Genomic DNA, 105,818 nt, shown 5'->3' on the forward strand with positions numbered 1-105,818 from the left:
ATTATACGAAATATCGTATAGTAAGCCTTTGATTAGTAAAGGCTTTATGCTGTCTTAGGTACTTGCTGTTCTACAGCTTTCTTTTCTTCAAGCATTAACGGCTTACCGTCGCCAGTCGTTTTATAGTAGATATTGCGCTCCATCGAAGTCATTTCGATTGGCAGATAGATCTCACGACCTTTGTAAGACAGATAAAAATCTTTCATGTGATGATGATCTTCAATGACTTTTACGCCTTGAGAACATGGAACGATCTGGTCTAGACCTTTGTCATAGCGTTGTGATGCAAATACAAGTCGCATGGTCAACTGAGCGTCCTTGTTTACACCAGTTTCAACATTGATAAGTTTGGCTTTAAAGATAAATTGAGACATAGTTAATTCCTCTTAGGCTATTTTGAGGTTGAATGAAGATTTAGGTTCGATGAAGTTTTCAGGCACTTGTTGATCGAAATTGATTTCTACATATTTGATAAACGGAATAATGTTGTTAGATGTTTGAGAATGAAGGTTTTGAAGTTCACCTTTTGAGAAACCGCAGCTTCTTAAAGATGCAATACGCTTTTTAAATTGAGCAGAACTGTACTCATTACGAACAGTGTCATAACCATAGTCACGCAATTCTTTATAGAACGTATGCAAATTACGAGCTTGTGTAGCTGAAGCTGAACCAGCCTTAACGACCTTTTTAAACTCTCGAAATACAAAGTTATAAGCCGATAAATGATCCATATTTTCAAGCGGATTAACATGCAAACGGACTAAATAATTCTTAGCAAATCCGCACTTAAGCAAATTTGAGAAATTACGAAAGAACTTCTCATCACCCATTTGAGTTTGTAGCGTTGTACAACCTACATTCTCTAAATCTCTGTAAAATTTAAAAACAGTGTCAGCAACAGAAGCAGAAATTGAATCTTTAGAATTCGCCAGTTGCAACTCAGAAAGTATCTTGTTGTAAATAGAATCATCATCGGTAAGTTTCACATTTTGCCCCTTGAGAGCTTCAAATAGTTCTCTATTTGCACTAGTCCATAAATTGCGTAGAAAGTTTGGGTTTTGACGTTGGTAGCGAATTAACTGAAATAAATTAGTTGGTATATTGCGTTCTTTAAGTACGTAGGCTTTGACACCAGTTTCAAAGCGTAAAAGCCCTTGAGTAAATGTAATCAAGTCAGGATCAGACATTACTTTTACAACAGCTTGAGCAGCTTTATCATTAGACTTGGCTAGCTTAGTTTGTTCTATAAGTTGAGCCTGAAACTCACATGATTTACCGTAAACTTTACGAGCGAAACGCTTGCAACGTTCAGAGCCGAAATAGACAGTATTTTTATAGATTGCAGCTTTACTTGATTTGCGAATGTGTTGTGTGGAGATATTCCGCAAGAAATCTAATGCGCGTTCAACTTCCCGATCATCACGTAAACGTGCGTGATAAGTAACGTCAATCTGCATGACCTCAGTTTCACCAATTTCAAGCATGCCGTATAAAGTCGGTTGAGCCTGTGCGAAATGACCAAGCATTTCCATAGCCCCTTCCTCTATCCAGTCCGTTCCATAAACGTTATGCCCCTGCAATATCTTTGCAGGTGAAGCTTTCAATTCAACATGTGGCCATAACTTACCTTCATGATGAAATTTCCAAGCCATCTTGGTGAATGACGTTGGTAATCGATCATAAGGATGGTTCAGGACTTGGTTGACCACGTTCCCCTCTTCATCCTTAAAAACGCATCGAGCTTCTACACGCGGTAAGTCAAGATCGAGTAAATTAAAACCAAAGATGCAATGACGGCCTTCACTGTCTACATCGACATGTGAAGCCTTAATTGGCATCCGTAGCTTTAGCATATCGTTCATAAAACGCCCCATGTGTGCATGCATGCATTTATGCATAAGGCGGAATTTACCACAATGATGCAAGTATGCACAATACATGCATGCAAAAATACATGTATCATTTTCTACATGTGCAACATTGGAATTTATTGAAATGGTTCAGAGCGTAAGATTGAACGACAAGGAACAAGAACTACTAAGAAAAAAGGCTGTCGAATTAAACAAAGCTCTAATTAGTAAAGGTCAACAACCAGTAAGAGACAGTGAATTAGTTCACATTCTAATTGAAGAAGGTTTAGACCATATTGAAGTTACAAATAGCGGGAAACTGACAATACCCAAATAAATTGAGGTGAAAAAGCTCATTTTCGAGCCTTAAGTCCACTCTAGAGACGTGGACTCCCCTTTGATCAGCAAACGCAGCGCGACGAGTCGCTGCTTGCGTCTGCTTCTTCTTGATGTTATGAGATGAAAATGAAAAAAATGATATTACCTATGCTCTTAGTATTTAGTAAAAATGCTTATGCTGAAGATGTAATAGCAACAGCTACATATGACAATGAAAAAAAAGAAATAATAATGCTAAGAATAAATTCAATAGATGAAAATAAATTAAATAAATGTTCAAAAACAATAGATAACCAGAAAGGAAGAAAGATGCTAAAAAATTTAGCAAAAAGAAAAAAAGGCAAAATAGTAGAAATAAACTTTACATGTAAAATCTAAAAACTTCGATATTCGTATAATGCAGATTGATGTTAAATAACGCCGATTTGCCCCAAAATGGTAGCAAATCGCCTATGTAACATAATCTCGATATATTATACGAAATCTCAGACCTTATAATTTAATCAAATAATTCATCCATAAACTTAAGCACAATAACCCAATAAATAGAGTAAATAAGAATAAAAAAGGATAACAATAAAACGTCTTGAAGTGTAATATTTTGCCAATCCATCAAAAATTCCATATTTCATAAACCTCTGTTTTTTATCATTTATCTTTAGCCAGGAAAAGCCGGGTTTTCGACTGCAGCGGAGCGAGCACTTGGAACAAAATACCAATCAATCATTTGAAGCTTTACGCACTAAATAAAAAGCGATACAGAAAAAAATAAGTGCTAAAAGCGTGTATTTAATTAAGTATTCCATATAAAACCTTTATCAGTTCGCGCCTACGGACGCTCTGTAATTCCCAATCTAAAGCAAAAGGGAGATGTAATCAGGGAAAGAAAGTTTGAAAATCTTATTGCGTCAGTTCGTGGGCACTCCGCCCACTCTGTTTAACTGCACAAGCTAAACATAAATGCATACCCTGATATAAATAAATACTATTAGTTGAAATGTCACAAAGATAGCAATGAATACGACCGTATGAATCAGTTTTTAATGGAATCATATTAAACCCTCTTTTTTAGCTTGTTGGAATTTAGCCAAGTCTTCAGCACTTAACTGGGGTTGTGTGGCGGTAGCTTGCTGTATTTGGGGCTGTACAGGTTGTTGTTGTACAAAGTAGTTAAATGGTCTATCACCGTCCTCGATAACCTTTCTACAATCTTCATCAGATACATCATGAAGAATCGTACCTTGTTGAGTATAAGCCACGTAGCGTCCATTCATTTTAGTACAACCAGCAAATACAGGCTTTGCTGTTACTTCATAATTGATTTGTTGAGTATGGTCATCAAAAGGCTTGTTAGGATTATATTTAATCGCAATTGATTCTAAATCGTTTTGGTTTTTAGCCAATAATTCAGCATTTCGTTTTTCTGGATTTTGTAAATCTGCATATTGTTCTGGAGTCAAATTCATCATAGCAGCATCACGAGCATATTGATCAGCTTGTGAAAGTTGTTCTTGTTTGGGTTGTTCAGCAACAACCTCTTTATCATTAAAATTTAAATACTTTTGAGCAACTGGATAACCAAAATAATATGCAGTACCGAAAACAAAAGAAAGGATAGCAATAGATTTAATTAACTTGGGTGGTATCTTAAATTTATGCGTATCAAGAACAGTTGATTCATAAAGTTTGAATACAGATTTATTCGGGCGATACATTTCAGTCGTACAGCCCATTTTAATAGAAGCATTTTTAAAATCTTCTGGTTGATCACATACCTGCCCCCACGATCTACGCATAGCAAAAGGTAAACCCTGAGTTCTATGTAAGTGGTAATGCTTTTCTATCAATCTGCGGATGTGAGTATGAATAAACATTGGGTGCTGTGTATTAAGATAAATATCAATACCGCGGTGACGATGCTTTTCTAAAGTCGTAAACCATTTTGGTAGTTCCTCAGACTTAGCAGCGGTTTTAACATCACGGGTAAATTCTTGTACTTCATCGACATAAAGTACAGAACCGTCTGGCATAGACTCCCACTCATTAAAATGATCTAAAAGATTAAAACCATTTTCCTCCGCTTTGAGTCCTCTAAAATTACAGAAATAAACCAAGCGACCTTCAGCTAATTTTTTTTGAGCATCTTCAATAGTAGAAGCACTTTTAAAAGAACCTGGTTTACCAGTAGTAAGATAAATAGCCATTTTAAGACCCCGTATTTATACCGAATGCACGAACAGCAACAGACATCATTTTTAAAGAAAAACAAGCGGCAGAAGCAGCAAGTAACATATGAATGCAATTAACAAAATCTAGATAGGCAATTAACTGCATTGCAGAACCACCAATGACAGAAAATTCTGAAACCTTATCAATAATTTGGCGTTCTAAATTGTCAATCTGTGGTTTTGCGACATTTGAAAGAAAATAATAAACAAGCCCTGCAGTAACAGTACCTGTGATGACTTTAGTAAGAATTTTAATAACAGCAAGTGCGACTGCGTAGAAAGCTAAAGGCATGACTAAAACCCTCTAATTGTGGCGTCTAACATACGCAAACAGAGCATCAAAGTTGAAAGGTGTAGAAAGATTTTGATTAATGCTATTAATTCACACCATTTAGAGATAGGAACAACAATAGACCCCACAAAAGGAACATCTGTTATCACCATATCTTGAAGACATTGAGTATTTGAAAAAGAAAGTTTATTAGCAAAATTGTTTAAAGAATTTTGTGCATCAGAAAAAGCACCTGTATAACGAGAATCGTTAGATTCAGTACCAATTTGTTCTAATTCGGTAGTATCAATATCATCAGGGAATTTTTCATCTAACTTGGTTTTAATATCTTCAGTTTGTTTTTCTATAGCCCCAACAATTCCTGAATCATCAAAACCAGTACCGTCTTCTGTACCTGTATCTGAACCCTGTTTAGCAATTAACTGATCAAGTTTAGAATTTGTGTCTTTACCATTTTGATTAATAGAGTTTAATGTCGTGTTGGCAGTATCAAGCTTTGTATTTGTACCAATTAATGTATCAGTAACTTTATTAACTGAACCGTTAATATCATTTAGAAAATCATTAATAGAGTTTTTTGCGTCATTTACAGCGGATTTAACAGAATTAACAGCAGAGATAACACCTGAAACATCAACATTAACTGTTGTTGAATTATTATTAGTTACATTAACTGTTGTTGAACCGTCAGAACTAGTACTTGTAGATGTACTTGTACTTGTTGAAGTATTTGAACTATTGCCAGAACCAGTACCAGTTCCTGAACCATCGCCTGTACCAGTTCCTGAACCATCGCCTGTACCAGTTCCTGAACCATCGCCTGTGCCAGTTCCTGAACCATCACCAGTACCAGTTCCTGAACCCGTACCGCTACCAGATTTGACACAAAGCGATTGACCATTAAATTTGCCTGAAACATAACCGGAACCGCAACCCTCTGGAGGACGCGTACAGTAGATTGCACCATTACATGTATTTTTTACATCTGGTTCAGATTGATCTGTATCCGGACAGACAATAGAACCATCACTTAATCTAGTACATCCATCCTCTGGGGGTTGATAACAACCACCATAGGGATCAGATTTGTTACAAGAGTCATTAAAAGTAGGTGTACAAGATGAAGCGGGAGCATTAGATAAACTATAGACAGTAATAGATTGTCGGTTATCTTTATGATTTAAAACGATAGGATTCTTTTTTGCTTGATAGACACAATAAGAATTGTCAGTCTTTTTTTCACAAGTTTGTGATGGAACAGGTGATCCAGCAGCAAAGTAATAATATGCAGGATAATCTTTAGGGGGACATACGTCAGGAACAGATTTAGAAAAAAGCTGAGCAGCTTGGAGACCTCCTTGAGAACCTTTATAGAAAAAACAATATCTATTGTTTGATTTAGTAATTGAAGACGAATCAACAGATGTATAACCGTAAGAGTTAGCTACTTTACTAAGCAAGTTATTACAAGCATCAATAGGATTATAGGCAAAACCTAAAACTAGTTTGCCATTATTATCAAAATTGTTTGCTGATGTAGTCCACTCAGTAAGAACTGCAAAAGATGATGATGAAATTGTTATAAAAAATACAAAAATTAAATATTTAAAAAATCTCATTTTAAATCCCAAAATCCCTTAAATATTTAATGAAATGAGGAGCCGAAGCCCCTCAGTGTATCAACTAAAGAAAGATGCTTTAGCCCATTTGAAAATAACAGCAAGACCCGCTAAACCAAGTAATGCAGTACCAATCGCAGTGATAACCGAAGTACCATCCGTAGTGATTTGACCAACTGGAGCAGTTACATCTACAGCAGCAAATGCAGGATTTACTAAAGCAGTTGATACAACAGCACCAAGTCCAAATTTAGAAACGTTGTGTAAAGTTAAAACACCGTTTTTTTCTTTAACGATTTGTTCATTCATAAGAATTACTCCAAGAAAGATTAGAACCCCATTAACCTGAGGACGATTTTAAAAAGACCATAGAGACCCCAAAAAATTGCAAACATAACAATGAATGCCCCTACAGTTTCTGTAGATATATAAGCGACACAACTTGTCTGATCTGAACCATAAAGTAAGCAAATCATCGCTTAAATACCTTGACGCGTATTAACTTATAGATAAGGTATATCTGAGTTAAAACGCCTATTAAGAAGAAGTACCAAACCACATAAAGCATTTTGTTTACCCCTCTTAAATTCCTATTTTCAATGCTAAAATCTCAGTATTAAGAAAGTAGATGTAAAGCATTGAACAAATAAATAAGATTGAAACAACAATAAATTTCGAATCAATTCGAGATACTGATTTAATATTTTTAAACCGTTGTTTTATTAAAAAATCTCTTTGCTCTAACGTGTAATATTCGCCCTTGTACAAGTACAAATATTCAAAGTCGTCTTTACGTTCTGCACGACCATTCATATTGCGAAAACGTATACGTGAAGGACGTTCAAAACGATGTGCAGAAAAGTTAAGTAACGACTTAAAGAAACCTGAAATAATCAGACCTAAAAAGACACCACCCCACAGATAAAAATCATTTAAAGCATTAAAAGCTGCCAGTTCTTGTACTGTCATTTTTTAGCCCCACAATGGTAAAAATGGGTGGAATAAACCAAATGACTTAGGAAAGTTGAACCGCAGTTCTTGCACTTATATTCGATATGTGACATGATGATTACTATCCTAAGTCATTGATTTATTTACATATTATACATTATACGAAATATCGTATAGTAAGCCTTTGATTAGTAAAGGCTTTATGCTGTCTTAGGTACTTGCTGTTCTACAGCTTTCTTTTCTTCAAGCATTAACGGCTTACCGTCGCCAGTCGTTTTATAGTAGATATTGCGCTCCATCGAAGTCATTTCGATTGGCAGATAGATCTCACGACCTTTGTAAGACAGATAAAAATCTTTCATGTGATGATGATCTTCAATGACTTTTACGCCTTGAGAACATGGAACGATCTGGTCTAGACCTTTGTCATAGCGTTGTGATGCAAATACAAGTCGCATGGTCAACTGAGCGTCCTTGTTTACACCAGTTTCAACATTGATAAGTTTGGCTTTAAAGATAAATTGAGACATAGTTAATTCCTCTTAGGCTATTTTGAGGTTGAATGAAGATTTAGGTTCGATGAAGTTTTCAGGCACTTGTTGATCGAAATTGATTTCTACATATTTGATAAACGGAATAATGTTGTTAGATGTTTGAGAATGAAGGTTTTGAAGTTCACCTTTTGAGAAACCGCAGCTTCTTAAAGATGCAATACGCTTTTTAAATTGAGCAGAACTGTACTCATTACGAACAGTGTCATAACCATAGTCACGCAATTCTTTATAGAACGTATGCAAATTACGAGCTTGTGTAGCTGAAGCTGAACCAGCCTTAACGACCTTTTTAAACTCTCGAAATACAAAGTTATAAGCCGATAAATGATCCATATTTTCAAGCGGATTAACATGCAAACGGACTAAATAATTCTTAGCAAATCCGCACTTAAGCAAATTTGAGAAATTACGAAAGAACTTCTCATCACCCATTTGAGTTTGTAGCGTTGTACAACCTACATTCTCTAAATCTCTGTAAAATTTAAAAACAGTGTCAGCAACAGAAGCAGAAATTGAATCTTTAGAATTCGCCAGTTGCAACTCAGAAAGTATCTTGTTGTAAATAGAATCATCATCGGTAAGTTTCACATTTTGCCCCTTGAGAGCTTCAAATAGTTCTCTATTTGCACTAGTCCATAAATTGCGTAGAAAGTTTGGGTTTTGACGTTGGTAGCGAATTAACTGAAATAAATTAGTTGGTATATTGCGTTCTTTAAGTACGTAGGCTTTGACACCAGTTTCAAAGCGTAAAAGCCCTTGAGTAAATGTAATCAAGTCAGGATCAGACATTACTTTTACAACAGCTTGAGCAGCTTTATCATTAGACTTGGCTAGCTTAGTTTGTTCTATAAGTTGAGCCTGAAACTCACATGATTTACCGTAAACTTTACGAGCGAAACGCTTGCAACGTTCAGAGCCGAAATAGACAGTATTTTTATAGATTGCAGCTTTACTTGATTTGCGAATGTGTTGTGTGGAGATATTCCGCAAGAAATCTAATGCGCGTTCAACTTCCCGATCATCACGTAAACGTGCGTGATAAGTAACGTCAATCTGCATGACCTCAGTTTCACCAATTTCAAGCATGCCGTATAAAGTCGGTTGAGCCTGTGCGAAATGACCAAGCATTTCCATAGCCCCTTCCTCTATCCAGTCCGTTCCATAAACGTTATGCCCCTGCAATATCTTTGCAGGTGAAGCTTTCAATTCAACATGTGGCCATAACTTACCTTCATGATGAAATTTCCAAGCCATCTTGGTGAATGACGTTGGTAATCGATCATAAGGATGGTTCAGGACTTGGTTGACCACGTTCCCCTCTTCATCCTTAAAAACGCATCGAGCTTCTACACGCGGTAAGTCAAGATCGAGTAAATTAAAACCAAAGATGCAATGACGGCCTTCACTGTCTACATCGACATGTGAAGCCTTAATTGGCATCCGTAGCTTTAGCATATCGTTCATAAAACGCCCCATGTGTGCATGCATGCATTTATGCATAAGGCGGAATTTACCACAATGATGCAAGTATGCACAATACATGCATGCAAAAATACATGTATCATTTTCTACATGTGCAACATTGGAATTTATTGAAATGGTTCAGAGCGTAAGATTGAACGACAAGGAACAAGAACTACTAAGAAAAAAGGCTGTCGAATTAAACAAAGCTCTAATTAGTAAAGGTCAACAACCAGTAAGAGACAGTGAATTAGTTCACATTCTAATTGAAGAAGGTTTAGACCATATTGAAGTTACAAATAGCGGGAAACTGACAATACCCAAATAAATTGAGGTGAAAAAGCTCATTTTCGAGCCTTAAGTCCACTCTAGAGACGTGGACTCCCCTTTGATCAGCAAACGCAGCGCGACGAGTCGCTGCTTGCGTCTGCTTCTTCTTGATGTTATGAGATGAAAATGAAAAAAATGATATTACCTATGCTCTTAGTATTTAGTAAAAATGCTTATGCTGAAGATGTAATAGCAACAGCTACATATGACAATGAAAAAAAAGAAATAATAATGCTAAGAATAAATTCAATAGATGAAAATAAATTAAATAAATGTTCAAAAACAATAGATAACCAGAAAGGAAGAAAGATGCTAAAAAATTTAGCAAAAAGAAAAAAAAGCAAAATAGTAGAAATAAACTTTACATGTAAAATCTAAAAACTTCGATATTCGTATAATGCAGATTGATGTTAAATAACGCCGATTTGCCCCAAAATGGTAGCAAATCGCCTATGTAACATAATCTCGATATATTATACGAAATGCAGCATATAAAAGCATAAGACAATGATTAATAAAGACTTATGCTGTCTTAGCTACTTACTGTTCTACAGCTATATCGCTGTAGAACATCATCATATTATTTTAAAAAGTTAGAGATCTCTAATAAAACTTCATCTGTCTTTTCAGCGTGTAGCCAATGTCCTGCATTCAAAACTTCTTTTATTTCAGCAACTGGAAACTGTTTCTGAATAGCATCAAAATGCTCAGGTTTATGAATGTATGGAGATAACCCACCACGTAAAAATAACACAGGCTTTGTATAAGGCTTTATCTCTTGCCAAGACAATATCTCAGCGTAATGCGCAAAAATAGCATTTAAATTAAACCGCCATTTTCCTTGCGTAAATGATTTCAATAAAAATTGAATCACCATATCTTCTTGAATAAATTTCTTCATGATTTCAGTAGCTTGTAATCTAGATGCTGGTGCAGCTTCTTGTACAGCAAATAATGCTTTAAAAATTTGTTCGTGATGATTTTCTTGATAAGCAAATGGTGCGATATCTAACACAATTAGACCTACCACACGATTTTCAGCCTTCTCCGCCACTTTCATGCTTATTTTTCCGCCCATGGAGTGCCCGATGAGGGAAAAATTTTGAATCTGTAGATGATCCAAAGTCTCTAACACATCCCGCGCCATCAAATCATAGTTCATCTGTTCACTATGCTCAGATAATCCATGATTACGTACATCGAACTGTATTACTGTACGTTGATCAAAAGCCCGAGCCAACATGCCAAGGTTACTCAAACTGCCGAATAACCCATGAATAAGTACAACAGGCTCCAATTCGCTTGGGTTTACTGGTTTCTGTATTTGATGATTAAGGATCATAGTGCTTCTATCTGGTATTTTTATATATAGTGGCTTTTTAGTTTTTAAGAATCAATAAATTTGCTTAGGCTATTTATAAAAATACTAAAAATCAGAGATAATAGTGATGTATTATCCTGATTTTTATGCATTTATTTCATGTTTATATGCTAGATTTGAAAAAATTAAATGGAATTTTCAAATAACGAATCCCGTTTTCCTCAGGTTCAGGGAATTGTCCAGCCTGCATATTGATTTGTATCGCAGGTAAAATCAATTTAGGCATGTTTAAAGTTGCATCGCGTTGATTCCGCATCTGGACAAAAGCTTCTTTTTTAATGCTTTCATTGATATGAATATTATGCTTTTTTTGTTCAGCAATACTGGTTTCATAAATAAAATGATCACGATCTTCAGGTAAATAGTCGTGGCATAAGAACACGCGCATATTGCCATCTAAAGCAAACAGCTTTTGCACTGAGTCAAATAACGTCGCTGCGCTACCTTTAGGAAAATCACAGCGTGCTGTACCGTAATCAGGCATAAATAGCGTGTCACCGACAAATACAGCATCACCAATCACGTAGCTTAAGCAAGCTGGCGTATGTCCTGGTGTTGGAATGTTATATGCGTCTATTTCACCAATTTTGAAATGTTCGCCATCTTTAAATAAATAATCAAATGAGCGTGTCGCATTAAAATATTTGGGTTCAAGGTTGTAAATTGCGCTAAAGGTTTCCTGCACAATCGCAATCTTCTCACTAATGGCGACCACTCCCCCCACCTTCTGTTTTAAATACTGGGAAGCTGTTAGATGGTCAGCATGGACATGTGTTTCTAAAATCCAATTTATGCTTAGGCTATTTTGCTGAACATATGAAATTATTTCATCCGCCAAAGTTGTCTTTGTCGTTGCAGATGCAGCATCATAATTCAGCACACTATCGATAATGGCAGATTGGCGACTCTTCGGGTCTGTAACCACATAGCTAAAAGTATTGGTTTCTTTATCAAAAAAAGCTTTAACGATTGGTTTTATCAACACTATTTCACTCCCATCGTTTTATTAAATATAATCATACCTATTGCCATAGCAATAATAAAATATAGCGTTTGATAGTGCCCTAAACCAATCAAGGTAAGACTTGGTGCGGGACAAATACCTGCTAAACCCCAACCCATACCAAAAATTGCGCTCCCTAGAATTAATCTTGAATCAATCTGTGTATTCTTAGGCATTGCAATCGGTTCTTTAAAAACCGTTTTTGGGGTTTGTTGTTTAGAGAGTATCTGAAAAGGAATAAACGCCACCGCAATTGCACCCATCATCACAAATGCCAGACTAGCATCCCAAGTGCCAAAAATATCCAAAAAATTCAGTACTTTTTCTGGATTAGACATTCCTGAAAACATTAAACCAATGGCAAATAGACCACCAAAAATAAAGGCAAATATATTTTTCATGTTTATGCTCCCAAAATATGACGCATTACAAATACAGTCACGGCGCCAGCAAGCATAAATGTTGCTGTTGCTATGAGTGATCGTTTGGATAAACGACTAATCCCACAAATTCCATGGCCACTGGTACATCCAGAACCTAATCGCGTACCAAAACCCACCAATAAACCCGCTAAAATCATAATGAACGGTGAGCTCTCAATTTGAATCTGTGGTTGCGTAAATGCTCCATAAGCAAATGGCACGATAATTAAGCCTAATAAGAACCAAAGTGCAGGTGTACTCAACAAGGTTTTGGGACTAAGGACTTGTGAAATCAGGCCACTAATTCCTGCAATACGACCATTGACCAACAAATAACCAACGGCGGATACACCAAGCAGTGTTCCACCGATAAAAGCGGTTAGATAGTCATGCATTTTCTACGTTCCACCTAAAACAATATATATTTTCATAATATGTTTATTTGTAAATTATTCAAGAGTAATTTTGTATGAAATTTGCGCAAACTCACCTTTCGAATTCAGTTAGAGTACTAAATTTAATCTAGTTATCTAAGTTAAAATAATATTTTACAGACGTATTACTCTTTTAATCATGTTGTTAACCTAGCTAAAGGTCAACACCATCTTGGATATACTTATTAATTTCTTCGGTTGCTTTTTCAGTTAGTTCTTTCAGATTATTCTCAGCTTTATGCCTGTAATAGCAATCATTATCGGTATTTACATACCATTTCACCATACTCTCTTTTAACTTCTTCAAAGATTGACTTTCTTGTATTGTAAGTATTAATGAGTTAATTTTTGCCTGTTTATCTTCAATCAACTCTTTTAAATGTTTAACTTCATTTTCTTTATCAACTAAGTCTTTTCTCGTTTTACCTAGCGTAGAAGATGTATCATTCTCATCGATATAATCTTTCAGTTTGGTAATAAAAACAGTGATAATTGTAAATATTGCAATTCCAAGAGGAATGTATTGTGTGGACGCAATAAATTTATTTATAAAGTAACTTGATATTGTGAAAAAAAGGGTAAATAGTAAATTAAAATAAAAAAACTTATTCTTTCCCATAAACAATTTTAAATTATTATTACTCATTGTTTTCATCTTCATTCAATAAACTATTTATGAAGACCTTAGGAGTAGCGAATAGCAGTTTAAGATTATCTTCCAATTCAATATATTGAAAAATTTCATCAGAAATTCCGTATTCAACTGTGAACCTAAAATAAGCATCATTTTCTTCAATCTTTTGTAAAATAATTTTTAAAGTAATCACTTTTTTATTAAATTGATTTATTTTTTCTAGAATTTTTTCTTTTGAAACCCTTACTAGCAAATCTTCGCATAAAAGAGAAAAATTCATACGGCTTAATGTAATTTCATTTTTCACGATTTGTACGGCTGATAGCGTCAGCCCTCTATAGTTAAATGAATAGACATTCCTATCATCACTATCTCTTAATTTAAATTCTTCAACATTATCTAACTTTTGAATCTGGTTAAAAAAAGTATTCATTTATCTTAAAATATATGTAAAAAAAATATTTTAACAAAATTTATCAACAAATTAAATGATCATCTACATAGAGGTTAACACAGTTTTCTCGTTGAATATCTTCAGTAATTGATCTAGTGGTATATAGACCTGCGAAACATCTTTCAGTACAACCTCATGACCATCAACGTTGCGTTGTAGCATTAGATGATCTCTAAAATTGACATGCACCACTTGAGACACTGCGCATGCATGATTGTTAAAAATGAATACTTTCCAAATTATCTTCAATAACATTCAGCCAAGCCCGAGTCGCTGGAGTCATAGTGACCGTGCTATTCCAAGCCATCTTTAAGTTCCAGTTGATCTTCGGCTCTGTCAGCAAAGCAATATGAAACTCTTCACGATTTAGTCGCTCACAATAAGCCTGAGGAAGTAAAGCAATCCCGACATTCGATTCAACCAGTTTGGCAATAAAGTCCCATTGACTACTCCGACAAGCCACTTTCGGTTCAAAACCTACAGACTGTGCCGCCTGAATAATGACGTTGTTTAGCGTAAATGTATTGGCATACAGTAAAAAAGATTCCTCCTTGAGTTCAATCAGTTTAATTTCTTGTTTTTTACGCCAATGTGAGCTTTTCTTTGCCAGTAGACAAATCGATGAGTTGATAATTTCAAATCCACTCAGTAAAGGTTTTAACTCTCCCATCACCACCCCAGCATCAACCTCTTTACGAAAAATCGCCTCTTCGATGCCTGTCGCCCCGACTTCCAGAAAGTTCAACTCGATATGCGGATATTGACTATGAAATTTGGCAATCACAGTACTTAGCATCATGGCTGCCAAAGGTGGTAGACCAATCGTTAGCTTACCTTTTTTCAATCCTCTGACTTGTGTCACCGTATCAAAAATACGCTGCTGTTCATTCAAAATAATTAATGCATGTTCATACACTTGCTGCCCCACATAAGTCAAAGCCACGCCGCGTTTACGTCCTGCTTCCCCTTTATGTAACAGTGCGACTCCGAGTTGCTCTTCTAGACCGCGCATTGCCTTACTAATGGTCGGTTGAGTTAAATTGAGCTGTTCTGCTGCCAATGTAAAACTTTGAACCTCTACCAAGGTAACAAAGATTTGTAGACTTTTGATATCCACAAAAATATTCCATATTTACATAATTATTTTTTTATTATTCATAATCCATACGACAGGTCAATTTTAAAATACTCTCATGTTGTTTAAACCTGTTTGTATCATGTCCTCTCCCAATACTTCAAAAATGACTTATCCCATCAAAGTCATCACTCAACTTTTATTTTTAATTGGACTCTGGTGGATCGGTTCCTTTATTCAGCAATTCTTTCATCTTCCAATCTCTGCGGGTGTGATCGGACTCATTCTGCTTCTATTTGCCCTGATGTCAGGCCTCATGAAATTGGTGTGGATTAAGTCAGGAGCAGATTTCATTCTTGCCGAATTGGTGTTGATGTTTATTCCCTGTGTCGTGGGCTTAGTCAAATATAAACAGCTCTTTATCACTCAAGGCTGGCAACTTATTCTTGCGGTTGTACTTGGAACCATCTGCGTTATGGTGATGACCGCATACAGTGTTCATTTTGGCTTTAAGTTAGAACGTAAACTTCAGCAAAAACACAGTCATCATAAAGCCAAATTGGAAGCACACTCATGAACTTCACGGCGCTATTTTGTTTCATTGCAACCATTATCGGGTACGTCTTGGCGAAAAAACTCTATCGTCGTTACCCTTATATGCTGCTGTCCCCTGCCATGCTCGTTCCTTTTGTGCTGATTTTAATCTTGTTGGGTTTCCATATCTCCTATGACACTTACATGCTCGATAACCATTGGATTGTCTGGATGCTTGGGCCCGCAACCATCGCCTTTGCCATCCCTATCTATGAATATCGTCAACTGATTCGCGAACATCTGTTTTCTATTGCTCTGGGGATTGTCATTGGAATGAGTGCTGGTGTAATCAGTGCCTTTTATTTGGCAAAACTTTTTCATTTTGATAGCCAAACCACCTACAGCCTAATGTCACGCTCGATCTCGACTCCCTTTGCGATGGAACTGACCTCGCATATTGGCGGTTCAGTCGAACTGGTGATTTTATTTACCATGATTACAGGGATTGCAGGCGTACTTTTGGGAGACACCGTACTACTGCTGTTAAAACTGAACTCCGCCTTTGCACAAGGCGCTTCGCTAGGCAATTCAGCACATGGCTTTGGTACCCATAAAGCATTCATGCGTCATCATGAAGAAGGTGTGATTGCTTCCCTAACTATGGTTTTAGCAGGTGTATTTATGGTGATTCTCGGCCCGAACTTAATTCATCTGGTATCACGTTGCTTAGGCTAATGAGTTGGTTAAAAACTTAAAATAAGGTAGTCATCGGCAAATAATTCAGACCGATCACAAATATCAACAAGCAGATTGTTTCACTTAACTCAATACTCGCACCAATGGTATCTCCTGTAATGCCTCCTAGACGTTGCAGGAACTTAGCACGTAGATAAAAGAATGTTAGTACCCATGCCAGTCCTGTAAGTAAGCCTATACCGTAAAAATACAAGACTAGACTCAAACTGAGTGCAATCACGCCATATACACGGCGCTTAGGCAAATGTGCTGCAATACTCGAACCTAATCCATTGGAACGAACATATGGTGTGCTCACAAATAAAGCCAAAGGCGAAATTCGCGCAAGCAACGGAAATAGCAATAAAGCCAGTGCTGCTTTCTGCTCTAGCAATACATACAATGCAGCCCATTTTAATACGCAGACAATAATTAAACTTAAAACCCCAATTGGTCCACAACTCGGGTCCTTCATAATACGAAGTGTACGCTCCTTGTCTCCAAAGCCTCCGACCCATGCATCAGCCGTATCCGCCAAACCATCGAGATGTAAGCCTCCTGTTAACCAAATCCAAAGCACCAGAATTAAACTTGAGAGTAGAACTGTAGGCAATCCAGACAACAACAGCGCCACGACATATAAGATCAGCCCTATAATTAGACCCACCAAGGGATAAAATAAAATCGAGTTTGCATTCTGCTCAGCCGTCGGCATTTCTTTAAGTTGAATTCGTAACGTAGTCAAGAACTGTAAAGCAATCAGAAATGGAGTCATGTTAACTCCTTTAAAGCCAACATCTGTGTAACCGCGTCCCAATGAAAAGAATTGAGTTGCCCCAATTCAGCCGACATTTTCAACACATCATCCAAGGGTTGCTGTAACACCATACATTTTAACAGTTTGATGACACCGCCATGTGTGACCACCAATGCAGATTGCCAACCATTGAGCTGCATCTGCTGCTGTATGTTTGTTATTGCTGCACTGACTCGGAGATGAAACTGATGCATAGTTTCCGCATTGGGAAGTGTAGTCTGCGTTGGTTTTTGCCAGAAGTCTGCCAAAGTTTCAGGAAATTGTTCATATAGCTGTTGTATCGACTGTCCTTCCCAATCGCCAAAATGCATTTCTTGCAGGTTTTTATCTAAAATAAACGGTATATCCTGCTCTTTTACAAAGTGTTCCGCGAACATAGAACAACGCTGCAAGGGTGAGGAAAAGACTACATCCCATTGCTGAGGCTGAGTTTGAGATTGACCTATACTGCTCAGCATCTGTTGCCATCCCTTAGCTGTCAAAGCATCATCCAGTGAACCGCGCAGCGTATGACTCAGTTCACTTTCGCCATGTCGTAGTAGATCAATCTTTAAGTGCATAGCAGATTTCCTAAATTTTCTCACCAATCACAGCGGCTTCTGCAAATGTCGCCATTTGATTATGTAAATGACATGCCAATTTAATAATCCCAAGTGCTGCACCTGCACCACTGGCTTCACCCAAGCGTAAATTTAACTTTAAAATTGGCTCTGCATTTAACTCTTGCAATAAGCGTTGATGCCCATATTCGGCAGACTGATGTCCGAACAGCATCCATTCACGAACCGCAGGGTTCAGTTGGACTGCAACCAGTGCAGCAGCCGTACTGATAAAGCCATCAACCACCATTGGTAGACCCAATTGCGCACAACGGATATATGCACCGACCATCGCAGCAATTTCTAAACCACCGACGGTGCATAAGGCTTTGAAAGCATCTTGCTGAACATCATCACGGTGTAATGCCACAGCGTGGTCGATCACTTGTTTTTTATGTGCTAATTGCTCTGCACGAATACCCGTGCCAACCCCAGTAAGTTGTTCCGCAGCTTCATTGAGTAACATACAAGCCAGAGCAGAAGCCGAACAGGTATTGCCAATGCCCATTTCACCCGCAACATAAATAGAGGCTTTTTCCTTTACGGCACGTTCGACACTTTGCTTACCCAAATTCATGGCTGCAATACACTGTTCTTCTGTCATTGCAGGCTGTTTGGCAAAATTGGCTGTGCCTGGAGCAATACAATGAGTTTCTACGTGTGGATATTGATAAGTATCTCCCACCGTACCACAGTCAATCACTTGTAAAGTTGCCGCATATTCCTTGGCAATCACACTAATACACGCACCACCCGTGGTAAAATTAAGCAACATTTGACGGGTCACTGCTTGAGGATAAGCGGAAATATTCTCTTCCATCACCCCATGATCGCCAGCAAAAATACTAATCCACGGCGCTTGAATATCGGGTTGATCTTTATTCTGCAAACTTGCCAATAAAATTGCGATACGTTCTAACTCAGACAAAGAACCAGTAGGCTTGGTGAGTTGTAATTGGCGCGCTTCTGCACGTTGTTTCGCTGCATCATTCGGTTGTTGACACGCCTCTAACCACCAGCTCATGATTTGTCTCCTTTTAATTGCATTGATAATCCCGCCACACAAAACTGTACCTTATCGGCAAGTTGAGCCAGTTGTTGATGCAATCGCCCCGATTCATCCACAAACTTACGGCTCAGTTCCCCCATAGGCACAACGCCTAAACCTGTTTCATTACTCACAAGAATAATTGTGGAAGATAAAGTCGGTAAAACGTCGAGTAATTTTTGCATCTGCTGTGCCAATAAGTTTTGATCATCTGCCAGTAACAGATTGGTCATCCATAAAGTCAGACAATCCACTAAGATCAGTTGTTCTGGCGCATCTATACGCTGCAAACAATTGGCTAAATACAACGTTTCTTCGCTGAGTTGCCAATGTGATGGTCGTTGCGATTGATGATGTTGAATCCGTTGCTGCATTTCAGCATCTAAAGCCTGAGCGGTTGCCACATAATGAACCTTAAGCCCCGAATCTTGTGCAATCTGTTCAGCCAAACGACTTTTACCTGAACGAGCACCGCCTAATATGAATTGCAACATACGTCACCTAATGAAATGTTCTGTAGAGTATGTAAAGGACCTTGTAAAACTTGAGCCTGATAATAACCAAACTTGATCTGGCTAATGTCAATTTCAAACTGCTGAGCAGGAAATGCAGCCATTTTGTCTAAAATACTTTGGCTGGGATACGCAGCGTTATATAAACCCACGGTAATATGCGGGCAATAGCTTAATGCCGCAACTTCATCACTAAACTGGGCACATTGCGCTCTGATTTTTTCTAAAGCTAGGTCGGTATCTAAGACATCAAGATATAAGGCGCTACTGAAACTATTCAGAGCACCTATTTTAAGTTTAAATTTTTCTGGTCGGCTTAACTTCAACTGCACATATTGTTGTTGGAATTGCTGTTGTGCGAAGTCATCATCAAAAATGGCTTGATCTTGTGCTAAAAAACCGCAAATAAACAGTGTGATATGAAACTGACGTGTATTGGGAAATAACAAATATTCAGAGAAATAATCTTGAACTTGATTAAGATACAAAATCAAGTCTGGATTTTGAATTTCGATATACCACAAAGCATATTGTTCCCGCCCATGATGCCATTCGGGATAATCACGGTGGATCGTGGGAACAACATGACTGATGTGATCTAAAGACACGTTTAATATCACTTTAAACTGCAAAGTGATATTAAAACACGTTATTTACCCGACTCATGCAAGGCAAAGTTTATAAATATTCAACTTGTGCTGAAAATGATTCAAATTATGCACAAACAGCAGATGTATCACTTGAATGAATTGAAATCCGTTTAGGATCAAACTGATCGGGATGCTGAAGTAGATCAGCTAAACCACGCTTTAATTGCATCAGTAACGCTTGTTGCTGCGGAATGCTAAGTAACATCTTTTCTACTTCATTTTGCATCGTGCTCATCACATCATCTATAGCTATCTGCTCATGCAAAATGGCATAGCCATAACCCAATACTGCACCCGCAATCAATTGGTCATATGCTTGTCCACTCAAGATTTGCTGCTGAATAGAAGATAAAACCCGTTCGCCTGACTCCAGTTTGCGTAAAGGATCTCGTGCTACCCGTGAACAAGGGTCTTTAAAGGCAAATTTACAAGAGTCGATAAAACTCTGAGCCAAACGGTTTAAGTCTACTTCCCGATGCGGTAGTTGCAGCAATAAACCTTGCTTAACTTGTGCTAAGAGTTGCTGACTAAACTGCTGTAGCTGTACATCCCCCATGGCGATACCGATCGTCTCATGCCCCAATAGGCTGGCATACCACGCCATCATGGCATGGGTTCCGTTCCATAAGCGATTTTTGATCAGTTGAATTTCGGAAATATCATCTACAATGATCATTTGTCGCATTTTACCGAGTAAAGGACTTTGCTTTTCCACATAAATTGGCATATCCAACTCTGCATGGAACAGGATTAAATCCATACTCTGTAAAATATGGCTCGGTTGGAAATTACGGCGCAAATCTTCAATATACACAGCAGCTTGATGCTCTTGGGTCGAATCCAACTGAAGACTTTCGTCTAAATCAGCATTTTCAGTTTCGACTTCTTCCTGAAACTGTTTAAAAATGTTGTATTTAATTTTGAGTTGACGATATAGATTTTTCTGGCTCAGTTTCGACACCATACGGTTGACTACGGTATCGCAAAAATAATGCTGTTGTAGAATCTGCTCAGTAATGGCCACACTGGTTAAGTCATTTAAGGCTTGTCGTAAATAATCAAGAAAGAGCTGTTTAGCATTGACCTTGTTCAGAATAATCAAAACTGTCAGCGGTTCTTTAGATTGTCGAGCTTGATGGTTATGTCGCTCATACAAGCCTTTAGCAATCATCTTCACCTCATGCACCAAAGCATTCTCAGGTAAACACACGGCGATCAAGCTGGATTCAACATACATATCCATCATTTGTGCTTCATCATCCGCATCAATCACCAACACATTACGAATTGCTTCGTCATAAGAGATTTGCCCATAGCGAATACAATAACCAGCAAAGGCATTCACTGCTTCACGGAACAAATGATTCCGTGTTGAAGCCAGTATGCGTTTTGGACGCGTATAACCGTCCCAGTGTGAAAGGACTTGTGCTAAATAACCACCACCAATCGCACCAAAGCCATGAATACCGACAGTTAGCTGATTTAAAGTTTGAGGAAAAGATTCTTGTAATTGGGGTAAATCTTGTTTTGCAATATAACCATCTAAATCTTTCAGATAGTCATACATATTTTCGTAATAGTAATTGGCTTTGCCACGCATATTGGCATTTGCTGGCTTAATATCTTTGAATAAAACGGTAATACCTTTAGCATCAAATGCCGATGTCACACCATTTTCCGAATCTTCAAACATTAAGCATTGGTCAGCGTTTAAATTGAGCTTTTCCGCAGCGGTCAAAAAAATCTCTGGATGAGGTTTGCCCTTTTCAACTTCATCGCCACAGACCACCACATCAAAGAATTTATATACATTGGCATTAATCAAATATTCTTCTGCAATGGCACGGCGACTAGAAGTCGCTACCGCCATACGTAAACCTGACTTTCTTAAACGCTCTAGAACCTGAACAAGCCCCTTTTTAATTGGAACACCATAGCTACGTACAGACTCTAATTCCAATTCATCTGCACGTTTACGGATTTCAGCATAAGGAATATCTGCTCCATAGGTTTCCTGTGCCAATTCATGTGCTGTTGTGGCACTTAAGCCTAAACATGCCATTAAGTACGCATTGGAAAAAGACTGACCGATAAGTTCTTGAGATGCCTGTTTCAATGTTTGAAACCGAAGACGCTCAGTATCAAACATTGTTCCATCCATATCAAAAATAGCACCCAAAACAACATGCTCATGAAATTTCAGCATTTATGTTCCTCAAGTTATTGTTATGTACAGCCGTTAGCCTAATCAAATAAATAACAGTTGAGCAAAAATGACACGATATGAAATAATTTTGATCAAAAAGCACCCATAAAAACCTAAATTCGCCGAATTCATGTTTTATTTGTTTAATACTCGGTAAGTTTATGTAACAAAAAATCTACTTTGGCTTTTTTTACCAAGGCTTTTTAAAAACAATAAAAAAACCTACCCAAAATATTGAGTAGGTTAAATAATTAAAATTACAGCATCAAAAACTAATTTTTCATTAGAAAAGTTAATTCATAATCATCATGGGTAATTTTAACTCGAATACCTCGATAGCTACGCTTATCTGGATCTAATGCTGAATTAATTACTTCATCCGCGAACTTTTGATGAGCCATAAATTTTGCGTATAGTTTATATCCAACACGAATTTTCTTAATTTTTTTGTCTTTTGCTTCGTACTTATCTATGGTCTGATCTAAAAACTCTAAATTCAAGTCACTCACGTATTTATCCTCTATTGTTCTACTCTATACCTTGCTTACTTGTACCTGAATTGAGTTCAAATAACCAGTAAATAAAAAGTCCAACTCAAAATAGAGTTATAGAATATAAAGCACTTATGAAGCTAAAAAGGCATCAAAAATTTCAGGCTCTTTTCGTACACTCGAATCAGTTAAAGTTTTATTTTAGAAAACAATCTGTGGTTGATTAAATTGATCTACAGGATCACTCACCACATAGGATCAAAGAGGCTCACAATAGAAAGCTCATAGAAGAACGATAAGAAGCAGCTCAGTCTTCCGCATAGCAGACATAACGATTAAATAAGCCAACATGACAATGAACCAACACTTTCACTGCAACACACACCTATAAAACACTGCATTCGATGTGTGGATTACTCGTCTCAAAGCGACCAATCACGCATAAAAAAACCCAATCTAATAAGATTGGGCTATAAACTTTGAATCTTTTCTCGTTGGTAGCGGGAGCTGGATTTGAACCAACGACCTTCGGGTTATGAGCCCGACGAGCTACCAGACTGCTCCATCCCGCATCAACGAGTTGACTTTATACGCCCTACTGGAAGATAAAGCAAACTTTATTTTAAATTACTTGCTTATTGTGTGAAAAACAAACAGATTTGAATTAAAATGACCAAACTCCATACTTTTCACTATGCAATAAAAAAGCCCGCCTAAAGCGAGCTTTTATACTTTAAGCAATGGATTAAAGCTTAGATTGCTGTAATACCACTAGCTTGAGCACCTTTTTTCCCTGCAGTAACAGTGAATTGTACTCGTTGGCCTTCTTGCAAAGTTTTGAAACCATTTGTTTGGATTTCACTGAAATGAGCGAATACATCTTCACCATTGTCAGCAGCAATAAAGCCAAAACCTTTAGTTTCATTGAACCACTTTACAGTACCAGTAGTTAAATTAGACATAATATATTTCCTATACGATTGAGCAAATAATAGAAAATAATTTATTAAACATAAACTTTTAATAAAATGCAGGATGAAAATCAACAACACAATAAAATCAGTAAACACAATAAAATTATTGTTCTAGCGCGCACAACTATACACGCTTTATTGACTAAATAATAGAATATTTAACTATTTAATTTGTAAAGTTTGTGCAGCGCGGTATAAAACGATTTACCATCAACATTGAGAGAGCATTTTTCACCAGACTCAAATTCAATCTGTTTGCCCACTTCGACCCAGCTCACACCAGATAAATTATTTTGTTTTCGCTTCAGAGGGATAATTTTCACACGTATTTCATCGCCATTTATGGCTCTTGCTGTGGTCCAGCCATTTAAAAAAATCAACTTAATTACTCATATATTGAGCCTTTGCAAACAAAAAGTATTTCATAAATAAGACCATTCGGGAGTTTGGAGATTATTCTATAAAGAGGCATTTTGCCTAGAACTTATAATATTTACATCAGCAAAGCATGTAAAATGGATATCAGGACGTATCCAACTTTGGACGTGTATACTACGCGATCTAGGCTTGGTAAGCAAACTGCATAAAAAAGCCCATTCTCAGATGGGCTTATACAAACTTATACCTTCGTTCCTTTACATACAATATCTGCTATTTTTCCAGCAGGCTCATTAAAAATGTAGATCAGGTTAGGGTCTGTGACACAGACCGAAGCCTGAAATAAATCTCGAACGAATAGCCAAATATTGAATTCTTTTGCTTCATTTAAATTTGATCTATTTGCATTTATTTGCTCATACTGCTGAGCTGCCTGAGTAAAGATAGCACTCCAGTTTTTCCCAAATTTCTTCAAATCTGTTGTAGAGGTACCTCTTAAATCAATAATCTGATCTATCTGAGAAGAGTTAGGATTATATACCGCGATAAAAGGGCCAGTTGAATACACCAACTTAGGGTTGAGCTTAACCAATTCACTTTCCGCAAGATTGTAGTCATATACCCTTAAAATCAAATCGCAATCACGGGTATTTTGCGACAAATTTGTTGTTACAGGCACTTTAGTTACAACCTGATGCTCAATAGCCACGCCTTCACTCGCCTCAACATCCTCGGCAGTTTCTAATTGTACAAAGCCCTCACACAATGCTTTGTTAAATTTTTTGGCATTCACACCTTTATTAAAAAAGATCACGGCGGAAGGTCGGGTACTATGCGCAACAGGCGTTAAATCGGCCAATGATGTCGTGAATTGTCGAGTCATCACATCTGAGTCATGAATAGGTATCATGGCAACTGGTGATGGAGGTGCTGTTACAGGTGCTACAGAACACCCCCATAAAGGCAAAAGACTCATGCATAGCGTTGCTATAATCCTACATTTACCCATCTTACTTCATCCCTGTTTGCTACATATTAAGGTCGGGCATATTATCATTCTGACTTTATCGAAACAAATCATCTGATTAAATAATACAATCTAGACTCAAATCATAAAACAACTGCATGTACCTTTTAGCAAAATCAGATACCTGAATCATCAGGTCAGCAACACTTCAAAAATAAGCTTAAGTTCATCGGACAAAATATCGCAATTATTCATCAACCACATCTGCAAACACTGCACTTAATACTTCACGCAGATCTTGTGGTGCCAGCCCAATATCTAAGCCACGTTTTCCACCACTGACGTAAATCTTTGCTAAGGTTTGAGCACTTTCATCAATCACAGTTTTAAGTCTTTTCTTTTGTCCAATAGGACTAATGCCTCCAACCAAATAACCTGTTAAGCGCTCGGCATCTTTAGGATCGGCCATATGCACTTTTTTTGCCCCAACCGCAGCGGCTACTTTTTTTAAGTTTAGTAAATGATGTACTGGTAAAATTGCAACGTAATAGTTCTTATCATCAGTGACTAAAAGTGTTTTAAACACTTCCTCTACTTTTAAGTTCAGCTTTTCTGCTGCCTCTAAACCAAAACTTTTCGCATTGGCATCGTGCTCGTATTCATGAATAGAGAAATCAATTTTTTTGCTTTTTAGTAATTTGCAGGCTGGCGTCATCTTGCTTCTACTCTTGAAATAAACCGCATAATTATAGGCATTTCATAATCAAAATGTGAATTCTACTTAGGCTATTAGTTTTGAAATTCATCTAGCTTGAATTCAACTTCCTGAAATGGGTACAATTCAAGCAAAATACGATACTTAAAAAAAGCCAATGCCTTCTATTTATCAGCTTAAACCTGCTTTTCAGAATTTATTACGACCTTTCGTTCGTCGCTTATATCAACATGGCATTACGGCAAATCAGGTTACTTTATTTGCCATGTTCATTTCGTTGCTTTTAGCAGGTTGGTTAGGTTTTATTTTTAGCAATCCAACACAGGCAAATGCTTTTTATTTCCTACTTGTTCCCATTTGGATGCTTATTCGCATGGCATTTAATGCAATTGATGGCATGTTGGCACGCGAATTCAAACAACAATCTAAATTGGGTGCTTATCTGAATGAATTGTGTGATGTGATTTCAGATACGGCGCTATATTTGTGCTTTATCGTTTTAAGCTGTATATCTGCGCCTTTACTGTTATGCGTCGTATTCTTAGCCATCCTCAGCGAATATGCAGGAGTCATGGCTCCTGTGATTGGTCAAGAACGCCGTTATGATGGGCCTATGGGGAAAAGCGACCGAGCTTTCTGGTTTAGCCTTTTGGCTATCTTCTATACACTCAGCCAATATTTTTCAGAACATGTCACATTTAAACTACAACAATTAATGAGTAATGGCTTATTAGCCGTCATTGCGCTTTTGCTCATGATAACCATCTATAACCGCATACGTCATGCGATTCAAATTACTTCACATTAATTGATCATTAGGACAATAAAGAATGCCTTATAACAATAGTCAGCAACATTTCATTAGCCATGATGGTGCACCCTTGTTCTATCAACACTGGGCTTCACCGCATAACCCAGAGAAAAAAGCCATTGTGATGTTTCATCGTGGGCATGAACATTCGGGTCGTATGGCGCATTTGGTTGAAGAATTAGATCTTCCTGATTTTGATTTTTTTGCATGGGATGCACGCGGTCATGGTGAATCACCTGGTGAACGTGGCGATGCACCCAGCTTTTCTGCTTGTGTGAAAGACATTCAATACTTTATTCAACATATTGAAAAAACCTATGCGATACCATCTGAGAATATTGCGATTATTGCTCAAAGTGTCGGGGCTGTATTGGCAGCGACATGGGTACATGACTATGCCCCTAAAATTCGTGCCTTATGTTTAGCATCCCCTGCCTTTGATATTAAGTTGTATGTCCCCTTTGCTAAACAAGGTTTAACGTTACTGAATAAATTACGCGGCAATTTCTTTATCCAAAGTTATGTCAAAGCCAAAATGCTCACGCATGATTTAGACCGTGCCCAGCAGTATGATCATGACCCGAAAATTGCCAGAGCCATTTCTGTACGTATGTTGCTTGGGCTGTATGATGCTGCCGAACGATTGGTTAAAGATGCCCAAAATATCTATGTACCTACTCAAATCTTGTGCTCAGGTGCCGACTTTGTGGTAGAGCAGAAACCACAACGAGACTTTTATGAACGTTTGGCGCATCCCAATAAAGAATTTCATGTTTTAGACGGCTTTTTTCACGACACTTTAGGTGAACAAAACCGTGAGATTGCCATTAAAAAAGTCCGTCGCTTTATTCAACAGTGTTTTGCACATCCTTATGATACGCCTGACGTTTTAAATGCCGATAAAATTGGCGCAAGTTGCTCAACTGCTGAACAATTTAGTCAGACACTACCAAAAACATCTCTTAAGAAACTGTTTTGGGATTTGACTCAACGTCAACTCAAATTTGGTAGTCAGTTTTCTAAAGGCCTTAAAATTGGCGAACAAACAGGTTATGACTCTGGCAGCACCCTAGACTTTGTCTATCGTAATCAACCAGAAAGCCAGAATTTACTGGGTAAAGTCATTGATCAACAGTATTTAAATGCCATTGGTTGGCGTGGCATTCGAGCTCGTAAACAAAATATCGAATCTCTACTGGAAAAATATGCCGCATTATTGGTTAAAAAACGTAACCCTGTTCGTATCTTAGATATTGCGGCTGGACATGGGCGTTATATTTTAGATGCGGTTGCACAATTACCTAAACAACCCGAATCTATTCTGCTACGTGATTATAGCGAACTCAATGTCAAAGCTGGGCAAACACTCATTCAAGAAAGAGGCTTAAACGAAATTGCAACTTTTGTTCAAGCCGATGCCTTTGATACGGCGTCTCTCGCAAACATTAAACCGAAAGCAACCTTAGCTGTTGTTTCAGGACTCTATGAGTTGTTTAGTGATAATGATTTATTACGTCAGTCCCTAGCTGGACTGTATAAAGCCATGCTCAAAGATGGCTATCTGATTTATACGGGACAGATTTGGCATCCGCAGCAAGAGTTTATTGCCCGCGCACTCACCTCACATCGTCAAGGCGAAGCATGGGTCATGCGTTTACGTTCACAGGCAGAGATGGATGCTTTAGTCGAACAAGCTGGATTTAAGAAAATTGATCAATGCATTGATGAATTCGGTATTTTTACGGTTTCTGTCGCGCAAAAAATTGAGTCGTAATATTCTATGCAGGCACTCACACATCAGGCAGGCACATGGAAATGGGGAATACTCTGCCTGTTACTTCTTGCCCCTTTTTTCTTTTTAAGTTACGGCTTTGCCAATCATTATGCTGCGGGGCTGAATTACGTTCCAAGCATTGTGTTCTCTTGGGAAAAATATATTCCGCTATGGCCATGGACGATTGTTCCTTATTGGTCAATCGACTTATTTTATGGACTTTCGCTGTTGCTGTGCTGGAATAAATTTGAACTCAAACAGCATGTGTTGCGACTTTTCAGCGCACAACTGATTTCTATTGGCTGTTTTTTATTATTTCCACTGAAATTCAGTTTTGAGCGCCCCGAACTACAAGGCTTCTTCGGTGTTTGGTTTGATATTCTGATGGGTTTTGATAAACCCTTTAATCAAGCCCCATCCTTACATATTGTCCTGTTAATGATCTTGTGGGATTTCTATCGTCGTCATGTGCCTTCCTCTTATCGCTGGTTTGTCGATCTTTGGAGTTTTCTCATTGGTGTATCGGTACTAACCACATGGCAGCATCATTTTATTGATATCCCTACTGGCATTTGGGTTGGGGCATTCTGTTTGTGGTTATTTCCGTTGTATGCATCATCTCCATTACAAACACAAAAAGTACAACAGCGAACTTTAAAGCATTTCAAGTTAGGCAGTTATTACCTCATTGCAGCACTCCTTCTGACATTTTTAGCTCTGTTTTTTAAAGGATGGATGCTTTGGTTGGCTTATCCCGCAAGCAGTTTATTCTTGGTTGCTTGTGCTTATAGCCTGAATCGTCCACATTTTTTTCAGAAACAAGCCGATGGCACGATGAGCATTGCAGCGTGGATCTTATTTGCGCCTTATTTTCTTTTCGCAAAACTCAATAGCCGTATCTGGACCAGAACACATCCCAACGATTCTTTAATTCTGACCAAAGAGAACACTCAGATTTTTCTAGGCAGAATTCCTTCAACTCAAAACATGCAGCAGTATGATGGTTTATTTGACTGTTGCGCTGAACTTCCTTTAGAACCACTACACGATTATCAGCAATATCTAAGTCTTGACCTCATTCCATTACAAGCACAACAGCTAAATCTTGCAGTACAAGCATTGAATCAACTGATGTCTTCACAGTACGGCAATAAGAAAGTTCTGATTTTTTGTGCCTTAGGATATTCACGCAGTAGCAGTATACTTGCTGCATGGTTGCTCCAAACTGGACATGCCAGTCGAGTGGATGATGCCATTCAAATCATTCGTCAGGCTCGACCTTGGATTGTACTGAATGCTCAGCAACTCGCAGCGATAGACACCTACCAAAAACAATATTTACAGCAGGTCAAGACATGAAGTTACTGATTGTCGCCAAGTTACTACAAAATACAGACGGTATCCGTCATGCAGGCTATATCTCATTTACCTTATCTGTTCTGTGCTATTTTTTTTATGCTTGGCAGTCGATTGCCGTTTATCTTTCTCTCATCATTATTTTTATTTTATGTCTACTTCAACATTATCTTAGTATTCGAATTAAGTTCGATGCCGAGCTGCTAAGTTTGATGGGGACTAACTCAGAGCACATTGAAGATGCACAATCCATAGTACAAAAAACGCAAATACTTGACCAGAGTTTACTCGAATTAGGACTCATTCCTGCTAAAAAGCAACAGCGTAGCTGGGATATTCGCATTCAAGGCTGTATGCGCTTATTTAAGCTTCATGTATTTCTGGTCTTATGCCAATATATCGTTTTAATATCGCTCATGATATTTTTATTACAACAAAAATAAAACTCGGTGACGTTATGCAAAGTACAAATTCTTCCTCAACTGAAACCGATCATAAAGCCCATTTTCTTTCTCAGTCACTGGCACGTTTTATTGCTTTTTTAACCCGTCGTAGCGCACGACTGTTAACAGGTGCACGTAGTCGATGGGTCGGTTGCAAACCTGCCACCAAGCAGCGAATTTACTATGCCAATCACAATAGCCACATCGATTTTATTTTACTATGGTCATCATTGCCAACACCTATCCGTCGTAGAACTCGACCAGTCGCAGCGTCAGATTATTGGCTAAAAGATGGCTTTCGACGTTTTCTTATTCATGACACATTTACAGGTGTAACGATTCAGAGGAATCATAATGGGCAATCAGATCCACTTGAACCGATTAAAAATGTACTTCAGCAAGGCGATTCTATTATTTTCTTCCCTGAAGGAACGCGTAATTTAAATGATGATGTCGAACTCTTGCCCTTTAAAAGTGGGCTATATCATTTAAGCCAACAATTTCCAGAAGTTGAAGTCATTCCTGTTTGGATTTCGAATCTTAAACGTGTCATGCCCAAAGGGGCTTTAGTCCCATTACCCTTATTATCGACTGTGATTTTTGGTGCTCCATTAACATTCACAGTCCATACAGATAAAAATGACTTTTTATTGCAAGCACAGAAAGCATTATTAGAATTGAAAGAGGTTGAGTTCCAATGACAGCAACCAACTTACAGCAAACCTATTTGCTCTTTGCAATTTTTACTGGAATATTGGTCTTTGCCTCAACCGTGGGCTGGATCTTAAAAAAACGTACTGCTCAGCAAATTTCACCTGTTATTGATAATTTAAACGCACGTATCAATGCTTGGTGGGTCATGCTCATTGTGCTTGCTACAGCAATACTAATGGGAAAAGTTACTTTTATTTTACTTTTTGCAATTATCTCACTTTTTGCACTGAGAGAATTTATCAGTCTACTGCCTACACGCCGTGGTGATTATTTTCCATTATTGATCGCTTTTTATTTTGTTATTCCTTATCAATATTATTTGGTCTATATCGATTGGTACGGTCTATATTCCATTTTTATTCCATTGTATGTTTTTCTGTTAATCCCAATCGCTAGTTTGAAACAGGAAGACACCAAACACTTTTTAGAGCGCAGTGCCAAAATACAATGGGGACTCATGGTTTGTGTGTTTTGTATTTCGCACGTTCCGGCACTCATCAATTTAAAATTACCTGGCTTTCAAGGCGAAAAAATCTGGTTAGCCATCTGGCTAATTATTGTGGTACAAGCCTCTGATGTGCTGCAATATGTTTGCGGAAAACTATTTGGAAAACACAAGGTTGCACCGATACTTTCACCATCCAAAACCATTGAAGGTCTTTTAGGCGGTATTTTCTTGGCAACAGGTCTAGGCATTCTTATGAAATGGCTAACACCCTTTAGTTATTGGCAAGCAGCACTCATTGGATTGATTGTGTGTATCTTTGGCTTTTTTGGCGGTTTGGTCATGTCTGCAATTAAAAGAGACCGAGGTGTCAAAGACTGGGGACAACTTATTCATGGTCATGGCGGTATGTTAGACCGCATAGATTCAATTTGCTTCTCAGCACCGATTTTTTTTCATATTTTGCGTTATTGGTGGAGTTAAAAAAGAAGCTGTTCTTTTTATACCACACAGCATAAACCCTAGTTTTATAACTAGGGTTTATCTGACTTTTAAAAATAAGATGATATTTTCAAAGTCGTTAATGCATCATTTGCCCAAAGGCATAAACTACAACCATCAACATCACAACCGACGATGACGTTATTAATAATTCTAAAGCGTTCATACCCCACCCCCATATTAAGATGGTAGTCCTATTTAGACACGTTTAAGCTACATTTACAACCCAAAAGTGTGACAAATTTTGACATTTATAGACAAAAATAAAACATTATTAGCCAAACCTCTAATCTTTCTTACTTCGCAGACAATTTACTGTCCATCGTGATTAATAACAAAACCGACGCTGCGACTTTTTCTGTCAGTACATTTAATCTTTGTTGTGGCGTCCCTGTAATCAAATAACGATAATCATGTAATTTCCCAGAAAAAAGAATTGAAATAAAAAAAGTCCCTTCTGGTTTTTCTGTGGTTGCACTACCGCCAGGTTTTAATAAACCTGTACAAGCCACAATCACATCGGCTTTGGTAAATAGTTTTTTCCCCTCATTTGCCAAAGCTCGTGTAACCTCTGCCGACTCAGCTGTATATTGCTGAATTAATTCTGGGGCAATATGCAACACTTGTAGCTTAATACTCGGATCGTAACAGACCAAACTGCCCAATAAAATTTCTGCACCGCTATGTTTATAAATAGAAAATTGGCTGCATAAAAAACCTGAGCTGGCACTTTCTATAAATGCTATTTTAAGCTGCTGGCGTTCTAATTCATTACAACATTGCTTGAGCATAATTTCCCCATTACACTTCATTACGCCATTTAAAGTACTATTTGTCTAATTCCTAGTCACCCCCCAAGCATAACGGTTTATTCCGCGCTTAAAAACTGATACAACTAAAAATAAAGCATAGAAACAAAGGCAGAGATTACAATGAAAACAACCGTCAAATATGTGGTTTTAAAAAGTAAAGATTATCAGCTTGGCACATCACTGTTTGAAGAGGAATTAGATGCAGATAGCCAATATTTTGATCAAATTCCGTTAGTTATTCACTTTCAAAATCGAGATTTCAAAGTGAAAAGCAAGGAGTTACAGCGTAAACAAATTCAAGATGACTTTGAAGAAAGTCAGACCATTTTAGTCAAAGTGATTGCACAATAAGTTTAATCGACTCAATAGCACAACAAGTTAAATAACAATATAACATGGAGAAACTTTACTCCATGTTATAAGCAAACCAATCTAAATATTAATGCACAAGAACAATATATAAATATAGTGTTATTAATTAATCTCATAACATGAGAAATACATATAAATACTATGGATTAAGTAAAATTGCGCAAACTTTTGCTATAATTTCAAGTGATTTTTAAAGATACTTTTCAAAAACATGCATGATATAGCAGATTTAGAACCGCTCGCACGTGATGTGCCACATACCAAACGTGGGCATGAGCGTTGTCTTGCACTTTTATTAAGTGCAAATGAGTTGTTTTTACAACATGGCTATGATGCTGTTTCATTAGACGATATCGTCAACCATGCGGGTGGCTCGAAAGCATCGATCTACAAATATTTTGGCAATAAAGAAGGTCTATTTACCGCAATCTGTGACTACCGTCGTGAGCAGTTTTTTAAAGATATTTGTATGCCCTTCGATATTGAGAAAGACGACTTACGGCATTATCTCATTCAAACTTTACTGCATTTACAAATTCATCTTGTCTTACCTGAAAATGCTTCGTTCTTTCGTCTCATTATGGAACAAACCCAGCGTAGTACGCAGCTTGCTCAACATATCCATGAACAAGGTCCAAAGCATATTCAAAATGCGATTGCTTGTATATTAACTAAAGCCCATGCGCTCGGACTTATTCGGTGCGAAGAACCGCAATATTCCGCCCAACTCTTTTTTGGCATCGTACGTAATTTAGAATGGCAAGTGCTGATGAATATCTATGTACAAGAAAATGAGCAAGAAAACTTAAAATATATTCATTATTGTGTCGACCGCTTCTTAGACGGTCATCAAAAAACCTAGTTTTTTTGCATTTCCTAACATTTTTAGTATATAACTGTTAGTCTTTTCTTTTAACCAACCAACAACTAATTGTTGTACATGAAACAGCAATTATTGTGGAGTAACCATGGCTCTACGTCACTTTCTTACTTTACGCGATTTATCGACTTTAGAACTCAACCAAATTTTGCATCGTGCAATCGAATTGAAACGAAAACAGCACGACAACGAAGTTTTTCAACCTTTCGTTGGTAAAGTTATGGGCATGATTTTTGAAAAATCGAGCACCCGTACACGCGTTTCGTTTGAAGCAGGAATGAGCCAATTTGGGGGCAGTGCAATTTTCTTATCTCCACGAGATACCCAACTCGGTCGTGGCGAACCGATTGAAGATTCAGCACGTGTTATTTCAAGCATGTTAGATATTGTCATGATCCGAACTTTTGGACACGATATTGTTGAACGTTTTGCTTCTTATTCAAAAGTTCCTGTGATTAATGCTTTGACAGATGACCATCATCCATGTCAATTACTTGCCGACATGCAAACCTTCCTAGAACATCGTGGGTCAATCGAAGGTAAAACAGTCGCGTGGATTGGTGATGGCAATAACATGTGTAATTCTTATATCGAAGCGGCACATATGTGGGGCTTCAAATTAAAAATTGCTGCACCGAAAGGCTATGAACCACAGGAGAAATTCTTATCTGAGTTTGCTCACTGTGTTGAATTGGTAGACTCTGCGGAAGATGCAGCAGTGAATGCTGACTTGATCGTGACCGATGTCTGGGCAAGCATGGGACAAGAAGAAGAGCAAAAAATCCGTGAAAAAGCTTTTGCTGATTATCAAGTCAATGAACGCTTAATGAACCTCGCTCACTCTGACTGTTTATTTATGCATTGCCTGCCTGCCCACCGTGGTGAAGAAATTTCTGAAACCATGTTAGACCATTTGAATGCTGTAGTCTGGGATGAAGCTGAAAATCGCTTACATGCTCAAAAGGCATTGGTTGAATTTCTTATTAATGAAAATCTTAAAAAAGACTAAGAAATCCCTCTAAAAAAAGCACCTTTAGGTGCTTTTTTTATTTCGGCGAAGATATAATCAAAACCATAATGTCTATAAGTGATTAAACATATGCAATTAAAAACTATTATTCTTGGTGTATTCACCGCGACTTTCACCATGATTGCTTTGGCACAACCTACAGATTTAGATCAATATTTATTAAAGAAAAAGATCGTCGATACAAATTACACCGTTAAAAATTCAACTGCGCTGAATGAAATTTTAGATTACATAAGTGATGAAGATTCTCGTACGATGCCCTATCAACTTGATCAAAACATCGTGATTGAAAAAATGCGCTTATATGCAAATCGGATGGAAATTTCAGGACTAATTACTTCGCCAGACTTTAAACAATTTGCCCAAGACATTGGTGATGATCAAGTTCATGAAATGATGAAAAAAACATTGGTTCATAGTTGTCCTAAATTTTTCGAACATCAATTCCAAAGAGTAAATCCATATCAAGTTCAAATTAAACTCACTTCAGAACAAAAAAATTATAATCTAACTTTAAAGAACTCAGACTGTAATTTTGAATAACTAAGTTTAACGGATGAGTCCTTGGGGTTGCATAATAATGATTGCTGCCCCAGTCAATACAATTGCCCCACCCAATACATCCCATCTTGAAAGCATGACTTGATCGACATATCGTAACCACATGAGTGCAGTAAAAATATAAATTCCTCCATAAGCAGCATAAATCCGTCCCGATGCCGCAGGATGCAAAGTCAGTAACCACACAAAAATTACCAGACTAAGCGCTGTTGGGATCCACAACCAATAAGAGCGTCCTTGATTTAAAATTAAATATGGAAAATAGCAACCTAAAATCTCAGCAATTGCTGTAAGTACAAATAAGAAAAATGTGCTCAAAATTTTGATTAATGGCATATCCATAGAGATATTTGTCACCGTCAGAAAATATAAATAAAGCGCTACTAAAAAATAAGCAAAAAATAACCCGTGTAAACACGGGTTATTGACAAAAAGGTAAATTAAGCAGGTTCAGCAGTTTGATCTTCAAACACTTCAAGTTTCAAACCAACAGCTTCACCATTTTCCATTTTCACAGAAACTGCTACATTGCCGCCATGTTCTGCCAACTCACCAAATAAAATCATTTCAGCAAGTGGTTTTTTCAAATGCTCTTGAATCAATCTTTGCATTGGTCGAGCACCCATGAGGCGGTCATAACCATGTTCAGCCATCCATTCACGCGCACTCTGATCGACTTCAAGCATGACTTTCTTATCATCGAGTTGCGCTTGCAGCTCAGTCAAGAATTTATCTACTACACTCTCAATAACAGTCGTAGGGAGTGCTTTGAATTGAATCACACCATCCAAACGGTTACGGAATTCTGGAGAGAATGCTCGTTTCATCGCTTCCTGATTATCACGACTATTGTCTTGTTCCATAAAACCAATACTGATACGAGAAATACTTTCTGCACCAATATTCGTGGTTAAAACCAAGATCACATTGCGGAAATCTGATTTACGACCATTATTATCAGTTAAAGAGCCATGATCCATAATTTGTAATAACAAATTAAAGACATCTGGATGTGCTTTCTCAATTTCATCAAGCAACAATACACAATGTGGATTCTTATGGATCGCATCGGTTAACAAGCCCCCTTGGTCAAAACCCACATAACCTGGAGGTGCACCAATCAAACGTGAAACTGCATGACGCTCCATATATTCAGACATATCGAAACGAACCAGTTCAACACCGAGCAACTTCGCCAACTGTTTGGTGACTTCTGTTTTACCAACTCCTGTAGGACCTGCAAAAACGAAGCTTCCGACAGGCTTGTCTGGAGATTTTAAACCCGCGCGTGACAGCTTAATGGCAGAAGACAATGCATCAATTGCTTCATCTTGACCAAACACTACGCGTTTTAAATCACGTTCAAGATTTTCCAGAACTGTTTTATCATCTTTGGATACTGTTTTCGGTGGAATCCGAGCAATCTTCGAAACAATATCTTCAATATTTTCAACAGTAATCAAGCTTTCATCTTGTTCAGCTTTCAAACGACGCTGTGCGCCTGCCTCATCAATTACATCAATCGCTTTGTCTGGTAAAAAACGATCATTGATGAATTTCGCAGACAGTTCTACTGCCGAAACCAGTGCCTTATCGTCATATTTCACATGATGAAAATCTTCAAATTTAGATTTTAAGCCACGTAAAATATCAATCGTTTCAGAAATAGATGGCTCATTAACATCAATTTTTTGGAATCGACGTGAAAGTGCATGATCTTTTTCAAACACTTGTCGGTATTCTTGGAATGTGGTTGAACCAATGCAACGCAATGATCCATTCGCTAAAGCTGGCTTGATTAAATTCGATGCGTCCATTGTGCTCCCCATACTTGAGCCAGCACCAATAATCATATGAATTTCATCAATAAATAAGACAGCTTCAGGTCTTTTCTTCAACGCATTTAACAATTGTTTTAAACGTTTTTCGAAATCTCCACGGTACTTAGTCCCAGCAACTAATGCACCAATGTCTAGACTAAAAATTTCAGCATTTGCAAGCGGCTTTGGTGCCTTACCATTAACAATAAGCCAAGCCAAACCTTCTGCAATAGAAGTTTTGCCCACACCTGGATCACCAACGAGTAATGGATTATTTTTACGGCGACGGCATAAAATTTGTGCCGCGCGCTCAATTTCTTTTTCACGACCAATGAGCGGATCAGTTTTGCCTTTTTGTGCCTCATGATTCAGGTTGGTCGTGTAAAGCTCTAATGGACCTGCATTGGCTGAAGATGTGGACTCCCCATCCAACTCTTCGGCTTCCTCTTCAACTTGGACTTCATCTTTACGCGTACCATGCGACAAGTATTGCGTTAAAGTTAAACGATTAATTTGATGACGTTTTAATAAATAGACCGCAAATGAATCCCGTTCGGAATACATTGCCACTAAAATATCTGCCCCTTCTACAGTGCGGTCACCGCCACTCGATTGTACGTGGAAAATGGCGCGTTGCAGAATACGATCAAAGCTTTCAGTGGGATGTGGTGCTTGATCGCTGTTTTCACCAAGTTTCGGAGTATGTTGTTCTACGTATTCTTCTAATTCTTTCCGTAAGACGATGATATCTGCACCGCATGCTTTTAATGCATTCACAGCAGAGTCGTTGTCTAGTAATGCCAATAATAAATGTTCAACTGTTAAGAACTCATGTCTCTTTTGACGAGCCATGCTTACAGCCAAACGTAATGATACTTCCAATTGACGACTGAGCATGTAACCCCCTTAATCTTTTGGCTCAATCTGACAAAGTAGTGGATGACCTTGAGATCGAGCGTAATTATTGACTTGGTTCGCTTTGGTTTCCGCGATGTCTCTTGGATATACGCCTGCAACACCTTTACCTTCGTAATGTACTGTTAACATTACTTGAGTGGCTTGGTCAAGATTCATTGCAAAGTATTGTTGTAAAATTTCAATTACAAAGTCCATTGGGGTGTAATCATCGTTCATTAAAACGACAGCATACAAAGATGGACGCTTTAATTCGGGTGGCGCAGTTTGTACAGCAACATCCCCATGCTCATCGTGCTGAGGTTCATCCACTAAACGCGGATTAAAATGCCAGTCGACTAAACCAGACTGATAAAAACTACTTTTAATGTCGTTTAGACAAATTGGGCGTTTCGAATTTCGCATATGATCATTTACAACTATTGAGCATTTGCTTCAGCTTGAGGAATTTCAGAGATATTGGCAGATGGTGACTCGACTGCATTCCCTTTCGCCCAACTAAAGCGTTTAATTACAGGTGTATTCGTTCCAGTTAAACGAACTTCTACAAATTGTGGGGTAAAGCCTTTAGGCATTGTCCAACGCCCAGTCAAACGCTCGTATTCATCAAAGTTAAAGTTTTTATCTTCCATTGGAACAACCAAAACTTCAGTGCCTTGAATAAGATGTAAGGCTACTTCCCCAGAAGTATTACGTTTACTTGGGCTAACTTGCACTAAATCTAGCTGATATTCAAAAGCATTTTCAGGTAAAGGCTTAATACTTAAATTTTGTATAGTTAAGCTTAGACCACCACGCTGGCGCAACACTTCACGATAAAGTGCACCCAAACTTCTAGCCTGATTTTCACTGTCCTTCGCTTGATTGAGTGCAGTGAATAAATCATTTGAATTACTGACTGCAACATCACGCTCTTGTACCGCGGTATTCATGCTTTTGTTTAAGCCTTCAAGCGTTTGTTTTTGCTTTTGTACAACTTCAACCAGTTGTTCGGCATCTGCATCATAACCAACCACTGTTAAACCCTGCCGATGTCCGACCGAATAGCCAATAAACCCGCTTCCGAGTACCAAAACGGCAGCACCAATCACCAAAGGTAAATTGGTTTCAAGAAAAGGCTTTTTGACAGGTTCATTCGATTGTGACGTAGTGTTCGAGTCAGTATTCTGCATCGTCATCTCTTATTTTGAATTATTCAAAACACACATTTAAATCTAAATTTAAATGTGTGTGAAGGTATTTAATAAGTTTTATGGTAATAAACCAATGCCTTCTAGTCCTGCTGTTTCAGCAAAACTGAACATTAAGTTCATATTTTGAACAGCCTGACCAGCAGCACCTTTGACCAAGTTATCTTGCGCAACTAAAACCACTAATTTCTTAGGTTGTGGTTTATATAGAGCAATACGCAATTGATTGGCCCCGCGTACTGAACGTGTTTCAGGTGAGCTGTTTTCAGGCATTACATCCACGAAACTTTCGTTTGCATAGAATTGTTCATACCATGTTTGTAAATCGACAGCAGCACCCGCATCCGTTAGGTCCACATAAATAGTACTGAGCATGCCACGAATCATAGGTACCAAATGCGGAACAAATAAGATTTGATCAAAAACACCGGTTTGACCAGAAATATTTTCTAAGGCTTCTACAATTTCAGGATGGTGACGATGTCCTGCTACACCATAAGCTTTGAAGTTATCAGCATTTTCAGTGTAAATCATACCCATACTGGCTTTGCGTCCAGCACCAGAAACACCTGATTTCGCATCAATAATAATACTCTCAGGTTTAACCAATGTGTCGCTATGCTTAAACAATGGTGCTAAGCCAAGTTGTACCGTTGTAGGGTAGCAACCAGGATTACCAATGACATTTGCCTGCTTAATTTTTTCGCGGTTCAGTTCTGATAAACCATAGACCGAATCTTTAAGCAGTTCAGGGCAAGCATGTTGCATGCCATACCATTTTTCAAATTGCACCAAATTTTGCAAACGAAAGTCTGCTGCTAAATCAATTACTTTAGTATTTGCTGCGACCAATTCTTCTGCATGCTTCATGGCTACGCCGTGCGGTGTCGCAAAAAACACCACATCACACTGTTTTAATTGTTCGATATTTAAGTCTGAATATTTCAGGTCTGTATGCCCACGTAGACTAGGGAACATATCATCGACACGGCGACCATCTTCAGTACGTGATGTCAGTACATTGACTTGTACATTTGGATGTCGAAGCAATAGGCGCAACAATTCAACACCTGTATAACCTGTTCCACCAACAATACCTACTGAAATCACGCGTTTTACCCCTATTCAAAAGCAGCCATTTTGTAACTGCGTAGTATGACAGGAAGTTGAGGCTTTCTAAACTGTTTTACTTGGATTTTATATGTTTTAGTGTTGTTAAAGCTTTAACTCAATGCAGGGGGAAATCACTTTGGTATGATCCAAACCTATACAATTCCGTCCAGATCGCTTCGCGGAATACAGTAATTGATCAGCAACACCAATTGCCCGTATAAAATCTTGCTCAAAGATCTGCGCTAAACCAAAACTGGCAGTCACTGATATTTTGCTGACTGATAACTGACTAGTTTCTATATTGACCCGAATACGTTCGGCAATTGTATAAGCCTGATGTTGGTCGTCTACTTGTAGCAGCAGAATAAACTCTTCACCACCAAAACGCCCAACCAAATCCTGATCTCGAACATTTTCTCGAATAATCTGCCCAACATGTTGCAGAATACTATCGCCAATCAAATGCCCATGTTGATCATTGATACGCTTAAAATGATCAATATCACACATCAGTAAAAAAAAGGTATCTTGAGATGTATATGAAAGTACTGACTTGGCTTTTTCATAAAAACCACGTCGGTTTAATAAATTGGTTAATGGGTCTTTCTGACGCTCATCATTCAACTTATGAATAATATCTCGCACCAAAGTTCCTAACAGAACAATCGCAAACCACATGCTTAAAAAAATACTTGCAGCAAGCATAATTAACCACCAAACAGAGGTGACCAACATGTCCGCTTCAATATTACTTAAAAATAGATAAATAATTAAACTGCGTACAAAGGTATAAATTACAATAAAAAAATAAGAAAAATCTACAATTTTATTAAATATATCAATGTTTTGATAATTTTTAAATATCGAAAATAAAACCAACGACTCAACTGTTGCGATAGCAAAATTAAGAATCAACATCCTGATCCATAATTCATTGTCTACATATGAAAAATAGCTCAGCAACAATAGTGCTATCACAATTAAACCAAAACACCAATACGAATGCGCATGGGCTTTTTTCCTTAATGCCATTGCATAAGCGCTTGCCCAAGCCCCAAATAAATACATCCCTCCCAGTAAAGGCGCGTACAAAGCCAACTCCAAATTAGACATAAAGCTTTGTGCTGCCACTGAAAAAGAAGGCACGATATAGCCTAGACCTAGCCAAAATAAGTATTTGGGAGCCTGATAAAAATAATGGCATATTAAAAACAAGCTTCCCATTAAGATCAGGCAAGCTGGAACAATTAATATAAAATAATGGGTATCTGTAAAATTCACGCCCAATACCAAAAATTTGTACTAAAAGTAACCGCAGTGTAGATGATTTATTGACTCATTCAAACTCAAATCGACCACATCAATCACATCGTAAAATTTAGGTATTTCAAGAAGAGAACCACCAAAAAGGTAATGTTGTATTTTTTAAGGTATGACGATGCTGTTTAAAGTCTGGATCGTATTCAGCCACTTTTGCCCAAAAATGAGCACTATGATCAAAATAAACGGTATGTGCCAATTCATGTACACACACATAGCGTGTAATTTCCAAAGGAAACAACACTAAACCACTATTCAACATAATGTCGTGCTTCGCACTACAACTCCCCCAACGCGTTTTAGGTTGCCGAATACTGCACTGCGAATATTGTAAACCCGTCTCACCAGCAATTTGTGCCAAATAAAGTGGTAAATGCTGCTTTGCATAAGCAATGACAAAAGCTTTTAAATATTGTTCAGGCTGTCGATCACTCACCCAAAGCTGATGATTTTGTTCATCAAAAATAAAAGATTGCTTTTGTGTTTTATAAAGAACTGGTAAAGGTTGCTCTAGATTAAACAGGTTCAATTGTATCGGTAGGCTTCGATCAAGCTGCCCCACTTTATTTTGTTGTTTTTGCCAAGTCTCAATCATCCATTGCTCAGACTCACCCAAGAAAGCCTGTATTTGTTTTTGGCTACAAAACTTCGGAACGGTTAAGCGAATTTGAGTAGGCTCAACACGTAAACGTAACCGTGTTGCACGAGCATGATGAGTGATTTGTATGTCAGGTAAGTCTGCTAAGGTCATTAATATTATTCTTTTATTTAATCATCCTCCCCAGCCCTCCTTTTTGAAAGAAGGGAGAAAACTAATAAGTAATAATTTTACTAAATGAGTTTTCTTGCACAAATTTTAAAGCAGTGCTTTAAAATTTGCTCAGGGTATGGGGAGATTTAAAATTAAACAGCAGTACGTTCTTCAATGCCGTTGTCTGTTGCAACGACAGCAATATCAGCTTTGTTTAATGCAAAAATACCATTACACACCACGCCCGGAATGTTATTGATGGTCTTTTCTAATTCAAGCGCATTTAGAATATTTAAGTTATAAACATCTAAAATCACATTGCCGTTATCAGTGACTACGCCTTCACGATAAACTGGGTCACCGCCTAAGCTTACGATTTTACGTGCAACAGCAGAACGCGCCATTGGAATGACTTCCACAGGTAATGGAAACTCACGACCCAATTGCTCAACCCATTTTGAATCATCAACAATACACACAAATTTCTTCGCAATAGAAGCGACAATCTTCTCACGCGTGAGTGCAGCACCACCGCCTTTAATCATATGCATGTGACGGTCAATTTCGTCTGCACCATCGACATAAGCATCTAAACCACCCACATGGTTCATATCAACCACTTCAATGCCGAGTTTCTTTAGACGTTCTGCGGTTGCTTCTGAACTCGCAACAGCCGCTTCAAGTTGAAGTTCTGGCAATAAATCAATTAGAAAATTAACGGTACTGCCTGTACCCACTCCTAAAATGCCGCCTTTTGGTAAGTGTTTTAAAGCGGCTTTCGCTGCTGCTTGTTTTTTCTCATCTTGGCTTGCATATAGACTCATGACATCACTCAACTTTTTTTCACGTTTTGCGCAATTTTAAAACGCAAATGTGCAGGGGTTTGTTACAATAAACGCCTATTTTAAACTGTTAGATGGAAAATTAACATGCTGTCTCGTTTGGTTCGACAAATTTTACAAGCAACGGTATACGACGTTGCAATCGAAACCCCACTCGAAGCAGCGCCACGAATTAGTGAAAAACTAAACAACAACATTCGCTTTAAACGCGAAGACTTACAACCTGTCTTTTCTTTCAAACTACGCGGCGCTTATAACCGTATTAGTCAATTGCCGAAATCTCAGTTGGAACGTGGCGTTATTACTGCTTCAGCAGGTAACCATGCTCAAGGCGTGGCTTTATCTGGTCAAAAGTTAGGTATTCGCGCCATTATTGTTATGCCGAAAACCACACCAGACATTAAAGTACAAGCCGTAAAACGTTTAGGTGGTGATGTTATTCTACATGGTGACTCATTCGATGTTGCCAATAAATATGCTATTCAACGTGCCAAAGATGAAGGTATGACATTTATTCCCCCTTATGACGATGAACTGGTCATGGCGGGTCAAGGCACCATTGCCAATGAAATTTTACGTCAATGGCGTGATGTCGAATATGTATTCGTTGCTGTGGGTGGTGGCGGTTTAATCGCAGGTATCGCAGCTTATTTAGGCGATGTTGCGCCGCATGTCAAAATTATTCCTGTTGAATATGACGAATCGGCTTGTTTAAAAGCAGCGTTTGAAGCCAATGAACGTGTGATTCTACCTCAAGTTGGTCTATTTGCAGATGGTACAGCAGTCGCACAAATTGGTGAAAAACCATTTGAAGTGTTACAACTGCAAAAATCAGATAACTCTGGGCCTATCGTTGAGCGTGACGTTGTACTGGTGAATACTGATGAAATCTGTGCAGCCATTAAAGATACTTATGATGAATGTCGTAGCATTGTCGAACCTTCTGGTGCAATGGCTTTAGCAGGCATTAAAAAATACGTTGAAGAACATAATATTCACGGTAAAAACATGGTGTCAATTGTTTGCGGTGCAAACATGAACTTTGACCGTTTACGCTATATCGCAGAACGTACAGAACTGGGTGAACACAAAGAAGCGATCTTTGCAGTAACTATTCCAGAAGAAAAAGGCTCTTTCCTTAACTTCTGTCGTGCACTACAAGGTCGTAACATTACCGAATTTAACTATCGTGCGAGCAATGCTTCTGCCGCGCAAGTTTTTGTAGGGATTAGCCTAAAAAGTGGTGAAAAAGAACGCCACGACATTCATGAGTTACTCAAAACTCAATATGATGTCGATGATCTTTCTGATGACGAAGTTGCAAAACTACACATTCGCTACTTGGTTGGTGGTCATGCAGATTTAGAAAATGAGCGCTTGTTCCGTGTCGAGTTTCCAGAGCGCCCTGGCGCATTGCTCACTTTCCTTGAGCGTTTAGGTCCAACCCATAACATTACCCTATTCCACTATCGTAACCACGGCGCTGCCGAAGGTCGCGTTTTGGTCGGTTTAGAAGCCAGTGATGCCAAACAAAATCCAGATGGCTTAATTGAAACATTGGAAAGTATTACTTATCCATACGTGGAAATTACTAACAATCTTGGTTACCAACGCTTCTTAAAATAATCAATTGAGTCAACCCAAACAGAGTCTTTATGGCTCTGTTTGTCATTTAAATAGACCAAGACATTTCAGAAGGTTGATATTTTTCAACTGTTAAACCAGCACCATCAAATTGCTGATTAAATAACGCACAGAATGCTTCTATTTTTTTCGACTGATTCGGTACGGCAAGCCAATAGTGCTCTTCTCCCCAAAGCAACAATAACGCAAAATTCTGAGATTTCAGGAATTTATAAATTTCATCTAAGATGATTTCTAAAATTTGATCCTGTACTCGATAAAACCGTCCAATCACATGCTCAAATTGTTCATAGTGTTTTAAGATTGGATCTGCACGTGATTGTATTTGTGCTTGCACCATTTCAATTTCAGTGATCATGTGCTGAAAAACAGGATGTGCTGCCAGTCCATTTTCCAAATATTGATGAATGTTCAATGCAATCAAATATTCAAAAGTTTGTTCATTTTCCTGAGCATTTAACCAAGCTAAAAAATGTTCTGCTTTTGCACGATACTTTTTTTTAGGTAATGGATGCTGTTTCAGCTCAGGAAACCACTTTCTTAACTGTTTATAAATTTTCTTTTCATTCATATGAAAACCCTAATTATTTTATTCATTTTGCTTTTACTACTAAATGTACAGTCAATGCAGCAAAACTTCATTTCAAGCATCAATTAACGCTATGATTAGACATTATGAAATTTTAATGTGTAAATAATAATACACCTAACAAAATAAGGACCTAACATGGCTCAATTTGCAGTGATTGGTTTAGGAAGTTTTGGTGCAACTGTTGCAACTGAATTGGTAGAATTAAAGCATGACGTGCTGGGTATCGATAGTAATAAAAAATATGTAGAAAACATTTCTGATGTATTAACCCATGCTGTCATTGCGGATGCAACGGATGAACACGTACTCAATGAATTAAATATTCAAAACTGTGATGCTGTTGTAGTGGCCATTGGGGAAGATATTGAAGCCAGTATTCTCTGTGTTTTGCATCTCAAGAATCTTGGCATTGAAAAAATTTGGGTAAAAGCAAAATCAAAATCCCACCATATGATCCTGAGCCATTTGGGAATCAATAAGATTATTCACCCAGAAGAAGATATGGGCGTCCGTGTTGCACAGTCGCTCAGCTATCCAATGGTCAGCCGTTATATGTCTTTGGAAGATGATCGCTATATGGTAAAAATTGAGATTAAAGACAATTTACATGGCACTCGCTTTCAAACCATTTGTGAGTACAACTCAGAAATTAAAGTCATATTACACAAGCGTGGCAAAGATATTTTATATCAGGTAGACCCCAATTTGGTATTACAACATGGTGATATCATTGTGGTTGAGGGTCATTTGGAACAACTACGAAAATTATCGAATCGTTTTAAATAATATGAAAATAATACGAAAAAAGCCCAAAAATACGGTTAACTTAAGCCCTCCTAGCTTATTAGCACTCGGCTTTTTAAGTTTTATCCTCATTGGGACCTTGCTGCTCAAATTACCCATTGCCCATCATGGTGATTTGTCTTGGATACATGCGCTATTCACCGCAACATCGGCAGTAACCATTACAGGTTTATCTGCTGTCAATGTTGGTGAAGCTTATACTGTATTTGGCAAAGTCGTCATTATGCTATTACTGCAATGTGGTGGTTTAGGTTTTATGACTTTCGCCATTTTAGCCGTGATGAGCCTTTCAAATAAAATTGGGCTAAAACAGCAAATTATGGCGCAGGAAACAATTGGACACACCAGTTTATCCAAGGTCTCTCATACGATTAAAGCGGTTTTGCTGTATTCGTTATTTTTCGAAGCCATCGGCACATGTATTCTCACAATTGCATGGATGCAAGAATATGACTTTTTAAAGGCTTTCTTTTACGCAGCCTTTTATAGTGTTTCTGCCTTTAATAATGGTGGATTTTCTTTATTTCCGAATAGCTTAATGGACTTTTCCAGTCACTACTTCATTACTTTTACCATTAGCATGCTGTATATCATTGGTGGGATTGGTTTCTTGGTCTTAATGGACATTAAACACCAAAGAAGCTGGAAAAAACTCAGCCCAAATAGCAAGCTAATTTTATTAACGATCACAGGTCTTAATCTATGTGCCTTTGTGGCATTTTGGCTATTAGAGGTCAATAATCCTCTTACACTAGCCCCAATGAGCACGATGGAACAAGCCGTTAATGCATGGTTCCATGCGACAGTTCCGCGCTCCTCTGGATTTAACAGTTTAAATGTAGGTGACATGACTGATGCATCTGCACTGGTGACCATGGTGCTCATGTTTATTGGCGGTGGCTCTTTAAGTACGGCAGGCGGTATCAAAGTCGGTACTTTTATTGTTGTCACCTTAAGCGTGATCAGCTTTTTACGCCGTGCTGATGAAATACGTATTTTTAATTTTTCTATCCCACAAAATACGTCATTCAAAGCTATGGCTGTAGTTTCTATTACCGCCATGTTGGTGTTTATTGGATTTTTATCCTTATTGCTGTTAGAACCTAAGCACCATTTCCTCGATTTACTCTTTGAAGCCGTATCGGCAGCCTGTACTGTGGGTCTATCACGCGGTATTACTTCCGACTTACAACCTGCCAGTCAAATTACCTTAATGCTGCTCATGTTTGCAGGTCGACTGGGTCCACTTACTTTAGCCTATATGATTGCCACGCCCAAAAAAACACGCTTAAAACATCCACCTACGGATATTCAGATCGGTTGAAGAATTCAAGATGCATCTCTACTCAAAAGACAAGATGTTTGAGAATTTAAGCAGCATCCAATTTTATTCCCTACAGACAAACCATGAACTAAGCGCAAGTAATCAAGTTTAAAGTGAATACAAACTCTTTTTCAGTAAGTGAATACAACGCAATTTACAATACAGAATACTGACGAATAAAAGACTGCAAAACAAAGTGAAAATAAACTACAAAATAATCCCATATTAAAGAAAAAGCCTGAAATTAATATTTCAGGCTTTTTAAAATTCAGATTGGAAATGATCAGTACCAATTGAGTAACGAAACCCCCAACCCGACATAGGTTGCACGATGATTATAATCAATCAAACTTTCCCCATAACCATCAAACAATTGAACATAGCCACGCAATTTACCACTAATTGGAAATGCCCAATCAAATTGAACTGCTCCGTGTGCATCATCACCACCTTTTAATGAGTGACGTAGCATCAATGAAAAATCATGGTCATTCCAACGATAAAATGCGGTTAAATCACCACGACCAATATAGTTTTTAATATCTGGATTGTTATCATCTTTCGCATCTTCTTCAATGCGATACCAAGGACGTAACATCAAGGCAAAGTTATCACGCTCAAAACCAACATTAAACATAATGCGGTTCCAACTACGTGATAGTGGATCTGCTCGACCATTCGATTGATGATTTAGGGTTACACCCAATAAGCGCGCATTTAAACCCAATATTTCATAATTGGTCCGAAACACCAAGCTTGCTTCAGGTTCATAGTTAGTTTCACGAAAAGGACGTGATTCATCACCATTATAAACTTGCCAACGTGATGATTGTGTATAGCCCAACCAAACATCACCATTATCACCAAATAAATTTTCCAACGCTTTGGTTTTTAACGATAATTGAAATTTGGCTTCCATTGAGGTGAGGTTGAGTTCCTCACCAGTTGGCACAGTATTGTTTTCGTTCGGACTAGATGGACGTTCATTTTTATCAGATGTCCAAAATCCCGGCATCAGATAAACGGGCTGATGCGCACGAATATTCCATGTTCCAAGTTTACTGGCCGTCGACAATTCCCAACGCTTATCCAGTAAAGATGTATTCAGGTTAATTGCTGGGCCTTCAGCAGCGAAAATATTACTTACACCATGACTAATTTTTTCTTTCAGCGTTTCTGGTTGGGTCGGTTCAGGTGTCAGTTCATTTGCGGCCTGACGTTCAGAAAGAAGTGCTGGTTTTTCTGCCTCCGGTACTTTAAACAAAGTATCGTAACAAACCAAACGATCAGCATTCGATTCTAATGCCACACAGGCTTCTGGGCTTGCTGGCGCAATCGAAGAATCTGGATTCATAGCATGTACATTCGCCACATACAATGAACTGAGCATGATCATGCTCAGTTGCAAAGTAGTGCGTTCAAATAATTTGAACGCCATAAACACACCTCTTATTTTTTATTGTATTAATTAACCTGATAGATCTTGAAACCAAGCGTTAACAATTCATCTTTTTTCGCCATTGGCGCCACAACAGCCTTATTGGCTTCTTGATTAAGTAAATATTGTTCCGCTACACGCTTCAAATCATCTAATGTCACGGCCAACAAGCGTTCACGTAATTGCTTGCGGAATGCAGGTGTCCGTGCATGCAACAACGCATAGCAAGCAGTAATCGCTTCGCCCGCTGGTGAGCCAGGTTTATCCATAGAAGCAATGAGACCTAAAATTGCTTCTTCCAACTGATGTGCTTGTTGTTCAGTATTCAACAACCAAGCCACACTGGCTTCAAAATCATTAAATGTTTCTGCTAAGCGTGGGTCACGGTAGCTATAGAAGCGGAAAGAACAAGCATTGCCATCATAACTTGCGCCACCACCATAAGCTCCGCCTTTTTCACGGATTGCACTATGTAAGAAACCATTACGCAAATACGCTGCCAATACCATGAGTGGTGCTGCATCAGCGTGCGCGACATCTACAGCAGGATAGGCTGATGCACAAAATTGTACATTGGCTTGGATTAGCCATGCTTCATCTGCATCGGTATCAACCTGCTCAGCAGTTTTTAAAGTTACAGTGTGTTTAGGAACATCTAACTTGTCCCACACATTTTGAATCTCTTCCACTAAGCGGTCTGATTGATGTTCTTCGCAAACCAACAAAAACTGTTTTGGTGCTTGTAAAAGTTTCAAATGAATCGCTTTTAATTCATTAATCAAATCATCATAAGCCGCTGCATCATTTTCAATACGACTAACCAAATCACCCAGCCAGTTTAATGCACCTAAACCTGTGTTGTGATAATCGCGTTGTGCCAAAGCACTGTGGTTACGTCCCGCAATTTGCATAGCGTAACTATGCCCTGAACCCGAAAGACGTGATGCCCAACGCGTTTTACGTTGTTGTAATAACTCGACAATTCGATCTTTTTCATCAAAACGTAGCTGTTCAAAAGCCAATTTCAACAAAGCAATACTGTCAAAATTACTCACCAACGATTTAGTGGTCAAAGTTAACCATGCACTAATCTTCTGTTTATCATCCACTTTAGAACGTAAAGAGGCACCCATACCCAAACCACCACTCACTGCGGTTTGCAGTTGTTGTAGCTCAAGATAATTATACTGACCCGCACCAACTTCACCCATCAAAATGGACAGCAAGTTAAAGTATGGCGATTGCACTACATCTTGCGGAATTTCAATCAGCACCTGATTATAGTAAATACCATTGGTACCTGCATGATAAAGGTTTAACGGGTAGTCAATACGGTTTGAGATAATCTCGCGCAACTGCCCTTGTACAATTTGTAGTTCCGCAGGTACATCTTCCAAGCCTACTTTAGGCAACAAATTTAAGTCATCAGGTGTATCTTGACGAACTTTCAGCGCTTCAGTTTGTGCTTGAATTTCTGCTTTTTCCGCTTCGGTCAGTTGTGCACCAATTTCGGCTAAACGAGCTTTTTCTGCCGCCGCTTCCACTGCAGATTTGTTGGCATCAGGCACCAAGGTCATTTGCACGCGATGCGGGTTATCAAGCAAATGTGTTTTGATAAGATTTGATAGCCACATCGGATCCTTGAGTTCTTCTTTCACTGCAGCAATGGCTGAATCGACATCCCAAACCGTGATTGGATCGCTATGGTGAATGGCGCTGCCCAAACCATTTAAGATGAGGCTTAGACCATACGGCATGCCATCACCATTGATTTCACGTTGGTGTAATTCAATTTGATGTAAAATCGCATCGACCATGTTTTGATCGACAGGTTTCGAAGCCACTTCTTCTAAAACTTTAAACACACCTGCTTTAAACTCTGCAGCATGCTCAGGGTTTGAACCTTGTACGCCACAGTAGAAAGTCATTTCATAGTTAGAGTCATCTACACCCATAATTGGGCCTGTAGACTGCGCATAACCGCAAGTCTCTAAATAATGGCGTAGCGGAGAAGCCGAATCTTCCAACAATACACCTTCTACAAGGCGCATTCCTAAACGTAGTTTGATCTCACTGGCTTTAGGCAATAACCATGAAATGATGTGATAAGTTTTGTCTTTTAAATCTTCTGCATCTACCGCATAAGTTTCAGTCACTTCAAGTGGCGCAGTCAGACGTCGTTCTTCTTTAGAAAACAGGGTTTCACCTTTTGAAAACTTCGCCAATGCCAAAGTTTCAAATTGTTCTTGTAAGTTATAAGCAGGCTCATTACCAAAGGTCATGAAAACTGCATTACTTGGGTGATAATGTGACTTATAGAAATTAACTAACTCAGGGTAAGTTAAATCAGGAATGTCTTTAGGGTCACCACCTGAGTTGTAATGGTAAGTCGTTTCAGGAAATAAGTGATGCGCAAGTTGGTGATATAACTGATCTGAAGGCGAACTCATCGCCCCTTTCATTTCATTGAAAACCACACCTTTATATACAGGCTCACCATTTTCAAGCTCAATGCGAATCCCTTCTTGAGCAAAATCTAATGGATTTAAATTGGCTGCAAATGCTGCATCCAAATACACTTCAAGTAAATTCTGGAAATCTTTTTTATTCTGGGTTGCAAATGGATACGCCGTCCAATCCGCAGCGGTAAACGCATTCATAAAAGTATTTAATGAACGTCGAATCATTAAGAAGAACGGGTCACGCACTGGGAATTTTTCAGAACCACACAATGCTGTATGTTCTAAAATATGCGCTTCACCTTTTGAATCCATGGGTTGGGTACGAAAAGCCACCAAGAACACATTTTCATCGTGGTTAGTCGCAAGATGATAATGTACAGCGCCAGTCACTTTATGCTGATACTCGGTCACTAAAATATCTAAGGCTTCAACATGGTGTTGACGAATCAACTGAAACGCGGGATGTACAGTTTGGGAAAGGGTTTCAGTCACATCTACAGTCATGTGCGCTCCTAATAATCTTTTAAATAAAACTGAAATGATTATAGCTTTAGTTTGAGCCATAATTCACGTATAAACCCGAGTATTTTATTCAGGTCTGGAACAATACACAGTAACACACTGTGCATTGTGTTAAATGCAGTAAATTACTGAAAAACTAGATTAAATATTTAAAGTAGTTATAGCTTGGATTATTTTCGACCCAAACATAGTTCTGTTTTTGATAAAAATCTGCGGCTAATCGTGTATCTGTATGTAAACAGAGCGCTGAAAAGTTAGGTTTAGCTTTATTTTCCAAGTATGCCAACAGGTCTTTTCCAACGCCATGTCGTCTATATTTGGGGTGTACATAAAAACGTCTTACTCGACCAATTCGGCTTTTTTGCCCATCTTCTTCACGTTGTTGATTTAATCCACCACACCCAATCAGCTTTTCACCATCATAAGCAACTAAAAAAAATTCACCTTCATCCTGAAATCTATTTTTGCCATTGGCAAATTCTTCAATTAAACACTGAACAATATTGAATCCTTCTTTATTTGCAAGTTTGAGTAAACTATCAATCTGAGTGGGTAATTGTGTCGCTTCTTTAATGATGAGGTCCATGTTTTATCTATTACCTAACACTGGTTTTTGCCTATTAAACAATAAAACACAATCAATTACGCATAATCTTGAATTTTATTCACAAAACTTCTGCAATCCTGAGCATTGGTGTAAACTTAGCGTTTTATTTTAGATGTGATTGAACGACATGACCTCTGTTGATCTTTTTGCAATTGGTAATGCGCTGATTGACCAAGAATTTAAAGTTTCTGATGAATTTCTTACGCAACACAATCTGCAAAAAGGAACCATGCAACTCACTGATGGCGATCAACAAGCAAATTTATATACTCAACTGCAACAGTCTGAAGTTTATAAAGGTCAGGCTTCTGGCGGTTCTGCTGCCAATACAACCGTGGCATTTAGCGCACTTGGTGGTACAGCATTTTATGGCTGCCGCGTAGGTAATGATGAATTAGGTAAAATTTATTTAGACGGCCTAAACGAAGCAGGCATTCAAACCACCGCTAAATCAGTCAGTGATGGTGTAACGGGCACGTGTATGGTTCTAGTCAGCCCTGACTCAGAACGTACTATGCAAACTTACCTAGGTATTACCGCGGAACTTTCTGCAGAACAAATTGACTTCGAACCTTTAAAAAATGCGCAATGGCTTTATATTGAAGGTTATCTATCTACAAGCACTACTGCACGTGTTGCAGTCAAACAAGCCCGTGAAATTGCGCGTGCGAATCAAGTCAAAATTGCATTAACGCTGTCTGATCCAGCCATGGTGCAATATGCGCGTGAAGGCTTAAATGAATTGTTAGATGATGGCGTAGATTTACTCTTCTGTAATCAACAAGAAGCCATGATGTATACAGAGACTACGACAGTTGAAGATGCATTAGCAAAATTGAAGCTACATAGTAAATACGTTGTAATTACATTAAGCGCAGAAGGCGCGATTATTTCATCTGAACAAGAAACCATTCGTGTGCCTGGTCGTGCAGTGACTGCGGTTGATGCCAATGGTGCTGGCGATGCATTTGCTGGTTCATTCCTATATGCATTGAACACAGGCGAAAATTTACAGACTGCTGCTGAACTCGCCATTTTAATTTCAAGTGAAGTGGTTTCACAGTTTGGTCCACGTCTTGCCAATCAAGACTATGCACAATTGCTAACAAACTTTCAAAAGAAGGAATGTGCCTAATGCATAAACTTTGTATGACCGAAGACATTCCAGAGCGTGAAGCACGTGCTTTTGAAACGCCGAATGGTGATACGATTTTTATTACACAGCGCGATGGTGCTTTTTTTGCCTATCAGAATGTTTGCCCACATCTACAAGTTGAACTTGAATTTCTTGAAAATCAATTTCTAGACCGTGATCAAGAATATATAGAGTGCTCTACACACGGTGCACTCTTTACCGTAGAGACGGGCGAATGCATATCTGGTCCTTGCCTAGGTCAGTCACTTGAAAAGGTCGAGATAACTGTGCATTCTGATGGTGGAATCTACCTACCTGAATAATATATGGAATTTGCCATGCTTGAGTTAATACACGATATAAATTTAATGCCGTTTCATTTAAGTTTATTAGCACTTGTATTACTCAGCTTGGTAGAAACCATTGGTTACTTTTTACACATTCAACCAAGCCAATTTTTGAAGCGTGTTATTCCTCAAAAACTCGCAGAAGCTCCCTTACTCAACGTAAAATTTTCCAAAATCTTAATTTTAGTCTTCCTGTTGATGAATTTCAGTTTTTCTGGCTATTTCCTTCAATTTAGTTATTTCGCACAACAAGAAAGTTTTTTACCAGCATATTACGTCATTCTTCCCGCATTAATTATCGCAATTTTCTTTACTGTATTTATGATTCATTGCCTAGATCAGGTGATTAGACCTACGCAAATGCAGCTCCAGTCTAATTTGTTGGGTAGACTCGCAACGATTTCGAGTGGTAATGCTCGACCAGGTTTTTCCGCCCAAGCTCGAGTTAGAGATGAATATGGTCAACTGCACTATGTACAAGTCGAACCAGAATTTGGCGAATTGGAATTTCAATCTCAAATTATTTTAATTCGCATTAAACATGCACATTACATCGCCAAAAAAATCTCAAAATCAAATGAACTTTTCTCTAACGACTTACACAAATAAGTAAGCTGTCGAATTCTTAGCGCCCTTCAAGCTTTAATCCTTATGCGCTTCTATTCCCCCTTAATACTTTACTAAGTTTAATTCAGCGAATAAATCACAACAGCTCAAGGGCTTCTTGGGCCTGTAGGATAAAAAAAATTACAAATAAGCCTTCCTCACCCCTTTCAATTATGTGTATATTTATTAATCAATAATAAATAACATGAGCATTAATTAAGAAAACTAAATCTCAAACCAACTCTTTTAGTATAGTTTAATAATCAATCTATTTTTAAATAGACTAAAATAGTTTGTTTTATTGTTTTTTAAATATAAGCATTTTAGTCGGATTTAAACACATTAAATCACAACTGTTTTAGTCAGAAAAATAACATTGAGTGCTAGAATAAAAATAACACATTTCAATTTATAAGTTACTGATTTACATTAAAATAATAATATATTTTTATTTTAAGTGTATTTCCTATTTATTTTTTGTATGAAATTGTTTAATAATACTAAGTATGTTTCAAAACAGGCTTATTCCTATGAGCTTAGTTCCAAAAGATTTTAATCGACGCTTAGTCCGTGAAATAACAATCATATTAATAATTAAGGTTGTTATCTTACTCACGATTAAACACATCTGGTTTGATGCACCGACTATTCCCAAAAACTTTGACAATCAAGTTGCTGAGCGTATTGCTGGCAGTCCATCCCAAATCAAGGAGACACGTTGATGATTTCTGAAAGCGTGGTCGATCTTTCGCGGTTCCAATTTGCAATGACCGCGATGTATCACTTTATTTTTGTTCCACTTACAATTGGTATGGCTTTTATTCTTGCCATTATGGAAACGACTTATGTCATTTCTGGTAAAGAAATTTATAAAGACATGACCAAATTCTGGGGAAAACTCTTCGGTATTAACTTTGCACTCGGGGTAACAACAGGTTTAACAATGGAATTCCAGTTTGGTACAAACTGGGCGTACTACTCACACTACGTAGGCGACATTTTTGGCGCACCATTGGCAATTGAAGGCCTAATGGCTTTCTTCTTAGAATCTACCTTTATTGGCTTGTTCTTCTTTGGTTGGGATCGACTTTCCAAAGTCCAGCATTTAGGTGTGACGTGGTTGGTTGCTCTAGGTTCTAATATGTCAGCCCTTTGGATTCTTGTTGCCAACGGCTGGATGCAAAACCCTGTTGGTTCTAAGTTTAACTACGAAACCATGCGTATGGAGTTGGTCGATTTTGGGGCATTAATTTTCAACCCAGTCGCACAGGTTAAGTTCGTACATACTGTTTCAGCAGGTTATGTGACTGGCTCAATTTTTGTATTGGCAATTTCAAGTTATTACCTGCTTAAAAAACGCGATGTTCCATTTGCTCGTCGTTCTTTTGCAATCGCAGCAATCTTCGGCTTGGCATCAACACTCTCAGTAATTCTACTTGGAGATGAATCTGGTTATGAGTTAGGTGATGTTCAGAAAACCAAACTCGCTGCTATTGAAGCGGAATGGGATACACATCCTGCACCTGCGCCATTTACACTGTTTGGTATTCCAAATAAAGAAACCATGACCACGGACTATGCAATTAAAGTTCCATATCTTATGGGCCTCATTGCAACACGCTCGACAACTAAAGAAGTCACAGGTATTAAAGACTTATTAGTTCAACATGAAGATCGTATTCGTAATGGTATGGTTGCATATTCTCAACTAGAAAAGCTCCGTGCAGGTGACACATCTCCTGAACTTAAAGCTGCCTTCGAACATTCTCAAAAAGATTTAGGCTACGGTCTACTTTTGAAAAAATATACACCGAATGTTGTCGATGCTTCTGAAGCTCAAATTAAATCTGCTGCATTAGACACGATTCCGCACGTACCAAGTTTGTTCTGGGCATTCCGTGCAATGGTGGCATCTGGTTTCTTAATGCTATTACTGTTTATTTTAGCAACTTTTGCAGTAGCTAAACGTAATGCTGAAAACAAACCATGGTTACTCAAATTCGCGCTTTTCGCTCTACCTCTTCCGTGGGTTGCTGCTCAAACAGGTTGGTATGTTGCTGAAGTAGGTCGTCAACCATGGACAATTGGTGAAGTGCTACCTACACACTTGTCAGCATCTAGTTTAAGCACTGGTGATGTATGGGGTTCTATCGCTGCTTTAGCTGCGTTCTATACTGTACTTTTGATTATTGAAATGTATTTAATGATCAAATTCTCACGCCTTGGTCCAAGTTCGCTTCATACTGGTAAATACCATTTTGAAAAACTTGAAGCAGCTCGCAATGAGGAGACTCAAGCATGATCGAATATGAATTACTCAAAATTATCTGGTGGGTTCTGGTCGGTGTTCTTCTTATAGGCTTTGCCCTCACCGATGGCTTCGACATGGGCTCTATGGCGATCATGCCATTTGTAGGTAAGACAGATGAAGAACGCCGTGCAGCCATCAACACGATTGCTCCGCACTGGGATGGCAATCAGGTTTGGTTTATTACCGCAGGTGGGGCTTTATTCGCAGCATGGCCAATGGTTTATGCAACAGCCTTCTCAGGCATGTATTGGGCGCTGCTATTGGTACTATTTGCCCTATTCTTGCGACCTGTAGGCTTTGACTACCGCTCTAAACTGCAAAACACGAAATGGCGTACGTCTTGGGATTGGGGATTATGTATCGGTGGTGCAGTACCTGCTCTAGTCTTCGGTGTAGCCTTTGGTAATATGTTCTTGGGTGTACCATTTAGCTTGGACGACACAGTCCGCTCAACCTATACAGGTAGCTTTTTTGCCCTACTCAACCCATTTGCTTTAGTCTGTGGTCTAGTCAGCTTGTCTATGCTGTGTGCACATGGTGGTGCGTGGCTTATGCTCCGTACCGATGGAGACCTACGTAAACGTTCAGCACAAGCAACAAAACTTATGGGCATTGTTTACCTCATCTGTTTCTTGGGCGCTGGTGCTTGGTTGTACTTTGGTGGAATCGAAGGTTATACCTTAGTGACCCCATTTGACACCAATGGTGCTGCTAATCCATTGGCGAAAGAAGTCTTAACCAATGCCAATCATGGCTGGATGAACAACTACTCGACTTATCCAATCACCATGCTTGCGCCTATCGCGGGGATCTTAGGTGGTTTGATTGTGGTGCTTGCAGCAGGCAAAAACAAAGCGGGCTTTAGCTTCTTAGGTTCAAGTTTAGCGGTCGTGGGGGCAATTTTAACTGCAGGTTTCGCTTTGTTCCCATTCTTAATGCCGTCAAGTATTCAACCAGTTGCAAGCTTGACTATGTGGGATGCTGTTTCCAGTCAAACTACGCTTACTGTGATGACGATTGCTGCATGTATTTTTGTACCACTTATTTTGTGCTACACCACTTGGTGTTACTACAAAATGTGGGGCGTTATTACCAAGAAACATATTCAAGAAAATTCACATAGCCTTTACTAAGGCAATGCTTAGGAGAATAAATTATGTGGTATTTTGCATGGATTCTCGGTATTTTGATGGCATGCTTTGCTGGTGTACTCAGTGCCCTATATATCGAACATCATCAAGATTTAGATGAGGAATAAAACATGACTGAAGTAGCAATGACAACAGAACAGCCAAAAAAACCCAATAAGTTTGTAATGGCAGTGTCCTTTTTGTTGGCATTGCCTCTCGCAGCAGTCCTGTTAATTCATCCAAGTGCAATGTTGGATGCCAATGGTGAATATAGCCATCGCGCCATGATGTTTATCATGATTGGCATTTCAGGTGGTTTTATTTACGGCGTAGGCTTTATCCCTCGCTTTTGGCTCTGGAAGTGGCTATTTAGCCCTCTTATTGCTTGGCCCCTCATGTTATGGGGATATTACACTTGGTTTTTCGCCTAATAAAAAAGCCCTCATCATCATGAGGGCTTTTTTATGAACGAAAGCTTTAACTTACACACTTAATTAATTGTTGTAATTCAATACTCAATAATGGTTTTCCAACATTAGCATCAATAGGATATGGCTTCCGCAGTTGAGTTAAACTGTAGCCCCGACGCTGATAATAAGCAATAAGCTCAGAACGAATATCTAACACATCCATCATATACAAAGTGAGATTAGGTTGAATCAACAGTGCCTGTGCTTCTGCAAAAGATAATACTGTTTTACCAATTCCTGTGTTTTGAAAGATCGGATCTACACAAAAAGTTCCAATTTCTACTTCATTGTGATTAAAAGTCAAACCAATACAAGCAACTATTGATAAGCTAGATAGATGATTGTCGATTTCGGCAACATATAAATGGAAATTCTGATCCACTAAAGCCTGTTGTAATTGCGGCTTATTAATTCTTTGCCCCGACACATAATCTGCTTCATTGGTCCAGCTCTGGATAGGATTTTCGCGATAAGCCAAATTAATTAAATGTAATAGACGGTCTAAATCGGTTAATTCTGCTTTACGAAATTTTAATGGTTGCATAAAGTCTACCCTTGAATACTTATTTAAAATTTAGGTGTAAAAATTAACTCAAATCTAGTGATTGAGTGTTTCTTATGAGTTTATAATGGCATTAATGCTTAGGCTATTTTAAATTACGTTATAAAAAACCAGTTCAAGTGAACTGGTTTTTGTGCAAATTATTTGGGTTCAATCGGTGCAAAAGGTGCAACAACATCAGCATTCTGTGCACGATGACGCATGAAATGATCCATCAGCACAATCGCAAACATTGCTTCTGCAATTGGTGTAGCGCGCACACCAACACATGGATCATGGCGCCCTTTTGTAAGGACATCAGTGTTTTCACGATCAATATTAATCGTTTTACCTGGTGTGGTAATACTTGCTGTTGGTTTTAATGCAATTGCAACACGAATGGTTTGACCACTCGAAATTCCACCAAGAATCCCACCAGCATGATTTGCCAAAAAGCCATCTGTAGTTAATTCGTCACGCGTTTCATGCCCAAACTGTTCAGCGACTGCAAAACCATCGCCAATTTCGACCCCTTTTACGGCGTTAATCGACATCATCGCATGAGCAATATCTGCATCTAAACGATCAAATACTGGTTCACCCCACCCCACAGGAACATTTTCAGCCAAAATTTCTAATTTTGCACCACAGCTTGTGCCTTGCTCACGTAAAGAAGTCACTAAGGCTTCAAAACGTGATACTGCATCGACATCGCCACAGAAAAATGGATTATTTGGAACTTCATTCCAATCTAACTTTTCTGCTTTTTCGGTACCAATTTGGGTGACATGACCACGGATTAAAATTCCGAATTTTTCTGCAAGGTATTTCTTCGCAATAGCTCCCGCAGCAACGCGCATCGCTGTTTCACGCGCACTAGAACGACCACCACCACGATAATCACGGAATCCGTACTTTTGCGTGTAGGTGTAGTCAGCATGCCCAGGACGGAAAGTTTGTGCAATATTGCCATAATCCTTAGATTTTTGGTCAGTATTGCGAATTAACAAACCAATTGGTGTACCTGTGGTTTTACCTTCAAAAACCCCTGAAATAATTTCAACTTCATCAGGTTCTTTACGTTGCGTGGCAAATTTCGAGGTTCCCGGTTTACGACGATCTAAATCTTTTTGTAAATCTTCAGCACAAAGCTCAAGCCCTGGTGGAACGCCATCCACAATTGCCATCAAGCCTACGCCATGAGATTCACCACAGGTCGTTACACGGAAGAGTTGTCCAATACTATTACCTGCCATGTTCACGACTCCTTATGCTTGAACAGATTGAATGAATAAATCACGGAATTGGCGACATTGCGCAGCAGTTAAAGCAAAGATGCCTGAACCACCTTTTTGGAATTTTAACCAATGGAAATCAATGGTATTGAAGTTTTGTTTCATCGCCCATTCAGAATTCCCGACTTCGATGACAATCAAACCATCTTCAGTTAAGTAGTCTGCGGCTTGTGCCAACATTTTACGCACTAAATCAAGACCATCTTGTCCAGCGGCTAAAGCCAACTCTGGTTCATGGCGGAATTCATCAGGTAAATCTGCCATGTCTTCTGCATCCACATACGGTGGGTTCGATACAATCAAATCATACTGATTTTCGGCAGGAACTTTCGCAAACAAATCTGACTCTAATAGCGCAACTTGGTACTGCTTGTCATGATGTTCGGCATTAATTGAAGCAACTTCCAATGCTTCTTTTGAAATATCTGTAGCATCTACTTCCGAATCTGGAAATGCATAAGCCAACGCAATGGCAATACAACCTGAACCAGTACACATATCTAAAATGCGTTGCGGTGTTTTAGGTTGAGTATTGACTGGAAGATTATTGTCCGCTGCACGCATTTCACCGTTTTCATCTAAACAGTAAGGTGCAAAACGGTTTTCAATGAGTTCAGCAATTGGCGAACGCGGAATAAGTACACGCTCATCCACATAAAATGGCTTATTAAAGAAATACGCCAAATTCAATAGATATGAAGTGGGTACTTTTTCATTAATACGGCGTTCAAGCAATTGTAGAAATTCTGCTTTTTCGCTTGCTAATAATTTTGCATCCAAAATTTCTGAATCTGCATTCCAATCCAAAGATAAGGTTTGTAATACCAATGCTGAACTTTCAGCGAAAAAGTCCTCTGTACCTTGACCTAAGTGTGCATCGTATTGACGTAATGCTGTTACCCCAAAACGGATAAAATCACGAATAGTGGTAAGGGTTTCAGCGGCTTCCTGTAAATGTTCAGGGCTAATAGTCGGTCGATCCACTTAAGGCGTCTCCAAAGTTCAGAATCATAAAAACGGCTTATGATACCTTGTTTTGCCTGATTTTATAATGCTTAACTGTGTTTCTTCTCTATTTCATTCGATTTTTCAACCACCTGCAATTTAATTCAGAACCAGCATTTATCGAACAATCACAGGCACTATATTTTATAGGTTTGCATCTTAATAAACAGATACAAAACTTTAACCGTTCTCGCCAAAAGCAACTTGAATTAAGGACTCTCGAGACTTATATATAGCTCATTATTTACTCCTTTTCTTGATATGAGCTATAAACACAACAATCTTATGGCAATGCGCCAAAACTATTGGAGCAATGAATCGCCCGATATTCTTTCTGAAAAATTTTTTTTAATGCAGCAACTGTCCGAACATCAGGTTTTTAACAGCCCGACTTTAGACGATGCAAAATATTTATTTTTCAGCCTACCAAGCATTGTGATTGTTAAAGGCTATGCACATGGTTTTACTCATATTAGTGTGCAAAACATGATTACGACCTATATTCAAAGCCATAAGGTTCAACTCTCGAACAAAGAATCACTAAAAATAAAATTTCACATGTGAATAGAATGCCCCGATTCTCTATAAATTTAGATGCAGTTCCAAAAAAACCGTGTCATTCAGCAAGTTGAACTTTTTTAATACGTGAAGACGCGTTAATATCCGTTACAATTAACTTTTCTGTGAATTGCTGATTAAGGATTGCATTGAATGTCAGATCAGAATGATAAGCTCAAACAACTTAAAACCTCCTCTATGGATCGTCGCTTATCTATTGCAAAAGCATCCTTACTGGCGGGAACACGTTGGGCAGCATCCAATGCGACATCAATGTTCTCAAGCGAAGCTGAAAAAGAAAAAAAACGTAAACAAGCCATGAAAGAACAGGCTAACTATTTAGTGGCTGAAATTGGCAAGCTAAAAGGTTCAATTGTCAAAATTGGACAAATGATGGCGCTATATGGCGAACATTTTTTGCCAGAAGAAATTACTCAAGCGTTAAATACCCTAAATAACCAAACCGTTGCACTAGCATGGCCTGCAATTAAGCAGCATTTAGAGCAACAACTGGGTGATAAAATTCATGACCTGACCATTGATCATGAGCCACTGGGCACAGCGTCATTGGCACAAGTCCATCGTGCAACACGTAAATCGGACGGATTAGAACTGGTATTGAAAATTCAATATCCTGGTGTTGCCGATGCAATTGATTCCGATATGAGCTTGTTTAAAAACATGCTCAAATTGACCCGCATGGTTCCGCAAACCCGTGAATTTGATCAGTGGTTTGATGAAGTGCGTGAAATGATGCATCGTGAAGTAAGCTATGATATTGAGGCTGCAACCACCAGACGCTTTGCTGAACGCCTAAAAGATGATCCGCGTTATATCGTGCCTGAAATTGTTGATGAATTTTGTACTAACCAGATTCTATGCATGACGTTTGAACGTGGTGTGCCGATTAACAGCCCTGTGATGCTTTCCTTGCCACAAGATCGTCGTAATCTTTTAGGTGAAGCTTCTTTAGAAATTGCTGTGCGCGAAATTTTCGAATGGGGTGAAATGCAAACCGATCCTAATTTTGGCAACTACTTGGTTCGCTTAGGAGATGGGAAGCAACAACCTGATCAAATTGTGTTGCTTGACTTTGGTGCCATTCGTCAATTTGATCAGCACCTGCTCAATGTTGCTCGCAATCTTATTCATGCAGGTTATCTGCATGATACGCAAGCAATGGTGAATGCCATGACTGGATATGAGTTTTTTGACTCAATCCCGCAAAGTATTAAACCTGATATGGCGAAAGTTTTCTTATTGGCAACCGAAGCATTTAGCTGCCCTGCCAATAACAAAGATTTGCCTGCTGGAGTGATGGATGAGCATTACCGCTACGACTGGAAGAAAAGCCTGTTACATAGCCGAGTGATGCAACAAGCGTCTAAATCAATGGCTTCCCGTTATTTCAGTGTTCCACCGAAAGAATTTATGTTTATTAGTCGTAAATTTATCGGGGCATATACCTTTATGACCGTGATTGATGCCAAAACCAATGTCCGCGACATGATTAAATCTTTTATTTAATTTGCTCAGACTAGAATGGCAACTTTGTCATTCTAGTCAATACATACCCTATTATCACAATTTAACTATAAATATTAATAATATAAATCAGCACCTTAAGCCAAATCTCTATACTAGATTACCGTTTATCTTTGACAATTGAGTATGTCAATAATGACATAGTTTTTTATATAACGTCATGTCAGCATAAAAATAGCAATTATGCTCATATGGAACGAAAAATAATGACAAATATGGTCAATAAGGCACAAGGATTAGGTTTATCGCTCATTACAAAAATTGCTGGAAGCGACGTTCTGGATCAACTTAAGCTTAGAAAATTCTTAGAAAAATCCTTATATCAAGGCTCTAAAACCAGTTTTAAAGCACTGAGCAAAACACAAAAGGTTTTTAACAGTGCGGAGCCTCATGCTAAACAACGCCTGCCTAGTCAGCAGAAGTCTCTGTTCGATCTAAGCTTAACCGCAGAACAACAAATGACCTGCGATGCCATGAGTCAGTTTGCGACAGAAGTTCTCTACCCGCTTGCCCATCAAGCCGACCATCAAGAACAATTCCCTCAGCAACTCTGGGCGCACATTAATGAATTAGGCTTAAATTATTATGCATTACCTGAATCTTTTGGTGGTGTTGCCACTGAAAAAGACATCATCAGTCATATCTTAATTGCAGAACACTTGGCCAAAGGCGATTTCAGCCTAACCGCAGGCATGCTCTCAACGTTTAGTGTGATTAATGCCATAACACAATGGGGTTCCGAACAGATACAAGACCGTTATTTATCTGCATTTGCTGAAGATAGTGAAGTCCGAGCCAGCTTTGCTGTCCAAGAAAATACGCCTGCATTCAATCCAATGCAGCTTAAAACCAAAGCGCTCAGTAATGGTGGTCAATTTTATTTAAGTGGTGAAAAAACACTGGTCATGCTGGGAGAAACTGCTGATGTATTCCTTGTAAGTGCAGAATTTCAAGGTCGACCAGATATATTTGTGGTCAAACGCGACGCTTCTATTCATGCTCAGAAAAATTCTGCCATGGGCTTAAAAGCCACGGAAACCATGACTTTACAATTTAATCAAACTCCTGCCGAACGCTTAGGTGACGATGACTTTGATTACACTGCTTTTATAGATCTAGGAAATCTCATGTGGTGTGCTATGGCGGTGGGTACTTGTGAAGCAGTTAAGCAATACTGTATTCGCTATGCCAATGAACGAACGGCTTTTGGTGAACCGATTTCTCATCGTCAAAGTGTGGCTTTTATGATTGCTGATATGGCCATTGAAATTGATGCCATGCGTATGTTGGTGTTGAATGCTGCAAGTTTGGCAGAAGCAGGCAAACCTTATCATCGTGAAGCGTATCTAGCACGTTTACTCTGCGCTGAAAAATCCATGAAAATTGGTACAGACGGCGTGCAAATTTTGGGTGGACATGGTTTCACCAAAGAACATCCCGTAGAACGTTGGTACCGTGATTTACGCGCTACGGCGATCTTACATTCAGGTTTACACGCTTAAAAGAATAAAATAAAGGTATCGATCATGAACTTACAAAACCCTAAAAAATTTAAAATCTTACTCGACCAAGCCAATGAAGTTGCATTAAATGTATTACGTCCAATTTCACGCAAATACGACAAAGCCGAACATGCCTACCCGAAAGAACTAGATATGCTCGCATCCTTACTCGATGGTATGAATGACGGTGGTGAAGGTATAAACGCTGGAGCTGCGGTAGGAAAACGCGGTTCACAAGACGACAGCAATAAAAATGGCGTCAATATGTCTACAGCATTGGGCATTATCGAAATGTGTTATGGCGATACAGGTCTGTTACTGTCTATGCCGCGTCAGGGACTTGGCAATTCAGCCATCGCAGCGGTTGCGAACGATGAACAATTGGAACGCTTCAAAGGCACATGGGCTGCAATGGCAATCACCGAGCCAAATTGTGGTTCTGACTCTGCTGCTATTCGCACCACAGCCACCAAAGATGGTGACGACTACATCTTAAATGGTGAAAAAATCTTTGTGACTTCAGGCGAACGTGCCGATTCCGTGGTGGTCTGGGCAACACTGGATAAAAAACTTGGTCGTGCTGCCATCAAATCTTTTGTAGTCGCAAAAGGCACAGCAGGTATGACAGTTGAACGACTAGAACACAAACTCGGAATTAAAGCATCTGATACTGCCGTGATTCGTTTTGACCAATGCCGTGTTCCTGCTGAAAACTTACTGGGGAATGCTGAAATTGATGTCGCAAAAGGCTTTGCTGGGGTGATGGAAACTTTTGATAACACTCGTCCTTTGGTCGCTGCGATGGCTATTGGATGTGCCAAAGCCTCTTTAGAACGCATCAAAGAAATTTTTCAGGATCAACTTGATGCAAACTATGCCACCCCTTATTTGCAATGTTCCAACCTAGCAGCCCAGATTTATAAAATGGAAGCAGAATGGGAAGCTGCACGTCTACTCATGTTAAAAGCAACGTGGATGGCAGACAATAAAAAACCAAATTCTAAAGAGGCTTCTATCGCAAAAGCCAAAGCAGGTCGTGTGGGCAATGACATTACATTAAAGTGTGTGGAACTTGCAGCTTCTGTTGGTTATAGCGAAACAGAGCTTTTAGAGAAATGGGCACGTGATTCTAAAATCTTAGACATTTTTGAAGGTACGCAGCAAATCCAGCAATTGATTATTGCACGGCGTGAACTGGGTAAAAGTTCAAGTGAGTTAAAGTAAGTACTATCCGCTTAAAAATGCCCTTACAAATGATGGATTATTTGCTATAACAATCCATCATTTAAATACTTTACTTATCTAATGTTTCAAATTCGTGCGCTCCAAGAACAAGATAATCTTGCAATTGCCCAAATTATTCGTGAAGTGTCTAAAGAATTTGGCCTTGCACCTGAATCTGGTTTTGCTGTTGCAGACCCTATTTTAGACAATTTATATCAAGTCTATAGTCAGCCCAATGCACAGTATTGGGTGATTGAAAATGCACAAGGTCAAATTTTAGGTGGTGGCGGACTTTCACCGCTTATGGGTGATCATGAAACACTTGAAATTCAAAAGATGTACTTTTTACCTGAAATTCGTGGTTTAGGCTTTGCCAAACAAATCTTAGAACAATGTTTTAAATTTGCTTTGGCACGAGGCTATCGTTCCTGTTATTTGGAAACCACCGAATCTTTATGGCAAGCTGTAAAACTTTATGAGAAGTTGGGCTTTCAACACTTATCCGCACCCAAAGGTCATACAGGTCATAGCCATGCCTGTGAAATTTGGATGGAAAAACCACTTTAAAATACGCACAAAAATGACATCAATCCCACTAAATTGATGTCATTACTTGCTCAATTTTAAATGATGTATAAATCATTATGAGTTCAGTAATTTATCTATCACACCAAATTTCTTAAAAATCTTCGCTCTACGCTTAGGATGAATATTGGCTTTATTTAAGTCACCACGATAATGTTCAAAGACTCGCTTATCCATCATTTTGAACCATAAAGGTGGAATCATCGCAGGTAAAAGCATACTCGCGTAACCACTTGGTAGCTCTGGTGCTTCATCGAAGTGTCGCAGAGCTTGGAATGGTCGTGTTGGATAAGCATGATGATCTGAATGACGTTGCAACTGGTACAAAAACAAATTGGTCACAATGTTATTGTTATTCCAACTATGCTCAGGCATGGTTCGCTCATATTTGCCATTTTCATCTTTCTGGCGCAACAAACCATAGTGTTCAATATAGTTAATAATTTCAAACAAGCTAATGCCATATAAAGATTGTGTGAGTAAATATGGCGCAATACCTGTACCAAACATTTTAATCATGCTGGCATGAAATGTGGCACTCATTCCCCAGCCTTGTAACAACTCATTATCCTTAGACCAAAACGTCTTGCCCTTACGCTGCAAACGATTACTTTCAATTTCAATTGCAGATTTAAACGAGCCAATCACGGTTCTAGGTAAAAACTCATAAAAAGTTTCCCCCATACGCGAGGATGCAGGGTCTTCTGGTGTTGCCGCACGTTTATGATGCCCATACGGATGCTCAATGCGAAAATGGTTATAGCCTGTCGGGACTAAGGCCAAATGTGACAGAATATGATCCAAGCGATCCGACTTATGGCTTAATTCATGGGCTGTATTGACCGCAACACCGTTAATTGCTCCCATAGAAACGCCCAGTAAAATTTTATCCAATAAAGACGTCTCTTTACGTCCCACCAAATAACACGCATAAACATTGGCTACATACTGAAGCGGAATAAAAGTTTTTACCAAACGCGCATAATAAGGATCTTGTTCTAATAATTTCACATCTTCAGCAGTCGGGTTATTTTGATCTTTACCAATGAATGCATCAATTGTAGGAATAATCACATGCAGTAATAACGGTCCACCCAAAGCAAATGCTTTTTTAAACGGACGTGGTGCAAACTGATAGCCTGCTAAAATTCCCATACCAATCACAGGTAAAGCGGGACTAATTGCCCATAAATAACGTTTTTTATCTAAAGCCAATCCAGATTTGGCTTGAAGCAATATTGAATCCTGTTCTGCGACTTTGACTGTTGCATTCATTTGCAAACCTTTCCTTCTTTTCTTGTTATGTATATATTTTCTTAATTGGCCCTTGATCTACAGTAGTAACCGTCCATAAAAACTATGTAATCGTCTTTGGCTTAATTTGATAAACAATGACCTATAAACTCATATTACCAACCGCTCATATTTGTATATTTCAGCAGATTAAAAAGAACCCAAAAACATGGATGCACTTAGTAAAATTTTTGATGATATTCATCTGAACAAATCAGAATATCTTTATTTAAAAGCTCAAGGAGACTGGTGTTTTCAATATCAAGACCAGAGTGCCATGGTCGCTTATGTTATGGTTGCAGGTCATGCCTTTATTCAATTAGATGCAACTACACAAGTTCAAGCCCGTGCTGGCGATTTAATTTTAATCCCTTCTGGTCGCAGTCATACTGCCTTTAATACGCCAAACCCTTGGGTTGACACATTAAATATTACCCATCGTTTCGATGAAACAGGTGAAAAAAGTATTTCATTTGGCTTTGGCGACGGAAAGCAAACCGTGATTTTGGCAATTCGCTGTCATATGGACAGTATTATGGCGCGACCGCTGTTAAATGCCTTACCTCAATCTATTCATTTACACCAGATGAATGGACAAACGATTCCTGAATGGTTACAGATTGGCTTGCAGTTTTTAGCGGTAGAAACGCTACAAGTCCAACTGGGTCGTGACAAAATTTTAGATCATTTGGTGAGTATTTTTTTTATTGAATGTGTTCGCGACTACATTTTACAGTTGAGTGATCGCAACAACTGGTTAACTGCACTCTCTCACCCTGAATTATCCAATGCCTTAGCTGCCATTCATGGACAACCTCAACAAGCGTGGACAGTAGAATCGCTTGCAGAACAATGCTGTATGTCCCGCTCCAAATTTGCCCAATTATTTAGTCAAATTATTGGTGAAACACCACTGGCGTATTTGCAGCAACATCGGCTACGCATTGCATCACAATATCTAAGAAAAGGACAATACACGATTCAGCAAATTGCTCACTTGGTGGGCTATGCCTCAGAAACAGCATTCAGTCAAACATTTAAAAAACAGTTTGATCTAACACCCACTCAATACCGCCAACAATTTATGCAATAGCACAAATATGTCGCACGTTACAGCAAACTTAAAATGGCTTGTACAGGATCTTCACTATTACCAGAAAGTAGCTGTTTATGCATCGTAATGTGCTGCATAACCTGAATTTGTGCGACTTCAATATTCATGAGTTTTTCGATTTCATGCGCTAAGTTTTCTGGTGTTGCGTCGTTCTGAATCAACTCCCGAATCACTTTTTTACCTGCAATAATATTAGGCAAAGAATAATAAGGAATCTTAATCAACAATTTAGCAATAAAATATGTCAAAGAATTGAGCTTATAAAAAGTCACCATCGGACGGTGTAACAGCATCGCTTCTAAAGTTGCGGTGCCTGAAGCCAAAGCCACAATATTAGCTGCATTCATCACCTGACGACCAATTTTAGACTCTGTGTCTGTATTTTCCAATAAATGCACTTTAGCGCGGAAAGCATCGGAATAATGTTGCAGTAAATGTTCAATTTGCTGTTTACGTGCATCATTAATCGCTGGAATAAGAAATTCGTAGTCTGGATGTTTTTGGCTCAGAATTTCCCCTGCTTTGAGTACCAATGGACCTAAGCGTTCGACTTCACCACGGCGACTGCCTGGCAATAAAGCAATATGCTTTTGATTGGTTGCTAAACCGAGTTCTTGCTTTGCCTCAATCAAATCATTTTTTAAAGGTAACTCACTCGCTAAGGGATGACCGACAAAGGCAGCAGACACATCAAATTTTTTAAAGAATGCTTTTTCGAATGGGAATAAGCACAACACCAAATCAATATTTGCCTTAATTCCATGTGCACGCCCTTGTCGCCATGCCCAAACAGAAGGACTTACATATTGAACGGTTTTAATCGGCAATTGCTTTTGCTTCAAACTTTTCGATAAGCGCAAATTAAAATCAGGTGCATCAATGCCAATAAATATATCGACAGGATTTTTTGACCATTTTTCGACAAGCCCATCCCGCACGGCAAATAGCTTTTTGATATCTTTTAAGACCTCAACAATCCCCATGACCGATAAAATATCCATCGGGTAGTCACTTTGAAAGCCTTCCGCGATCATTTGAGGACCGCCTATTCCTTCAAACTCAGCATCGATACCTTGCTCACGAAAACTGCGGATTAATTTAGCACCCAAGGTGTCTCCTGAAACTTCACCTACAACAATGCCAATTTTTAGTTTTTTGTTGTTCAAGACTTTATGCTCTGTTCAAAGTTAAACGTCTAAATATTCTAGCATAGCTATAACTTTTGAAAAATTTCAACAATATGCCAAAACAGCACTACCTACCTATTTATAAATCTAATTTAGCTATGAGATTCTTTTTTTAATCAATATTTACAATAGTTACACAATTGAACATCACTAATAGTAACAATAGAATTAATGATAATTATTTGCATTAATGTTCATCCATGTCTAAATCTCCGACTCTATTTAAATATTCCTTACTTGCTCTCACGATTGCACATATCAATCTTAGTTTTGCTGAAGATGATGTTGCAACTTTGTCTACTATACAGTTACAAGCAAATTCATCGGAAAATCAAAGTTCTGAACAAAGCAAAGCATATACAGTTAAAAAAAGTAGCAGTGCAACCAAACTGAATATTGATACCCAGGAAACGCCTCAGACTGTCAATGTAGTGACACGTCAGCAAATGGATGACTTCAACCTTACGTCAACGCGAGATATTTTAAACAATACTCCTGGTGTAACGGTGACTGGTCTGGAAACCAATCGCACAACTTATACAGCACGTGGTTTTGACATTTCAAATGTATTGGTTGATGGTATTGGTATTCCGCAGGTGGATAGCTACAACTACAACAATAGTGATGCCGACAGCTATTTCTATGACCGTATTGAAGTGGTAAAAGGTGCAGATGCCCTCACCAATGCATTAGGTGACCCAGGTGCGACGATTAACTACATTCGTAAACGTCCTACCAAAGCGTTCCAAACCAATGCAGGAATTAGCTATGGCTCATGGGATACTCAACGTTATGAAGCTGATATTTCAGGATCACTGACACAAGATGGGCGTCTGCGTGGGCGTTTGGTTGGCTATGAAAAAACGGGCAATTCATATTTAGACCGTTATTCGGAGGAAAAGAATGGCTTTCAAGGGATTCTTGAGGCAGACCTTACCGATTCTACACTAGCTTCCGCGGGCTATTCTAAAACACGCCAGTATGCCAATGGCTCTCAATGGGGGGCATTACCTTTAGTCAATTCTAAAGGTGAAGCTTTAAGTTATTCACGTAGCTATAACTATGCACCATCGTGGACATACTACGACTGGGAAATTGACAACTATTTCGCCAATATCGAACAACAACTTGCTGGTGATTGGAAATTAAAACTCGGTTACAACCTGAAAGAATCTGAAGTTCGTGACAAGATGCTCTATTTAAGTGGCTCCCCTTCTGCCACGGACAATACTTCAGGCATTTACCTCTACCCTGAGATTTACAACCAGAAATTCAAAGAAACTACGGCAAATGCTGATATTCAAGGGACTTTCCCATTGTTTGGTCAGCGCCACGAAGCCAATATTGGCTATAACTGGTCGAAGTATACTGCGCAAAGTATTTATTCTTATGGAAGCAGTTTAGGCACCTATACGACAGATCAGGCAAGTTGGTCACCTGAAGAACCATCATGGGGCGAGTTCTACACCGCTGCGCCAGAAGAACGGGTGATGAAATCGGTTTACACCGCTACCCGCTTACATCTAAATGATGATTTAAAACTGCTTCTAGGAGCAAACTACACTGAAATTGAAACACTTGAATACAATGAAGATAAAGTTTCACCTTATGCGGGTTTAACCTATAACTTCACACCTGAATATACAGGGTATATGAGCTATACCTCTATCTTTAGACCACAAACCGTAATCGATCTAGCCACTCAAAAAACTGCTGTTCCTGTAGAGGGCGAAAGCTATGAAATCGGGGTTAAAAGTTCATGGCTAAATGGAGCACTCACAGGTAATCTTGCTGTATTTAGAACCGATGAAGATAATTTTGCACTCAATCCACTGTGGGATGTAGCATATAACAAATATTCTTCAGATATTGGTACAGTCCGTTCTCAAGGTGTAGAAGTTGGATTATCGGGTAAAGTCACAGATAATCTAGATCTTGTCTTTGGTTTCTCTACTTTCAGCCTGAAAAACATGGAATCAGGTGAAAAAGCACGTGTCAATATTCCAACCCAAACCATCAATGCTTTAGCTTCTTATACTGTTCCACAAATTCCTAAACTTAAACTCGGTGCAAGCATAAAATGGCAAGATGATATTCAAGACACTTCTTATTCATCTGTTACACAGGATGCTTATGCCTTATTCAATTTAATGGCAAGTTATGAAGTAAATAACAATCTGTTAGTGCAAGTAAATGGTAATAACCTAACCAATGAAAAATACCTCACGGGTCTTTATGGCGGTCAAGGTTATTACGGGGCTTCTGCAAATTACACAGTTGCTTTAAAATTTAAGTATTAATGAACCCGCCAAGTCTGAAGCATCAGGCTTGGTTTTTTTCATTTCCATAGCGATTCATTTTATGAGTAAAGCACAATCCCTTTCTCTGACCTACCGTATTCAAGTGCTGTATCGTTTTGTTATCGCCTTCATACTCGGTTTTATCTGTACCGCTTTACTCAGTTTAACCTTAACCCATCTGTTTCATCTGAGTTTACCCAAAGCAGAATCCATCTTTCTGGCGGCGTTCATCAGCCTTATTTTTTATGTTTTTTTTGTGATGACCTGTTTCTGCATTCAATCATTGAAGAAGCTCACTCTCATGAGCACAGCATCCTGTGCTGTTCTTTTTGTATTATTTCTTGGAGTAGGCTAATTCATGCATAAAAGTATTCGACAATCAATGGCATGGTTACATTCTTGGACAGGTCTGCTGCTAGGATGGGTCATATTCGCCATATTTCTTATGGGCACGGCATCATATTATCGCCATGAAATTAACTTATGGATGCAACCCCAACTGGCAAAATATGAGATTCAACAACAAACCGCCATTCTATCTGCGACAAACTATTTGCAAAATCATGCACCCGATGCAAAATCATGGTTTATAGGTATTGCCTCAGCCGAATCACCCGTCAATCGCATTTATTGGCAAAAAGCAGATGGTAGCTATGAAAGAAAAACTTTAGATGCCAACACAGGAAAAGAACTGAGCCTTTCAGCCACAGAAGGTGGCGATTTTTTCTATCACTTCCATTATCAACTTTTTGGGCTACCCGTTAATATCGGACGACTTGCAGTTTCTATCGCTGCCTTTATTATGTTGATCGCCTTAATTTCGGGCATTATGACCCATAAAAAGATTTTCACAGATTTCTTTACTTTACGTACTTTTAAATCTCAACGTTCTTGGCTTGATTTTCATAATGTATCCTCCGTGATTGCACTGCCTTTTTTCTTGATGATTACCTTTACTGGTTTGGCAATTTTCTTTTATCTGTATCTTCCGTGGGGTATGAAAGCGCTTTATCCTGAAAACCCATATCAGTATTTTACTGAAATCCGCACCAATGTCGTGACACAAAACACCTTAATAACACCTCAGGCTAATTTGCCAATGTCTGAATTACTGCAAAAAGTAGAACAGCATTGGGGCAAGCAAGAATTGCGCTCAATCTCAGTACAAAATCCAAATACTAATCAAGCTTTGTACACGTTTACACAACTCCAAGATCATAGTATTACGGGCAATCAACCGCAAATTACCTTACGTGGGCACGATGCTTTCACTACAGCCGCAACACGTAATGATAGTGCTGTTGCCACTTTAAGTTTTGGCGTGTACGGCTTACACATGGCGACCTTTGCTCAGCCTTTATTACGTCTGGCTTTCTTTTTTTCAGGGCTGCTCGGGTGTTGTATGATTGCGTCAGGGCTCTTGTTATGGAGTCTAAAACGACAACTCCAAAATAAAACACAGCAGTTCCACTTGGGTCATTATCTTGTTGACCGACTAAATATCGCAACTTTTGTGGGTTTACCCCTCGCCATGATGGGTTATTTCTATACCAATCGTTTAGTCTACATGACCACTGACATGCCCAACTATGAAATCTACAGTTTCTTTATATTCTGGGGCTTAAGTTTGGTCGCAGCACTTTTCACGCCAAAACAATGGCTGTGGCGTTCGCAACTGGTGTGCTTAATTGTTGTGGCGGCATGCTTATCCATATTCGACCTATTTTATTTGGTTCAGCATCAATACATCCACAGTCTTGTGAGTTATTGGACTTTTTTCCGTGTAGATCTATTTTTTATTTTACTCGCTGTTTTAGCCTATTTTATTTTTAAAAATATTCATCCAATCCAAACAACGGCTAAGCAAAAAATCATCAAAAAACTTTCTTCGGCACAACAGGGAAATGCATCATGATGATTCTATTTAGTTTGATATTTATCTTTTTAGGACTTTGGCTCTTACACTTACTCAGCAGCAAGCAAATTGCGAAAACCAAGCAATCTTCGTTGCATATTTTGACGCAATTTCCATTGATGAGTCGGTGTGTTGGATACCTTCTATTTTTTAGTGCTGCTGTCGTTTTAATCGACCATTACGGAATATCAATTGGTTTTATTAGCTGGTGGATCTTCGCCAGCCCAGTAGCCTTTATTTTAATAATGTATATCAATGATTTAAAAAAGAAGCCTGCAAAAAACTAAATTTGGTATTTGCATCATTTCATACAACGCTAAAGATGGCTTTAGCGTTTTTTTGCATAAGTAAATCACTTATCAAGACAAACACTTATCTCAAAAAGTCATAACATATGCATGGTTTATCATATTTGGCTTCTATACATGTTTGGTTCTCTTGAATATATTCTTGCAGGCGTTTTGGTTGGGTTTTGTGTAGGTATTACCGGTGTAGGTGGTGGTTCTTTAATGACCCCTATCCTCATTAGCCTGTTTAAAATTGAGCCACACATCGCCATCGGAACCGACTTGTTGTATGCATCGATTTCTAAATTCTGTGGCTCGATGGTTCATGCCAAAAAAATGAATATTGTCTGGCCCATCGTGATTTGGCTTGCTGTCGGCAGCCTTCCAGCATCTTTTGCAACACATTGGCTACTTGAGAATTATTTAAGTCAGTCCACACACTATAAAGCTGTGCTGACCATGGTTTTAGGTTTTATGTTGACCTTAACTGGGGTATCTATCATCTTCCGTGGGCATATTGAACGTTTCTTCAATAAATTCCGTAAAGATGCACAATTAGACATGACCGAAGACTTGGAGAAAGTAAATTTTCAAGCCAAAGATAAACGGGCTTACATCATTTTCATGGGTGTGGTGCTGGGTGTATTTGTGACTTTATCCTCTGTAGGTGCAGGCGCGTTTGGTATCATGGCATTGGTCATCATGTTCCCCAATTTACCGATGATTCGTATCATTGGTTCAGATGTGGTTCACGCTGTCCTACTCACCCTTGTGGCTGGTCTTGGTCACATGAGCTCGGGTAATGTCGATTTCGCACTTTTAGGCTGGTTATTGGTTGGCTCAATTCCTGCGATTATTATCGGCACACTGATCAGTTCTCGATTGCCAGAAAAAATTATTCGTAAAATTTTAGGTATTACGCTTTTTGCGTTGGGTGTGAATTTTATAATCCATCCAGTAAAAGCCAAACCTGTTCAAAAACCAACCACCGCAATGGTTTATACTGTGGAAAAATCACACAGCATTTAAACTATCTCTGTGGATAATTGGATTATTTCACGGTTTTATTGGTCTTTTGTATAGTAAAAGGCTAATTAAATCGTGTTATATTCAAGCAACTAAAAAACTCTTGTATGATCGATCTAGTGACAGCAATGAATACACAACAGCCAACCCCTATTACTCAATCAGACATTGAAGACTTAAATGTGAAAAGCATTCAGCCTTTAGTAACTCCTGCAGAACTAAAAAAAGAATTGCCATTAACAGGAAATGCATATCACACCGTACTTAAAGGTCGCGACACCATTCGCAATATTTTAGATGGTAAAGATAAGCGTCTTTTTGTCGTAATTGGTCCTTGTTCTATTCATGATACAGTTGCTGCACATGATTATGCGGATCGTTTAAAAGTACTCAGTGAACAAGTTAAAGATACGCTTTATATCGTGATGCGCGTTTATTTTGAAAAACCGCGTACCACTGTAGGTTGGAAAGGCTTAATTAACGATCCAGATATGAATGACTCTTTCAATATTGAGAAAGGTTTGCGTATTGGTCGTCAATTGCTGTTGGAATTGAATGAAAAAGGTTTGCCTTGTGCCACTGAAGCACTCGATCCAAACTCACCACAGTATTATCAAGATTTAATTTCGTGGTCTGCGATTGGTGCACGTACCACTGAAAGCCAAACCCACCGTGAAATGTCTTCAGGACTTTCATCTCCTGTTGGTTTCAAAAATGGTACAGATGGTGGTTTAACTGTTGCAACTAATGCGATGCAATCGGTTAAACATGGTCATAGCTTCCTAGGTTTAAATGAACTTGGTCAAGTTTCTGTGATTCGCACCAGCGGCAACCCATATGCACACGTAGTATTACGTGGCGGTAATGGCAAACCGAACTATGATGCAGGTTCTGTAGCAGAAGCTGAAAATGCATTAGCGAAAGCCAAGGTCAGCACCAAAATCATGATTGATACCAGTCATGCCAACTCAAATAAAGACCCGTTCTTGCAACCGCTTGTTCTAAAAAATATTACTGAACAAATTTTGGATGGGAACAAATCCATTGTCGGTATTATGGTTGAAAGTCACTTAAAAGGTGGTCGTCAAGATATCCCTGAAAACTTATGTGATTTAGAATACGGTAAGTCAGTTACAGATGGCTGTATTGACTGGGATACAACAGAAAAAGTATTGCTAGAAATGCACAATGCTTTGAAAGATGTATTACCAAATCGCTAAGCATCCAAGCGCCATCCCCAAGGATGGCGTTTTGTTTTACTGCCAATGAAAAGTCACCGTTATGAATCAACTTGAAAACGCTTTAACTCACATTGACCATTTCCAGTTTGTCCATGAGCATTTATTTAGTTCTGGTCAACCGACAGTTGAACAGTTAAAACACATCAAAGAATATGGCGTCACAACTGTTATTAATCTTGCTTTAAATGATGCAGAAAACCATCTTCAGAATGAAGACCGTATTTGCTTAGAACTAGGACTCAATTACGTTCATATTCCTATTCTTTGGGACACACCTTCTGATGAGCAATGCCTCTTAGTTTTAGACATGTTGGATCATCTGATTCAAGAGCAGATGGTTTGGGTGCATTGCGCCCACAACCTTCGTGTGAGCAGCCTAATCTATCTTTACCGCCAATATTATATGGATATGGATATCGCCAGCGCTCAAGATTTATTACATGCAGTTTGGGAACCAAACGAGACATGGACAGGACTGATTCATGCTGTAGCCCTACAACTCCAAGGTCGTAAAGCTACTAAAGATCTACAACAGTCACTGATGGGTGCAGATCATTTGGCTTGATGGCTAATCAAAACTGTAGCAGTTGCCAAAATACCTTCTTGACGGCCAGTAAAACCCAGTTTTTCTGTGGTTGTTGCTTTAATACTAATTTGAGTAACATCCACATCTAAAACGTCTGCGACAGATTGACGCATCTCTAAATTGTACTTCGCTAACTTTGGACGCTCACAGGCTACCGTCATATCCGCATTATTCAACACATAGCCACGATCTAAAATGAGCTGATAAACATGTTTTAACAGCACTCGACTGTCTGCCCCTTTAAATTCAGGGTCTGTATCTGGAAAATGCTGCCCAATATCGCCCAATGCAAGTGCACCCAATAATGCATCACAGAGTGCATGCAGCACAACATCACCATCGGAATGTGCTTTTAAACCGTGTGTATGTGGAATTTTAACGCCAGCCAAAGTAACAAATTCGCCTTCCTCAAAAGCGTGTACATCCATTCCTTGACCAATTCGAATATGTGCGACCATTCAGTTACGCTCCTTCAGAAATAAATGTTTGAAATCTTGTATTCAGTGTTTCGACTTCGTTATAGTTACACCAGCACAGTGTTGTGAAAGTATAAGTCATCATGTTGTTGAATACAGACATTAAATTCCTTAAAACTATAGCATCTTTCATTGGTATGGGTTGTATATACACTAGCCTGACTTACGCTCAGGAAATAGATTGTAGTAAAACTGATACTGCTACAATAAAAACGATGTGTTCTGGCAGTTTCGAACAACAACGGCAGAAACTCAAAAACCAATATCTCACTGCGTTTTTAATCAGTGATGCACCCTTACGATTACTCGATGATACACATAGCGTATGGCTCAACCGTATACAACAATGCAAAACAGAATCATGTTTTACACAGCAATTTGAGCTTCGCACTGATGATTTAAATTTTTATACCTCATTAAATCAGAGTTTGACTCAACATTATTTAAAATTTGAAAAGGGTAAACTTGCACAACAGCCCATTCACTTACAAGTTCATCAGCTTGGTAAAGACAGTATTAAAATTGAAGGAATTGCCTACCGTAATCCAAACAACAAGAAGGAAACTCAAACCATTCCTTTCTTGGCGTACACCACCCCAGAGAAAAAACAAAATATTGTCGACAATGAACATGACTGTAAATATCAATTTGATTATTACAAAGCCATTTTAACTGTCAAAACCCAACAAAAAGGTTGTGAGCGATTTACTGGTGTTTATCGCCTTTATGATTAAAGACAGTTTTAAAAAAATAAAAAAGCACAGATATTTGTCTGTGCTTTTGATTCAACATGAGTACATCAAGCTGGATAAGCCGATGCAATTTCTTGACTGATCATCACTGCTGTAGCGGCTGACAAAGTCCAACCTAAATGTCCATGCCCTGTGTTATAAAATACGCGGTCACGTCGTCCACGTCGAACGATTGGCATCATGTCTGGCATCATTGGACGTAAGCCCGCCCAAGGCACAACACTCTGAGTGGAAATATCAAAATTTTTATTCGCCCAATCGACCAAAGGCTGAATCCGATCAGAACGAATATCACGGTTATACCCATTAAACTCCGCAGTCCCTGCAATTCTTAATCGGCTAGCACCTAAACGTGACGTGACAATTTTGGCACTTTCATCCAGCAAACTTACCCATGGTGCATGTTGCACACTCTGCTCATCATCCAAGTTAATGGTAATTGAATAGCCTTTTACAGGATAAACATTCACTTTATCACCCAGTAAATGTGCCAATTGATAGCTACCCACACCACCACACACCAACACAGCATCTGCTTCAAAATATTCTGATGCCTGCTCTTCTGGGTGCATATTTTCAGTGCTGCCTTTACAAATGACTGTCACGCCTTTCTCATGATGTTGCACGTTGGTGACGTTTAAACCAAAGCGATATTTCACCCCATATTTTTCTGTTACCTTGGCAAGACCATTGGTAAACTTATGAATATCTCCTGTGGCATCACCCGGACAATAAAAGCCGCCATAATAGTCACCTGTTAAACTCGGCTCAATTTGCTTAATTTCTTCAGATGTTACTGCATAACGCTCTAATCCACCTGTGCAAAGCAATTCATTGACACGGGTTGCGACTTGATAATCTGTTTGGTTGTGGTAAAAATGTAGAATGCCTCTTTTTTCTAAATCAAACTGAATCTGTTCCTGTTCAGCAATATCAAATAAGCGTTTACGCGCCATGAGTGCTAATTTCACCGTATCACGGGTATTTTCTTCATAGTGTTTAATATTGCCCAAAAATTCGACTAGCCATGCATATTTATGCAGATCAAACGACGGATTGAGCAACAAAGGCGCATCTTTACGGGACATCCATTTAATGCCTTTCAATACAGTGGATTTTTGATTCCAGACTTCTGCATTACATGCTGAAAGCTGACCACCATTGGCAAAAGAAGTTTCCATTGCAGGATAAAGATGTTTATCGATGACTGTCACATCATAGCCCAATTGTGATAGTTCATAAGCTGAAGTTACCCCAGTAATTCCAGAGCCAATAACAATAATATGTGGCATAAAGCACTCCTACGAAATGCATGCATTCCTTGTGTTGTGCCCCATCTGTCATTGGTACCTGAGAGCTTCGATCATATACAACATATAACCATCCCCTTCGGTGAGTGCCTTTTTTATCTTTATGCACTTCTCTCCAGATTTTGAAATTATTACAGTCCTTCTGCCTGAGAGTTTCCGGGGTCGTTGCTCCTTCGGCGAGCACATCACTGTGCTTCTCTCCTGCAATAATTGCTTCTTATAATATGAGCAATATATATACCATTTTCGAGTGCGAAATATACAAATTTAGTAATTATTTATGAGAAAGCACTTAAAAAAATTTATTCCAATAAAATTCATATACTTAAAAAAATAATATTTGATTCTGTTTTATCTAAATGATGCAATAAAATTGATTTCAATCTATAAAAAAAGCCCCAAATGGGGCTTACGCATTTTAACGGTGCGTATGAATGGACATCACAATTCCCATACCAGCAAGCAGTGCAATCACCGCCGTACCGCCATAACTCATCAATGGTAATGGATCTCCTGTCACAGGAAGAATTCCACTAATCATGCCCGAGTTGAGAAATACAAAGAAGAAGAACGTTAAACCAATGGCACTTGCCAGCAAACGACCATAGTTATGAAAGGAATTTAGTCCTATCATCATGCAACGGAAAATAATAGCTGCATAAAGCGCAAATAGGAACATAACACCTAAAAATCCGAACTCTTCTGAATAGGTCGATAAAATAAAGTCGGTATGATGTTCAGGCAAATAGCCCAAATGCGACTGCGTTCCACCTAAATAGCCCTTCCCCATTAAGCCACCAGAACCAATTGCAATCTTAGACTGGATAATATTCCAACCCGCACCTAAGGCATCGGATTCTGGATCAAACAGGGTTAATACACGCTTCTTTTGGTAAGCCTGTAAGACATACATCCATAAAACAGGCGCAGTAACAGCGAATGCCATAAAGGCTCCCAAAATGAGCCTCCAAGACATCCCACTCAAAAAGAGCACGAAAATTCCGGGGATAATTAAGCCAATGGATAAGTCGGGTTGCAAGGCAACCAACACAAAAGGCACAAACATAATCACCAGTGCCCCCAAAATATGAATCAGTTTCGGTGGAAATGGCTTTCTAGCAAAATACCATGCCATCATTAACGGCATCGCAAACTTCATAAACTCACTGGGTTGTACACTGCCAATACCGGGTACAGTCAACCAACGTTTAGCCCCTAAGCGGGTATCGCCTATGACAAGCACCAAAACCAACAACACAACTGAAATCAGATAAAAATATGGACTGGTGGCCTGATAAACCTTCGGTGGGATCTGTGCGCAAATAAATAACAGAATAAAACCCACACCAAAACTGGTGGCCTGACGCAATACCATTCCCATATCTTCAGCAGTGGCACTATAAACTGCCATTAAACCAATAATAGAATTTACAACCAACAATCCCAACAACCAAGGATCAAGATGTAAACGGTGCCATTTGGAGGAATCGTCTTTAATACTTCGACCATCACGTAAGGATTGGCGTAAGAAACGATACTGTTGAGAAGGTATCATCTGATGAGGCAATACAGCTAAAAGTGAGCAGAGTATAAATTTAAACTGCGAGAGAGTGAATGCTTAATTCAACGTTCAGGATAATTATTTCGTAAACAATCACAGCTACCGCATGAAATTTTTAAATTAGTTTTGTGATTGGGTAATCAAACGCGCCAACTGTAAGTCATCTGGATAGGTAATTTTGATATTATCAGAACGCCCCTGAACCACATGAACAGGATGCCCCGCGTATTCTAAGGCACTCGCTTCATCAGTAATCACTTGCTGGTCTTGCAAAGCCAGCTCAATCGCTTGTTTTAATACACCCAGTTTTGCCATCTGCGGAGTTTGAGCTTGCCATAATAGATCACGGCTCACTGTCTGACTGATGATCGCTTCAGTTTCAACTCGCTTCAAAGTATCACGGACTGGAATAGCAAGAATAGCAGCTTGATCTGTTTCAATCGCTTTATGAACCAATGTATTTAATACAGGCAAAGTAATGCATGGACGTGCTGCATCATGCACCAGCACCCAGTCATTTTCATCTGTGATTTGAGCAAGATAATTTAAAGCATTCAGTACAGAATCAACTCGTTCTTGACCACCCGCACAAAAATGTGATTTTTCTGGAGCCACCAAAGCCAAGCTTTGAATCACATTATCATCTTGCGCAACCGCAAGCACATAACCTGCTAAATCCAAGCCATTTAATCGTTCCACCGTATGTTCTAATACGGTTTTATGATCAAGCAATTGATATTGTTTTAATTTAGACTGAGAAAAACGTCGCCCTGAACCCGCAGCAGGAATAACCACCCAAAGCTTATTGGGCATTAACGGGCTCTGGTGGGATGGCATTGTCATCTTCATTGGTGCGTAAATCTGCTTTGGCGTTAGGATCAATATAAATAGGCTTATATTGAGTACTGATGGTACTCATTTGAACAAAAGTTTCGCGTGGTTTAATTAAACCCAAATCTAACCGTGCATGTTCTTCTATGGCTTCAACACCATTTTTTAAATCATAAACTTCTGCTGCAAGAACACGATTACGCTCTTTTAGCTCATCATTAATTTCTGTCTGTTGTTGGATTTTTTGGGTCAGTTGTTGATGATCATGATAACCACCCTCGCCAAACCAAAATAAATACTGAAACCCTGCGATCAGTACGATCGCAAGGCCCAATAGTAATTTACTCGCAAATGAGTCAAATACATTTAACATAGATAGCATTCAATCGCTTAGTTCAAACCTTTGAACTCAGCTTTACCGCGATAGATCGCATTAGTCAACTCTTCAATACGAAGCAATTGGTTATATTTTGCAACACGGTCAGAACGGCAAAGTGAACCGGTCTTAATTTGACCCGCTGCTGTACCCACTGCAAGATCCGCAATTGTAGAATCTTCAGTTTCACCAGAACGGTGAGAGATTACAGTTGAGTAGCCATTTGCTTTCGCAAGGTAAATTGCATCTAAAGTTTCAGTCAACGTACCAATTTGGTTGTATTTGATGAGAATAGAGTTACCTACTTTCTCATTAATACCACGTTGAAGGATTTTCGGGTTTGTAACGAATAAATCGTCACCCACCAACTGGATTTTATCGCCAAGGATAGACGTTAAGTAAGACCAACCTTCCCAATCCGACTCGTCTAAACCATCTTCAATTGAGATAATTGGATATTGGTTTACAAGACCTGCTAGATAGTCAGAGAACTGGTTGCTTGTGAATGCTTTATTGCCTTCGCCAGCAAGGATGTATTGACCATTTTTGTAGAATTCTGAAGATGCACAATCAAGCGCAAGCATAATATCAGAACCAGCTTTGTAACCTGTTTGACCAATCGCTTCAAGAATAACAGTGATTGCTTCTTCGTTTGAACGCAAGTTTGGCGCAAAACCACCTTCATCACCTACAGCAGTATTTAAACCTTTTTTGTTTAAAACTGATTTTAGAGAATGAAAGATTTCAGCACCTGCACGTAATGCTTCAGAGAATGACGTGAAGCCAACTGGCTCAATCATAAACTCTTGAATATCAACGTTATTGTCTGCATGTGAACCACCATTGATGATGTTCATCATTGGTACAGGCATGCTTAAAGTCGTTTGACCACGTAAATCTGCGATGTATTGGAAAAGAGGAATTTTCTTTTCAGTAGCAGCAGCACGGGCAGCAGCTAAAGAAACAGCTAGAGTTGCGTTAGCACCTAGTTTTTCTTTGTTTTCAGTGCCATCAAGCGCAATCATCGTGTTATCGATGTCTTTTTGCTCAAATACTGATTTACCCACTAAAGCGTCACGGATTAAAGTGTTTACGTTGTTAACAGCATTTTTAACACCTTTACCCAAATAGCGTGCTTTGTCGCCATCACGAAGTTCTAAAGCTTCACGAGAACCAGTTGAAGCACCAGAAGGTGCACATGCACGACCTACAACACCAGATTCTAGGATAACGTCTGCTTCGATGGTTGGGTTACCACGAGAGTCCAAAATTTCACGTGCACGAATGTCAACGATTTGGCTCATGAATAATTCCTCAGTTGATTAATAACGAGATGCCTTAGAAAGCATCAATGAGTATCTAATTTTGCGAAACCTTTTACCAAGGTATCTAATTCTTTTAGCTGTGCTAAGAACGGCTCAAGTTGGGCCATACGTAATGCACATGGACCATCACATTTGGCTTTTTCAGGATCTGGATGTGCTTCCAAGAACAAACCAGCCAGGCCTGTTGCCATACCTGCACGAGCAAGTGTTGTGATTTGCGCACGGCGACCGCCCGCTGAATCTGCACGGCCACCCGGAGTTTGAAGCGCATGAGTCACATCAAAGAACACAGGAACATTCATTTCTTTCATGATGTCGAAGCCCAACATGTCTACAACCAAATTGTTGTAACCAAATGCCGAACCACGCTCACAAATAATGAGCTTGTCATTCCCTGCTTCTAAACACTTATGCAAAATATGGCGCATTTCGTGCGGAGCAAGGAATTGTGCTTTCTTGATGTTAATAATGGCATCTGTTTTAGCCATTGCTTCAACCAAGTCAGTTTGACGACTTAAAAAAGCGGGCAACTGAATGATGTCTGCAACTTCTGCCACTGGCGCAGCTTGATACGGCTCATGCACATCAGTAATGATTGGCACATTAAATTGCTTTTTAATGTCTGCCAACCATTCAATTCCTTTTTCCAAACCAGGACCACGGAATGAATTTAAGCTCGAACGATTCGCTTTATCAAAACTTGCCTTAAACACATAGGGAATGTCTAAGCGCTTGCAAATATCAACATAAGTTTCTGCAATTTCAAAAGCTAAATCTTTTGACTCTAATACGTTCATGCCGCCGAATAGTACAAATGGCAAGTGGTTTGCCATTTGTATATCGCCTAAACGTACAATTTCTTGTGGTTTTAATTGTGACATTTAAACTTTCCTAGTTTAGTCCTAGACATACCTTATTCTTAAGCTTTTTGATGTTTTGCTTTCGCTGCACCAATAAAACCTGCAAATAATGGATGACCATCACGTGGTGAACTTGTAAATTCCGGGTGGAATTGTACCGCAATAAACCAAGGATGTTGAGGAATTTCAACTGTTTCTACTAAGTGCTGTACAGGTGAATAGCCCGAAATTTTCATCCCTGCGTCTTCAAGCACTGGAATGAAACGATTGTTCATTTCATAACGATGACGGTGACGCTCTACAATTTCAGCTTTGCCATACACTTCACGTGTTTTGGTGCCTTCAACCAATTCAGACTTTTGCGCACCTAAACGCATGGTGCCGCCAAGGTCAGACTCAAGGCTACGCTGTTGTACTTCACCACGTTCATCTAACCATTCTGTAATCAAACCAATCAATGGTGATTTAGTTGAACGGTTGAATTCAGTAGAAGTCGCATCTGCAATACCTGCAACGTTACGAGCAAATTCAATTACAGCCAACTGCATACCCAAACAAATACCAAGGAATGGCACATTGTTTTCACGTGCATACTGAATCGCTTTCATTTTGCCTTCAGTACCGCGCTCACCAAAACCACCTGGTACAAGAATCGCGTCAGCATCTTTCAATGCAGTTGCTACGTCTTGACTTTCAAGATCTTCAGCATTCACATAATCAATTTGAACTTTAACGCGATTTTGAATACCAGCGTGTAATAACGCTTCGTTTACAGATTTATACGCATCTGGAAGTTCAACATATTTACCTACCATTGCAACACGAACTGTGTATTCAGGGTTTAACAATGCTTCTACCACATTGTCCCAATCTGAAAGATCGGCTTCAGGTAAATCATTAAAGCCAAAACGCTCACAAATTAAATCATCAACGTCTTGTTCATAGAATGTACGAGGAATTTGGTAAATTGTTTTCGCATCTTTACACACCACCACAGCACGTGCTTCCACGTTGGTGAACAATGCAATTTTGCGTGTCGTATCCGCATCAACATCGTATTCAGTACGGCAGATTAAGATATCTGGTTGAATACCAATAGATAACAACTCTTTTACAGAGTGTTGAGTCGGTTTGGTTTTTAACTCAGCCGCTGACTTGATATATGGCAACAACGTTAAATGCATCAGCATTGTGCGTTTGTGACCTAATTCAACCATCAACTGACGTACAGATTCCATGAATGGGAGAGATTCAATGTCACCGACTGTTCCACCAATTTCTACGATGGCAACGTCATAACCTTCGCCAGCGCGAAGAACACGTTCTTTAATATTGTCTGTAATGTGTGGAATTACTTGAACAGTACCACCTAAGTAATCACCACGACGCTCTTTATTGAGTACGTCTTGATAAACACGACCAGAAGTAAAGTTATTGAGTTTGGTCATTTTCGCACGACGTAAGAAACGTTCGTAATAACCCAAATCCAAGTCAGTCTCAGCACCATCCTCTGTGACAAAAACTTCACCATGCTGGAATGGGCTCATCGTCCCTGGATCGACATTAATGTATGGATCCATTTTGACCATGGTCACTTTTAAACCACGGGCTTCTAAAAGTGCAGCAACTGAAGCAGCTGAAATACCTTTACCTAGTGATGAAACTACACCACCAGTAACGAAAATAAAATGGGTCATTAAGTTTCTCGTACAATGGAGCCTAAATCGGCCTACAATGTTGTGCGATTTTACTTTACTATGTACCTAGAAAGCAAAGTCAATTAGCAGCAATTCATAGATCAATAAACAATTGGCTATTCTATCAGCATTTCCGATAAAAATTTAGTAGGGAATCTCAGGATTTTTCATCTGTAATTTTACTGCTATACTACGCGCACTCTATTTATGCTTTATTTTGTGCGATTATGAATAAGAAACTTTTAATTTGTGGTGCCCTTGCATTGGGTTTATTACTTACCGCATGTGTGAAAAAAGAAGAACCTAAAGATGAGCAAGCTGAAACAGCCCAAGCTGCATCTGAACCGACTGAACAAGCACAGTTCCAACCTTTAGAAGCATCTCAACCTGAAACTGAAGTTGTAATCCCGACTCAAGTTGAAGTTGTGCGTGAGCAAACCCCAAATACTACGACTGAAATTCGTCGTGAAGTAGCACCGAAACCAGCTACAACTCAAGCAGTTGAAGCGCCTAAAGCTGAAGATAAACCTGCTCAAGTCGTACAACAGCCGAAACCAAATACAACTGCTCAGTCTGAAGATGATGCTGTCGCTGCTGCTATTGCTGCTGCAACTCCTGCATTAGACAACAAATAATTTAAAATTTATTAAAAAAAACCAGTTCAAATGAACTGGTTTTTTTAATGGTCTATAGAAAGTCATCAAGACATTAATCTACATGCAACTTTAAATAATCTGCCATTAATTTTGCAGCCCATGATCGAGTTTGAGTGATCCCTTCATAAAAACCACAATGACTGCCCTTTTTGGTCGTTACAACAATAATATTTTCCATTCTTTGAACGACTGATTTATAAGGATAAAAGTTCTTGATGTGACAAACGGGGTCATCCTCAGAATTTAAAACCATCAATGGAATTTTGACATTTTCAAATACATGGATAGGATTAATGGCTTGGGTATAACTTGCATAGTCGTGATAACCTGCTAATTCAAAATAACTTTTCTCAAATTCAGCAAGCGTTTTGACCGCCAATACCTGCGACAATGAAGTCACAGGTTTCCAAGTCGGCAAATAAGGATGAATAAAAGTCTTGAATAGCTTTTTGGTCATAACTTTACTATAAAACGGATGGATATTTTCAAATCCAAGTTCAGTGTTATAGCCTGGGCATAAGGCAAAAGCAGCTTTAAAAGGTGTGTCATTACCTTGTTCGCCCAAATAACGAACCAATAAACCCGTACCCGCGGATGAACCCACGGCATATAAAGATGAAGCTGGAAATTGTTGCTGAATATAGGCGACTTGCTCCCGTAAATCGGAAGTAAAACCAAACAAGCTCATTTTCGGCACAGGTAAAGGTAAATCTGCATGCCCACGGCGTAAACACAAAGCAATACGCCAGCCCGTATATTGATGCAGATCTCGAACCAACTCTCTCATACTGGCCAAATTACCCGTAATCGTATGCAGAATAATGATCGTCGGAGTTTCTTGGGGTAATGTCAGACCATACCAAGCTACCGCAGTCACACCACCATCTTGCATGGTTAACTGATCAATTCGATCGTACTCTAGTTGAATGGTTCGCTTCTTAATCACATCAAAATATAATAAATGTGCATGTGTGTTTGATAACCACGGGGTTGGACGATATTTTTGTTGAAGTTGAGGTAACTTTTCTAGCACCTTTTTACTTTGCCCTTGTGGGCTATAGTACAGTTTTGGTTGTTCAGCACCGATAACTGAATCAATCCATTCCGAACCTAGAACTTTAATTTTATTTAAAGTAGATATTCTCATATCGATTTACCATTATTGATGATGAGTAAAAGATTGCTGTACTAATGTGGCGATCTGCTGACCCCAAACTGCATAAATTTCTTTACTTGGATGAAAACCATCGCTTGCCATCGGCAAATTCATTGTTTGAAAGGCATGAATGTCAAAATGTAGAAACTTAAACCGACTGTTCTGCGCTAAATATTGCTGTAATTGCTGATTCATTGCAGTTGCATATTGCCCCAACAACCATGCCAATGGATTTGGCAAGGCTGGAAAATGCTGCATCGGTGGGACACCTGTGACAATAATCAATTTCGGCTGAAATCGATTCTGTACTTCTTCAAATAAATACTGTTGTTGCTTCAACCACGATTTGACTGAAGTTAATTTGGTAACATCATTCACACCGACTGATGTCACCACTACATCATACTGCTGTGGTGCTAAATGTTGTGTTGCTCGAATGACTTGCTCCGTCGTATCGCCAGTCTTTGCATGTAGTTTCCAGAGAATCTGGAAGTCATCTTGCAATGCTTGAAGAATCGCGCCAGACAAAGCCTCACTTTGTGATTCTACTCCAACTCCTGCTGCAGCCGAATCTCCTAAAATTAATAAGGATAATGACTGCCCTTGACCGATTATTCCCTCACGATCACCACTGGCTTCTAAAAGACATGGTGTATTCTTGCGAACTTTTACCCCCTGAAACAGCAACACAGGCAATAAAGCTAAAGTCGAAAGTTTTAACCACATTTGTTTAATCTCAGTAATTGTGTAAAGAAATATAAATTAAGCGGGCTGAAACTGCTTAATACGCTGCCCCATCTCAGTAGCCAATGCCTCCAAACCACTTTTTGGTCGAATCATCACTTCAAAATCAACAATTTGACCTTGTTCATTGAATTGAATCATATCGATCCCTTTCAACTTTTTGTCCCCGATATTTGCTGAAAACTCCAAAACAACAGATTGAGCATTTTCCGTCAGAAATTCACGATGATAGGTGAAGTTTTCGAATACCTGAATAACATTGCTCAGAATAAACTGCACCACGGCTTTACCTTCATAAGGATGAAAAGCAACAGGAGATCTGAAAACCACATTATCTGCTAACAATTCATTTAAGTAATCCATGTCACGCGTTGCAACCATGTGGTGCCATTTATGTAATGCATCTTGGGTTTGTTTTAATTGCATTGTTGTATTCTCTTTAATTGATGAAAAGAGGACCCGTAGGTCCCCTTGGTTTTAAATTACTGCTGCAAGCTCAGCACCTTGACGAATTGCACGTTTCGCATCTAATTCACCTGCTTCTTTTGCGCCACCAATTAAGTGTACTGCTTTACCATCAGCTTTTAATTGATCAAACATTGCTGTAAAAGGCTCTTGCCCCGCACAAATCACCACATTGTCTACATCTAGAATCATTGATTTATCATTAACAATGATGTGGAGACCTTGGTCATCAACTTTTTCATAGTTTGCGCCCGCAATCATCTGCACATCACGGTTTTTCAAACCTGTACGGTGAATCCAGCCTGTTGTTTTACCCAAACCAGCACCCACAGATGTAGGTTTACGCTGTAATAAGAAGATTTCACGCTCAGATGCTTCTACTTGTGGTTGTTTTAAACCGCCAACATCATTGTAATGCGTATCAATACCCCACTCATTGTAGAATTTTTGAGGGTTTAAGCTGCCACTTTCACCTTCATGGCTCAAATATTCAGCCGTATCAAAACCAATACCACCCGCACCGATCACAGCAACGCGTTTACCCACTGGCTTACGCTCTCTTAATACATCGATGTAGCTCAATACTTTTGGATGATCAATCCCTTCAAAGCTCAACTCACGTGGCGTTACACCTGTAGCGACCACAATGTCATCAAAGTTGGCTTGGCTTAGCTCGTCATACGTCGCTTTATGATTTAACTGTAGCTTGATTTTTGGTTGTAACAATTCAATTTTACGCTTGAAGTAACGTAAAGTTTCATAAAACTCTTCTTTACCTGGGACTGTTTTCGCAATATTAAACTGACCACCAATTTGGTTCGCAGCTTCAAAAATGGTGACGTTATGACCGCGCTCTGCTGCATAAGTTGCAAAACTTAAACCCGCAGGACCAGCACCAATCACGGCGATATTTTTCGCTTGACCTGCCTCTTTGAAAATTAATTCTGTTTCATAACATGCACGTGGGTTTACTAAACAAGTTGCAATTTTCATCGAGAAAATATGGTCTAAACAGGCTTGGTTACAACCAATACAAGTATTAATTTCATCACTACGACCTTGTTCAGCTTTGAGCACAAACTCAGGGTCGGCTAACATTGGGCGCGCCATAGACACGATATCAGCATCACCAGACGCCAAAACATGCTCTGCCATTTCAGGTGTGTTAATACGGTTAGAAGTAACCAAAGGTATGTTTACGCTACCTTTTAATTTTTTAGTCACCCAAGTAAATGCCGCACGAGGCACTTTAGTCGCAATAGTCGGAATACGCGCTTCATGCCAACCAATACCCGTATTGATAATGGTTGCCCCCGCTTTTTCAATTTCTTTTGCCAGATGAATCACTTCATCTAAACTCGAACCACCTTCAACCAAATCCAACATAGATAATCGGTAAATAATGATGAAGTTTTCACCGACTGCTTCGCGGGTACGTTTTACAATTTCAATTGGGAAACGAATACGTTTTTCATAGCTACCGCCCCATTCATCCTCACGATGGTTCGTTCGTGCAGCAATAAACTCATTGATTAAATAACCTTCTGAACCCATGATTTCTACGCCGTCGTAACCTGCGTATTGTGAAAGCTTGGCACAGTTCACAAAATCATCGATGGTTTGCTGAACTTCAGCAGAACTTAATTCCTTAGGACGGCTTGGATTAATCGGTGCTTGAATTGCAGATGGTGCAACAATATCTTTTTGGTATGAATAACGACCAGTATGTAGAATTTGCAGTGCAATTTTACCGCCCGCATCATGGACTGCCTGCGTAATGACTTTATGGTGTTCTGCTTCTTCACGGGTATCAAGCTTAGAACCACCTTTAAAAGTCAAACCATGGTCATTGGGTGAAATACCCCCTGTCACAATGAGTCCAACACCGCCTTTTGCACGTTCAGCATAAAATGCTGCCATACGGTCATAACCACCTGGCGCTTCTTCAAGACCAACGTGCATAGAACCCATAAGTACACGGTTTTTCAGTGTAGTAAATCCTAAATCTAATGGGGCGAGTAAGTGTGGATAATTGGACATGAGACCTCCATGGCTTGCAATGTGCTGGCTAAATTTTGCTTTTATGCAACTTGTTGCACTAATTTATAGTCTAATTTTGAAATCTATGCAACATGTTGCATAATATCTTTATCTTAAATTTGTTGATGCTAGCTTATGTCTTTAGCACATGTTCTTCTTACCAGCTTAATTGAAAAACCCAGTACAGGCATTGAATTGGCACGTCGTTTTGACCGTTCTATGGGTTTCTTTTGGAATGCAACGCATCAACAAATTTACCGTGAACTCAGTGCCATGCAGCAAAAAGGCTGGATTTCAACCCTTGAAGATGAAAGTTCCAATAGCCGAAAAAAAACCTATCAAGTAGAACAATTGGGGCGCACTGAATTGGCTGACTGGATGGTCAAACAAGGCCCACCCGCTCAACTACGTGAAGAACTGATGGTGCGTTTAAGAGCAGAAGCACAAGTCGGTGAGGCAACCGTATTGCCTGAATTAGAAAGACACTTGATGTTGCATCAAGAAAAGTTGCAAATTTATCAACAAATTTTTAATAAAGACTTTCCATCTACAGAAAATGAAAATCGAACTTTATATATTCATAAAATGATTTTACAGTTAGGCATTAACTTAGAAGTGGGCTGGATTGAATGGCTTGAAGCCATGATTACAGGTCTGAAAAAATTTGAAAAATCTTAAAAAATAGAGAAATTACCATGCCTTACTATCAAATGCCCGATCAAGAACAATTGTATGTTCGTGAATTCGGTCAGGGCAAACCTGTTTTAGTACTCTCAGGTTTAGGCATGCAAAGTTGGCAATGGATGCCTTTTTTAATTCAGAACAGTAAACAATTTAAATTTATTATTCCAGATTGGCGTGGGTTTGGTCGCTCAAAGTACTGCCGTATACCTGAAATAGATGCTATTTCTAGCCATTGGCGTGATTTAGAGGCCTTAATCCAACAATTAAAGTATCCAGATTTTACCGTAATTGCTTTCTCAATGGGGGCAACAACTGCCATGCATGGCATGAAATATGGAAATTTTAAACAATATATCAATCGTTATTTACATATTGATCAAGCACCCAAAATTACGGTAGATAGCCATTGGCCATATGGTCTACTAAGTCAGCAGCATTTGGACTTTAAAAAGCTTTTGGCTGAGATTTCATTGTTTTTCTCGGCCTTACCGCCTGTGCATAGTCTAGAAGACCTTAAACCGGCTTCACGCCATGAATTTATTAAAATATGGAGTAAATTCATATTATTACAAAATGACCATCGCTTAAGCCCCATCTTATGGAACACCGCCTTAAAATACGATAAATTGCAAAAACATCTCTTACCCTTACACCGCCTCGACTATCTGGCATGGTATATCAATAACTATCTCTATCATGATGAAGATTATCGAGAATCTTTAGCAGAATTGAGCTGCCCCACAACTTTTTTTATTGGGGAAAATTCGATACTTTACCCATCTCAAGGACAAAAAATTATCGCCAATAGTGTCAAAAATGCCAAGCAAGTCATTTTTGAACGATCAGGTCATGCCATTTTAATTAATGAACCCTTCAAATTTCAGCGAGAAATTTCCCGCTTCCTTTTGAATTGTCACGAATAGCAGTACTTTAGTTCAATTAAAGTACTGCTCGATCGTATTTAATTGCTTCAAGATCATAAACTTGATAAATGCAATCAAATAGCGAGCGGATATCTTCACTTTCATCCATACTTCGAATAGCAAGGAAGATCGGGCTAACTGCGGCATCATCCAACAACGGAATATAGTTTAGGTGCGGAAACTGAATGCTACAGGCACTTTCAGGCACAATACAAATCCCTTCACCCGCAGCCACCAAACCTAGCGCCAACTGAATTTCACGTACTTCACGTAAACTGCGCGGCTCTAAACCATACTCCGAAAATAAGCTTCGGACTTGAGTCGAGAAATTGGGTTTAGGGTGACTTGGATATAAAAACAGACTTTCTTCGACCAAATCTGCAAGATATACCCCTTGTTTTTGCGATGCTAAAGGATGACTACTATGTACTGCGACCATCAAGGGTTCTTCACGCAATAACACACGACGAATTGCAGGATCAGAGATTCTTAACCGTCCAAAACCAACATCAATTCGCCCTTCTTTAAGCGCCTGAATTTGGTCTTTAGTACTCATTTCGATCAGTTCAATTTTAAGCTGTGGTTGCTGCTGACGGAATAAATACACAATTCTTGGCAATAAACCATAGAGCAATGACCCAACAAATCCCATGGTTACGGTACGTTCGACCATACCCACACGCTTAGTCATCGACTTCACTTCTTCAGCATTAGACAAAAGTTTAACCGCATGCTGATAGAAGAATTGACCTGCTGGTGTGGTCTGTAAAGGCCGACTACCACGCTCAAACAACTGAATTCCCAACTCAGCTTCAAGGTTTTGAATCTGCCGACTCAGCGGAGGCTGGGCTATAAACAGTTTTTCTGCTGCTTTGGTAAAACTTTGTTCCTCTACAACCGCTACAAAATAGCGTAGGTGTCTAAGTTCCATAAGACTTCATACCTTTTAAATATAAAAAAATGCAAAAATGATCTTCGACAGGTTTAGTTCATTCTTTTAAGGTATATCACATGAATTAGACAAATCAAGATAGCGAAGCCGAAAGATGTATAAATCGATTGAAACGTTGCTTGTAGAAATACCGACGATCCGCCCACATAAAATGGCGGTTGCAACAATGCAAACTCAGACCTTGGTTCTGGTTAAAGTCACCACAGACGATGGCTTTACGGGTTGGGGCGAAGCAACCACAATTGGTGGCTTAGGCTATGGCGAAGAAAGTCCAGAAAGCGTCAAAACCAATATCGAAACCTATTTTGCGCCATTACTCAAGTCATTATCAGGTTTGAATGTGGCACAAACCATACAAACAATTAAACGTAATATCAATGGCAACCGTTTCGCTAAAAATGCCATTCAAACCGCGCTATTTGATATTCAAGCACAACGCTTAGGTTTACCGATCAGTGAAGTTCTTGGTGGGCGTTTAAGACATAGTGTGCCTGTACTGTGGGTACTAGCTTCTGGTGATACCGAAAAAGATATTGCTGAAGCACAGCAGATGATTGCCAGCAAACGCCACAACACCTTCAAGTTAAAAATTGGGTCGCGTCGTGTGGAAGAAGATGTAGAGCATGTTTTAGCCATCAAACAAGCTTTAGGCTCAGATGTTTCTATTCGCGTAGATGTAAATCGTGCTTGGTCAGAATTGGAAGCAATAAAAGGGATTCAACAGTTACAAGATGGTGGTGTGGATTTAATTGAACAACCCTGCGCGATTGACAACATTGATGCCATGCAACGTCTTACCCGTCGCTTTGATATTGCCATCATGGCTGATGAATCGCTAATGGGTCCAGACAGTGCCTATCGCTTAGCAAAACGTAATGGCGCTTCAGTCTTTGCAGTCAAAATCGCGCAATCAGGCGGTTTGGTTGAAGCCAGTGAAGTTGGAAAAATTGCCAAACTAGCAGGAATTGACCTTTATGGTGGCACCATGCTTGAAGGTCCCATTGGCACTATGGCATCGGCACAAGTCTTTTCCACCTTTCATAATTTAGCATACGGTACTGAACTGTTTGGTCCACTGTTACTGACCGAAGAAATTTTAAAAACTCCGCTGCAATATCAAAACTTCGAGCTGGTGTTACCGACCACGGCTGGACTGGGTATTGAACTTGATGAAGACAAAATTGACCGTATGCGTCGCCAGTAATTAAAGGAATTCTACATGCTTTACCACGTAAGAATGGATGTAAACCTACCGCAGGATATGCCAGCAGAACAGGCAAATGAAATTAAAGCGGTCGAAAAGGCATATTCGCAAGAACTGCAACAGCAAGGCAAATGGCGCCACATTTGGCGTATTACAGGTCAATACTCCAACATCAGTATTTTTGATGTCGAGAGCAACGAAGAGCTGCATAACCTGTTGCAGGGTTTACCACTTTATCCCTACATGAATATTGAAGTAATGCCGCTGAACCGACATCCCTCTTCTATTCATGAAGATGATCGTTAAGCAAAGGAATAATGGGAAGACAGCTTCCCAATGTGTAAAAAAAATCTGTATTCACAAGGAATGTGGCCAGCCAGTGTATTGATGAAATCAAACATGTGCCAGCCACCAAAACATACTTAAGGAGCGACAGTATGAACCGCCAACAAATTGATGCCCTCGTAAAAGAAATGAACGTCGACACTGCGACTGGTCCTGTCGATGCGCGTGTACAACAAATTGTTGTACGTTTTGTGGGCGATCTATTCCAAGCCATTGAAGACCTCGACATCAGTCAAACTGAACTATGGAAAGGTCTGGAATATTTTACCGATGCAGGTCAAGCCAATGAATTAGGTCTACTCGCAGCAGGTTTAGGCTTAGAACATTATTTAGACCTTCGTGCCGATGAAGCCGATGCCAAAGCAGGCATTACAGGCGGTACGCCACGTACCATTGAAGGTCCACTCTATGTGGCAGGTGCACCAGAATCGACAGGTTTTGCCCGCATGGATGATGGTTCTGAAACAGACAAAATTCCAACTTTGTTTATTGAAGGTACAGTAACTGATACTGATGGCAACATTATTGAAGGTGCCAAAGTTGAAGTTTGGCATGCTAACAGCTTAGGCAACTACTCATTCTTCGATAAATCACAATCTGACTTTAACTTACGTCGTAGTATTTTAACGGATGCTGATGGCAAATATGTGGCACAGACCACCATGCCTGTAGGCTACGGTTGCCCACCTGATGGTACGACTCAAGCGGTGTTAAATAAGCTAGGTCGTCATGGTAACCGCCCTTCACATGTTCATTATTTTGTCTCGGCTCCGGGTTATCGCAAGCTCACTACTCAATTCAACATTGAAGGTGATCAATACCTTTGGGATGACTTTGCCTTTGCAACCCGTGATGGTTTAGTTGCCACTGCTGTAGATGTGACCGATGAAGCTGAAATTGCTCGTCGCGGTTTAAATCAACCGTTCAAGCACATCACATTCAATATTGAGTTAGTAAAAGAACAGCAAGGCGCGCCTTCAACTGAAGTAGATCGTCGTCGCGCTAGCGCTTAACCCATATTTTAGGAACCGAAATGACATCTAAATCAACTGTCATTTCGGAGTGTTCCCCACATTTGGAACCTCGGAGAACGGACATGCCTCGTATTCCTGTAATTAACACCAGTCACCTTGATCGTATTGATGAATTGCTTGTTGACGATTTTGAAACGGGTGAATTTAAACTGCATCGCTCAGTGTTTACTGATCAAGCCTTATTTGACCTTGAAATGAAATACATTTTTGAAGGCAACTGGGTGTACTTGGCACACGAAAGCCAAATTCCAAATAATAATGATTTCTACACCACATATATGGGACGCCAACCGATCATTATTGCGCGTAACCGTAATGGTGAACTGAATGCCATGATCAATGCCTGTTCACACCGTGGTGCACAACTTTGCCGCCATAAACGTGGCAACAAGGCAACTTACACCTGCCCATTCCACGGTTGGACTTTTAACAACTCAGGCAAACTCCTGAAAGTAAAAGATCCAAGTGAAGCTGGTTATTCAGATTGCTTTAATCAAGAAGGTTCACATGACCTGAAGAAAGTAGCACGTTTTGAAAACTACAAAGGCTTCTTGTTTGGTAGCTTGAATCCTGATGTTCCTTCACTGGAAGAATTTTTGGGTGAAACCACCAAAATCATTGACATGATTGTCGATCAATCTGAGCAAGGTCTGGAAGTTTTACGTGGTGCATCGACCTACACTTACGAAGGCAACTGGAAACTGACCGCTGAAAATGGTGCCGATGGTTATCACGTGTCTGCCGTACACTGGAACTATGCCGCAACGACTCAACACCGCAAAGAAACTCAAGCTGCCGATAATATTCGTGCCATGAGCGCAGGTTCATGGGGTAAACAAGGCGGTGGCTCTTACGGTTTTGACCATGGTCACATGTTGCTCTGGACACAATGGGCAAACCCAGAAGACCGTCCAAACTTCCCTAAAGCAGATGAATACACCGAAAAATACGGTGCGCCAATGTCGAAATGGATGATCGAGCGCTCGCGTAATCTTTGCTTATATCCAAATGTATATTTGATGGATCAATTCGGTTCACAAATTCGTGTCTTACGCCCACTGGCAGTCAACAAAACCGAAGTGACCATTTACTGTATCGCGCCTAAAGGTGAAGCACCAGAAGCACGTACTCGCCGTATTCGTCAATATGAAGATTTCTTTAATGCTTCAGGCATGGCAACACCCGATGACCTTGAGGAATTCCGTGCCTGCCAAGCAGGTTATGCAGGGATTGAACTGGAATGGAACGACATGTGCCGTGGTTCGAAACACTGGATTCAAGGCCCTGATGATGCTGCCAACGAAATTGGGCTAAAACCAAAACTCAGCGGCATTAAAACCGAAGATGAAGGTCTGTACCTCGCTCAACATCAATATTGGCTAGAAACGATGAAACATGCCATTGCCTCAGAAAAAGCACTGGTGAATGAACAAGGAGAGATCGCATGAATGCCACTGCCACTTTAGAACGCAGCTCTCTCGAACAGATTGCGCAGTTCCTTTATCAAGAAGCACGCTTTCTAGATGATGAACAATGGGATGACTGGTTAAATTGTTATGCTCCATCTGCTTCTTTCTGGATGCCTGCTTGGGATGATGATGACCGTTTAACTGAAGATCCTCAGTCTGAAATTTCGCTGATTTATTACCCAGACCGTCAAGGTCTTGAAGACCGTGTGTTCCGTATTAAAACTGAACGCTCTTCTGCAACCATACCAGATACACGTACGAGCCATAACATCAGCAACATTGAATTAATCGCACGTGAGGGAGACAAAGTAACAGTTCGTTTTAACTGGAATACCTTAAGTTTCCGTTACAAAACCAACTACAGCTATTTCGGCATGTCACGTTATGAAATCGATTTTTCAGGCGCGCAACCACAGATTTTAAGCAAATACGTGGTACTCAAAAATGACTATATCAATCAAGTCATTGATATTTACCACCTCTGATTTAAGCGTCATCCCTTCAGTCAAATGGAATGTTGACTGAAGGTCAAGTTTCAAAGTTTTTAGTAGGATTCTAGCCATGTCAAACCACAATATTGCACTTCAATTTGAAGATGGTGTTACCCGTTTTATTAGCGTCGCTCAGGGCGAAACTTTGTCTGATGCGGCTTACCGTCAAAAAATTAATATTCCTTTAGATTGTCGCGATGGTGCATGTGGAACGTGCCGAGCTTTCTGTGAATCAGGAAGTTATGACATGCCTGAAGAAACCTACATTGAAGATGCACTCACCCCTGAAGAAGCTGAGCAAGGCTATATTCTCGCTTGCCAATGCCGCCCAACATCCGATGCTGTATTCCAAATTCAAGCGTCATCTGAAGTATGTAAAACCGAGATTCACCAATACCAAGGCACTTTAGTTGCTGTGGAAAACTTATCAGACTCAACCATCACTTTTGATATTCAACTTGATGAAGGTCAACCTGATATTCACTTCCTTGCAGGTCAATATGTCAACGTTGCCATTCCAGAGACAGCAGAAACCCGTTCATATTCATTTAGTTCTAAACCAGGCAACCGTTTAACAGGTTTTGTGGTGCGCAACGTGCCGAATGGCAAAATGAGTAGCTTTTTAAGTAATAACGCCAAAGCAGGCGATAAAATGACCTTTACAGGTCCATTTGGCAGTTTCTACTTACGTAATGTAGTCCGCCCTGTCGTTATGCTTGCAGGTGGTACAGGTATTGCGCCTTTTCTGTCTATGCTGCAAGTGTTAGAAGAAAAAGGTGCAGAATACCCTGTGCGTTTAGTCTTTGGTGTGACCAATGATTTTGATTTAGTTGCTTTAGAACAGCTTGATGCACTTCAAGCCAAACTTCCATGGTTTGAATATCGCACCGTTGTTGCAAGCCCAGACTCAGCACATGAGCGCAAAGGCTATGTGACTGGACACATTGAAAATGAATGGCTCAATGGTGGCGATGTCGATGTCTACCTATGTGGCCCTGTTCCTATGGTCGATGCCGTTCGTGGTTGGTTAGATAGCGAAGGTGTAAAACCTGCAAACTTCCTATTTGAAAAATTCTCCGCAAACTAATACATCACCCAATATTTAAGTTATAGAAAAGATGATACGCGAAAATGTCATTCGCAATTGTTCGAGGCCAGACCACTTGGTAAAAATGTATTTTCTGTGAGAAAGATATCAAGTAATCGGTTTCGGACGAGTTTTGCGATGAGGTGCATTGCACCGAAAGTTGGTTTCTTGCGAAGCGCTGCTTCTATTTTCCCAAAAGAAAAGTAAGTCTAACCGAAGGTTAATCCAGTAACTGATGTCCAGTTGTTAGGATGCAGGCGTGCCAAATTGTATAAATTTAAAAATTCATCTTTATATTGGATGATAAGTGAGTTCAAAAAATGGCGTCAAATCAAAGATTCTTAAACAAAGTCGTGATTGTGACTGGTGCCGCTCAAGGCATTGGTCGTGGTGTTGCACTCCAAGTGGCTGAAGAAGGTGCACAAGTTGTCTTAGCTGATTTATCTGACTATGTCGATGAAACATTAGCAGAAATTGAAGAACACCAAGGTGATGCAATAACAGTCAAAGCCAATCTTGAAACCTTCGCAGGCGCACAAGCCGTTGTAGCAAAAGCACTTGAAATCTATGGACGTATTGATGTACTCATCAATAATGTCGGTGGTGCCATTTGGATGAAACCCTTTGAAGAATTTTCTGAAGAAGAAATCATTAAAGAAGTCAATCGTTCATTGTTCCCAACGTTGTGGTGCTGCCGCGCAGTTTTACCTGAAATGATTAAAAATCAGCAAGGTACGATTGTAAATGTATCCTCTATAGCGACTCGCGGGATTAACCGAGTACCCTATTCAGCATCCAAAGGCGGCGTCAATGCCCTCACCGCATCACTGGCATTTGAACATGCCAAAGATGGCATCCGAGTGAATGCAGTTGCTACAGGTGGAACCGAAGCACCACCACGTAAAGTACCACGAAATGCAAACCCTCTTTCTGAAAATGAAAAAGCGTGGATGCAACAAGTGGTCGATCAAACTATTGATCGTAGTTTTATGAACCGTTATGGCACGATTCAGGAACAAGTCAATGCAATTGTATTCCTTGCTTCAGATGATTCGTCATATATGACCGGTACAGTGGTTCCTGTAGGCGGTGGTGATCAAGGCTAATTAGTCACTAAACAACTTTATATACAGGATCATGTCTGCATGGAGGCAAATAAATGGCTACCCTGTTTAAAACCTTGAAAGAAGATTGGTCTATTTCAGCTACTGTCGCAGGATTTTTGGCCGTGCTGATTTCCTATTCAGGTCCACTTATTATCTTCTTTCAGGCTGCGCAACAAGCTCAGGTTTCCCCAACCATGATGATTTCATGGATTTGGGGCATTTCGATTGGGGCAGCCGTAGCAGGGATCTTCCTTTCCATTAAATTTAAAGTCCCTGTGATTACGGCCTGGTCTGCACCGGGTACGGCTTTATTGGTCACGCTGTTCCCAAACATTAGCCTGAATGAAGCGGTTGCTGCCTACATCACCTCTGCTGTGGTGATTTTCCTGATCGGGATCAGTGGTTATTTCGATAAATTGTTGAAATGGATTCCGCAGTCGGTTGCCGCAGGCATGATGGCAGGGATCTTATTTCAGTTTGGTTTAGGGTTATTTAGTGCAACTGACAGTATGCCGATTATTGTATTTAGCATGCTGTTTGTCTTTTTAATCGCAAAACGAATTTCCCCACGTTATAGCATGCTTTGGGTACTTCTTTCTGGTGTGGCCTTGAGCTTTGGTCTTGGTGAAATGAATGCGGTGAGTTTAGATTTCCAACTTGCTATTCCTCAGTTGATCACTCCAGAATGGACTTGGCATTCCACCTTAAACCTTGCCCTGCCTTTGATTTTAGTCAGTCTGACGGGACAGTTTTTACCGGGCATGGCCATCATGAAACTGAGCGGTTACGACATGCCTGCCAAGCCGATTATCACCACCACCAGTATTGCTTCTTTAGCTGTTGCATGTGTCGGCGGTATCACCATCGTTTTAGCGTCGATTACGGCTGCACTGTGTATGGGCAAAGATGCGCATGAGTTAAAAGAAAAACGGTATATCGCAGGCGTAGCTAACGGCATTTTCTATATTTTAGGTGGGCTGTTTGCAGGCAGTATCGTTCTGCTCTTTAGCTTGCTGCCGAAAGAGCTTGTTGCAGCACTGGCTGGCTTGGCTTTATTGGGTGCGATTTCAACCAATATCGCTGTAGCCATGAAAGATGAATCTCAACGAGATTCTGCCCTCATTACCTTTTTAGCCACAGCTTCAGGTATGCACTTTTTAGGTCTAAGTTCCGTTTTTTGGGGCATCGTTATTGGTTTAACTGCGCATCTAATTTTAAGTAAACGTAGTCCTGATATTTCAGCTTTAGCTTCAAATCCAAGCTCAAATCCAAGTTCCAAAAGTTAATAGGTACGCTGTGCCTAGGACAATATTATGATTGATAAAAGTTCAGCTTCTTTAACAGAAGCACTTTCGCAAATAAAGGATGGTTCCACCATCATGATCGGTGGTTTTGGTACCGCAGGACAACCTGCTGAACTGATCGATGGCTTAATTCAACTCGGCATTAAAGACCTCACCATCGTTAGCAACAATGCTGGTAATGGCGACTATGGTTTAGCCAAGCTACTCAAAGCGGGTGCTGTGAAAAAAGTCATCTGTTCGTTTCCGCGTCAGTCCGACTCTTGGGTCTTCGATGAACTCTATCGTGCAGGCAAAATCGAATTGGAACTGGTGCCTCAAGGCAACTTGGCTTGTCGTATTCAAGCCGCAGGTATGGGACTTGGTGCAGTTTTCACCCCCACTGGCTACGGTACCTTATTGGCTGAAGGCAAAGAAACCCGTCACATCGACGGGAAAGATTATGTGTTGGAATATCCAATCAAAGCCGACTTCGCTTTGATTAAAGCACAACAAGGCGACCGTTGGGGTAACTTGGTCTACCGCAAATCGGCACGTAACTTCGGCCCGATTATGGCCATGGCCGCAGGTGTAACCATTGCACAAGTGTCTGAAGTGGTGGACTTGGGTGAATTAGACCCTGAACACATCATCACCCCAGGTATTTTTGTTCAACACGTGGTGCAGGTTCAGCCTGAACCTGTGGCTGTGTAATCGGGAGAACATCATGAGCTATCAAAAACTCAGCCGTAACCAAATTGCAGAACGTGTCGCACAAGATATTCCAGATGGCGCTTATGTGAATCTTGGGATTGGCTTACCGACCAAAATTGCCAGCTACCTCCCTTCAGACAAAGACGTTTTCTTACATTCTGAAAATGGTTTATTGGCTTTTGGTCCACCGCCTGAAAAAGATCAAGAAGACCCTGAGTTGATCAACGCAGGCAAAGAATACGTGACCATGCTGCAAGGTGGAGCCTTTTTCCATCATGGGGATTCTTTTGCCATGATGCGAGGTGGGCATTTGGATATTGCGGTTCTCGGGGCGTTTCAAGTCGCGGCCAATGGTGATTTGGCCAACTGGCATACCGGCGCACCGGATGCGATTCCTGCCGTTGGTGGTGCCATGGACTTAGCGGTCGGTGCCAAGAAAGTCTTTATCACCACCGACCATGTGACCAAACAAGGTGAACCTAAGATCGTGGCTGAATTGAGCTACCCCGCGACAGGTTTGAAATGTGTAGACCGCATTTATACCGACCTGTGTGTGATTGATGTCACTGCCGACGGTCTTAAAGTGATTGAGAAAGTTGACGGTCTAAGCTTTGCAGAATTGCAGGCGATGACGGGTGCTCCCTTGGTGGATGCGACACAACAGAATTAATGATTGGAATCTCCTTAAATCCCTCTTGCGAAGCAGTGCTTCTCACCCTTTTTAAAAGGGAGGAGCTACACGGAACGGATTGAAGAAATGAAAGAATGTTCCCTGAAAAAGTCCCCCTTTATTAAAGGGGGACTTAGGGGGATTCAAAGGGAAAATAAAATATGAAAAACGCTTATATCATCGATGCCATCCGCACCCCATTCGGACGTTATGCAGGTGGACTCGCTCCCGTACGTGCTGATGACTTGGGTGCAGTGCCGATTCAAGCCTTGATGCAACGCAACCCTAGTGTGGATTGGACCCAAGTCGATGATGTGATCTACGGCTGTGCCAACCAAGCCGGTGAAGACAACCGTAATGTCGGTCGCATGTCAGCACTGCTTGCAGGTTTACCTGTTGAAGTTCCTGCCACGACTGTGAACCGTTTATGTGGATCATCACTAGATGCGATTGCCATGGCAGCCCGTGCAATTAAAGCGGGTGAAGCCGACTTGATCATTGCAGGTGGTGTGGAAAGTATGTCTCGCGCTCCCTTTGTGATGGGCAAGTCGGAAACGGCTTATGGCCGTAGCCAGAAGATTGAAGACACTACCATGGGATGGCGTTTTATCAATCCGAAGCTGAAAGCCATGTATGGTGTAGAGACCATGCCGCAAACCGCAGAGAATGTGGCACAACAATTTCATATTGATCGTGCAGATCAAGACCAGTTTGCCTTGACGAGTCAAAAGCGCACAGCAACCGCGCAAGCTCAAGGCTTTTTTAAACATGAGATCGTCCCTGTAAGTATTGCGCAGCGTAAGGGTGATCCGATTGTGGTGGATACAGATGAACATCCTCGTGCATCGACCACACTCGAAGGTTTGGCGAAACTGAAGCCAGTCGTCACAGGAGAAGGCACCGTCACAGCGGGAAACGCGTCAGGCATCAATGACGGTGCGGCTGCTATACTGATTGCTTCGGAACAAGCCATTGAACAGTACCAACTTAAACCCCGTGCCAAGATTATTGCGTCTACGGCTGTGGGGGTTGAACCTCGCATCATGGGCTTTGCCCCAGCGCCAGCGATTAAGAAGCTTCTTAAACAAGCCAATCTCAGTATTGAACAGATGGATGTGATTGAACTGAATGAAGCGTTTGCGGCACAAGCACTGGCGGTTACGCGTGATTTAGGTCTGGCAGACGATACGACTCAAGTGAATCCCAATGGTGGGGCGATTGCGATTGGTCATCCGTTGGGTGCATCGGGTGCGCGTTTGGTGACCACAGCTTTAAACCAATTGGAACAAACGGGTGGAACCTATGCCCTATGTTCGATGTGTATTGGTGTCGGTCAAGGTATTGCAATGATTATTCAGCGCGTTTAACAAATCATAACTATTTAAGATATTTCCCCTCCCTTTTTTAAAGGGAGGTCGGGAGGGATTTTATGCCAACATTTATTTCAAATGATGCAACCATCAATTACGCAACTTTTGGTGATGCCGCCAATCCTGCTTTGGTATTTTCCAATTCTTTGGGCACCAATTATGGCATGTGGCAACAGCAGTTTAATGCTTTAAAAGAGCAGTTCTTTGTGGTGTGTTATGACACGCGTGGTCATGGTGCTTCGTCTACCCCGCAAGGTCCTTATCGCCTGCAACAATTGGGTGAGGATGTGATTCATTTGCTGGATCATTTAAAGATTCAACACGCTGCATTTTGTGGGATT

General features: G+C 39.5%; 114 protein-coding genes, 1 tRNA gene and 1 riboswitch. Of the genes, 56 read left to right on the forward strand and 59 right to left on the reverse strand.

What is annotated here, in order from left to right; all coding sequences use genetic code 11:
• Positions 1-44 precede the first annotated feature (44 nt).
• Entirely contained in the window at positions 45-374 is a 330-nt protein-coding gene (locus DCO44_RS07435) for a hypothetical protein (protein WP_116760559.1), read from the reverse strand.
• A gap of 12 nt (positions 375-386) precedes the next feature.
• Entirely contained in the window at positions 387-1,862 is a 1,476-nt protein-coding gene (locus tag DCO44_RS07440) for a phage/plasmid replication protein, II/X family (RefSeq protein WP_116760561.1), read from the reverse strand.
• 76 nt (positions 1,863-1,938) lie between these two features.
• Here DCO44_RS07440 and DCO44_RS07445 point away from each other — a divergent pair, with 76 nt between their 5' ends.
• Together DCO44_RS07445 and DCO44_RS07450 are read left to right on the forward strand one after the other, a co-directional pair.
• The gene (locus DCO44_RS07445; protein ID WP_413773011.1) at positions 1,939-2,187 is read left to right on the forward strand and encodes a hypothetical protein; all 249 of its coding nucleotides are present in this window, start codon (positions 1,939-1,941) and stop codon (positions 2,185-2,187) included.
• A gap of 128 nt (positions 2,188-2,315) precedes the next feature.
• A complete protein-coding gene (locus DCO44_RS07450; protein ID WP_116760563.1) occupies positions 2,316-2,567 on the forward strand; it encodes a hypothetical protein in 252 nt (83 codons plus the stop codon).
• Between the two features lie 671 nt (positions 2,568-3,238).
• Here DCO44_RS07450 and DCO44_RS07455 read toward each other — a convergent pair.
• The 7 genes from DCO44_RS07455 to DCO44_RS07485 all read right to left on the reverse strand — a co-directional run bounded on the left by DCO44_RS07455 (position 3,239) and on the right by DCO44_RS07485 (position 9,297).
• Positions 3,239-4,393 (reverse strand): zonular occludens toxin domain-containing protein, encoded by a 1,155-nt coding sequence (locus DCO44_RS07455; protein ID WP_116760565.1) that lies wholly within the window; start codon positions 4,391-4,393, stop codon positions 3,239-3,241.
• Between the two features lies 1 nt (position 4,394).
• Positions 4,395-4,709 carry a DUF2523 domain-containing protein gene (locus DCO44_RS07460; protein ID WP_116760566.1) on the reverse strand — a complete coding sequence of 105 codons (315 nt, stop codon included), beginning with the start codon at positions 4,707-4,709 and terminating at the stop codon, positions 4,395-4,397.
• A gap of 2 nt (positions 4,710-4,711) precedes the next feature.
• Complete coding sequence (locus tag DCO44_RS16605) at positions 4,712-6,328, reverse strand: hypothetical protein (RefSeq protein ID WP_165815696.1); 1,617 nt, start codon at positions 6,326-6,328, stop codon at positions 4,712-4,714.
• A gap of 60 nt (positions 6,329-6,388) precedes the next feature.
• Positions 6,389-6,637, reverse strand: a complete 249-nt coding sequence (locus tag DCO44_RS07470) for a major capsid protein (RefSeq protein WP_228157528.1) — start codon at positions 6,635-6,637, stop codon at positions 6,389-6,391.
• Positions 6,638-6,910: 273 nt separating this feature from the next.
• A complete protein-coding gene (locus tag DCO44_RS07475; RefSeq protein ID WP_213066314.1) occupies positions 6,911-7,297 on the reverse strand; it encodes a hypothetical protein in 387 nt (128 codons plus the stop codon).
• Between the two features lie 182 nt (positions 7,298-7,479).
• On the reverse strand, positions 7,480-7,809 hold the full coding sequence (locus DCO44_RS07480; RefSeq protein WP_116760559.1) for a hypothetical protein: 330 nt from the start codon (positions 7,807-7,809) through the stop codon (positions 7,480-7,482).
• Positions 7,810-7,821: 12 nt separating this feature from the next.
• A complete protein-coding gene (locus tag DCO44_RS07485; protein WP_116760561.1) occupies positions 7,822-9,297 on the reverse strand; it encodes a phage/plasmid replication protein, II/X family in 1,476 nt (491 codons plus the stop codon).
• A 76-nt stretch (positions 9,298-9,373) separates the two neighbouring features.
• Here DCO44_RS07485 and DCO44_RS07490 point away from each other — a divergent pair, with 76 nt between their 5' ends.
• On the forward strand, positions 9,374-9,622 hold the full coding sequence (locus tag DCO44_RS07490) for a hypothetical protein (RefSeq protein WP_413773011.1): 249 nt from the start codon (positions 9,374-9,376) through the stop codon (positions 9,620-9,622).
• Positions 9,623-9,750: 128 nt separating this feature from the next.
• Positions 9,751-10,002: a hypothetical protein gene (locus tag DCO44_RS07495; RefSeq protein ID WP_116760570.1), complete on the forward strand. Its 252-nt coding sequence runs from the start codon at positions 9,751-9,753 to the stop codon at positions 10,000-10,002.
• 202 nt (positions 10,003-10,204) lie between these two features.
• On the opposite strand, the gene DCO44_RS07500 is transcribed toward DCO44_RS07495, so the two are convergent.
• The 7 genes from DCO44_RS07500 to DCO44_RS07530 all read right to left on the reverse strand — a co-directional run bounded on the left by DCO44_RS07500 (position 10,205) and on the right by DCO44_RS07530 (position 15,069).
• The gene (locus DCO44_RS07500; RefSeq protein WP_116760572.1) at positions 10,205-10,966 is read right to left on the reverse strand and encodes an alpha/beta fold hydrolase; all 762 of its coding nucleotides are present in this window, start codon (positions 10,964-10,966) and stop codon (positions 10,205-10,207) included.
• A 142-nt stretch (positions 10,967-11,108) separates the two neighbouring features.
• Positions 11,109-11,987: an MBL fold metallo-hydrolase gene (locus tag DCO44_RS07505; protein ID WP_116760765.1), complete on the reverse strand. Its 879-nt coding sequence runs from the start codon at positions 11,985-11,987 to the stop codon at positions 11,109-11,111.
• Positions 11,988-11,989: 2 nt separating this feature from the next.
• Positions 11,990-12,409 (reverse strand): DUF6691 family protein, encoded by a 420-nt coding sequence (locus DCO44_RS07510; protein WP_116760574.1) that lies wholly within the window; start codon positions 12,407-12,409, stop codon positions 11,990-11,992.
• A gap of 2 nt (positions 12,410-12,411) precedes the next feature.
• Entirely contained in the window at positions 12,412-12,825 is a 414-nt protein-coding gene (locus tag DCO44_RS07515) for a YeeE/YedE family protein (RefSeq protein WP_116760576.1), read from the reverse strand.
• 193 nt (positions 12,826-13,018) lie between these two features.
• Positions 13,019-13,510 carry a hypothetical protein gene (locus tag DCO44_RS07520; protein WP_133243151.1) on the reverse strand — a complete coding sequence of 164 codons (492 nt, stop codon included), beginning with the start codon at positions 13,508-13,510 and terminating at the stop codon, positions 13,019-13,021.
• Positions 13,503-13,931 (reverse strand): hypothetical protein, encoded by a 429-nt coding sequence (locus DCO44_RS07525; RefSeq protein ID WP_116760580.1) that lies wholly within the window; start codon positions 13,929-13,931, stop codon positions 13,503-13,505. Before DCO44_RS07525 ends, DCO44_RS07520 begins: the two co-directional genes overlap by 8 nt.
• Positions 13,932-14,169: 238 nt before the next feature.
• Positions 14,170-15,069 (reverse strand): LysR family transcriptional regulator, encoded by a 900-nt coding sequence (locus DCO44_RS07530; protein WP_116760582.1) that lies wholly within the window; start codon positions 15,067-15,069, stop codon positions 14,170-14,172.
• Positions 15,070-15,169: 100 nt separating this feature from the next.
• On the opposite strand from DCO44_RS07530, the gene DCO44_RS07535 reads away from it, so the two are divergent.
• Positions 15,170-15,604, forward strand: a complete 435-nt coding sequence (locus DCO44_RS07535; RefSeq protein WP_116760584.1) for a CidA/LrgA family protein — start codon at positions 15,170-15,172, stop codon at positions 15,602-15,604.
• Complete coding sequence (locus tag DCO44_RS07540; protein WP_116760586.1) at positions 15,601-16,296, forward strand: LrgB family protein; 696 nt, start codon at positions 15,601-15,603, stop codon at positions 16,294-16,296. Before DCO44_RS07535 ends, DCO44_RS07540 begins: the two co-directional genes overlap by 4 nt.
• A 16-nt stretch (positions 16,297-16,312) precedes the next feature.
• Here DCO44_RS07540 and DCO44_RS07545 read toward each other — a convergent pair whose 3' ends face one another.
• The 12 genes from DCO44_RS07545 to ybaK all read right to left on the reverse strand — a co-directional run bounded on the left by DCO44_RS07545 (position 16,313) and on the right by ybaK (position 25,653).
• Positions 16,313-17,071, reverse strand: coding sequence for an adenosylcobinamide-GDP ribazoletransferase (locus tag DCO44_RS07545; protein WP_116760588.1), 759 nt, complete (start codon positions 17,069-17,071; stop codon positions 16,313-16,315).
• A complete protein-coding gene (locus DCO44_RS07550; RefSeq protein WP_116760590.1) occupies positions 17,068-17,673 on the reverse strand; it encodes a histidine phosphatase family protein in 606 nt (201 codons plus the stop codon). The genes DCO44_RS07545 and DCO44_RS07550 overlap by 4 nt, the downstream gene beginning before the upstream one ends.
• A gap of 10 nt (positions 17,674-17,683) precedes the next feature.
• Positions 17,684-18,736 carry a nicotinate-nucleotide--dimethylbenzimidazole phosphoribosyltransferase gene (gene cobT, locus DCO44_RS07555; protein WP_116760592.1) on the reverse strand — a complete coding sequence of 351 codons (1,053 nt, stop codon included), beginning with the start codon at positions 18,734-18,736 and terminating at the stop codon, positions 17,684-17,686.
• Complete coding sequence (cobU, locus tag DCO44_RS07560; protein ID WP_116760594.1) at positions 18,733-19,254, reverse strand: bifunctional adenosylcobinamide kinase/adenosylcobinamide-phosphate guanylyltransferase; 522 nt, start codon at positions 19,252-19,254, stop codon at positions 18,733-18,735. The genes cobT and cobU overlap by 4 nt, the downstream gene beginning before the upstream one ends.
• A complete protein-coding gene (locus DCO44_RS07565) occupies positions 19,236-19,880 on the reverse strand; it encodes a 2'-5' RNA ligase family protein (RefSeq protein WP_228157529.1) in 645 nt (214 codons plus the stop codon). The genes cobU and DCO44_RS07565 overlap by 19 nt, the downstream gene beginning before the upstream one ends.
• A gap of 106 nt (positions 19,881-19,986) precedes the next feature.
• Positions 19,987-22,128 (reverse strand): bifunctional mannitol-1-phosphate dehydrogenase/phosphatase, encoded by a 2,142-nt coding sequence (mtlD, locus tag DCO44_RS07570; RefSeq protein WP_116760596.1) that lies wholly within the window; start codon positions 22,126-22,128, stop codon positions 19,987-19,989.
• A gap of 272 nt (positions 22,129-22,400) precedes the next feature.
• The gene (locus DCO44_RS07575) at positions 22,401-22,637 is read right to left on the reverse strand and encodes a hypothetical protein (protein ID WP_116760598.1); all 237 of its coding nucleotides are present in this window, start codon (positions 22,635-22,637) and stop codon (positions 22,401-22,403) included.
• Positions 22,638-23,114: 477 nt separating this feature from the next.
• Positions 23,115-23,191, reverse strand: a tRNA-Met gene (locus tag DCO44_RS07580).
• A 180-nt stretch (positions 23,192-23,371) separates the two neighbouring features.
• Positions 23,372-23,581, reverse strand: coding sequence for a cold-shock protein (locus tag DCO44_RS07585; RefSeq protein ID WP_016167826.1), 210 nt, complete (start codon positions 23,579-23,581; stop codon positions 23,372-23,374).
• Between the two features lie 170 nt (positions 23,582-23,751).
• Complete coding sequence (locus tag DCO44_RS07590) at positions 23,752-23,973, reverse strand: transposase (RefSeq protein ID WP_116760600.1); 222 nt, start codon at positions 23,971-23,973, stop codon at positions 23,752-23,754.
• A 239-nt stretch (positions 23,974-24,212) separates the two neighbouring features.
• Complete coding sequence (locus tag DCO44_RS07595) at positions 24,213-24,947, reverse strand: hypothetical protein (protein ID WP_133243152.1); 735 nt, start codon at positions 24,945-24,947, stop codon at positions 24,213-24,215.
• A 238-nt stretch (positions 24,948-25,185) separates the two neighbouring features.
• A complete protein-coding gene (gene ybaK / locus DCO44_RS07600) occupies positions 25,186-25,653 on the reverse strand; it encodes a Cys-tRNA(Pro) deacylase (protein ID WP_116760604.1) in 468 nt (155 codons plus the stop codon).
• 157 nt (positions 25,654-25,810) lie between these two features.
• On the opposite strand from ybaK, the gene DCO44_RS07605 reads away from it, so the two are divergent.
• Genes DCO44_RS07605 through DCO44_RS07630 form a run of 6 tightly spaced genes read left to right on the forward strand, consistent with a single transcriptional unit; the run spans position 25,811 to position 31,679 of the window.
• Complete coding sequence (locus DCO44_RS07605) at positions 25,811-26,461, forward strand: CDP-alcohol phosphatidyltransferase family protein (protein ID WP_116760606.1); 651 nt, start codon at positions 25,811-25,813, stop codon at positions 26,459-26,461.
• A gap of 22 nt (positions 26,462-26,483) precedes the next feature.
• Positions 26,484-28,238 carry a bifunctional alpha/beta hydrolase/class I SAM-dependent methyltransferase gene (locus DCO44_RS07610; RefSeq protein WP_116760608.1) on the forward strand — a complete coding sequence of 585 codons (1,755 nt, stop codon included), beginning with the start codon at positions 26,484-26,486 and terminating at the stop codon, positions 28,236-28,238.
• Between the two features lie 6 nt (positions 28,239-28,244).
• The gene (locus tag DCO44_RS07615; protein WP_116760610.1) at positions 28,245-29,597 is read left to right on the forward strand and encodes a phosphatase PAP2/dual specificity phosphatase family protein; all 1,353 of its coding nucleotides are present in this window, start codon (positions 28,245-28,247) and stop codon (positions 29,595-29,597) included.
• The gene (locus tag DCO44_RS07620; RefSeq protein ID WP_116760612.1) at positions 29,594-30,037 is read left to right on the forward strand and encodes a hypothetical protein; all 444 of its coding nucleotides are present in this window, start codon (positions 29,594-29,596) and stop codon (positions 30,035-30,037) included. The genes DCO44_RS07615 and DCO44_RS07620 overlap by 4 nt, the downstream gene beginning before the upstream one ends.
• A 14-nt stretch (positions 30,038-30,051) precedes the next feature.
• Positions 30,052-30,738, forward strand: a complete 687-nt coding sequence (locus DCO44_RS07625) for a lysophospholipid acyltransferase family protein (RefSeq protein WP_116760614.1) — start codon at positions 30,052-30,054, stop codon at positions 30,736-30,738.
• The gene (locus DCO44_RS07630) at positions 30,735-31,679 is read left to right on the forward strand and encodes a phosphatidate cytidylyltransferase (protein WP_116760616.1); all 945 of its coding nucleotides are present in this window, start codon (positions 30,735-30,737) and stop codon (positions 31,677-31,679) included. The genes DCO44_RS07625 and DCO44_RS07630 overlap by 4 nt, the downstream gene beginning before the upstream one ends.
• A gap of 314 nt (positions 31,680-31,993) precedes the next feature.
• On the opposite strand, the gene DCO44_RS07635 is transcribed toward DCO44_RS07630, so the two are convergent.
• A complete protein-coding gene (locus tag DCO44_RS07635; RefSeq protein WP_116760618.1) occupies positions 31,994-32,488 on the reverse strand; it encodes a CinA family protein in 495 nt (164 codons plus the stop codon).
• Positions 32,489-32,629: 141 nt separating this feature from the next.
• Between DCO44_RS07635 and DCO44_RS07640 the strand changes: the two genes are divergently transcribed.
• The 4 genes from DCO44_RS07640 to DCO44_RS07655 all read left to right on the forward strand — a co-directional run bounded on the left by DCO44_RS07640 (position 32,630) and on the right by DCO44_RS07655 (position 35,334).
• The gene (locus DCO44_RS07640) at positions 32,630-32,860 is read left to right on the forward strand and encodes a hypothetical protein (RefSeq protein ID WP_116760620.1); all 231 of its coding nucleotides are present in this window, start codon (positions 32,630-32,632) and stop codon (positions 32,858-32,860) included.
• A gap of 232 nt (positions 32,861-33,092) precedes the next feature.
• Positions 33,093-33,743, forward strand: a complete 651-nt coding sequence (locus DCO44_RS07645; RefSeq protein ID WP_116760622.1) for a TetR/AcrR family transcriptional regulator — start codon at positions 33,093-33,095, stop codon at positions 33,741-33,743.
• Positions 33,744-33,849: 106 nt separating this feature from the next.
• Positions 33,850-34,770 carry an ornithine carbamoyltransferase gene (argF, locus tag DCO44_RS07650; RefSeq protein ID WP_116760624.1) on the forward strand — a complete coding sequence of 307 codons (921 nt, stop codon included), beginning with the start codon at positions 33,850-33,852 and terminating at the stop codon, positions 34,768-34,770.
• Between the two features lie 90 nt (positions 34,771-34,860).
• On the forward strand, positions 34,861-35,334 hold the full coding sequence (locus DCO44_RS07655; RefSeq protein WP_228157530.1) for a hypothetical protein: 474 nt from the start codon (positions 34,861-34,863) through the stop codon (positions 35,332-35,334).
• A 6-nt stretch (positions 35,335-35,340) separates the two neighbouring features.
• Here the strand turns inward: DCO44_RS07655 and DCO44_RS07660 are convergent, their stop codons facing one another.
• The 8 genes from DCO44_RS07660 to rpiA form a co-directional block, all read right to left on the reverse strand.
• Positions 35,341-35,694, reverse strand: a complete 354-nt coding sequence (locus DCO44_RS07660; RefSeq protein ID WP_116760628.1) for a YnfA family protein — start codon at positions 35,692-35,694, stop codon at positions 35,341-35,343.
• Positions 35,695-35,792: 98 nt separating this feature from the next.
• Complete coding sequence (gene clpA, locus DCO44_RS07665; protein ID WP_116760630.1) at positions 35,793-38,069, reverse strand: ATP-dependent Clp protease ATP-binding subunit ClpA; 2,277 nt, start codon at positions 38,067-38,069, stop codon at positions 35,793-35,795.
• 9 nt (positions 38,070-38,078) lie between these two features.
• On the reverse strand, positions 38,079-38,492 hold the full coding sequence (gene clpS, locus DCO44_RS07670; protein WP_116760632.1) for an ATP-dependent Clp protease adapter ClpS: 414 nt from the start codon (positions 38,490-38,492) through the stop codon (positions 38,079-38,081).
• A 14-nt stretch (positions 38,493-38,506) separates the two neighbouring features.
• Complete coding sequence (locus tag DCO44_RS07675; protein WP_116760634.1) at positions 38,507-39,259, reverse strand: DUF6776 family protein; 753 nt, start codon at positions 39,257-39,259, stop codon at positions 38,507-38,509.
• A gap of 78 nt (positions 39,260-39,337) precedes the next feature.
• Entirely contained in the window at positions 39,338-40,387 is a 1,050-nt protein-coding gene (argC, locus tag DCO44_RS07680) for an N-acetyl-gamma-glutamyl-phosphate reductase (protein WP_116760636.1), read from the reverse strand.
• Positions 40,388-40,492: 105 nt separating this feature from the next.
• A complete protein-coding gene (locus DCO44_RS07685; protein ID WP_116760769.1) occupies positions 40,493-41,614 on the reverse strand; it encodes a GGDEF domain-containing protein in 1,122 nt (373 codons plus the stop codon).
• A 163-nt stretch (positions 41,615-41,777) separates the two neighbouring features.
• Positions 41,778-42,461, reverse strand: a complete 684-nt coding sequence (locus DCO44_RS07690) for a SprT family zinc-dependent metalloprotease (protein WP_116760638.1) — start codon at positions 42,459-42,461, stop codon at positions 41,778-41,780.
• Between the two features lie 152 nt (positions 42,462-42,613).
• Entirely contained in the window at positions 42,614-43,285 is a 672-nt protein-coding gene (gene rpiA / locus DCO44_RS07695) for a ribose-5-phosphate isomerase RpiA (RefSeq protein WP_116760640.1), read from the reverse strand.
• A 105-nt stretch (positions 43,286-43,390) separates the two neighbouring features.
• Here rpiA and ilvA point away from each other — a divergent pair, with 105 nt between their 5' ends.
• Entirely contained in the window at positions 43,391-44,929 is a 1,539-nt protein-coding gene (gene ilvA, locus DCO44_RS07700) for a threonine ammonia-lyase, biosynthetic (protein WP_116760642.1), read from the forward strand.
• Between the two features lie 46 nt (positions 44,930-44,975).
• On the opposite strand, the gene DCO44_RS07705 is transcribed toward ilvA, so the two are convergent.
• The gene (locus DCO44_RS07705; protein WP_116760644.1) at positions 44,976-45,518 is read right to left on the reverse strand and encodes a hypothetical protein; all 543 of its coding nucleotides are present in this window, start codon (positions 45,516-45,518) and stop codon (positions 44,976-44,978) included.
• Between the two features lie 156 nt (positions 45,519-45,674).
• Here DCO44_RS07705 and DCO44_RS07710 point away from each other — a divergent pair, with 156 nt between their 5' ends.
• Together DCO44_RS07710 and DCO44_RS07715 are read left to right on the forward strand one after the other, a co-directional pair.
• Positions 45,675-46,325: a potassium channel family protein gene (locus DCO44_RS07710; RefSeq protein ID WP_116760646.1), complete on the forward strand. Its 651-nt coding sequence runs from the start codon at positions 45,675-45,677 to the stop codon at positions 46,323-46,325.
• 1 nt (position 46,326) lies between these two features.
• Positions 46,327-47,667 (forward strand): TrkH family potassium uptake protein, encoded by a 1,341-nt coding sequence (locus DCO44_RS07715; RefSeq protein WP_116760648.1) that lies wholly within the window; start codon positions 46,327-46,329, stop codon positions 47,665-47,667.
• A 283-nt stretch (positions 47,668-47,950) separates the two neighbouring features.
• On the opposite strand, the gene DCO44_RS07720 is transcribed toward DCO44_RS07715, so the two are convergent.
• The 3 genes from DCO44_RS07720 to DCO44_RS07730 form a co-directional block, all read right to left on the reverse strand.
• Positions 47,951-49,105: a phospholipase A gene (locus tag DCO44_RS07720; RefSeq protein ID WP_116760650.1), complete on the reverse strand. Its 1,155-nt coding sequence runs from the start codon at positions 49,103-49,105 to the stop codon at positions 47,951-47,953.
• A 26-nt stretch (positions 49,106-49,131) separates the two neighbouring features.
• On the reverse strand, positions 49,132-52,071 hold the full coding sequence (locus DCO44_RS07725; RefSeq protein WP_116760652.1) for an insulinase family protein: 2,940 nt from the start codon (positions 52,069-52,071) through the stop codon (positions 49,132-49,134).
• Between the two features lie 154 nt (positions 52,072-52,225).
• A complete protein-coding gene (locus DCO44_RS07730) occupies positions 52,226-52,675 on the reverse strand; it encodes a GNAT family N-acetyltransferase (RefSeq protein WP_116760654.1) in 450 nt (149 codons plus the stop codon).
• A 148-nt stretch (positions 52,676-52,823) separates the two neighbouring features.
• Between DCO44_RS07730 and DCO44_RS07735 the strand changes: the two genes are divergently transcribed.
• The 8 genes from DCO44_RS07735 (at position 52,824) to DCO44_RS07770 (ending at position 58,656) form a co-directional block, all read left to right on the forward strand.
• Complete coding sequence (locus DCO44_RS07735) at positions 52,824-53,831, forward strand: adenosine kinase (RefSeq protein WP_116760657.1); 1,008 nt, start codon at positions 52,824-52,826, stop codon at positions 53,829-53,831.
• Between the two features lie 14 nt (positions 53,832-53,845).
• Positions 53,846-54,154, forward strand: a complete 309-nt coding sequence (locus DCO44_RS07740) for a Rieske (2Fe-2S) protein (RefSeq protein WP_165492958.1) — start codon at positions 53,846-53,848, stop codon at positions 54,152-54,154.
• Positions 54,155-54,169: 15 nt separating this feature from the next.
• Entirely contained in the window at positions 54,170-54,787 is a 618-nt protein-coding gene (locus DCO44_RS07745; RefSeq protein WP_116760771.1) for an OB-fold-containig protein, read from the forward strand.
• A gap of 527 nt (positions 54,788-55,314) precedes the next feature.
• Entirely contained in the window at positions 55,315-55,506 is a 192-nt protein-coding gene (gene cydP / locus DCO44_RS07750; protein ID WP_116760773.1) for a cytochrome oxidase putative small subunit CydP, read from the forward strand.
• A complete protein-coding gene (locus DCO44_RS07755) occupies positions 55,506-57,086 on the forward strand; it encodes a cytochrome ubiquinol oxidase subunit I (protein WP_116760661.1) in 1,581 nt (526 codons plus the stop codon). Before cydP ends, DCO44_RS07755 begins: the two co-directional genes overlap by 1 nt.
• Positions 57,083-58,228: a cytochrome d ubiquinol oxidase subunit II gene (gene cydB, locus DCO44_RS07760; RefSeq protein WP_116760663.1), complete on the forward strand. Its 1,146-nt coding sequence runs from the start codon at positions 57,083-57,085 to the stop codon at positions 58,226-58,228. The genes DCO44_RS07755 and cydB overlap by 4 nt, the downstream gene beginning before the upstream one ends.
• 23 nt (positions 58,229-58,251) lie before the next feature.
• Positions 58,252-58,353: a cytochrome bd-I oxidase subunit CydX gene (gene cydX, locus DCO44_RS07765; RefSeq protein WP_002120988.1), complete on the forward strand. Its 102-nt coding sequence runs from the start codon at positions 58,252-58,254 to the stop codon at positions 58,351-58,353.
• A gap of 3 nt (positions 58,354-58,356) precedes the next feature.
• The gene (locus DCO44_RS07770) at positions 58,357-58,656 is read left to right on the forward strand and encodes a cyd operon YbgE family protein (RefSeq protein ID WP_116760665.1); all 300 of its coding nucleotides are present in this window, start codon (positions 58,357-58,359) and stop codon (positions 58,654-58,656) included.
• 46 nt (positions 58,657-58,702) lie between these two features.
• Here the strand turns inward: DCO44_RS07770 and DCO44_RS07775 are convergent, their stop codons facing one another.
• The 3 genes from DCO44_RS07775 to prmB form a co-directional block, all read right to left on the reverse strand.
• Positions 58,703-59,239 carry a GNAT family N-acetyltransferase gene (locus tag DCO44_RS07775; RefSeq protein ID WP_116760667.1) on the reverse strand — a complete coding sequence of 179 codons (537 nt, stop codon included), beginning with the start codon at positions 59,237-59,239 and terminating at the stop codon, positions 58,703-58,705.
• 158 nt (positions 59,240-59,397) lie between these two features.
• Positions 59,398-60,492 (reverse strand): chorismate synthase, encoded by a 1,095-nt coding sequence (gene aroC / locus DCO44_RS07780; RefSeq protein WP_116760669.1) that lies wholly within the window; start codon positions 60,490-60,492, stop codon positions 59,398-59,400.
• A 12-nt stretch (positions 60,493-60,504) separates the two neighbouring features.
• Positions 60,505-61,515 (reverse strand): 50S ribosomal protein L3 N(5)-glutamine methyltransferase, encoded by a 1,011-nt coding sequence (gene prmB, locus DCO44_RS07785; RefSeq protein WP_116760671.1) that lies wholly within the window; start codon positions 61,513-61,515, stop codon positions 60,505-60,507.
• Between the two features lie 282 nt (positions 61,516-61,797).
• Here prmB and DCO44_RS07790 point away from each other — a divergent pair, with 282 nt between their 5' ends.
• The 5 genes from DCO44_RS07790 (at position 61,798) to DCO44_RS07810 (ending at position 66,932) form a co-directional block, all read left to right on the forward strand.
• Complete coding sequence (locus DCO44_RS07790) at positions 61,798-62,100, forward strand: hypothetical protein (protein WP_116760673.1); 303 nt, start codon at positions 61,798-61,800, stop codon at positions 62,098-62,100.
• Positions 62,101-62,247: 147 nt separating this feature from the next.
• Positions 62,248-63,621, forward strand: coding sequence for an ABC1 kinase family protein (locus DCO44_RS07795; protein ID WP_116760675.1), 1,374 nt, complete (start codon positions 62,248-62,250; stop codon positions 63,619-63,621).
• A gap of 233 nt (positions 63,622-63,854) precedes the next feature.
• Positions 63,855-65,141, forward strand: a complete 1,287-nt coding sequence (locus DCO44_RS07800) for an acyl-CoA dehydrogenase family protein (RefSeq protein WP_171304947.1) — start codon at positions 63,855-63,857, stop codon at positions 65,139-65,141.
• A gap of 24 nt (positions 65,142-65,165) precedes the next feature.
• Entirely contained in the window at positions 65,166-66,365 is a 1,200-nt protein-coding gene (locus DCO44_RS07805; protein WP_116760679.1) for an acyl-CoA dehydrogenase family protein, read from the forward strand.
• An 81-nt stretch (positions 66,366-66,446) separates the two neighbouring features.
• The gene (locus DCO44_RS07810) at positions 66,447-66,932 is read left to right on the forward strand and encodes a GNAT family N-acetyltransferase (protein WP_116760681.1); all 486 of its coding nucleotides are present in this window, start codon (positions 66,447-66,449) and stop codon (positions 66,930-66,932) included.
• Between the two features lie 75 nt (positions 66,933-67,007).
• Here the strand turns inward: DCO44_RS07810 and DCO44_RS07815 are convergent, their stop codons facing one another.
• The gene (locus tag DCO44_RS07815; RefSeq protein WP_116760683.1) at positions 67,008-68,225 is read right to left on the reverse strand and encodes an alkane 1-monooxygenase; all 1,218 of its coding nucleotides are present in this window, start codon (positions 68,223-68,225) and stop codon (positions 67,008-67,010) included.
• 187 nt (positions 68,226-68,412) lie between these two features.
• On the opposite strand from DCO44_RS07815, the gene DCO44_RS07820 reads away from it, so the two are divergent.
• Positions 68,413-69,336: an AraC family transcriptional regulator gene (locus DCO44_RS07820; protein ID WP_116760685.1), complete on the forward strand. Its 924-nt coding sequence runs from the start codon at positions 68,413-68,415 to the stop codon at positions 69,334-69,336.
• A 17-nt stretch (positions 69,337-69,353) separates the two neighbouring features.
• Here DCO44_RS07820 and lpxB read toward each other — a convergent pair whose 3' ends face one another.
• The gene (lpxB, locus tag DCO44_RS07825; protein ID WP_116760687.1) at positions 69,354-70,523 is read right to left on the reverse strand and encodes a lipid-A-disaccharide synthase; all 1,170 of its coding nucleotides are present in this window, start codon (positions 70,521-70,523) and stop codon (positions 69,354-69,356) included.
• A 221-nt stretch (positions 70,524-70,744) separates the two neighbouring features.
• On the opposite strand from lpxB, the gene DCO44_RS07830 reads away from it, so the two are divergent.
• From DCO44_RS07830 to DCO44_RS07860, 7 genes are all read left to right on the forward strand, one after another.
• Positions 70,745-72,844 carry a TonB-dependent siderophore receptor gene (locus DCO44_RS07830; protein WP_116760689.1) on the forward strand — a complete coding sequence of 700 codons (2,100 nt, stop codon included), beginning with the start codon at positions 70,745-70,747 and terminating at the stop codon, positions 72,842-72,844.
• Positions 72,845-72,905: 61 nt separating this feature from the next.
• Entirely contained in the window at positions 72,906-73,199 is a 294-nt protein-coding gene (locus DCO44_RS07835; RefSeq protein WP_116760691.1) for a hypothetical protein, read from the forward strand.
• A 3-nt stretch (positions 73,200-73,202) separates the two neighbouring features.
• Positions 73,203-74,759 (forward strand): PepSY-associated TM helix domain-containing protein, encoded by a 1,557-nt coding sequence (locus DCO44_RS07840; RefSeq protein WP_116760693.1) that lies wholly within the window; start codon positions 73,203-73,205, stop codon positions 74,757-74,759.
• On the forward strand, positions 74,756-75,046 hold the full coding sequence (locus DCO44_RS07845; protein ID WP_116760695.1) for a DUF1634 domain-containing protein: 291 nt from the start codon (positions 74,756-74,758) through the stop codon (positions 75,044-75,046). The genes DCO44_RS07840 and DCO44_RS07845 overlap by 4 nt, the downstream gene beginning before the upstream one ends.
• Positions 75,047-75,184: 138 nt before the next feature.
• Entirely contained in the window at positions 75,185-76,075 is an 891-nt protein-coding gene (locus DCO44_RS07850; RefSeq protein ID WP_116760697.1) for a sulfite exporter TauE/SafE family protein, read from the forward strand.
• Between the two features lie 125 nt (positions 76,076-76,200).
• On the forward strand, positions 76,201-77,292 hold the full coding sequence (locus DCO44_RS07855) for a 3-deoxy-7-phosphoheptulonate synthase (protein WP_116760775.1): 1,092 nt from the start codon (positions 76,201-76,203) through the stop codon (positions 77,290-77,292).
• 61 nt (positions 77,293-77,353) lie between these two features.
• Positions 77,354-77,878: a protein tyrosine phosphatase family protein gene (locus tag DCO44_RS07860; RefSeq protein ID WP_116760699.1), complete on the forward strand. Its 525-nt coding sequence runs from the start codon at positions 77,354-77,356 to the stop codon at positions 77,876-77,878.
• On the opposite strand, the gene ispF is transcribed toward DCO44_RS07860, so the two are convergent.
• Entirely contained in the window at positions 77,866-78,357 is a 492-nt protein-coding gene (ispF, locus tag DCO44_RS07865; RefSeq protein ID WP_116760701.1) for a 2-C-methyl-D-erythritol 2,4-cyclodiphosphate synthase, read from the reverse strand. The genes DCO44_RS07860 and ispF overlap by 13 nt on opposite strands.
• A gap of 101 nt (positions 78,358-78,458) precedes the next feature.
• Here ispF and DCO44_RS07870 point away from each other — a divergent pair, with 101 nt between their 5' ends.
• Positions 78,459-79,109: a hypothetical protein gene (locus tag DCO44_RS07870; RefSeq protein ID WP_116760703.1), complete on the forward strand. Its 651-nt coding sequence runs from the start codon at positions 78,459-78,461 to the stop codon at positions 79,107-79,109.
• A 65-nt stretch (positions 79,110-79,174) separates the two neighbouring features.
• On the opposite strand, the gene DCO44_RS07875 is transcribed toward DCO44_RS07870, so the two are convergent.
• The 7 genes from DCO44_RS07875 to DCO44_RS07905 form a co-directional block, all read right to left on the reverse strand.
• Complete coding sequence (locus DCO44_RS07875) at positions 79,175-80,419, reverse strand: D-amino acid dehydrogenase (RefSeq protein WP_116760705.1); 1,245 nt, start codon at positions 80,417-80,419, stop codon at positions 79,175-79,177.
• Between the two features lie 142 nt (positions 80,420-80,561).
• Positions 80,562-80,651: riboswitch (glycine riboswitch) on the reverse strand.
• 204 nt (positions 80,652-80,855) lie between these two features.
• The gene (gene rodA, locus DCO44_RS07880) at positions 80,856-81,992 is read right to left on the reverse strand and encodes a rod shape-determining protein RodA (protein WP_116760707.1); all 1,137 of its coding nucleotides are present in this window, start codon (positions 81,990-81,992) and stop codon (positions 80,856-80,858) included.
• A 126-nt stretch (positions 81,993-82,118) separates the two neighbouring features.
• Positions 82,119-82,835, reverse strand: a complete 717-nt coding sequence (gene ispD, locus DCO44_RS07885) for a 2-C-methyl-D-erythritol 4-phosphate cytidylyltransferase (RefSeq protein ID WP_116760709.1) — start codon at positions 82,833-82,835, stop codon at positions 82,119-82,121.
• On the reverse strand, positions 82,801-83,202 hold the full coding sequence (ftsB, locus tag DCO44_RS07890; protein ID WP_116760711.1) for a cell division protein FtsB: 402 nt from the start codon (positions 83,200-83,202) through the stop codon (positions 82,801-82,803). The genes ispD and ftsB overlap by 35 nt, the downstream gene beginning before the upstream one ends.
• A 17-nt stretch (positions 83,203-83,219) precedes the next feature.
• Positions 83,220-84,509: a phosphopyruvate hydratase gene (gene eno, locus DCO44_RS07895; RefSeq protein WP_116760713.1), complete on the reverse strand. Its 1,290-nt coding sequence runs from the start codon at positions 84,507-84,509 to the stop codon at positions 83,220-83,222.
• Between the two features lie 44 nt (positions 84,510-84,553).
• A complete protein-coding gene (gene kdsA / locus DCO44_RS07900; protein WP_116760715.1) occupies positions 84,554-85,411 on the reverse strand; it encodes a 3-deoxy-8-phosphooctulonate synthase in 858 nt (285 codons plus the stop codon).
• 38 nt (positions 85,412-85,449) lie between these two features.
• Positions 85,450-87,087 (reverse strand): CTP synthase, encoded by a 1,638-nt coding sequence (locus DCO44_RS07905; RefSeq protein ID WP_116760718.1) that lies wholly within the window; start codon positions 87,085-87,087, stop codon positions 85,450-85,452.
• Positions 87,088-87,314: 227 nt separating this feature from the next.
• Between DCO44_RS07905 and DCO44_RS07910 the strand changes: the two genes are divergently transcribed.
• Positions 87,315-87,722: an internalin gene (locus tag DCO44_RS07910; RefSeq protein ID WP_116760720.1), complete on the forward strand. Its 408-nt coding sequence runs from the start codon at positions 87,315-87,317 to the stop codon at positions 87,720-87,722.
• Positions 87,723-87,795: 73 nt separating this feature from the next.
• Here DCO44_RS07910 and DCO44_RS07915 read toward each other — a convergent pair whose 3' ends face one another.
• Genes DCO44_RS07915 through DCO44_RS07930 form a run of 4 tightly spaced genes read right to left on the reverse strand, consistent with a single transcriptional unit; the run spans position 87,796 to position 92,148 of the window.
• Positions 87,796-88,890: a YheT family hydrolase gene (locus tag DCO44_RS07915; protein ID WP_116760722.1), complete on the reverse strand. Its 1,095-nt coding sequence runs from the start codon at positions 88,888-88,890 to the stop codon at positions 87,796-87,798.
• 12 nt (positions 88,891-88,902) lie between these two features.
• Positions 88,903-89,625 carry an SGNH/GDSL hydrolase family protein gene (locus tag DCO44_RS07920; protein ID WP_116760724.1) on the reverse strand — a complete coding sequence of 241 codons (723 nt, stop codon included), beginning with the start codon at positions 89,623-89,625 and terminating at the stop codon, positions 88,903-88,905.
• A 36-nt stretch (positions 89,626-89,661) separates the two neighbouring features.
• On the reverse strand, positions 89,662-90,069 hold the full coding sequence (locus tag DCO44_RS07925; protein WP_116760726.1) for a nuclear transport factor 2 family protein: 408 nt from the start codon (positions 90,067-90,069) through the stop codon (positions 89,662-89,664).
• Between the two features lie 51 nt (positions 90,070-90,120).
• Positions 90,121-92,148: an NADPH-dependent 2,4-dienoyl-CoA reductase gene (locus tag DCO44_RS07930; RefSeq protein ID WP_116760728.1), complete on the reverse strand. Its 2,028-nt coding sequence runs from the start codon at positions 92,146-92,148 to the stop codon at positions 90,121-90,123.
• Positions 92,149-92,283: 135 nt separating this feature from the next.
• Between DCO44_RS07930 and DCO44_RS07935 the strand changes: the two genes are divergently transcribed.
• Together DCO44_RS07935 and DCO44_RS07940 are read left to right on the forward strand one after the other, a co-directional pair.
• On the forward strand, positions 92,284-92,826 hold the full coding sequence (locus tag DCO44_RS07935; protein ID WP_116760730.1) for a PadR family transcriptional regulator: 543 nt from the start codon (positions 92,284-92,286) through the stop codon (positions 92,824-92,826).
• A 17-nt stretch (positions 92,827-92,843) separates the two neighbouring features.
• Positions 92,844-93,755, forward strand: a complete 912-nt coding sequence (locus DCO44_RS07940) for an alpha/beta fold hydrolase (protein ID WP_116760732.1) — start codon at positions 92,844-92,846, stop codon at positions 93,753-93,755.
• A gap of 16 nt (positions 93,756-93,771) precedes the next feature.
• Here the strand turns inward: DCO44_RS07940 and DCO44_RS07945 are convergent, their stop codons facing one another.
• A complete protein-coding gene (locus DCO44_RS07945; RefSeq protein WP_116760734.1) occupies positions 93,772-94,686 on the reverse strand; it encodes a LysR family transcriptional regulator in 915 nt (304 codons plus the stop codon).
• 115 nt (positions 94,687-94,801) lie between these two features.
• Between DCO44_RS07945 and DCO44_RS07950 the strand changes: the two genes are divergently transcribed.
• The 12 genes from DCO44_RS07950 to DCO44_RS08005 form a co-directional block, all read left to right on the forward strand.
• The gene (locus DCO44_RS07950; protein ID WP_116760736.1) at positions 94,802-95,911 is read left to right on the forward strand and encodes a muconate/chloromuconate family cycloisomerase; all 1,110 of its coding nucleotides are present in this window, start codon (positions 94,802-94,804) and stop codon (positions 95,909-95,911) included.
• Between the two features lie 15 nt (positions 95,912-95,926).
• Positions 95,927-96,217, forward strand: a complete 291-nt coding sequence (gene catC / locus DCO44_RS07955; RefSeq protein WP_116760739.1) for a muconolactone Delta-isomerase — start codon at positions 95,927-95,929, stop codon at positions 96,215-96,217.
• A gap of 131 nt (positions 96,218-96,348) precedes the next feature.
• Positions 96,349-97,269: a catechol 1,2-dioxygenase gene (gene catA, locus DCO44_RS07960; protein WP_116760741.1), complete on the forward strand. Its 921-nt coding sequence runs from the start codon at positions 96,349-96,351 to the stop codon at positions 97,267-97,269.
• A gap of 83 nt (positions 97,270-97,352) precedes the next feature.
• Positions 97,353-98,738, forward strand: coding sequence for a benzoate 1,2-dioxygenase large subunit (benA, locus tag DCO44_RS07965; RefSeq protein ID WP_116760743.1), 1,386 nt, complete (start codon positions 97,353-97,355; stop codon positions 98,736-98,738).
• The gene (benB, locus tag DCO44_RS07970; RefSeq protein ID WP_116760745.1) at positions 98,735-99,244 is read left to right on the forward strand and encodes a benzoate 1,2-dioxygenase small subunit; all 510 of its coding nucleotides are present in this window, start codon (positions 98,735-98,737) and stop codon (positions 99,242-99,244) included. The genes benA and benB overlap by 4 nt, the downstream gene beginning before the upstream one ends.
• A gap of 76 nt (positions 99,245-99,320) precedes the next feature.
• The gene (gene benC, locus DCO44_RS07975; RefSeq protein WP_116760747.1) at positions 99,321-100,337 is read left to right on the forward strand and encodes a benzoate 1,2-dioxygenase electron transfer component BenC; all 1,017 of its coding nucleotides are present in this window, start codon (positions 99,321-99,323) and stop codon (positions 100,335-100,337) included.
• A 320-nt stretch (positions 100,338-100,657) separates the two neighbouring features.
• A complete protein-coding gene (gene benD, locus DCO44_RS07980; protein WP_116760749.1) occupies positions 100,658-101,443 on the forward strand; it encodes a benzoate diol dehydrogenase BenD in 786 nt (261 codons plus the stop codon).
• A 53-nt stretch (positions 101,444-101,496) separates the two neighbouring features.
• Positions 101,497-102,729 (forward strand): benzoate/H(+) symporter BenE, encoded by a 1,233-nt coding sequence (gene benE / locus DCO44_RS07985; RefSeq protein WP_116760751.1) that lies wholly within the window; start codon positions 101,497-101,499, stop codon positions 102,727-102,729.
• Between the two features lie 27 nt (positions 102,730-102,756).
• Positions 102,757-103,437, forward strand: a complete 681-nt coding sequence (locus DCO44_RS07990; RefSeq protein ID WP_116760753.1) for a 3-oxoacid CoA-transferase subunit A — start codon at positions 102,757-102,759, stop codon at positions 103,435-103,437.
• A 13-nt stretch (positions 103,438-103,450) separates the two neighbouring features.
• Positions 103,451-104,107: a 3-oxoacid CoA-transferase subunit B gene (locus DCO44_RS07995; RefSeq protein ID WP_116760755.1), complete on the forward strand. Its 657-nt coding sequence runs from the start codon at positions 103,451-103,453 to the stop codon at positions 104,105-104,107.
• Positions 104,108-104,268: 161 nt separating this feature from the next.
• The gene (gene pcaF, locus DCO44_RS08000) at positions 104,269-105,474 is read left to right on the forward strand and encodes a 3-oxoadipyl-CoA thiolase (RefSeq protein ID WP_116760757.1); all 1,206 of its coding nucleotides are present in this window, start codon (positions 104,269-104,271) and stop codon (positions 105,472-105,474) included.
• 62 nt (positions 105,475-105,536) lie between these two features.
• The coding region (locus tag DCO44_RS08005) for an alpha/beta fold hydrolase (protein WP_116760759.1) at positions 105,537-105,818 on the forward strand (282 nt) is incomplete at its 3' end.

The sequence above is a fragment of the Acinetobacter sp. AM genome, assembly GCF_003105055.1.
Classification (GTDB): domain Bacteria; phylum Pseudomonadota; class Gammaproteobacteria; order Pseudomonadales; family Moraxellaceae; genus Acinetobacter; species Acinetobacter tibetensis.

What these genes read in the sequence shown, in the direction of transcription:
- DCO44_RS07435 (WP_116760559.1), bottom strand. Translation starts at nt 374, where the DNA reads ATGTCTCAATTTATCTTTAAAGCCAAACTTATCAATGTTGAAACTGGT.
- DCO44_RS07440 (WP_116760561.1), bottom strand. Translation starts at nt 1,862, where the DNA reads ATGAACGATATGCTAAAGCTACGGATGCCAATTAAGGCTTCACATGTC.
- DCO44_RS07445 (WP_413773011.1), top strand. Translation starts at nt 1,939, where the DNA reads ATGCATGCAAAAATACATGTATCATTTTCTACATGTGCAACATTGGAA.
- DCO44_RS07450 (WP_116760563.1), top strand. Translation starts at nt 2,316, where the DNA reads ATGAAAAAAATGATATTACCTATGCTCTTAGTATTTAGTAAAAATGCT.
- DCO44_RS07455 (WP_116760565.1), bottom strand. Translation starts at nt 4,393, where the DNA reads ATGGCTATTTATCTTACTACTGGTAAACCAGGTTCTTTTAAAAGTGCT.
- DCO44_RS07460 (WP_116760566.1), bottom strand. Translation starts at nt 4,709, where the DNA reads ATGCCTTTAGCTTTCTACGCAGTCGCACTTGCTGTTATTAAAATTCTT.
- DCO44_RS16605 (WP_165815696.1), bottom strand. Translation starts at nt 6,328, where the DNA reads ATGAGATTTTTTAAATATTTAATTTTTGTATTTTTTATAACAATTTCA.
- DCO44_RS07470 (WP_228157528.1), bottom strand. Translation starts at nt 6,637, where the DNA reads ATGAATGAACAAATCGTTAAAGAAAAAAACGGTGTTTTAACTTTACAC.
- DCO44_RS07475 (WP_213066314.1), bottom strand. Translation starts at nt 7,297, where the DNA reads ATGACAGTACAAGAACTGGCAGCTTTTAATGCTTTAAATGATTTTTAT.
- DCO44_RS07480 (WP_116760559.1), bottom strand. Translation starts at nt 7,809, where the DNA reads ATGTCTCAATTTATCTTTAAAGCCAAACTTATCAATGTTGAAACTGGT.
- DCO44_RS07485 (WP_116760561.1), bottom strand. Translation starts at nt 9,297, where the DNA reads ATGAACGATATGCTAAAGCTACGGATGCCAATTAAGGCTTCACATGTC.
- DCO44_RS07490 (WP_413773011.1), top strand. Translation starts at nt 9,374, where the DNA reads ATGCATGCAAAAATACATGTATCATTTTCTACATGTGCAACATTGGAA.
- DCO44_RS07495 (WP_116760570.1), top strand. Translation starts at nt 9,751, where the DNA reads ATGAAAAAAATGATATTACCTATGCTCTTAGTATTTAGTAAAAATGCT.
- DCO44_RS07500 (WP_116760572.1), bottom strand. Translation starts at nt 10,966, where the DNA reads ATGATCCTTAATCATCAAATACAGAAACCAGTAAACCCAAGCGAATTG.
- DCO44_RS07510 (WP_116760574.1), bottom strand. Translation starts at nt 12,409, where the DNA reads ATGAAAAATATATTTGCCTTTATTTTTGGTGGTCTATTTGCCATTGGT.
- DCO44_RS07515 (WP_116760576.1), bottom strand. Translation starts at nt 12,825, where the DNA reads ATGCATGACTATCTAACCGCTTTTATCGGTGGAACACTGCTTGGTGTA.
- DCO44_RS07520 (WP_133243151.1), bottom strand. Translation starts at nt 13,510, where the DNA reads ATGAGTAATAATAATTTAAAATTGTTTATGGGAAAGAATAAGTTTTTT.
- DCO44_RS07525 (WP_116760580.1), bottom strand. Translation starts at nt 13,931, where the DNA reads ATGAATACTTTTTTTAACCAGATTCAAAAGTTAGATAATGTTGAAGAA.
- DCO44_RS07535 (WP_116760584.1), top strand. Translation starts at nt 15,170, where the DNA reads ATGTCCTCTCCCAATACTTCAAAAATGACTTATCCCATCAAAGTCATC.
- DCO44_RS07540 (WP_116760586.1), top strand. Translation starts at nt 15,601, where the DNA reads ATGAACTTCACGGCGCTATTTTGTTTCATTGCAACCATTATCGGGTAC.
- DCO44_RS07545 (WP_116760588.1), bottom strand. Translation starts at nt 17,071, where the DNA reads ATGACTCCATTTCTGATTGCTTTACAGTTCTTGACTACGTTACGAATT.
- DCO44_RS07550 (WP_116760590.1), bottom strand. Translation starts at nt 17,673, where the DNA reads ATGCACTTAAAGATTGATCTACTACGACATGGCGAAAGTGAACTGAGT.
- cobT (WP_116760592.1), bottom strand. Translation starts at nt 18,736, where the DNA reads ATGAGCTGGTGGTTAGAGGCGTGTCAACAACCGAATGATGCAGCGAAA.
- cobU (WP_116760594.1), bottom strand. Translation starts at nt 19,254, where the DNA reads ATGTTGCAATTCATATTAGGCGGTGCTCGTTCAGGTAAAAGTCGTTTG.
- mtlD (WP_116760596.1), bottom strand. Translation starts at nt 22,128, where the DNA reads ATGCTGAAATTTCATGAGCATGTTGTTTTGGGTGCTATTTTTGATATG.
- DCO44_RS07585 (WP_016167826.1), bottom strand. Translation starts at nt 23,581, where the DNA reads ATGTCTAATTTAACTACTGGTACTGTAAAGTGGTTCAATGAAACTAAA.
- DCO44_RS07595 (WP_133243152.1), bottom strand. Translation starts at nt 24,947, where the DNA reads ATGAGTCTTTTGCCTTTATGGGGGTGTTCTGTAGCACCTGTAACAGCA.
- ybaK (WP_116760604.1), bottom strand. Translation starts at nt 25,653, where the DNA reads ATGACGCCAGCCTGCAAATTACTAAAAAGCAAAAAAATTGATTTCTCT.
- DCO44_RS07605 (WP_116760606.1), top strand. Translation starts at nt 25,811, where the DNA reads ATGCCTTCTATTTATCAGCTTAAACCTGCTTTTCAGAATTTATTACGA.
- DCO44_RS07610 (WP_116760608.1), top strand. Translation starts at nt 26,484, where the DNA reads ATGCCTTATAACAATAGTCAGCAACATTTCATTAGCCATGATGGTGCA.
- DCO44_RS07615 (WP_116760610.1), top strand. Translation starts at nt 28,245, where the DNA reads ATGCAGGCACTCACACATCAGGCAGGCACATGGAAATGGGGAATACTC.
- DCO44_RS07620 (WP_116760612.1), top strand. Translation starts at nt 29,594, where the DNA reads ATGAAGTTACTGATTGTCGCCAAGTTACTACAAAATACAGACGGTATC.
- DCO44_RS07625 (WP_116760614.1), top strand. Translation starts at nt 30,052, where the DNA reads ATGCAAAGTACAAATTCTTCCTCAACTGAAACCGATCATAAAGCCCAT.
- DCO44_RS07630 (WP_116760616.1), top strand. Translation starts at nt 30,735, where the DNA reads ATGACAGCAACCAACTTACAGCAAACCTATTTGCTCTTTGCAATTTTT.
- DCO44_RS07635 (WP_116760618.1), bottom strand. Translation starts at nt 32,488, where the DNA reads ATGCTCAAGCAATGTTGTAATGAATTAGAACGCCAGCAGCTTAAAATA.
- DCO44_RS07640 (WP_116760620.1), top strand. Translation starts at nt 32,630, where the DNA reads ATGAAAACAACCGTCAAATATGTGGTTTTAAAAAGTAAAGATTATCAG.
- DCO44_RS07645 (WP_116760622.1), top strand. Translation starts at nt 33,093, where the DNA reads ATGCATGATATAGCAGATTTAGAACCGCTCGCACGTGATGTGCCACAT.
- argF (WP_116760624.1), top strand. Translation starts at nt 33,850, where the DNA reads ATGGCTCTACGTCACTTTCTTACTTTACGCGATTTATCGACTTTAGAA.
- DCO44_RS07655 (WP_228157530.1), top strand. Translation starts at nt 34,861, where the DNA reads ATGCAATTAAAAACTATTATTCTTGGTGTATTCACCGCGACTTTCACC.
- DCO44_RS07660 (WP_116760628.1), bottom strand. Translation starts at nt 35,694, where the DNA reads ATGGATATGCCATTAATCAAAATTTTGAGCACATTTTTCTTATTTGTA.
- clpA (WP_116760630.1), bottom strand. Translation starts at nt 38,069, where the DNA reads ATGCTCAGTCGTCAATTGGAAGTATCATTACGTTTGGCTGTAAGCATG.
- clpS (WP_116760632.1), bottom strand. Translation starts at nt 38,492, where the DNA reads ATGCGAAATTCGAAACGCCCAATTTGTCTAAACGACATTAAAAGTAGT.
- DCO44_RS07675 (WP_116760634.1), bottom strand. Translation starts at nt 39,259, where the DNA reads ATGCAGAATACTGACTCGAACACTACGTCACAATCGAATGAACCTGTC.
- DCO44_RS07685 (WP_116760769.1), bottom strand. Translation starts at nt 41,614, where the DNA reads ATGGGAAGCTTGTTTTTAATATGCCATTATTTTTATCAGGCTCCCAAA.
- DCO44_RS07690 (WP_116760638.1), bottom strand. Translation starts at nt 42,461, where the DNA reads ATGACCTTAGCAGACTTACCTGACATACAAATCACTCATCATGCTCGT.
- rpiA (WP_116760640.1), bottom strand. Translation starts at nt 43,285, where the DNA reads ATGAGTCTATATGCAAGCCAAGATGAGAAAAAACAAGCAGCAGCGAAA.
- ilvA (WP_116760642.1), top strand. Translation starts at nt 43,391, where the DNA reads ATGCTGTCTCGTTTGGTTCGACAAATTTTACAAGCAACGGTATACGAC.
- DCO44_RS07705 (WP_116760644.1), bottom strand. Translation starts at nt 45,518, where the DNA reads ATGAATGAAAAGAAAATTTATAAACAGTTAAGAAAGTGGTTTCCTGAG.
- DCO44_RS07710 (WP_116760646.1), top strand. Translation starts at nt 45,675, where the DNA reads ATGGCTCAATTTGCAGTGATTGGTTTAGGAAGTTTTGGTGCAACTGTT.
- DCO44_RS07715 (WP_116760648.1), top strand. Translation starts at nt 46,327, where the DNA reads ATGAAAATAATACGAAAAAAGCCCAAAAATACGGTTAACTTAAGCCCT.
- DCO44_RS07720 (WP_116760650.1), bottom strand. Translation starts at nt 49,105, where the DNA reads ATGGCGTTCAAATTATTTGAACGCACTACTTTGCAACTGAGCATGATC.
- DCO44_RS07725 (WP_116760652.1), bottom strand. Translation starts at nt 52,071, where the DNA reads ATGACTGTAGATGTGACTGAAACCCTTTCCCAAACTGTACATCCCGCG.
- DCO44_RS07730 (WP_116760654.1), bottom strand. Translation starts at nt 52,675, where the DNA reads ATGGACCTCATCATTAAAGAAGCGACACAATTACCCACTCAGATTGAT.
- DCO44_RS07735 (WP_116760657.1), top strand. Translation starts at nt 52,824, where the DNA reads ATGACCTCTGTTGATCTTTTTGCAATTGGTAATGCGCTGATTGACCAA.
- DCO44_RS07740 (WP_165492958.1), top strand. Translation starts at nt 53,846, where the DNA reads ATGACCGAAGACATTCCAGAGCGTGAAGCACGTGCTTTTGAAACGCCG.
- DCO44_RS07745 (WP_116760771.1), top strand. Translation starts at nt 54,170, where the DNA reads ATGCTTGAGTTAATACACGATATAAATTTAATGCCGTTTCATTTAAGT.
- cydP (WP_116760773.1), top strand. Translation starts at nt 55,315, where the DNA reads ATGAGCTTAGTTCCAAAAGATTTTAATCGACGCTTAGTCCGTGAAATA.
- DCO44_RS07755 (WP_116760661.1), top strand. Translation starts at nt 55,506, where the DNA reads ATGATTTCTGAAAGCGTGGTCGATCTTTCGCGGTTCCAATTTGCAATG.
- cydB (WP_116760663.1), top strand. Translation starts at nt 57,083, where the DNA reads ATGATCGAATATGAATTACTCAAAATTATCTGGTGGGTTCTGGTCGGT.
- cydX (WP_002120988.1), top strand. Translation starts at nt 58,252, where the DNA reads ATGTGGTATTTTGCATGGATTCTCGGTATTTTGATGGCATGCTTTGCT.
- DCO44_RS07770 (WP_116760665.1), top strand. Translation starts at nt 58,357, where the DNA reads ATGACTGAAGTAGCAATGACAACAGAACAGCCAAAAAAACCCAATAAG.
- DCO44_RS07775 (WP_116760667.1), bottom strand. Translation starts at nt 59,239, where the DNA reads ATGCAACCATTAAAATTTCGTAAAGCAGAATTAACCGATTTAGACCGT.
- aroC (WP_116760669.1), bottom strand. Translation starts at nt 60,492, where the DNA reads ATGGCAGGTAATAGTATTGGACAACTCTTCCGTGTAACGACCTGTGGT.
- DCO44_RS07790 (WP_116760673.1), top strand. Translation starts at nt 61,798, where the DNA reads ATGAGCTATAAACACAACAATCTTATGGCAATGCGCCAAAACTATTGG.
- DCO44_RS07795 (WP_116760675.1), top strand. Translation starts at nt 62,248, where the DNA reads ATGTCAGATCAGAATGATAAGCTCAAACAACTTAAAACCTCCTCTATG.
- DCO44_RS07800 (WP_171304947.1), top strand. Translation starts at nt 63,855, where the DNA reads ATGGTCAATAAGGCACAAGGATTAGGTTTATCGCTCATTACAAAAATT.
- DCO44_RS07805 (WP_116760679.1), top strand. Translation starts at nt 65,166, where the DNA reads ATGAACTTACAAAACCCTAAAAAATTTAAAATCTTACTCGACCAAGCC.
- DCO44_RS07810 (WP_116760681.1), top strand. Translation starts at nt 66,447, where the DNA reads ATGTTTCAAATTCGTGCGCTCCAAGAACAAGATAATCTTGCAATTGCC.
- DCO44_RS07815 (WP_116760683.1), bottom strand. Translation starts at nt 68,225, where the DNA reads ATGAATGCAACAGTCAAAGTCGCAGAACAGGATTCAATATTGCTTCAA.
- DCO44_RS07820 (WP_116760685.1), top strand. Translation starts at nt 68,413, where the DNA reads ATGGATGCACTTAGTAAAATTTTTGATGATATTCATCTGAACAAATCA.
- DCO44_RS07830 (WP_116760689.1), top strand. Translation starts at nt 70,745, where the DNA reads ATGTCTAAATCTCCGACTCTATTTAAATATTCCTTACTTGCTCTCACG.
- DCO44_RS07835 (WP_116760691.1), top strand. Translation starts at nt 72,906, where the DNA reads ATGAGTAAAGCACAATCCCTTTCTCTGACCTACCGTATTCAAGTGCTG.
- DCO44_RS07840 (WP_116760693.1), top strand. Translation starts at nt 73,203, where the DNA reads ATGCATAAAAGTATTCGACAATCAATGGCATGGTTACATTCTTGGACA.
- DCO44_RS07845 (WP_116760695.1), top strand. Translation starts at nt 74,756, where the DNA reads ATGATGATTCTATTTAGTTTGATATTTATCTTTTTAGGACTTTGGCTC.
- DCO44_RS07850 (WP_116760697.1), top strand. Translation starts at nt 75,185, where the DNA reads ATGTTTGGTTCTCTTGAATATATTCTTGCAGGCGTTTTGGTTGGGTTT.
- DCO44_RS07855 (WP_116760775.1), top strand. Translation starts at nt 76,201, where the DNA reads ATGAATACACAACAGCCAACCCCTATTACTCAATCAGACATTGAAGAC.
- DCO44_RS07860 (WP_116760699.1), top strand. Translation starts at nt 77,354, where the DNA reads ATGAATCAACTTGAAAACGCTTTAACTCACATTGACCATTTCCAGTTT.
- ispF (WP_116760701.1), bottom strand. Translation starts at nt 78,357, where the DNA reads ATGGTCGCACATATTCGAATTGGTCAAGGAATGGATGTACACGCTTTT.
- DCO44_RS07870 (WP_116760703.1), top strand. Translation starts at nt 78,459, where the DNA reads ATGTTGTTGAATACAGACATTAAATTCCTTAAAACTATAGCATCTTTC.
- DCO44_RS07875 (WP_116760705.1), bottom strand. Translation starts at nt 80,419, where the DNA reads ATGCCACATATTATTGTTATTGGCTCTGGAATTACTGGGGTAACTTCA.
- rodA (WP_116760707.1), bottom strand. Translation starts at nt 81,992, where the DNA reads ATGATACCTTCTCAACAGTATCGTTTCTTACGCCAATCCTTACGTGAT.
- ispD (WP_116760709.1), bottom strand. Translation starts at nt 82,835, where the DNA reads ATGCCATCCCACCAGAGCCCGTTAATGCCCAATAAGCTTTGGGTGGTT.
- ftsB (WP_116760711.1), bottom strand. Translation starts at nt 83,202, where the DNA reads ATGTTAAATGTATTTGACTCATTTGCGAGTAAATTACTATTGGGCCTT.
- eno (WP_116760713.1), bottom strand. Translation starts at nt 84,509, where the DNA reads ATGAGCCAAATCGTTGACATTCGTGCACGTGAAATTTTGGACTCTCGT.
- kdsA (WP_116760715.1), bottom strand. Translation starts at nt 85,411, where the DNA reads ATGTCACAATTAAAACCACAAGAAATTGTACGTTTAGGCGATATACAA.
- DCO44_RS07905 (WP_116760718.1), bottom strand. Translation starts at nt 87,087, where the DNA reads ATGACCCATTTTATTTTCGTTACTGGTGGTGTAGTTTCATCACTAGGT.
- DCO44_RS07910 (WP_116760720.1), top strand. Translation starts at nt 87,315, where the DNA reads ATGAATAAGAAACTTTTAATTTGTGGTGCCCTTGCATTGGGTTTATTA.
- DCO44_RS07915 (WP_116760722.1), bottom strand. Translation starts at nt 88,890, where the DNA reads ATGAGAATATCTACTTTAAATAAAATTAAAGTTCTAGGTTCGGAATGG.
- DCO44_RS07920 (WP_116760724.1), bottom strand. Translation starts at nt 89,625, where the DNA reads ATGTGGTTAAAACTTTCGACTTTAGCTTTATTGCCTGTGTTGCTGTTT.
- DCO44_RS07925 (WP_116760726.1), bottom strand. Translation starts at nt 90,069, where the DNA reads ATGCAATTAAAACAAACCCAAGATGCATTACATAAATGGCACCACATG.
- DCO44_RS07930 (WP_116760728.1), bottom strand. Translation starts at nt 92,148, where the DNA reads ATGTCCAATTATCCACACTTACTCGCCCCATTAGATTTAGGATTTACT.
- DCO44_RS07935 (WP_116760730.1), top strand. Translation starts at nt 92,284, where the DNA reads ATGTCTTTAGCACATGTTCTTCTTACCAGCTTAATTGAAAAACCCAGT.
- DCO44_RS07940 (WP_116760732.1), top strand. Translation starts at nt 92,844, where the DNA reads ATGCCTTACTATCAAATGCCCGATCAAGAACAATTGTATGTTCGTGAA.
- DCO44_RS07945 (WP_116760734.1), bottom strand. Translation starts at nt 94,686, where the DNA reads ATGGAACTTAGACACCTACGCTATTTTGTAGCGGTTGTAGAGGAACAA.
- DCO44_RS07950 (WP_116760736.1), top strand. Translation starts at nt 94,802, where the DNA reads ATGTATAAATCGATTGAAACGTTGCTTGTAGAAATACCGACGATCCGC.
- catC (WP_116760739.1), top strand. Translation starts at nt 95,927, where the DNA reads ATGCTTTACCACGTAAGAATGGATGTAAACCTACCGCAGGATATGCCA.
- catA (WP_116760741.1), top strand. Translation starts at nt 96,349, where the DNA reads ATGAACCGCCAACAAATTGATGCCCTCGTAAAAGAAATGAACGTCGAC.
- benA (WP_116760743.1), top strand. Translation starts at nt 97,353, where the DNA reads ATGCCTCGTATTCCTGTAATTAACACCAGTCACCTTGATCGTATTGAT.
- benB (WP_116760745.1), top strand. Translation starts at nt 98,735, where the DNA reads ATGAATGCCACTGCCACTTTAGAACGCAGCTCTCTCGAACAGATTGCG.
- benC (WP_116760747.1), top strand. Translation starts at nt 99,321, where the DNA reads ATGTCAAACCACAATATTGCACTTCAATTTGAAGATGGTGTTACCCGT.
- benD (WP_116760749.1), top strand. Translation starts at nt 100,658, where the DNA reads ATGGCGTCAAATCAAAGATTCTTAAACAAAGTCGTGATTGTGACTGGT.
- benE (WP_116760751.1), top strand. Translation starts at nt 101,497, where the DNA reads ATGGCTACCCTGTTTAAAACCTTGAAAGAAGATTGGTCTATTTCAGCT.
- DCO44_RS07990 (WP_116760753.1), top strand. Translation starts at nt 102,757, where the DNA reads ATGATTGATAAAAGTTCAGCTTCTTTAACAGAAGCACTTTCGCAAATA.
- DCO44_RS07995 (WP_116760755.1), top strand. Translation starts at nt 103,451, where the DNA reads ATGAGCTATCAAAAACTCAGCCGTAACCAAATTGCAGAACGTGTCGCA.
- pcaF (WP_116760757.1), top strand. Translation starts at nt 104,269, where the DNA reads ATGAAAAACGCTTATATCATCGATGCCATCCGCACCCCATTCGGACGT.